Genomic DNA, 108980 nt, shown 5'->3' on the forward strand with positions numbered 1-108980 from the left:
CGTCGTGAAGATGCCCGTCGTCGGCAGCGCGATATCGGCATTCGCCAGAAGATTCGCAATGTGGGCGTTGGGCGTAGCGTCGCCAAACCACATGACCAGAATTGGCGCTGTGATTTGCTTGGCCCCATCGGGCGTTTCCGGGTGGACAACTTTCAGCGACGGATCGAAGAGCCGGAAATTGCCCGGTATCTGCGCATTATCGGCCACGATGGTCCTGAAATGTCCGTGGCTGCTGATTTCCGTATAAAGCTGACGATAATCCAGCTGACCGTAGGGCGGCATGCTGGAGCCGTAGACCAGATAATAGGACAGGACCGGCGGAACCAGCAGCGCAACCAGCGCGCCCATTGCTGCATATTCGATGACTGGGCGCTTGCCGATACGGAAGCGCTCCAGACGAAATGCCAGCACAGCCGGCAACAGAAACAGCACTGGCTGAAGCCAGCGGTCCTTGACGTCATTGGCGCCGGTAGCAACGACGCCGACGAAAACCACGAGCAAGCCGACAAGCACGAGGCGACGCATGAATGTCTCGCCGGGCGTGTAGGGCGTGGTTGGCTTTGTGCGCTTTTTGTAATGGATCAGCGCGATGATAGCCGCGATTGCCAGGGCGAGCACAGAGAACAGGAAGGCCGCTTCCACGAAGCTTTCAATGCCGTTCAGCCGGTCGAAGATCGGATTGCCCGATGCGCCCATCTGCAACTTGCCGGAACGGGCGATGACGCTCGATTTGTGCGCGAACATCCATGTTGCCGTCGGGCCGACACAGATCGCGAAGGCAAGCAGGGTGACAGCCGAAAGTTTCGACAGCAGCACAGTTCGATATTCGGGCACTGAAAGCCCAGTTATGATCACCATGATGAGGAAGAACGACGCGTTGAACTTGCCCAGAAGTGCAGCGGTCATGGCAACGCCAAGAAGGGCAGCCGAAATAACGCTGCGCTTGCGCATATGCCAGGCAAAGGCAAGGAAGGTCCATCCGCAACCCGCCGTGCCAGCCACCGAATGGGTCAAGGCGCGCTGCGATTCCCAGCCGATTTGCGGAATGAGAAACAGGCCGAGCATGCTGGCCGAGGCCACGGCGCGCGAAAACCCTAAAAGCCGCATCGCGCCAAAGACGCTGAGGAACAGGCTTGCCAGCATGCCGAACTTCACGATTTGAAGCGTCAGCATCGACGTGCCCAGCACGGAGGCGGCAAGATTGGTCGTCCAGGTATAGAGTGGTGGCTGCGAACCGCCATAACCCCAGTCGAGATAGCCTATATTGGCGAGCTGTTCCGCGTCATCGAGCCCGGCACCGTTGGAGATATAAGTCACCAGAACGGCCTGAAGCACGAAATAGCACACTATAAAAAGAACGGCCCAAGGCAGTCCCAATATTTCTTTGTCTGCGGTAGACGCGGTTTGTCTTAATGCGGTCAAGCTTGAAGTCCCGATGCTGAACGAAATGCCCGGATGGGCGCAAACAGGCTGCTACATGTCACAGGATTATGTTCGGATTTCAATCCGGGTAGCGCCAATCAATCGAAATATGAGGACAATATTTGATAAAATTTTCGTTTACGGCAAAAACCGCGCTGCCTTTCGGCGCACGGTTTTGCCAACTACGCATGGCAATCTCACCGGACTAAACGCTGGTGAGAGATACATAAAGCTCCGGTACGCAATACCAGATCCGGAGCATCGAGAGAGGCTCAGCCTGTCTCGAGCTCCTTTTTATCCGAACATCGTTACCGTACGGTTAGCAGACGATTAAGCAAATCTAAACATTGCCTTTTTTGGGCAAGTTTTTCACGGATGTGATGTTTTTTTACTTGGCGTCGGATTTTGCCCGCAAATGATTGATGATGCCGGAGAAATCTTCGCCACCATGACCTTCACCGTCGAAAAGCGCGTAAATCGCTTCGGCATGGGCACCAAGCGGCGTTTCCGCGCCCGCACTTTTCGCCGCTTCCTGCGATAGCTTGAGGTCTTTCAACATGAGTGCTGCGGCAAAGCCCGGTTTGTAGTCGCGATTGGCGGGGGAGGTCGGCACCGGCCCCGGGACAGGGCAATAAGTGGTGAGCGACCAGCATTGGCCCGACGAGGTTGAGGCCACGTCGAAAAGCGCCTGATGCGAAAGGCCGAGCTTTTCGGCCAGCACGAAGGCCTCGCTGACGCCGATCATCGAAATGCCGAGAATCATATTGTTGCAGATCTTGGCGGCCTGTCCGGCTCCATCGCCGCCGCAATGCACAATCTTGCCAGCCATTGGCTTGAGGATCGGTTCGCCACGCTCGAAGGCCTTGTCGCTGCCGCCCGCCATGAAAGTGAGTGTGCCTGCGGCTGCACCGCCGGTGCCGCCCGAAACCGGCGCATCGATGGAGAGGTGACCGTGGCTGGCAGCGAGAGCATGCGCCTTGCGTGCTGAATCGACGTCAATCGTGGAGCAATCAATGAAAAGCGAGTCTTTACGGGCCGTAGGCGCGATTTCCTCATAAACGGCGAGAACATGCTTGCCTGCGGGCAGCATGGTTATAACTGCGTCTACGTCGGCCACGGCTTCCACCGCGCTCGCGGCGATCTGCAATCCATTGGCGCGGGCTTCTTCAAGATGCTGCGGCAACAGATCGAAGCCGCGCACCGTATGTCCGGCCTTGACCAGATTTGCCGCCATCGGGCCGCCCATATTGCCGAGGCCGATGAATGCGATAGTGGCCATGATAAACTCCTCCGTATAAGTGCTGTTCAGCGCCCGATCATATGCCTTGCAATGATCACGCGCATGATTTCGTTGGTGCCTTCCAGAATCTGGTGCACGCGCAGGTCGCGAACCAGCTTTTCGATCCCATAATCGTGAAGGTAACCATAACCGCCAAAAAGCTGCAGCGCTTCATTGGCGACATTGAAGCCCGTGTCGGTCACAAACCGCTTGGCCATCGCCGACCATTTGCCAGCATCGTGGGTTTTGCGGTCGAGCTTGCTGGCGGCGGCATAAAGCAGCAGGCGCGCTGCCGAAAGTTCCGTCTCCATGTCCGCAAGGCGAAACTGCAGGGCCTGAAAACGGTCGATCGTTTGTCCGAAGGCTCTGCGTTCACCGCAATATTCCAGCGCCTTGTCGAGCGCGGATTGCGCGCCACCAAGCGAACAGGCACCTATATTCAGACGCCCGCCGTCAAGACCCGCCATGGCGATCTTGAAGCCGGTGCCTTCATTGCCAAGCCGATTTTCCACCGGCACGCGGCAGTTGTCGAAAATGACGGTTCGCGTCGGCTGACAGTTCCAGCCCATCTTGTATTCATTGGCGCCAAACGACAGGCCGGGTGCATCTTTCGGCACAATGAGGGTGGAAATACCCTTCGGACCGTCCTCGCCGGTACGCACCATGGTGACGTAGATGTCAGTCTCTCCGGCGCCGGAAATAAACTGCTTGGCGCCGTTGATGACATATTGATCGCCGTCCCGCGTCGCACGGGTGCGAAGGGCGGCGGCGTCCGAGCCGGACCCCGGTTCGGTCAGGCAGTAGCTGGCAAGCCAGTCCATCGCTGTCAGCTTGGGCAGAAACTGCTGTCGTTGCGCTTCGTTGCCGAATGTGTCGATCATCCACGCAGCCATGTTGTGGATTGAAACAAAGGCCGAGAATGACGGGCAGGCCGCTGCGAGCGCTTCGAAAATAAGCACTGCATCCATGCGTTTCAGCGCTGATCCGCCAACATCTTCGCGGACGTAAATGCCGCCCATGCCGAGCGATCCGGTCTCGCGGAGTGCATCAACCGGGAAATGCTTGTCGCGGTCCCATTGCAGCGCGTGGGGTGCAATCCGGTCGCTGGCGAAGCCGCGCGCCATTTCCTGAATGGCAAGCTGTTCTTCATTCAGCTCGAACTGGTTTTGTTCGGCAGCATCCATGGTTTCCTCCCTCAGCTTTGAAAGTTGAGTACCGCTCCTCTGTTGTGGACTAGAGCATAAGACCGGATGGCTGCCAACGCTCTATTGGAATAATCTTGCTCACATTTGTAATAAACTGATGCGCATTTTTGCATAGAAGGTGTGTCGTTGAACGCTTCGGATGTGCTGTAAAGCATAGGCTGCGACCCAGATTGCCATGGCTTGCCGTTTCGGCTACGCAGGTCCTATGGTACGGGCAATTATGTTTCAGGGAACGGGGTCTGATGTCGGCAAGAGCGTGCTTGTCGCTGGGCTCTGTCGTGTGGCGCGCAATCGCGGATTGAAGGTCCGCCCGTTCAAGCCTCAGAACATGTCGAACAACGCTGCTGTCAGTGACGACGGCGGCGAAATCGGTCGTGCCCAATGGTTGCAGGCACTGGCGTCGGGCGTGCCATCCTCGGTGCATATGAACCCGGTTTTGCTTAAACCTCAGACAGATATGGGCAGCCAGATCGTGGTGCAGGGTCAGGTGCGTGGCGAGGCACGCGGGCGCTATTATCAGGAATTGAAGCCGCAGTTGATGGCGTCGGTGATGGAGTCCTTTTCCATCGTCAGTGAAGGCGCTGATCTCGTGCTGATCGAAGGTGCGGGGTCGCCCGCGGAAATCAACCTTCGGGCGGGCGACATTGCGAATATGGGTTTCGCAACGCAGGCAGATGTGCCGGTGGTGCTGGTCGGCGACATTGATCGGGGCGGGGTGATCGCCTCTCTGGTCGGAACCCATACAATTTTGTCGGACGAAGACCGCGCCATGGTGCGCGGTTTCATCATCAACAAGTTTCGTGGTGATATTTCTCTGTTCGATGACGGGCTGGAAGCAATCGAACGCTTCACCGGCTGGCGCTCGTTCGGTGTGGTTCCGTGGCTAAAGGCGGTTTCCAGATTGCCTGCCGAGGATTCGGTGGTTCTGGAGCGCGCCGTGCGCAGTGCTGACAAGGCGCTAAAAGTTGCGGTGCCGATGTTGCCGCGCATCGCCAATTTTGACGATCTGGACCCGCTGAAAGCCGAGCCTGCGGTGGAGGTGGTCATGGTGCCGCCCGGTACGTCTCTTCCGCCCGATGCCGGGCTGGTTGTACTGCCGGGAACGAAATCCACGATCACCGATCTGCTGGCTTTCCGTGAAAACGGTTGGGATCGCGATCTGGTACAGCACGTGAAGCGGGGCGGACATGTGCTGGGTATCTGCGGCGGGTTTCAGATGCTGGGGCGCAGCATCCATGACCCGCACGGTATCGAAGGGCAGGTGCGCGAAGCAGAAGGGCTGGGGCTGCTCGACATCGAGACGGTCATGGAGCCGGAAAAAGTCGTCCGCAATGTGAAGGCGACTTCGCTGCTCTATGATGCGCCGCTCGAGGGATATGAAATTCATGTTGGCCGCACGACAGGTGCGGATATGTTCAGGCCTTTCGCGCGCATCGAAAATCATGATGACGGTGCGATATCTGCCGATGGCCGCATCATGGGCACTTATTTACATGGTGTTTTCGGTGCGGATCGTTTTCGGCAGCAATTTCTCGCAGCGCTAGGTGTTGAGGGCGGAATAGGCAATTACCGCCTGAGCGTCGAAGCGGCGCTGGATGAACTGGCGGAAGGGCTGGAAGCCTGTCTCGATATCGATGCGTTGTTTTCGCTGATCTGACACAACTGTACTCGTTCAGTCTCGATAGTTTCACGTATCAGGGCTATTTTTTGGTCTGATATGACAATAAATCTTAATTATATATAAATTTCAGATAATTCTAATATACTGTATCGTATAAAAATTTATACTGGCATTTTTACCATCTCGTTTCATTCAAAATATATTTAAAATTATAATGAGGCTATTTTGATATTGAGGTTTTTATATCAAAATCATCATATTGTTTTTCGCCGTCATCTCTACGTATATTCACTCTTGGCGGTCAATGCATTGTTCATTGTTTCGCCTCAGGTCGATTTGATTACCAGCCGATATTTTTTCAAACACGGGGATTTTTCCGCGTCGAATTCACCGGCTTGGGTCGCCCTTAGGGATTTCCACCGTGTCAGTCAGTGTTGGTTGCTGGCTGCAATGCTGGTTTTGATCGGTTTCTACGCGTTGTGGCGGCGCCCCATCCTTTCTATCGCCCCTCACAAGGTGCTTTATGTGCTTCTGACCTTTGCGCTTGGCCCAGGCATCGTAACGCAAAGCCTGAAGTTGCTGATCGGAAGAGCGCGGCCACGACATCTGCTGGAATTTGGCGGCTCAATGAATTTTACACCGGCCTGGCAGATGGCTGCGACATGTAGCAAAAACTGCTCATTTCCGTCGGGAGAGGGCGCTGCTGCGGCTGCGATGCTGTCGCTTTTAATATTCGTTCCTGAACGCTGGCGCGTTATGTCCGCCGCGATTTTCATTCCAATCCTCATGCTGATTTCCATGAACCGTGTTTTCATGGGCGCGCATTTTCTATCGGATGTGGTGATCGCATGGAGTTTGGTGGTGGGCGTGATGTTGTGGCTCTGGCCCAGGATCAATGCCAAGGCGGAGACCATCGACCGCTGGGTTCGGCGCAAGGGGCAATTTCTGCGCCCTCGCGCTGATTGACGGCCTATCAGCAAAGGCTTAATGTCCGCGCATGTGACAGGTTTTCGCCGGACGAATCTGGTGAAACCAAGAGGGAATGCGAAGGACGGACCCAATCAGGGCGTTTCTATCGCAGCCGACCCCGCGACTGTAGAGCGGAGAGGAATGAAGCCAAGCCGGGCAACCGGCAGCCACTGGAACATCACGTTCCGGGAAGGCGGTGACATTACCGACGACCCGCGAGCCAGGAGACCTGCCTGTTGCAGAAGGGTATTTTACCCGCGCCCCATGGGAGGTTTTTCCCTGCTGCCTGCACGGAGGTTGTCATGGCTGCACGTATGAATAATTCTGTCTCCGCTACTATTCCCCTGCCTTTGGCTGCGCGCCTCGGTACGGCGGTGGTCTCCCTGCTTCTCGGCGCGTTTCTTATCTATGGCGTTGGCATTGCGCATTCGGATGCGCTGCACGATTCAGCGCATGATACCCGCCATTCTTACGGTTTTCCCTGCCATTGATGCTTTGCATCGACATTGTGAGCCGCGCCCTTGGCCGGTTTGCATGGGGAAATGACCATATGTCTGTTTTTCTAGGAAGCTGACATTGCAGAGCGTCGGATAGCGTTTGCTACCGACGGGCTTTGCAGCTGGGGAATTGAAATGTTGATCCGTTATCTCTTGGCCACGCTTGCTGCGGGCCTTCTGGCAGGGCTTCTGGTGACGCCTGCCATGTATCTCAAAACCGTGCCGCTGATCATTCAGGCGGAAGTTTACGAAGAGGCGGGCGGCGGCCATAGCCACGGACCGGCGGAAGCCGCGCCGCATGAACACGCCGCTGAGACGCCTGCCCATGACCATGCGGCAACTGCCGCGCCGGAGGAAGAAGGAGCCGGAGCAGAACTGCCTTTCGGTCGCCTTGGCAATACAATCCTCGCCAATCTTGTTGCGGGTGCCGGTTTTGCACTGCTGCTTGGCGGTATCGCGCTGCTGATTGGTCGCCCGATCACCGTGCAGAACGGGCTTTACTGGGGCATGGCCGGTTTCTTTGCGGTGGCATTCTTGCCTGCGCTCGGTCTGTCGCCGGAACTGCCAGCCATGCCTGCCGACGATCTTGCAGAGCGCCAGCTTTGGTGGATTTCGACGGTTGTTCTCAGCGGCGTCGGCCTTTATCTCATCGTGCTGCGCGGAGAAATCTGGGCAAAACTGCTCGGCCTCATCGCCATTATTGCGCCGCATCTCTATGGCGCGCCGCATCCTGAGGATATTGCGTCGCCTATTCCGTCGCTGCTTGCGTCGCAATATGCGGTCGCCTCGCTGGCGACGAACCTGTTCATGTGGGCGGTGATTGGTCTGGCGCTTGGCTGGTTCATCCAGCATTACGCCTCATCGGAACTGGAAGGCTGAAAGCATGGCTCTGCCCGGAAAAATAACCTTTGTTCTTGGCGGAGCCCGTTCAGGCAAATCGTCCTATGCCGAAAAACTGGTTGAAGCCTCCGGGCTTCAGCCGGTCTATCTGGCGACTGGTCGGGCCTTCGACGGAGAAATGGAAAGTCGCATCGCGGTGCATCGCGACCGGCGCGGCACGCAATGGCAAACAGTCGAAGAGCCGTTCGAGCTGAAGGGCGCGCTTTTGCAACAGGCACAATCGTCCAGATTTGTGCTGGTTGACTGCCTGACCTTGTGGGTCACCAATCTCATGATGGCCGAACGCGACATTGCTGCGGAAGGGCGTGATCTGGTGACCGCGCTTTCTGAGCTGGGCGGGCCGGTTGTTTTCGTCTCCAACGAGGTGGGTCTTGGCATCGTGCCGGAAAACCGCATGGCGCGGGAATTTCGCGATCATGCAGGCTTTTTGCATCAGGCCATCGCTGCGGCGGCAGACGAAGTTTATTTCATGGCGGCGGGCTTGCCGCTCAAGATGAAGGGATAATTTTATGCAGGGCCAAAAGATACCGGCGACCGTGATTACCGGGTTTCTCGGATCGGGGAAGACCACGATGATCCGCAATCTGCTTGAAAACGCCAATGGCAAGCGCATTGCGCTGATCATCAATGAATTTGGCGATCTTGGTGTCGATGGCGGTATTCTGAAAGGTTGCGGCATCGAAACCTGCCGCGAGGAAGATGTGATCGAACTCAACAATGGCTGCATTTGCTGCACCGTTGCGGACGATTTCATCCCGACCATGACCAAGCTGCTCGACCGCGCGGATCGCCCGGATCACATCGTCATCGAGACCTCCGGCCTCGCTTTGCCACAGCCGCTTGTGGCTGCCTTCAACTGGCCGGAAATCAAGACGCAGGTGACTGTGGATGGTGTGGTCACGGTGATCGATGCCGCCGCTGTCGCCGAAGGCCGCTTCGCTGATGATCATGACAAGGTGGATGCGCAGCGCGCCGCCGATGAATCACTGGACCATGAAAGCCCGCTGGAAGAGCTGTTTGAAGATCAGATTCATGCGGCCGACTTGATCGTGCTCAACAAGGCCGACCTGATCGATGCCTCAAGCCTCGATAGCGTGAAGGCGGATGTTGCCGAGCGCTCGTCGCGCCGCGTCAACATGGTGCCTGCAAGCTTCGGCAAGCTTGGCGCTGATGTGCTGCTTGGTCTTGGCGTTGGTACGGAAGACGATATCGCCAACCGCAAGTCGCATCATGAAATTCATCATGCCGATGGTCACGAGCATGATCATGATGAATTCGAGAGCTTTGTGGTCGAGGCCGGTTCCGTGTCGGACCCGAAGGCTTTTGCCGAAGAGCTGAAGACCATCATCGCCGACCATGATGTTCTGCGCCTCAAGGGCTTTGTCGATGTGCCCGGCAAGCCGATGCGTCTAGTGGTGCAGGCTGTCGGCCCGCGTATCGAGCATTACTTCGACCGCCCATGGGGCAAGGATGAAGCCCGTTCGACGCGTCTCGTTGTCATCGGCCTGCATGAGATCGATGAAACCGCCATTACCAAGGCCGTGAAAGACGCAGTTTTGTAATGCATCTTCTGCTTGCCCAGAAAGGAACGATCAGCGACGGCAATGAGGCCGTCGATCTCGGCCAGACGCCCGGTGACATTCTGTTCCTTTCCGCCGCCGACACGGAGCTGGCCAGTCTTGCGCAGGCGCACCGCGCTGAGCCAAACGGGCCAAGCCTGCGGCTCGCCAGTTTTCTGAGCCTGACGCATCCTATGTCCGTCGATGCTTATGTCGAGCGGACGGTGCGTCATGCAAAGCTGATTGTCGTGCGCATTATCGGCGGTGAAACCTACTGGCCCTATGGGCTGGAAGCACTTCATGCCTGCGCTGTGAACAACGGCGTCAAGATCGCGGTGCTTCCGGGCGACGACAAGCCGGATCATGGGTTGGATCGCTTTTCGACGGTTGCAAACGCTGACCGTGACGCGTTGTGGCGCTATCTGATTGAGGGCGGCGCTTCCAACATGCGCGCTTTCCTCGATTATTGCGCCGCGCTGATCCACGGCGGCGAAAAGCCAGCCGAAGCCGCGCCACTGCTCAAGGCGGGGCTTTGGTGGCCGGGCGAGGCGGTGGTTTCGCTCGATCTCATCAGCAGTCGTTGGATCGAGAATGCACCCGTTGCGGCAATCGTCTTCTATCGCGCGCTGGTGCAAAGCGGCCAGACTCAGCCGGTTGAAGCACTAATTACGGGTTTGCAGGCGGAAGGCATCAACCCGCTGCCTCTGTTCGTCTCCAGCCTCAAGGACCGGCTGTCCGCTGCCGTGGTGGACGGTGTTTTCGAAGATTGCGCGCCGGATATCGTGCTGAACGCGACCGGCTTTGCCATTTCGTCGCCAGGTGCTGAGCGCAAGCCGACGGTACTCGACAAGCGCGGCAACATGGTTTTGCAGGTGATTTTTTCGGGCACGCCAAAGGCGGTCTGGCAGGCATCGCAGCAGGGACTGCTGGCCCGCGATCTCGCCATGAATGTTGCCTTGCCGGAAGTGGACGGGCGCGTCCTGTCGCGTGCGGTTTCGTTCAAATCGGCGCGGCAGTTCGATGCGGCGGTGGAGGCGAATATCGTCACCCATGAGCCCGATGAAAACCGCGTGACTTTTGTTGCGAAACTCGCGGCGAACTGGGTCCGACTGAAGCGGAAGAAGGCCGGGGAACGCCGTGTGGCGTTAATCCTCGCCAACTATCCCAACCGTGACGGGCGGCTTGGCAACGGTGTCGGTCTGGATACGCCTGCCGGAACGGTTGAGACGCTCAGGGCCATGGCCGATGCGGGCTATCAGACTGGCGAAGTGCCTGCTGATGGCGATGCGCTGATGCAGCTTTTGATGGCAGGGCCGACCAATGCCGCGCGCGATGGGCGCGAGATTCGCGAAACCATTTCGCTCAATCAATACAACGACTTTTTCAAAAAGCTTCCCAATGCGATTCAGGCGGAAATCACCGCCCGCTGGGGCGAGCCGGAAAGCGATCCATTCTACGACCGGGAACGCATTGCTTTTGCGCTGCCGCTGATGCGGCTTGGCGAAACGCTGACCGGCATTCAGCCCGCCCGCGGCTACAATATCGATCCGAAGGAAAGCTATCATTCGCCGGATCTGGTGCCGCCACATGGCTATATCGCATTCTATGCTTATTTGCGCGCCGTGGCGAATGTCGATGCCATTGTTCATATGGGCAAGCACGGCAATCTCGAATGGCTTCCGGGCAAGGCGCTGGCGCTGTCGGAACACTGCTATCCGGAAGCTGTGTTCGGGCCCACGCCGCATATCTATCCGTTTATCGTCAACGATCCGGGCGAGGGCACACAAGCGAAGCGCCGTGCGGGTGCGGTGATTATCGATCACCTGACGCCGCCTTTGACCCGCGCCGAAAGCTACGGCCCGCTGAAAGATCTCGAAGCGCTGGTCGATGAATATTACGAAGCCTCGGGCGTCGATCCACGCCGTTTGTTGCGGCTCAAGGGGCAGATTCTCGATCTGGTGCGCGATATCGGCCTCGACCGCGATGCGGGCATTCACGACCATGACGATGAAGATATGGCGCTGCAAAAGCTCGACGCCTATCTCTGCGATTTGAAGGAAATGCAGATCCGCGACGGGCTGCATATTTTCGGGCAAGCGCCTCAAGCGCGGCTTTTGACCGATCTTCTGGTGGCGCTGGCCCGTGTTCCGCGTGGTGTGCCGGTTTCGCTTGGCGGGAGTGCCGGTGACCAGAGCTTGCAGCGCGCCATTGCGGCTGATGCGGGGCTGGATGAAGGTTTCGATCCGCTGGATTGCAACATGGCCGATCCGTGGACAGGGCCGAAGCCGGAATTGCTGGCCGAGGTTAGTCCGGCGACTTGGCGCATCACGGGCGATACGGTGGAACGTATTGAACTTCTGGCAGCAAAGCTTGTCTCGGGCGAGCAGGCTTGTCCGCAAGACTGGCAACAGACGGGTGCCGTGTTGCAAGCGATCGTCGATCATCTGCGCCCCAGCGTTCTTGCCTGTGGCCCCGCAGAAATCGAAGGACTGTTGGCTGCGCTCGATGGGTGCTTCGTGCCGCCGGGACCATCCGGCGCGCCAACGCGCGGACGGCCCGATGTCTTGCCAACAGGGCGTAATTTCTTCTCGACTGACAGTCGTGCGGTGCCAACACCTGCCGCGTGGGAACTCGGACGCAAATCGGCGGAACTGTTGGTTACCCGCTATACGCAAGACCATGGCGAATGGCCGACCTCCTTCGGTCTCACGGCTTGGGGCACATCCAATATGCGCACTGGCGGCGACGACATTGCGCAGGCGCTGGCGCTGATCGGCGTCAAGCCGGTCTGGGATATGGCCTCGCGGCGCGTCACCGGCTACGAAATCGTGCCGCCCGCTATGCTTGGGCGTCCGCGTGTGGACGTGACCTTGCGCATATCGGGCTTTTTCCGTGATGCGTTTCCCGAACAGATCGCCTTGTTCGACAAGGCCGTGCGTGCGGTGGGAGCGCTCGCCGAAGACGCGGAAGACAATCCGATTGCGGCGCGCATGGCGGCAGAGCAGGTGCGTCTTGTGGCCAGTGGAGTCGATGAAAAGACGGCGCAACGCCGTGCAGGCTATCGCGTGTTCGGCTCGAAGCCCGGTGCCTATGGCGCTGGATTGCAGGCGCTGATCGACGAAAACGGTTGGGTTGGGCGCAACGATCTGGCGGAAGCCTGGCTTGTCTGGGGCGGCTATGCCTATGGCGCGGGCGAGGAGGGGCAGGCAGAGCGTGGCCTTCTCGAAGAGCGCCTGCGTTCGGTGCAGGCCGTCGTGCAGAATCAGGACAATCGCGAGCATGATCTTCTCGACAGCGACGACTATTACCAGTTCGAAGGCGGTATGGCCGCGACGGTGGAAAACCTGACCGGTGCCATGCCAACGGTTTATCACAACGATCATTCGCGACCGGAAAAGCCGGTGATCCGCACGCTTGAGGAAGAGCTTTCGCGGGTGGTGCGCGGACGCGCCTCAAACCCGAAATGGATCGCGGGCGTGATGCGCCACGGCTATAAGGGGGCGGCGGAAATCGCAGCGACGGTCGATTATCTGTTCGCCTTTGCGGCGACCACCGGAAAAGTCGGGAACCATCATTTCGAGGCGGTCTATCAGGCCTATATCGCCGACAAGGCGGTGCATGATTTCATGGCTGAAAAGAACCCGGCAGCGCTGGCGGAAACCGCCGCGAAGCTGAACGATGCCATCGAGCGCGGTTTCTGGACGCCGCGTTCGAATTCAGCGCGGTTCATATTGGAAAATCTTCAGAAGTTGAATCCGGAAAGGGCGACAAATGGCTGAGAAATCTGAAAAACTTCTGTCGATGACGGAAGAAGAGCTGAATGCGCGCCATGCCGACAAGATGCGCAAGAAGAAGGCCGCGCGCGACAAGATACAAGCCACCAAGACCGAGGAAAAGGGTCTTGTGATTGTCCATACCGGCAAGGGCAAGGGCAAATCCACTGCCGGTTTTGGCATGGTGTTCCGCGCGCTCGGTCACGGTATGAAGATCGGCGTTGTGCAGTTCGTCAAAGGATCGTGGGACACCGGCGAACGCTGGGTTCTGGAAAAATTTCCCGATCAGGTGACGATTTCGGCACTGGGCGAAGGCTTTACCTGGGAGACGCAGGATCGCAGCCGCGATATTGCCATGGCGCGTGGCGCATGGGAGCAGGCCAAGGCCATGATCATGGACGAAGAGATCGACATGGTGCTTTGCGACGAACTGAATATTGTTCTGCGCTATGATTATCTGCCCGTGGAAGAGATCATCGAAGTGCTGAAAGCCAAGCCGGAAATGAAGCACGTCATCGTGACTGGTCGGAACGCAAAAGATGAGCTGATAGAGGTGGCCGACCTTGTCACGGAGATGGAAATGATCAAGCATCCGTTCCGTTCGGGCGTGAAAGCCCAGAAGGGGATAGAGTTCTGATCATGTTAGCAAGCTGGCAGTTCTGGGCGTTGATGTCGGCGGTATTCGCCGCGCTGACCGCGATTTTCGCAAAGGTCGGCATTCAGGGCATCAATTCGGACTTTGCAACACTGGTCCGCACCTTTGTTATTATCGGCGCGCTGTGCCTGTTTCTGACGATCACCGGCCAATGGCAAAGGCCGGGTGAGATTTCTGCCAGGTCGTGGCTGTTTCTCGTCCTGTCCGGTCTGGCGACTGGCGCGTCCTGGCTTGCCTATTTCCGCGCCTTGCAAATTGGCGATGCGGCGCGCGTCGCGCCGGTCGACAAGCTTTCGGTGGTGCTTGTTGCGCTGTTCGGCGCTGTGTTTCTCGGTGAGCGCATGTCGACTATCAACTGGTTCGGCATCGTGCTGATCGGCTGTGGCGTGGTGCTGGTGGCGCTACGGGTTTAGAACCCAACCCATTGCCGGAGCGGATTGGTCGGGTCCATCAGAAGGCGCACAGCCAGAGCGAGGCTGACCACGATCAACAGCGGCTTGATCATGCGCGATCCAACCTTCATCGCCAGACTTGCGCCAATCTGCGCGCCGATGAACTGCGCAATGCCCATGCAGATACCGATTTTCCAGTTGATGACGCCGACAGCCGCAAAAGTCGCAAAGCCGCCGACATTGGAGGCGCAGTTCAAAAGCTTCGTATGGGCTGTCGCTTTCAGCACGCCGTAGCCCGCCAGCGCCACGAAAGCCAGCATGAAAAACGATCCGGTGCCCGGACCGAACACGCCGTCATAAAAGCCGATCAGCGGCACGATGGTCATGCCGAACAGGAACGGGCCGATGCGGCGGGAACGGTCGATATCGCCGATATTTGGTTTCAGCGCGAAATAAAGGGCGATTGCCATCAACAGCAGCGGCAGCGCGGCGCGCATGATTGCGACCGGCAGAACTGTTGCGAGCAGTGCGCCGAAAACCGAACCGACGAGTGAAGCAAGCGCTTCCTGCCATTGCTCGCGAATGTTCACGTAACCCTTGCGGGCATAGGCGATTGTCGCCGAAGACGAGCCGAACAGACCCTGCAACTTGTTGGTGCCAAGCGCTTCCACCGGAGGAATGCCCGCAAGCAGCAAGGCGGGAATGGTAATCATGCCGCCACCGCCGGCAATGGAATCGATGATGCCAGCGATGAACGCGGCAGCCGTCAGGAGCAGGGTGAGTGTATCGAAGAATTCTAGCATGGAGAGGGTCCGGGAACTGATGTCGCAACATAACGTTGTTTTCCCGATCCGCCAGCATTAATGATGTGCTTCTAACCACGAACCCGGAGGGGCGCCTATGAGCGAAAGCATCTTCGACCGCATTAGCGCATTTTTGAACAAGAAGAGTGCCGTGCAGCGTGTTGCCGATGATCCGGCGCTGGCTTCCGAATTGCTCCTGCTTCTGCACGTTGTGTTCGCCGATGGCGACCAGCATCCGGCGGAAATTGCTGCCTTCAAGGAAATCGCCTTCAAGAATTTCGGCATCGCGGCGGAAGATATTCCGGAAGTGGCCGAATATCTGAAGGATTTCGCTTACGAAACCACCACCAAGCAGGCCGCCAACATGCTGGCCGAAATGGCGCCCGAACGGCGTCTGTCGTTGTTGCGCGATCTGATGACGATTGCCTGCGCCGATAATCGCATCGATAAATCGGAAACGGTGCTGATCCAGCGTGTTGCCGATGTGCTGGGCATCAAGCGCGAGGAATTGCAGCAGGCGCAACGGGGCTCGCCCTGTGGGGCGTGAGGCGCGGCTTGCCGTTCTGGGGATGGGCAGTTCTTCAGGGGCGACGCTTGGCGAACTGATGGCGCTTGCGGGCACTGTCCTATCCCAGTGTGGTCTGCGCAAACCCGATATGATCGCGACACTGGCATCGAAAGCCGGTGATTCCGTTTGGGCGGAACTTGCCGCTCATTACGATTGTGCTTTGCGCTTCTTCGAGGCGGGGCGTCTGGAAGAAGAAACGCCGCGTCTCGTCAATCCTTCCGAAGCAGTGTTCCGGACTGTCGGATGCCATGGCGTGGCGGAAGCTGCCGCGCTTGCCGGGGCGGGGCCGACGGCAAAGCTCGTCGTTCACAAGACCGGCCTGCTGCACGCCACCGCTGCGCTGGCTGTGGCGGGACAAGAAAACAGGTAAGACAAGTGACCGTTCATTTCATTGGCGCCGGTCCGGGCGCGGCAGATCTCATCACTGTGCGCGGCCTGCGGCTGATCGAAAAATGCCCTGTGTGTATTTATGCAGGATCGCTGGTGCCAAAAGATGTGGTTGCTTCCGCTCCCGCCGATGCGCGCCTCGTCGACAGCTCATCCATGACGCTCGATGAAATCATCGCGGAAATGGCGGCAGCCCACGCGAAGGGGCAGGATGTCGCCCGCGTTCATTCCGGTGATCCGTCAATTTACGGCGCGGTCGCCGAACAGATGCGCAGGCTCGACGCGCTGGGCATTCCATATGATGTGACACCGGGCGTTCCCGCTTTTGTCGCCGCCGCCGCCGCGATGAAACAAGAACTGACGATCCCGGAAGTCAACCAGACGATCATTCTCACCCGCACGTCGATGAAATCCTCGGCGATGCCGGAGGGGGAAGACCTCGCCACGCTTGGTCGTTCCGGGGCCACCTTGGTCATTCATCTGTCGATCCGCAATCTTGGCAAGATCGAACGCGAACTGACGCCGCTTTATGGTGCGGATTGCCCGGTTGTGGTGGCTTATCGCGTCGGTTGGCCGGATGAACTCATCCTGCGCGGCACGCTGTCGGATATTGCCGGAAAGATCGAAGCAGCCGATTTGAAGCGGACCGCGATGATTTTTGTCGGGCGCGGGCTCGATCCGAAGAATTTTCGGGATTCGGCGCTCTATCACGAAGCGCACAGCCATGCGGCGCGCTCAAAATCCGAAGTGTAAGCGAATAAGCCGGATTGTTTCTTCCACTGTCTCCGTGACATGTTCAGCCATGACCGGAGGGCGGGCGATCATCATGACGGGCAAAGCGAGATCGCGCGCGGCCCTGATCTTGGCATAAGATGTGTCGCCACCGGAATTGCGACAGACAATCAGCCCGATGCGCTTTTCCGTCAGAAATTGCGTTTCCTGCGCGTGAGTGCCCGGTCTGGCCAGAACAATTTCACACGTCTTTGGTAAGGGCGCGTCGGTCGGGTCGATCATGCGCATGATGAAATGCGCGTCGGCACGGGTTGCGAAAGGCGCGATATGCTGACGCCCGAGCGCGAGGAACACGCGTTCGCCCGCCGGGATCAGTCTTGCAGCTTCTTCTTCATTGGCCACAGTGATCCACTGGTCGCCATTCTGCTGCACCCATTGCGAGCGCTCAAGCCGGAGCAGGGACGTGCCGGTCAATGCGGTTGCCGTCACCGCATTTTGAGAAATGCGCGCGGCATAGGGATGCGTGGCATCAATGACGTAGTCGATTTTCTCAGCCGTGATATAGGCGGCAAGACCGTCAGCGCCGCCGAAACCGCCGCTGCGCACCGGACCGGGCAGAGGTGCCGGATTGGCGGTGCGCCCCGCAAGAGAGGTCATGACTGCAACCGGCCAGGTCGAAAGCTCCTGCGCCAGCTGTGCAGCTTCCGTTGTGCCGCCCAGAATGAGAACCTTGGGTTTAGACACGGGCAAGGATTGTTCCCGCCCGGTCAGTCACGATGATTTCCACATCGACAGGTGCGCCACGGAGAGTCGCGAGCGCGGTTTCCTTCGCCTTGACGGCAATCGGCGTGGCGATATCGATGCCGATTGCCTTTGTCATATCAAGCACTTCCTTGGCGGTGTTCGCAAAGAGAATCCGGTCCTTGAGGTTTCCCGGTGCGCCAGCCTGTTCGGCGATCTCTGCCAGAAAGCTCATGTCCACCTGACTGCGTGCCGAATGCAGGTCGAGCGCACCCTGCGCCAGCTTGGTGAGCTTGGCGAAGCCGCCTGCGATCGTCAGCCTGTCGATCGGGTGATCGCGCAGATATTTAAGCACGCCGCCTGCAAAATCTCCCATATCGAGAATGGCGAAATCCGGCAGATCGTAGATCGCCTGCGCGGCATCTTCCGATGTCGATCCCGTCGCGCCAAGCACATGCCTTTGGCCTGCCGCCCGCGCCACATCGATACCGCGATGAATGGAGTGAATCCAGGCAGAGCATGAGAAGGGATGCACGACGCCGGTGGTGCCGAGGATGGAAATGCCGCCGACAATGCCAAGACGCGGGTTCCACGTCTTCTTGGCGATTTCCTCGCCGTCGGGCACAGAAATGGTGATGACGAGATCGGCAGGGAGGCCGTATTCGGCGCAGATTTCCTCGCAGATTTCGGTCATCATGCGGCGCGGAACGGGGTTGATCGCGGCTTCGCCCGGTGGAATGGGCAGTCCGGCCCGCGTCACGGTGCCAACACCTTCGCCAGCGCGAAAGACCACGCCGGTTCCGGGTGGAGCGGGAAAGACGGTGGAAATGATCGTCGCGCCATGGGTGACATCGGGGTCGTCGCCCGCATCCTTGACGATACCCGCCATGGCGTAACCTTCGCCAAGTCCTTCATAGGCCAGCTGGAAATAGGGCACTTCCCCCTTCGGCAGGATGATTCCAACCGGGTCGGGAAATTCGCCGGTAATAAGCGCCGTCAGCGCCGCCTTGGTGGCAGCGGTTGCGCACGCGCCCGTGGTCCAGCCACGTCTAAGCTCGCTTTTTCCAAGCTTTTTATTGGGGTCTGCGGTTTCGTCACTCATGGATGCCTTATAAAGTATCTGATAGCAGTGCCGCCAGATTTATTAATGGTTGAAGCGAATGAGCGGAATCGGATCGACGACAGAACGGGGCATTGCCCTGCCAGCGATGGAGCCGGGCCATGTCTGGCTGGTTGGCGCCGGGCCGGGCGACCCGGGTTTGCTGACGCTCCATGCCGTCAATGCGCTGCAACAGGCGGATGTCATCGTCTATGACGCGCTGGTGGACGAAGCCTGTTTGTCTCTGAAAAACGAACAGGCGGTGCTGGAATATGCGGGCAAGCGGGGCGGCAAGCCGTCGCCCAAGCAGCGCGATATTTCACTTCGGCTTGTGGAACTGGCGCGGCAGGGCAAGAAAGTCCTGCGCCTCAAGGGCGGCGATCCTTTTGTTTTCGGTCGTGGAGCGGAAGAAGCGCTGACGCTGGTGGAACATGGCGTGCCGTTTCGCATCGTTCCCGGTATCACGGCGGGGATCGGCGGACTGGCCTATGCGGGCATTGCCGCCACGCATCGCGATATCAACCAGTCGGTGACGTTCCTGACCGGACACGATGCGACGGGATTGCTGCCCGACCGCATTAATTGGAATGGCATCGCAAAATCGTCACCGGTTATTGTCATGTATATGGCGATGAAACATATCGATCTCATCACGGCGCGGCTGATCGCTGCCGGACGTTCGCCAGACGAACCGGTCGCTTTTGTCTGCAATGCCAGCCTGCCAGAACAGACCGTTCTCGAAACGACGCTGGCGCGCGCGGCCAGCGATGTTGAGGCTGCGGGGCTCAAGCCGCCTGCCATCGTGGTGGTGGGAGAGGTGGTCCGGTTGCGCGGTGGTCTCGATTGGATCGCCGCCGCACAAGGCCGCCAGCTCGTCAGCGATCCCTTGGATATCAGACGCGGAGGCGAAAGCGCATGAAGGGTTTTATGATCGCCGCGCCCTCGTCCGGTTCGGGCAAGACGACGGTAACGCTTGGTTTGTTGCGCGCCCTGAAGCGGGCCGATGTGGCGCTTGCGCCAGTCAAGACGGGACCAGATTATATCGATCCCGCCTATCACAAGGCGGCAAGTGGCGTGGAATGCTTCAATCTCGATCCATGGGCGATGCGCATGGAACTGATCAGCGCCCTGTCGGCACGGATGACCGAAGGTGGAAAGGTGCTGATCGCCGAGGGCATGATGGGTCTCTTCGATGGCGCGCTGGACGGGCAGGGCTCTTCCGCCGATCTGGCAAGGCTGCTCGATTTGCCGGTGGTGCTGGTGGTGGATTGCGCGAAACAGTCCCATTCCATCGCAGCGTTGGTTTCCGGTTTCAGCCGGTTCCGCAAGGATGTTTTCGTTGCGGGAGTTCTGCTTAATCGTGTCGGCAGTGCGCGCCATGAGGCCATGTTGCGTGATGCCCTGAAGCCGCTCGGCATTCCCGTTTTGGGTGCATTGCCGCGCGATGCAGCGCTGGCTTTGCCGGAACGCCATCTGGGGCTTGTGCAGGCGGGCGAACATGCCGATCTCGAACGCTTTCTCGATCACGCCGCCGATAGGATTGAGGCGCATGTCGATCTTGCTGCTCTGCAGCGCATCTGGTCGGCACCGAAACGCTTCGATCCGATGGCCAACGTGCCGCGTCTTCTGCCGCTCGGCAGTCGCATTGCGGTTGCGTGTGATGATGCTTTCGCCTTTGCCTATACGCATCTTTTCGAGGGCTGGCGCAGGCGCGGGGCGGAAATTTCCTTCTTCTCGCCTCTGACTGATGAAACCCCGTCGCCAGACGCCGATGCGGTCTATCTGCCGGGCGGCTATCCTGAACTCCATGCGGAACGGCTTGTCGCCGCGCAGAATTTCCAGAACGGTATCAGGGCTGCGGCAGCGCGCGGCGTGACGATCTATGGCGAGTGCGGCGGCTATATGGTGCTGGGCGAGACGCTGGAAGATGCCAGCGGCAAACAGCATCCAATGCTGGGTCTTTTGCCGCTGGAAACCAGTTTTTCCAAACGCAAGCTGCATCTGGGCTATCGCGTTCTGGAGCCATTGAGCGGGTCGCCCTGGCAGGTGCCGCTGAAAGGCCACGAATTTCATTATGCCAGCACCACGCACGAAGGCGCGGCGGACAGGCTGTTTAAAGTCCGCGATGCGGCGGGGGTTGATGTGGGCGATGCCGGGCTGCGGGTCGGATCGGTCGCTGGTTCCTTCATGCATGTCATCGATTTTTCCGGAGACCGTGCGTGACATCCAGCATTGAACATGGCGGCGCGCTCGACAAGGCGATTGCGCGTTTTGGCGGCACATCGGGCGATTGGCTCGACCTTTCGACCGGGATCAATCCCGAGCACTATCCCTTGCCGTTCATTTCAGCCGAGGTCTGGAACCGCTTGCCGGATGAAGGTCTGCTGCGCCAGACGCTTGAACTTGCACGAAACTATTATCGCATACCGGCAGGCGCACCTATCGTTGCCGCACCCGGCACGCAAGCGCTGATCCAGATTATTCCGACTCTGGCGCAACCTGCGACGGTCGCCGTTTTGACGCCGACTTATCAGGAACATGCGGCTTCATTCGCCGCCTCTGGCTGGCAGGTCGCGGAATGTGCTGGCATTGCCGATATTCCCGACAGTGCGACGGTTGCGGTCATCGTCAATCCCAACAATCCCGACGGAAGGGTAATTGCTGCAGATGAGCTGCGCGCTCTGGCCCGGACTTTGGGCGCGAGAGGTGGTTTTCTGGTGGTGGATGAGGCTTTTGCCGATCCGCATCCCGAAGTCAGCGTCGCGGCGCTGGCCTCCGACGAGCCTCTGATCGTACTGAAATCCTTCGGCAAGTTTTTCGGCCTGGCTGGCGTGCGTCTGGGGTTTGCCGTCGCGCAGGCTCGAATCGTCGACACGATCACGCGGCGCTTGGGTCCTTGGGCCGTGCCGGGACCGGCGCTTGTCATCGCTTCCGACGCTTTCGCGGGTGGCGAGACATTGCAGGCGTTTCGCAGGCGGATAGACATTCGGCGTCGGGAACTTTCCGATGTGCTTGCGCGATGCGGATTGTGGGAAGTCGGCGGCACCGCGCTGTTCTCGTTGGTCGCGCACGACAATGCGCACGGATTGCACGGGGCATTGTGCGAAAACCATATTCTCGTCCGCAAATTCGCCTATGCTCCGCATTGGTTGCGCATCGGCCTTGCCAATGACGATGCAGATCTTGCGCGTCTGGAACATGCGCTCATTCAATGTCTCGGAAAAGCAGCTTGAAAAAGTGATTCATGAATCTCGGTTAAATCCATGGAAATAAAGCTGATTATCCTGTCGCTGGCGCTCATCCTCGACCGCGTCGTCGGTGATCCGCCGCAGCTGTGGCACAGGCTGCCGCATCCGGTGGTGCTGTTCGGCAAGGCAATTTCCTGGGGTGAGAAGCGTTTCAACGACCGCACGCTGCCGGACGCGGTCCTGCGCCGGAACGGTATGTGGCTGACCATCGCGCTGGTCGCGGCCTGTATTCTGCTGGGGCTGGCGATCGAAAGCCTGCTGCCCTTTGCGGGCTCTGCCGGGGCCGTGGCGGAAATTCTCATCGTGGCGGTGCTTCTGGCGCAAAAGAGCCTCGCCGATCATGTCGGGGCGGTTGCGCGCGGGCTGCGCGACGCGGGCATCGACGGCGGGCGCAAGGCGGTTTCGATGATCGTCGGGCGCAATCCCGAGCAGCTGAGCGAAGGCGGTGTCAGTCGAGCGGCCATTGAAAGTCTGGCGGAAAACGCCTCGGACGGCATTGTTGCTCCGGCATTCTGGTTTCTTGTTGGCGGTCTGCCGGGACTGTTCGCCTACAAGATGATCAATACCGCCGATTCGATGATCGGCCATCTCAATGATCGCTATCGACACTTCGGGCGTTTCGCTGCAAAGCTGGACGATGTTGCCAATTATATTCCGGCGCGCTTGACTGGCCTTCTGGCCGCGCTTGCAACTGCACCGACCCGGAGCAGGGGAGCAGCAAAGGCAGCGTTTTCGGTCATGCGCAGCGATGCGCGCCTGCATCGTTCGCCCAATGCGGGCTGGCCGGAATCCGCTTTTGCCGGTGCGCTTGATCTGGCGCTCGCCGGTCCGCGTCAATATGGCGAAGAGAAAGTGGAAGGGCCGATGCTCAATGCATCGGGCAAGCGCGAAGCCAACGCGGCCGATATCGACGCGGCGCTGGACCTTTTCTGGGCGACGATGAGCCTGCTGACTAGCCTCGTTATCGTCGCAAGCCTCGCCGGACTTATCTATCGGCTGGTATGAAGCGCGAACCCTCGTAGCGCTGCAAGCGGTTCGGATTGTCTGTCCGCATGCCGTTGCCGTCGAACTTGATCGTGCCAAGCACCGTTTCGAAGGATGTATGGCGCAGCGTGTCGAGCACTGGCTGCTTTTGCTCATCGGCTTTGCTGACGGCATCGGCGGCGATCTGCACCGTTGCATAGCCGGTGATCGCATAGGCTTCGACAAAACGACCCGCCTGATGAAGCGCGTCGATTGCCGGTTTCGCGGTTGGCAAATCCTGCGGCTTCAGCGGCGCGGTCATCAATGTGCCTTCGCTCAAGCGTTGTGCGCCGGGTGCGGCGTCCAGCAGGCTGCTGCCTGCAATGACCAGCGGATAATTGAGCGAAGCAGCACTTGCGCCAATCGCGGCAATGTCGTCGCGTTCGCCGCCGACGTAGACATGGGTGGCGCCAGCGCGCTTAAGGCGGGCAACCAGCGCGTTTTGGTTTTCCAACCCGGGGCGATAGGTATCGGTGAAAACCGGCTGTAGCTGCTGCTCTTTCAAGCTGGCAAGAACCCGGCTTGCGCGCTCACGGCCTTCAATGGTGCCATCATCGATCACCGCGAAGGGCTGGGCGCGCCACAGACTGCCGAGAAAACTCGCCGTCGCCTGCGTTTCCTTTTCCAGTCCCGTGCTCAGGCGGAACACCGGCAGGGGCGTTGCGGCGCGGCGCTCGACAAGGGTTTGTTCGCTGACGCCGGATATGATCACCGGAATGTTGCGTTCGGCCAGAAGCGGGGCTGCGGCTTCGAGAGATTCGGCGCAGAGAAAGCCCGATGCGATGCGGACATTTTGCGCAATGAAGCGTTCTGCCGCCTCCTTGCCACCTTCCGCGTCGCAACGGTCATCGAAAATGACCAAGTCTGTGCTTCGTGTTTCGGCAGCCGCACGCGCGCCCTGCGCAAGCTGGTTGCCCAAGGGGGCGAAAGTGCCCGTCAAAGGTGCCGCCAGACCGATCCGGATGTTATCCGCATACGCCAATCCCGATCCTGCCAGCAACAGCATGGCAAGGCTTGTCAGAGTGGCAATGGGAAGCTTCCCAGACTCAATCACGTTATCGGTCTTCTTTATACAATTCGTGGCAATGTGATCGAAAAGTGGGTAGCGGTTTCCGCGCCTTTGTGCAATGCCCGTAATCTATGCCAGTATTTCGGCTAAATATTACGGTCGGCAACGGATCGATTCTGACGTGCAAACGATAAATAACATCATCTCCAGTGCGGCATCTGTGGAGCCCAAGGCTTACCGCGATGCCATGAGCCACTATGCAGGCGCGGTGCAAATCGTGACGACCGATGGCCCGGCAGGACGGCGCGGCCTGACATTGACGGCGGCCTGTTCGGTATCCGACGCTCCCGCGACAGTTCTGATCTGCCTTCAGAAGGTTCATGAAGACAATCGCCTGTTCATCGAAAACGGTGTCTTCGCAATCAACACGCTGGCTGGAACACATCAGCAACTGGCCGATGCCTTTTCCGGGCGCATCGGGTTGACACAGGATGAGCGCTTCGAACTGGCGACGTGGGACAGGCTTGCCACCGGCGCGCCGGTGCTGAGCGATGCGCTGGCGGCTTTCGACTGCCGGGTTGTCAGCATTCAGGATCATTCGACGCATCATGTGCTGTTTGGCGAAGTGATCGGCCTGCGGTCCAATGCCGATGCATCTGCGCTCATCTATCTGAACCGGCGCTATCACACGCTCGAATTGTGATCGGCTGACTGGAGGGGAGGAGGCAGAATGAAAATGCGATTGAACGCAACAGCGCAGGCTGGACTTGGGGGCATGGCAGCGCTGCTGTTGTCGGTGTCCGTAGCTTGGGCACAAGGGCCACTGCCGCCTTTCAAGGATGATGCCTTCGCCTATCCCGGCGTGTTGAGCAGCGCCGATGGCGGCGACTATAAAATCATTGATTACAACGAGATGCGCGACATCAATGGTCGCGATAGCGTGCCGGAAAAGCGCGTCAAGGACAGCTATGTCTCGCTGAAAGCGCGCGCCTATCAAAAGGATGTCACCTTTCAGACCGCGGCGGGGCCTGTGAAGGCCATGGTCGCTGGCAAGCAGCAGGGGGCATCCTTCATCGTAATCTATCTGCACGGTCGCGGCGGTAATCGCTTGCAGGGGATGAATGATTTCACCTTTGGCGGCAATTTCAACCGCGTCAAGAATTTGGCCGCGCTGAATGGCGGTCTCTATGTCACGCCGGATTTCAAGGATTTCGCGACTACGGGCGAAGCGCAGATTGCGGGGCTGATCGAGGCCTTGAAGGCGTCGTCGCCTTCCGCACCGCTGATCCTGTCCTGCGGTTCGCAGGGTGGTTCGCTTTGCTGGCGCATCGCGTCCAATGAAAAGGCTGGCGGAGAGCTTGCCGGGCTCATTCTGTTGGGTTCGCTGTGGGACGACGGTTTCTTCACATCGGCGACATTCAAGCGGCGTGTGCCGGTCTTCTTCGGACATGGCAGCCGCGATCCGGTTTTCGCTATTGACCGGCAGGAAGCTTTCTATGGGGAAATTCGCAAACGCGCGCCGGGCTATCCGGTACAGTTCCGGCGGTTCGAGTCCGGCAATCACGGTACGCCCATCCGCATGACCGACTGGCGGGAGATGGTAAACTGGATTCTCGCAAAACAGTGACGACAGTTTTGTGGATGCGAATCGAAATTCCGGCTCTGTGGCGTTCCTGCCACTCGACAATCGGCTAAAACCGAATAGTTATCGAAATTAAAATTTTACCTATCCAGCAGACCTAATGAGGAAGACCATTATGTACGGACGAGTCCGCACCGGAGCCCGTTTCCTTGCAATCGCCATGTTGGCCCCGCTTGCTGCCGCCTGTACGACGACCGCGCCGGTTGCCATCACCCCCGGCAAGACCGATTCCCCGGTGCCAGCGGCCAGCTCCTCGCTGCCAAGCTTCATTCCGACTCCGGTTAAGACGGTCGACTATTCCCTGGCGCAGCCTTGCATCACTGCCGCCGCCAACAAGTATTTCCTGCCGGAACGCGTGATCAGCGCTGTCGATTCCCGTCCGGGCGCCAATGGCGGTACGGATGTGGACCTGAAGGTCGATCTGCGCACCGCAGTCTGCCAGCTGACCGCCAAGGGCGGCGTGCGCGCGGTTATCGACACTTCGCCGAAGAGCGCCGATCAGGTTGCCGCTGAAGCTGCTGCCGCCAAGGCCGACGCAGCCGCAGCTGTCGCGCCGAAGAAGGCCAAGGCAAAGAAGAACTGATTCATTAAACTTAAATAAGTTACGAAAAAGGCAGGGATTTCCCTGCCTTTTTGTTTGATCATTTGTCCGGCTTTACGCCGTACCAGCGTGGCGTATAGACCCATTCGCCGCCTGTTGCGCGGTCAAACCGTTGCGTATGAGACGAGCCGACGATCACCACCGTGCGCATATCCACATCGTCGGGCGTCAATTGCCCAAGCGTGGTGACGCGCATTGTCTCCGCCGGTCTGCCGATATCGCGGCCTAGCACAACCGGCGTTTGCGGTGCGCGATGCTGGCGCAGAATTTCCAGCGCACGGCCCAGCTGATGCGGGCGGGCTTTGGAAATAGGATTGTAAAAAGCCATGGCGAGATCAGCTTCTGCGGCCAGCGCCAGCCGCTTTTCGATCACGTCCCATGGTTTCAGATTATCGGACAGCGAGAGAATGCAGAAATCATGGCCGAGCGGTGCACCGCTGCGGGACGCTGCTGCCATCGCAGCCGAGATGCCCGGCTGAATGACCAGTTCCACACCATGCCATGCAGGGTTGTCGGTTTCGTGCAGCGCCTCGACCACGGCAGCCGCCATGGCGAAAACGCCGGGATCGCCAGACGAAACCATCGCCACCGTGCGGCCTGAGGCGGCCAGTTCGAAGGCATGGCGCGCGCGCTGCATTTCCTCGCGATTATCGGTCATATGCACGGTCTGACCGGCATGAAACGGCCCGGCCATGTGCACATAAGTCTCGTAGCCGAGAATATCTTCGGCCTGTTCGAGTTCGCGCTGCACGGCGGGCGTCATCAGATCCCGTGATCCGGGGCCAAGCCCGACCACGACCAGCTTTCCGCGTTTGCGCCCAATCCGCAGCACGTCAGCAGGGGCAGGAGCGACGGCCAGCACGAGGCCGCCCGCTTCGATCAACCGCAGCGGCTGCTCGACTGAAAGATGAGCAAGTGAAAGCGCAGTGTCAGCCGACGGCACAAAGCGTAGCTCTGCGCCGAGTGCGCCTGCCGCTTCATGGATTTGCTGCACAGCGCAGTGACGTTCATGGGCCAGCAGCAGCGCGAGCGATGATCGTGCGAGGCCCGTTTCGTCGAACGCCCGTGTCATTGCTTCCGCAAGATCGTCGGTCGGCTGGTCGATGGCGACGGCCACGACCTGCGGATGATAGATGAGTTCATCCGGCAGCGGCGTGCGCTTTTCTGGCGTGATGCTGACGGTGAGCCTGCCATCGTCGGCGAAAGGCAGCTTCGACGTCTGTAGCCAGCGGGAACGTCCGTTGAGGCGCAGTTTCGCACCTGCCAGAAGATCGGACGTGAAGGCTTTCGCCGCATCCGGATTGGCGAGCGTCAGTTCCGCTGGCGGGTGCAGGAGATTGATTCCGAAGCGCAATTCGCCGGAGGTAGTGATCGCCGGGGCGATTTCAAGTGCGGCGGCGATGGTTCGCGCCATGTCATTGACGCCGGACAGCCCGCCAAGAAGCGGCACTACGGCGCTGCCGTCTTCGGCAATCACCAGAACGGGCGGCTCTATGCGCTTGTTCTGCAAAAGAGGCGCCAGTGCGCGGATGACAATACCGGCGGCGCAGAGCGCTACGACCGGTCGGCCTTCTTCATAGAGGGCGCGTATGGTGTCGCCGAAATGGGCAAATGTCCTGTCGGCACCCGTGACGCGATCCTGAAGTCCAAGCACCTCGGCCTGATCGAGCACGGCGGCAATGCGGCGTGCTGTTACGGTCGCCGCTTCCGCCAACACAACGATAGCCGGCTTCATGCGCCGTTCCATTTCTGGCCGGGAACAAGGATGATCGAGAAATAGGGGCAATCGCTGCCGCTGACGTCCGACAGCGGCACGATGCGCTGATTGGCCATGGTGGCGCGCTCGACATAAAGCGCGCGGTCCATCAGGCTAAGATCGGTCAGCACATCGCGAACCTTGTCGAGATTCTTGCCGAGTTTCATGATGGCGGCGGCACCAGTATCGGCCAGCCTGCGCTTCAATTCGCCGGCTTCCATGACGCCGGAAAGGATCGACAATGTCTGGTTGCGATAGACAAGCGGCGCGCCAAGCACAGCCGAAGCGCCGAGCACCGAACAGACGCCCGGAACCACTGTGGTTTCATAGCTTTCAGCCAACCGGTCATGAATATACATGAACGAGCCATAGAAGAACGGGTCGCCTTCCGCGATCACGGCCACATCCTGTCCCTGATCGAGATATCCGGCGATTGTCGTGGTGATCTCGCCGTAAAAATCGCTGACGATCTGCTCATAATCCATGTGCGCGGGCAGTTTTTCCGTAGTCACCGGATAGATGAGCGGCACCAGAACCTGTTCCGGCGAGAGATAGTCCTCAACAATGGTAAGGGCATTGCCCTTCTTGCCCTTGGCAGCGTGATAGGCCACCACCGGCGCTGATTTTAGCAGCCGAAGCGCCTTCAGTGTGATGAGTTCAGGATCGCCGGGGCCGACACCCAGACCGAAAAGCTTGCCTTTTGTCGTCATTATTCGCGCTCCGAAGCCAGAGCATTGACCGCCGCCGCGGTCATGGCACTGCCGCCGCGTCGTCCGCGCACGATGACATAGGGCACGCCGCGACTATTGGCGGCGAGTTCGTCCTTCGATTCCGCCGCACCGACAAAGCCGACCGGCATGCCGATGATAAGCGCTGGCTTTGGCGCACCGGCATCCAGCATTTCGAAAAGCCGGAAGAGGGCGGTTGGGGCATTGCCGATGGCGACGATGCTTCCTTCGAGATGCGGCAACCACAAATCGAGCGCGGCGGCAGAACGGGTGTTGCCGATTTTCTTCGCCAGTTCAGGAACGGAAGGGTCGTTCAGCGTGCAGATGACCGGGTTGTCGGCAGGCAGGCGCGAGCGGGTGATACCTTCGGCAACCATGCGTGCATCGCAGAGAATCGGTGCGCCTTTGGCAAGCGCCTGTTTGCCAGCCAGACCTGCACCTTCCGAAAAAGCGATGTCGCTCACTACATCCACCATGCCTGAAGCATGGATGACGCGCACGGCGAGTTTTTCGAGATCGGCAGGGATGCGGCTCAGATCCGCCTCGGCGCGGATGATGGCGAAGGAGCGGTCATAGATGGCCTGCCCGTCGCGAATGTAATCAATCATGGTTTCCGCTCTGGTGAGTTGAGAAGGCGCGCGGCAGCGTCAATAGTCACGTCAGTCGCCAATAGCCGCCCGAAACGGGATGGTCCAGCCTTGTCTGCAAAAAAGACATCGTAGCGGCCCGGAGCGCGCGCCAGAAGCGTGTGCGGAAGCGGCGCAAGCGCGGCGCAGGACTTGGCGCAGCCAGTGAGATGGACCGCGTCCGGGCTATCGACGTCAAGGAGCGAGGCCAGTTCTCTCGCGTCGGTCTGTGTGTCGGAGAGGGCAGAGGCGCAACCCTTTGACCCGGTACAACTGCGCAGTCGTGATTGCGGTGCCTGCGCATCGGTCGCAAGGCCGAGCGTATGCAATTGCCGGAGAACTTTGTCGCAATGTGCTGCATCGACATTTGGCAGGATCACGCCCAGCCAAGGCGTCAGGCGGATTTCCCCGCCGCTGACCTTTTGTGAAAGGGCACCGAGTGCCCGCAGTTGCGTCGTATCGAGCCGCCCCAGAAGCGGCATGGCGCCGATGTAGAGCCGTCCGTCAACCTGAACGTGGGCTCCCAGATGGGCGCATGGGCGGGGTTGCCGCCGTTGCCAATTGGCAGCGGAATCGACCGGAAACGGAAGGCTGGCAATCAGTTCTTTCAAAAACTCTTCGACAGCAAGGGTTTCGAAGAGTTGCTTCATTCGCGCCGCGCCTTTGGAGTGGGCAAGAAATAATCGCAGCGCTGCTTCTATAAAGGGCAGCGCATCATCGATTTCCACGCTTCCCAATGCGGTTCCATCGGGCGACGAAGCAAAGCCGAAAGCAAAAATACGACCGTCATCTGTTGCGGATAGCCAAATGTCACCCGGATGAGCAATCATGGCGCAAGCTTCGCCGCCATCGATCTGGAACGAGAATTTTGGCGACAGCGCATGATGGTCGGCGTTGTTCTCAAGCGCTGCCAGCAATTGCCGCGCTAGCGGCGTGACATCGCAAGCTTGATCGCGGTCTATACCGGATGTGGGGCTGACCATGACGTTGCGAATGTCATCCGCAGCGGGGTTATCGGCACCAAAACCTGCTTGATAAAGTGCTGTGACTGCTTGTTCCCAGTTCTCAGGCGCGATGGCGCGCAGCTGGATATTGGAGCGAATCGAAAGTTCCACAGCGCCGGGACCGAATTTTTCGGCAATCTCGGCCAGCGCAAAAGCCTGATCGGCGGTGAGCCGTCCGAGCGGCAGTTTGATGCGCGCAATGGCACCGTCGAGCGCCATAACCATGCGCGACAGGCCCGGACAGGCATTTCGCCTGTCAAACGGTTCGATCTTTGTCGCGGTGGTCTGCTGGTTCAACATGATTGCCTTATACGCCGCCCGTGCCGGGCCGGAAAGTAGGAACCGCCTTTGGGACTTGCGCTTGTCACCGTCGCACCCTACGAACGAAGAAAACGGAGCAAAGAGCATGGCTTGCTGGCTGACGGTCATCGGCATCGGCGAAGACGGTTTGAATGGGCTTGGCGAGACTGCGCGGCAGGCCCTTGCTTCGGCTGATTTGATTTTTGGTGGCAAGCGGCATTTGGGGCTCATCGGTGAAACACCCGGTGCCCGGCAGATTGCATGGCCTTCGCCCTTCGATGATGCTTTTCCGATGATTGCTGCCGAGCGCGGCAAGTCAGTCGTGGTTCTGGCCAGCGGCGATCCGATGCATTACGGCATGGGCGCTTCGCTGACCCGGCATTTTTCTCCGGATGAAATGCTTGTCTTGCCTTATCCGTCGTCATTTTCGCTGGCTGCGGCGCGTATGGGCTGGTCGCTGCAGGACGTGTGTTGCCTCAGCGTGCACGGGCGTCCGCTGGACGTGCTGGCAAAGCATATTCTGCCCGGCATCAAATTGCTGATCCTCAGCAATGACGGCACCACGCCTGAAAAAATCGCAACGATGCTGGCGGCACGCGGTTTTGGATCAAGCCGCATCGATGTGCTGGAACATCTGGGTGGCCCCAAAGAAACGCATAAGCGCGGTATTGCAGGTGCATGGACAGTTCCCGCCGGTGCCGATCTGAATGTCGTCGCCGTGGAATGCATTGCAGAGCCGGATGCGAAAATTCTTCCCAGCGTGATAGGCCTGCCTGATGAAGCCTTCGAAAATGATGGTCAACTGACGAAGCGCGATATTCGCGCCGTGACACTGTCGCGGCTGGCGCCGCTGCCTGGCGAAATTCTGTGGGATGTCGGCGCGGGGTGCGGCTCCATCGGTATCGAGTGGATGCGCACCCATGCTTCCTGTCGTGCCATCGCCATCGAGGCGCATGAAGAGCGGCAAGGCATGATCGCCCGCAATCGCGATGCGCTGGGCGTACCCGGTTTGCAGATCGTTTCCGGTGAAGCGCCGGGCGCTCTCGCAGGACTGGAAACGCCGGACGCGATTTTCATCGGTGGCGGCGTCACGGATGAAGGCGTGTTGCAAGCCTGTTGGGATGCACTGAAACCCGGCGGACGGCTGGTTGCGAATGCCGTGACCTTGCAAAGCGAAATGCAGCTTTTCGGCTGGCGGCAGCGCTTTGGCGGAGAACTCGTGCGGCTTTCCGTGGCACAAGCCGGTGCGCTTGGCTCGTTCGATGTATGGCGGCAGGCACTGCCTGTCACGCTATATTGCGCGATCAAAGACAAATGATGACTTGAATTGTCATCTTATATTCGGGTAAGGCTGACGCATCATTTCATCCGATGGAGGATGGGTCGTGTCCGAACTCAACGCCAATACCCGTTTCACGCTGACCAATGCTGGTCACATCGTCAATCAACTGCTCGATCATTTCGTCGAACATGCTGATGTGCAGCGTGACGAGACGCATGCGAAACTCGTTTTGAGCTTCGGTCAGGCCGATGTTCAATGGGATAACGAGACGGTCAGCGTCGATGTCAAAAGCGATGATGAGACCGGCCTTGCCTATATGAAATATTCCATCGCTGAGCATGTGCTGGAATTTCTGGAGAAGGGCAGCCCCACGCCGAAAATCATCTGGCAGGGCGATGGCGCGGCGGGACTGCCGCTGCCTTACTTCCGCGAAATGCAGGTGGTGGCGGTGTCCAATGTCACGCCGCATATGCGTCGCGTGCGCCTGAAAGGCGACAACCTCCAGCGGTTTTCGCATACCGGGCTGCATATCCGCCTTCTGTTCCCGCCAAAGGGGCTGGCAAAGCCACAATGGCCGGTGACGGGTGAGGACGGGCGTCCGGCATGGCCGGAAGGCGATGCCAAGCTTGCAACCCGTGTCTATACCATCCGCAATATCGATCCTGAAGCGGGCTGGGTCGATATCGACATGGTTGTGCATGGTGATGATTGCGACGCTCCGGGTTCGGGTTGGGCGCTTAACGCCAAGCCGGGCGATATTGTCGGCATGACTGGTCCGGGCGGTGGCGATGCAGGCGATGCCAAATGGTATCTGCTCGCAGGCGACGAAACCGCGCTGCCCGCCATCGGGCGCATTCTCGAACGACTGCCTGAAGATGCAAAGGCCGTTGTGCGCATTGAAATCGGCGATCAGGCCGAGGAACAGAAGCTTGTCTCGCGTGCGAATCTCGATGTGCAATGGCTGAACCGCAATGGCGCCGAAGCTGGCACCACCACGCTGTTGCAGGATGCGGTGCGCGCGGTCGAACTGCCGGAAGGCGAGGAAGACATTTATGTCTGGGCGGGTTGCGAGTTCAATGCCTTCCGCAATATTCGCAGCTATATGCGCAAGGAGCGTAACGTTCCGAAGAATCGCCAGCTGATTGTCGCCTATTGGCGGCGCGGCCAGGACGGGGACAATGCCCGCAAAGCTTCTGAGGAATAAAAAAGGGGACCGAAAGGTCCCCTTTTTGTTGTGTCATGCGGCTGGTTTCAGCGCCGGAAACCTTCACTCGCGCGCATCAGGTTTTTGGTATAGTCGGCGTGAATATTGCCGGTGACGAGATCGCCAGCCTGTAATTGTTCAACCACTTCGCCGTTGCGCATCACTGCAAGGCGGTCGCACATATGGGTGACGACACCAAGATCGTGGCTCACCATGATGAAGGTGAGGTTGCGGTCACGGCGAACCTGTTCAAGCAGGTTCAGCACTTCCGCCTGTACCGATGCGTCGAGCGCCGAAGTTGGTTCGTCGAGCAGCAGAATGCTCGGTTCCACGATCAATGCGCGGGCAATGGCGATGCGCTGGCGCTGACCGCCCGAAAGCTGGTGCGGATAGCGGAAGCGGAAGCCCGAGCCGAGCCCCACTTCATCCAATGCGCGCACGATGCGCTGTTCGGCATCGCCGACACCATGAATGGCGAGCGGTTCCAGCAAAAGCCGGTCCACCGTCTGGCGCGGATGCAGGGAGCCATAAGGGTCCTGAAACACCATCTGCACCTTGCGATAGAAGGCCTTGTCGCGTGGTGTCTTGAGAGGTGCGCCGTCGATACGGATTTCGCCATCGTCAATCGGCGCAAGCCCCGCGACTGCGCGCAGAAGTGTGGACTTGCCCGAACCGGATTCGCCGACGAGACCATAGGATTCGCCCTGCGCCACATGGACGCTGACCGACTTCAACGCATGGAAATGGTCGAAATAGACATCAATATTGTCGACGCTCAGTGCTGGTGCCGTACTCATAGCTTCCAGGCCTCCTCACGCTGCAAGGTGGGCAGAGGATGGCGGTCGGCTCCGATTTTCGGCATGCAGTTCAGCAATCCTTGCGTATAGGGATGTTTCGCATTGGCAAGATCCTTGGCCGCGATCTCTTCGACGATGCGGCCCGCATACATCACGATGACGCGGTCGCAGAAGGACGAAACAAGGCGCAGGTCATGGCTGACGAAGATCAGCCCCATGCCGCGTTCGGCCACCAGCTTGTCGAGAATGCCCAGCACTTCGAGCTGCACCGTCACGTCGAGCGCCGAAGTCGGTTCGTCGGCAATCAGCAGTTCCGGCTCGGCCACGAGCATCATGGCGATCATCACGCGCTGGCCCATCCCGCCCGAAACCTCGTGCGGATAGAGTTTCATGACGCGTTCCGGATCGCGAATCTGCACCGCTTCCAGCATGGCCATCGAGCGCGTGCGAATTTCTCCGCTGCTGTATTTGCCGTGCGCTTTCAGCGTTTCGGCAATCTGCTTGCCGATGGTCATCACAGGATTGAGCGAATATTTCGGGTCCTGCAACACCATGGCGATGCGGCCGCCGCGTAAGGAGCGGCGTTCACGGGCCGAAATGTTGAGGAGATCGATGCCGTCGAAATTAAGCGTCTTGGCCGTAATCTGCGCGTGGAGTGGCGTCAGACCCATGATGGCGCGCCCGGTCTGGGACTTGCCTGAACCGGATTCGCCAACGATGCCAAGGCGTTCGCGGCCCAGCTCAAAGCTGACACCACGGACAGCCTCGATGGCCCCCGTGCGCGTCGGGAAGGTGACGCGCAGGTCTTCTACTGTCAGAAGCGGCTTCATTGGTTGTTACCCCGCGGATCAAGCGCATCGCGCAGACCATCGCCCAGCAGGTTGAAGCCGAGGCTGACGATCAGGATCGCAATGCCGGGCATGGCGGCAACCCACCATTGGTCGAGGATGAAACGGCGACCCGATGCGATCATCGCGCCCCATTCCGGCAGTGGCGGCTGTGCGCCGAGGCCGAGGAAGCCCAGGCCCGCTGCCGTTAGAATGATGCCCGCCATGTCGAGTGTCACACGGACGATCAGCGACGAGGTGCAAAGCGGCATGATGTGGCGCACGACAATGCGGATCGGCGAAGCACCCATCAGGCGGACCGCCGAAATATAGTCGGAATTGCGCACCGTCAGCGTTTCGGCGCGCGCGATGCGCGCATAAGGCGGCCATGAGGTGATCGCGATGGCGATGATGGCGTTTTCGATGCCCGGTCCCAGCGCCGCCACGAAGGCAAGCGCCAGAATGAGTTTCGGGAAGGCCAGGAAGATGTCGGTGATGCGCATCAGCACGGCATCGACCCAGCCGCCCGCATAACCGGCCACTGTGCCGACCAGCAGGCCGATTGGGGCCGCAATGATCGCAACCAGCAGCACGACATAGAGCGTCAGGCGGGAACCGTGAATGAGGCGCGAAAGAATATCGCGACCCTGATCGTCGGTGCCGAGCAGATAGCCGGGGCTTCCCGGCGGCAGCAGGCGGGCATTGGCCAGATCGCCGACAACCGGCGAATGCGGCGCCAGCACATCGGCGAGCGCTGCAACGACCAGCAGTCCGATGATGATCAGGAGGCCGAGAACGGCCAGCTTGTTGGCGGTGAACCGCCGCCAGACCATATAGGCGCGACCGAGGCGGGCCTGCGTACGTGACTGGGGCCGCTCGGTAAGCAGCCATTCACGCCAAGAGAGGTTGGAATTATCTGTCATTTGGCTCATCGTGCGCGCGTCCTTGGATCGAGAAGCCGATAGAGAAGATCGGACACGAGGTTGAGCGCGATAAAGACCGACCCGATAACAATGGTGCCACCGAGAACGGCATTCATATCAGCGTTTTGTAGCGAATTGGTGATGTAGAGACCAAGGCCCGGCCAGGAGAAGATGGTTTCGGTCAGAACCGAACCTTCCAGAAGCCCGGCATAGGAAAGCGCAATCACGGTCACCAGCGGCACGGCGGCATTGCGCAAAGCGTGGCCCCAGATGATGCGGGTTTCCGAAATGCCCTTGGCGCGCGCCGCGACGATATATTCCTGATCAAGCTCGTTGAGCATGAAGGAACGCGTCATGCGGCTGATATAGGCAAGCGAGAAATAGCCAAGCAGTGCCGATGGCAGGATAAGGTGGGAGACAATATCCTTGAGGGCTGGCCAGTCGCGCTGAAGGATCGCGTCGATCAGGTAGAAGCCGGTGATCGGCGTGAACGTGTATTCGAATGTAATGTCGATGCGTCCGGGACCGGAGGTCCAGCCGAGACGGGCATAGAAGATCAGCAGCGCAAGCATGCCGAGCCAGAAGATCGGCACGGAGTAACCGACAAGGCCGATAACGCGCACGATCTGGTCAATGATGCTGCCGCGTTTGACGGCTGCGAGCACGCCGAGCGGAATGCCGAACACGGCGCCGATGATCGTGCCGAGTGTGGCCAGTTCCATCGTGGCCGGGAATACGCGGCGAATGTCGGTCATGACCGGATTGGTCGTGAGCACCGAAGTGCCGAAATCGCCTTGCAGCACGCCTTTCACGTAAAGAAAGAACTGCTGGTAATAGGGCAAATTGAAGCCCATTTCCTCGCGCACGCGGGCGACGACATGCGCAGGCGCGCGGTCGCCGACGATGGCCAGCACAGGGTCAATCGGCACGACGCGACCGATGAAGAATGTTACGGCCAAAAGGCCCAGATAGGTCGTGACGACGATGACCAGAAAACTGGCTATCGACGCGGCAAGGGCCGATGAACGCCGCGGCGCTCGCCTAACCTTTTTGGTGGTTTCAGTGTTACTCAATGTTTTGACCGCTTCCGATGATGAGTGCGTTCAGAACAGGGTCCGGTCTGACGCTCGATCATCTTTGCTTGAAAAAAGCTCTGGAGCGGCTTTCCTTTTTGATTCAGAAAACCGCTCCATCTCCTTGTTTTAAAGCCGGTTAGGCACATTCATGCGCCGAGGCTTGGCCGACTATTCCTTGGTGATGTTTACCAGCGGATTGGAGTCGAAGGTCGGGCCGAGCTTGTAACCCTTCACATTGCCCGCGATACCGGCTGTTTCGATCTGCTGGAACAGCATCACGAACGGGCTCTGGTCGAGCGCTTCCTGCTGAAGCTTCTTGTAGATCTCGGCGCGCTTTTCGTTGTCGCGTTCCAGAAGAGCAGACTGCGTCTGCTTGGTCAGCTCAGGAATGTCCCAGGCGTTGCGCCACGCAAGCGTCTTGTTGGCGGCGTCGTCCTTATTATCCGGATTGCTCGTGAAAGCTTCGGCATTGGAATTCGGATCCCAATAGTCCATGCCCCACTGGCCGATATACATGTCGTGGTTACGCGCACGATATTTGGTCAGGGTCTGCTTGCCATCGCCCGGGATGATTTCGATCTTCACGCCAGCCTGAGCAGCGCTCTGCTGGAAGGATTCGGCAATGCCGGTCACCGGCTGCGTGTTGCGCACGTCGAAGGTCACGGAAAGACCGTCCTTCAGACCTGCCTTGGCGAGAAGTTCCTTCGCCTTTGCAACGTCGTATTTGTAGGGTGCAGCATCGAGCGCGCCCAGAACGCCCTTAGCCTGATAGGTCTGGCGGATTTCGCCAATGCCTTTGATGAGGGTCGAACCGATTGCATCATAATCGACCAGATATTTGAACGCTTCGCGAACTTCCGGCTTGGCTAGGTTCTCGTTCTTCTGGTTGAGGCTGATATAGTAGACCGTACCCTTCGCGGCGCTGGTCGTCGTCAGCTTGTCGTTTTTCTGAACGGCTTCGTAGTCGCCGGGTTCCAGATTACGCGCCACATCGACGTCACCCGATTCAAGCATCAGGCGCTGTGTCGCGCTTTCCTTGACGTGACGATAGAAAACGCGCTTCAGCTTGGCCTTTTCGCCGTAATAATTGTCGTTGCGTTCCAGAATGACGACTTCATTGGCGCGCCATTCACGGATCGCGAACGGACCGGAGCCTGCCGACTTGGTCTTCAGCCATGCATTGGCATAGTCGGTGTCGTATTTGTAGTCGTCGGTCGGTGTGACCTTTGCGGCATGCTCTTCGAGAAGCTTCTTGTCGACGACTGCGGCGACGGTCGCGGTCAGGCAGTTCAGCACGAAGCTTGGTGCGTATGGCTTGTCCACGGTGAAGACGAAAGTCGTGTCGTCTACGGCTTTCGCCTTTTCGTTGACATTATCCTTGGTCAGGCCGAACTGGGTCAGGATGAAGGCCGGGCTCTTGTCCAGACGCACGGCGCGTTCGAAGGAATAAGCCACGTCAGCAGAGGTAATCGGGTTGCCGGAAGCGAACTTGATGTCCTTTTTCAGCTTGAACGTGTAGGTCAGGCCGTCGTCGGAAACGGTCCAGCTTTCCGCCACGCCCGGCACGACTTTCGACGTGTCGTTGATGTCGAGGCGAACGAGCATGTCATAGGCATTACCGATGAATTCAGCCGGGCTGAGTTCGAAGGATTCTGCCGGGTCGAGCGTGATGGTGTCATCAATCGCCCATGCCTGGACGAGCGTGTCGGCTGGCGTGGCCGACAGGGCCGGATTGGCAGCCATAACGGCAGCAAGTGCTGCACCAGCGGCGAGGATGCGAAAACGTCCGAAATGCATCATGATTGAGTTCCCTTTCTGTATTTTTGTTGGGATTTTGTTGAATTGTATTTGTATCTCAGGCTTCGTGCCATGCCTGTTTCAGAACCCTGATCCAGTTGTCCCGGCAAAGCTTCGCCAGTTCCTCATCGTTATATCCGGCCTCTCGCAAGGCCGTGACGAGGTTCTGCGTTCCGGCGGCATCGGAGATTTCGGCTGGGATGGTCGCGCCGTCATAATCGGAACCGAGCGCCACGCAGTCGATCCCCATGCGGTCAACCATGTAATCGATGTGGCGAACCATATCGGACATCGGCGTGTTGGCATCTTCCTTGCCATCGGCGCGCAGCATGGTGGTGGCGTAGTTGAGACCCGCAAGCCCCTTGCTTTCGCGGATGGCATCCAGCTGCTTGTCCGTCAGATTCCGGGCCACGGGCGTCAGGGCATGGGCATTGGAGTGGCTGGCGATCAGCGGCTGGTCGCTGAGTTCAGCCACATCCCAGAAGCCTTGCTCGGTGATATGGGCGAGATCGATCAGAATACCCTTGCGGTTGCACGCCTTGACGAGACGCTTGCCCGCTTCCGTGAGACCGGGACCGGTATCCGGGTTCATCGGGTAAGAGAAGGGCACGCCGTGACCGAAAATATTGTTGCGGCTCCACACAGGGCCAAGCGAACGCAGGCCAAGCGCGTAGAAGACATCGAGCGCGGCAAGATCGGCGTCAATCGCCTCGCAGCCTTCCATGTGCAGAACGGCGGCAAAGGTGTCGCTGTTCAGCGTTTCATCGAGCTCGCGGCCATTGCGGCACAGTTTCCACGCGCCAGCTTCTTCAAGGCGGAGTGCGATGGATGCGATTTCGATGGCGATGTCGAGGGAAGGAGGGCGCTTGAGCGGCGGAGAAAGCGGCGTGTCGTAATGGCCATTGGCGTCGGGTTTGCCAAGTTCGATATGATGGCCGGACGGCACATAGATGGCGCAAATGCCGCCAGCGAGACCGCCTTTGCGGGAGCGCGGCGCATCAATGTGGCCGGTTTGCGTTCCGTCGATGAATTCCCGGATGGGATCGTCGCCGTTTCTGGAGTTTTCCCAGAGCCTCAGAAGGACATCGTTATGCCCATCGAAAACACGCTGCATGCTATCTTCCTGGCTGAGTGATAAAGCGTTGTTTTAGCACTCGATTAAATAAAATCACGCAACGGGAAGAATTTGTATCGGCATATTTGCATAAAATTTAAACACAATAGCCACGCGCCTAATCCCCAATCGCACATCCCTATAAGATAGGAGCCGGTGCCGGAGTCAAGAGATACGAAAGCGGACGAACTCTTTTGAAAGCAAAGAAATCGGTGCAAAAAGAAAGGGCTACGGTTGACCCGCAGCCCTTGTGCAAAAATGGAATTGCCTTATGCAGAAACGGTATAGGGCTTATATCGCTTTAGAAGCGATAGTTCAGACCGGCCTTGATGGCGTGGTTCTTGAGGTTGTTGCGCTGCGAAACGCCGTTGACCTCAGACTTCACGTCGCCGAAACGCTGGAAGTCGTATTCAGCCTTCACCGAAAGCGGGCCGGTCAGGGCCTGTTCGACGCCAGCACCAACCAGCGCGCCGCCTTCCCAGCCTGGACCTGACGTGGTGTTGTCCTTCGCCTTGAAGCGCGTTGCGCCATAGCCGAGAGTGCCATAAACCAGCGTCTTGTCGAAGGCGTAACCGGCTTTGACCTTGGCATTGGTGTTCCAAGACTGCTGGAGGCTGCCGCCATTACCGATACGGTGTTCGGCTTCCGCGAAATTGGCTTCGACTTCACCGCCAACGACGAAATTGCCGCTCTGGATGTTCTTACCGGCGACAACGCCACCGAGCACACCAGCGCGATTCGTAAACGGGCCGGGGATCTTCGAGGACGATGCACCGACCTGTGCGCCGACATAATTGCCGGACCAGTCGTGCGGGCCTTCGGCAACCGGCTCGTTGTAGGAATAATCGTTCGACCCCATCATATCGGCAGCGAATGCCGGGGCTGCGATGGCCATGATGCTGGCGCTGAGCGCCACTGCGGTAAAGGTACGCTTCAACATTTTATACTCCGTTTTCCCATCCGGAACGCTGATGGAAAATATGCAAGATCTGTTTGGCAAAGACGGGCCTTCCCGTCTTCGGTTCGGTTGCCTTCTGTTGGGTGATTGTGACTAAATTTAAGAAAATTCGAGCGAATTCCACCCGTCGCACAGCCATTCTTCGCACTATGCTTAACAAGTGGTAACGATCTCCAACAGGCCAGCCCTGACGGCTTCACATCAGGTTCTGCTTTCTGAAGCTGATGCATTTTTCCTTGCCGACAATGATGTGGTCGTGCACCGCGATTTTCAAAGGTTTGGCAGCCGCAATCAACGCATGTGTCATCTCGATGTCGGGTCGCGACGGCGATGGATCGCCTGAAGGGTGATTGTGGACGAGAATGATCGCCGTTGCCGCAAGCTCCAGCGCCCGGTGAACCACTTCCCGTATATAGACCGGCGTATGGTCGACCGTGCCTCGCTGCTGTACCTCATCGGCAATGAGCCGATTCTTCTTGTCCAGAAACAGAATGCGGAATTGTTCGCGTGTCTCATGCGCCATGGCGGCAGCGCAGTAGTCGATCACCTTTTCCCAGACTGTGAAAACCTCGCGCTTCATAACCTTGCTGCGCGCACTGCGTTTGTAAACGGCTTCTATGATCTTGAGGTCGCGCGCCACGGAGGGGCCCGCGCCCGGTACTTCGGCGATGAGCGTTTCGGAAGCGCCGAGCACTTCCGCAAGCGTGCCGAAGCGGGTCAGCAAGGCCTTTGCGATGGGTTTGGTATCCGCACGCGGGATAACGCGAAAGAGCAGGAGTTCAAGCAGTTCATAATCGGCAAGCGCATCGGGCGCGGTCTGAAAGCGTTGCTTCAGGCGATCCCGGTGGCCGACGTGATGCGGCTGCTTCGCCACTTTCGGCGTCAGCTGGAGCGTGTCGCTGAAACCGGGAATGTTGTAGCTCCCCGGTCTATCCGTCTTCCTTGTCATTCTGTTTAAACCCCCGCAAAAACAGATGAGACTATAGTTTCAGTTTTATCGCATTGATGCCGGGCCAAACATATTGGCCGGTGACAATGTGAATATTTCGCAGCCGTCCTTGGTAACGCCAACCGTATGTTCATACTGGGCGGTCAGCGAGCGGTCACGCGTCACGGCAGTCCAGCCGTCCGCCAGCACTTTTACATGCGGCTTGCCGAGATTGATCATCGGCTCAATGGTGAAGATCATGCCTTCCTTGATTTCCACGCCTTCGTTCGGCGTGCCGTAATGAAGGATATTCGGCGCGTCGTGGAAAAGCTGACCAACGCCATGGCCGCAGAAATCACGCACCACGGAGCAGCGCTCGCCTTCGGCATAGGTCTGGATTGCAGCGCCGATAGCGCCGGTCTTCACGCCCGGCTTGACGACCGCAATGCCGCGCAACAGGCTTTCATAGGTGACTTCCAACAGACGTTCGGCAGCGCGCTTGATCTCGCCCACCGCATACATACGGCTGGAATCGCCATGCCAGCCGTCGAGCAGATAGGTCACGTCGATATTGACGATATCGCCTTCGCGCAGTGGCTTGTCGTTCGGGATGCCATGGCAGACAACGTGGTTGATCGACGTGCAGGTCGATTTGGTATAGCCACGATAGTTGAGCGTCGCCGGGAAGGCGCCTTGATCCATGCCGAATTCGAAAACGAAGCGGTCGATTTCATTGGTGGTCACGCCGGGCTTCACGATGTCGTTCAGCGCATCGAGGCAGCGTGCGGTCAGGTTGCACACCTTGCGCATCGCCTCGAAGGCGTCCGGGCCATAAAGCCTGATCTGGCCGGTATATTTCATGGGGGCGCTTGTCGCTTCGATATAAGTTACCATTACTAGATCCGTCTTTGTCTATTCAATTGGCACCAGCTCGGTGGCGACAATGCTTTTGTCCGTTATGTGGCATCGAACGGCCCATGCCTCAACCCCGGATGCGACGGCGCGCTCAAAAGCGCGTGCATATACAGGGTCGAGATCGCCGGAAATGCTGAATTTGCTGCAATCGCTTCGCTGGATAATAAACAACATCACACCACGATGACCAGCGGCAACACTGTCGGCCAGCTCATTGAGATGTTTTGTCCCGCGCGCGGTCACCGTATCGGGAAATTCCGCAAGGCCAGCCGTGCGGGTGAAGTGCACGTTTTTGACTTCCACGTAGGCGCGGGGCAGGGCACCTTCGTCGAGCAGAATGTCGATGCGGGAATTCTGTCCGTATTTCTGCTCACGCTTGAGGCTGGCATAGCCGCCGAGGCTCGGAATGAGACCGGCGAGTATCGCCTCTTCGGCGATTCTGTTCGGCAACCCGGTGTTGACGCCGACCAAAGTGCCGTCAGCTTCGATGATCTGCAGCGTGTGGGCATATTTGCGGTGGGGCGCATCGGAAACGCTGAGCCAGGCGCGAGAGCCGGGCGTCGTCAGGCCGAGCATGGAGCCGGTATTGGGCACTGCCGCCGTAATGAAGCGGCCATCGTCGAGCGTTACGTCTGCGAGAAATCTTTTATAGCGGCGTTCGAGCCTGCCGGAGACAAGGGGTGTTGGGAATAACATAAAGCTTTCTGAACAGTTTGGACGGAATGGCGAAATGTTTGTCCGCCTAACGCCGCAAAAAGTCAAAAGCACAATCGTTGCTTGTTATCGCTCGTTTCAGAAAAGAGCCTTGATAACATCTGCCCAGCTCAGATCCGCACCAAGCGCCATTGCTGCGGCGACAAAGCCTGCACCGAGAAAGGTGAGGGTGGTTCTGGTTTCGCTGGTCATCATATCTTTCCCCATCAAATCGGTCGCTTGAAGTTGTGAGGAATGTCGCGGGTGAATGAGCCCGGAATGTGATGCGATAATGGCTATTCCGGGCATTTTGCAGGCAATTTGCGGATAAGGTAAATGGCGGCTCTTAGGCCTGCGTCTGCTGCCAGTTGAACACCAGTTCCTCGCGGAAGGCAAAGCGGACGATGTGATTGACCACGACGTCCTGAAGCCGGTCGAGATTTTCGGCTGAGGTCTTCACGGTGGTGGTCAGTTTTTCCGCATCGGCGTCGAGAATCACCAGCCGGTCGTCGCCGAGATCGATCTGGCCGTGTTCGGGTGTGAATTCGACGGCAAACTTATGCGCCCAGTGTTTGCAGAGCTGCTGCAGATAACGGCTGGCATGGGCGGTGGGAACGATGGCTGTAGCTTGCGACATACGCAGTAATTTCCCTTTGAATTGCGAAATGGGTGCAGCTGCGCGTAGCAACATACTGGGAGAACGACCAGTATTAATTCCATCAATTTTTCGGGAAAAGAAAACCCAGCAAGTGGTACGCCCAAGGGGAATCGAACCCCTGTCTGCGCCGTGAAAGGGCGCTGTCCTAACCGCTAGACGATGGGCGCCAGCTGGTGTGGGGCGCTTATAGTCAGGATAATTCAGACATGCAAGCCCCTTTTTTCAGCATCTGTGAAATAAATTCAGATGGTGCAAAACGGCGCGCGAAGGACCGCTCTCGGAGCGCTAAAGCTTTGATATGTCGGGAAAAAGAAAAACCAGCAAGTGGTACGCCCAAGGGGAATCGAACCCCTGTCTGCGCCGTGAAAGGGCGCTGTCCTAACCGCTAGACGATGGGCGCCTGTTGCTGGTGTGAGTGGGCTTATATTCAGGTCGATGCTGACTCGCAACCCCCTAAAATCAGTTTTCTGAAAAAAGTCGCATAAGCACCTATTCCGTAGGACGCAGCCTGTGGATTTCCAGGCTATGGCTTTGAAATCGATGACAAAAAGAAAGGCTGGCTCCAATGGGGCCAGCCTGTTCATTCAAGAGAATTGGGGCGCAGAGGTTCAGATCAGCCCTTGCATTTCCAGTTCCAGTCGCGTTCCGGCCCGATATCCACATGGACGGATGACGTATGGCAATAGGTGCCGACGCCGCCGCGTCCCGGCATTGATCGCGCAAAGCGGGCCATTTCCCACTTGGAAACACCATCGATCTGAATATCGGCTGCGGCACAGATCATATGGAGCGATTTGCGTGCGCCGTTGACCTTGCGGTTATAGGACGGGCTGCGATAGCCAGACGTCACCATGACCGGGCGGCGGAAGTGCCGTTCCATGGTCTTCAGCATGGCGACGAGCTGTGGCTTGAGGCAGGCAACATCCACGGTCTGGCGCTGCACCTTCAGGCCGTTCGGCGCGAGCCGGGCGAGGCCGGGCGCCGAAGCAAGCGTGACATTGGGAGAATCATCATATTCGTTCGCATCAATGTCGGTGTCGTCATAGAGACTATTGCGATGCTTGATCTCGATGCCGCCATTCGCGCGCACACCTGGCAATGTATAATTATACTCATGCTTCACGGCAGGCGAGACAGGCTTTGCCATCGCCAGCTTCTTGTTCTCGGTACGGTCGGAACGTGAATTGGCCGATTCGTCGGAGAAAAGCCGCGAGATGCTGCCCTGCGATGCGGTCGGGCGCTGAGGTGTCGCATAGGCATTGGCATTCTTCGGTGTGCCGAAAAGCGAAGCGACCTGAACCGGCTTTTCCGGCTGGGCCGGTTTGGCGGCTTCCGGCTCGTTCGCCTTCGCGACTTCAACGGCAGGCGCTTCGGCCTCGGTTGCAGGCTTTGCTTCAGCGGTCTCAGCCTTGGGCTTCTCGGCGCTGGCCGTTGCGGCTGGCTGTTCGGTCGCTTCGGCTGGCTTCGATTCGCTGGAACCACTTCCGCCAAACAAGCCGAACAGCGAATTGCTCTTCTTTTCCGGTGCCGCCGCTGCCACTTGGGTTGGCTGCGCTTCGGTTGCCGCGTTTTCCGCAGTTGCGGTCGCGGCTGCATTTTTCGCATTCTCTTTGGCCGGGGAGGCGGCAGATGTAGCGCTAGGATTGGCCGCCGTTGCAGCGGCTGCGACCTGTTTGGCCTCGCCGGGCTTTTCTTCCGTCTTTGTCTCTGCGGTCTTTGCTTCTGCGCCAGCTTCGGCGGCGACAGTCTGGTCGGCAGCACTTTGCAGCGTCTCGGTCAGCATCGAGCCATTGGCCGTCATCTGCAGTGGCTTGCCGTCAGGACCGGTCCCCGTCGATGTACAGGACGACACCAGAAGCGCGAGCAAAGCCACGCTGCCTGAAAGTAGTCGGCCGGTTGTCCGGTGCGCAGAAGGTACAAATTTCAATAGTCCGCTCCAGCTCGATTTCCCTGACCAGTTTGGCGAACCGGACGTGTCCGAACCCACCTGGTTTCGGGAGATCGGCTCTCCCGTGTGGGTGGAACCAATCACAAAAGTGATTTCTCCCACAGTCCCCTGTCAAAGCCCAATAGAAGCTTAGGGAAACAAACTCCATTATATCAATGCGTTAAAGTGGCTTTCCCAGTTTCTCAGTGAGCCAATTTTAGCAGTGTGCAAATCACCTGATCTGCAATTGTTGCCAATTTTTAAGTTTTTTATGCCGTGAAGGCAACTATCGAAGTGCATTTTATACGACAGGCACTATGCATTATTCCGTGGGGTTAAGGATTAACCCGTTAGTAACGAAATATTACTTTGTGTAATCTTTTGAGGATCAGAGCGCTGCTCCTATCGAAATAAGCGGCTTCGGCAGGCCAAATGTCGGAATTGGGCCAATCGCTTGTTGACATAATGCATCGACTTGGTGCTATCCCTTCGGAAGTATATTCTGTCGCGACTTGTGCGGCAGCCTCAACGGCAGAACCGGGATCAGACATATGACCAAGAGCACGCGGCAGATCGCCCATCTCATGCTGGCATTAACCGCCGCAGCGATGCTCACTGCCTGTGCCGGTGGGAAGGAATTTCAGGGCGTTCCGCAGGAAGGCGCATTGCGCACCGGCGTCTATCCGACATTCGGTCGTATGCCGAAGGCTGCAACCGAGCAGATCACACCGGAAGAAAAGCAGCAGATGACTGCAAAACTCGATTCCGATCGCACGCGTCTTGCGGCATCGAGAACGTCTGGCGGCGGTTTTACCCCCGCACAGGCTGAGGCCATGCGCAAGCAAGCGCAGGCTGAATCGGAAGCTACCCTGAAGCAGATCGAATCCGGGGAAGAATAAGCCCTTCATCGGCACGGAAGGCCACGTTCGAAACGGCGCGGCAAGAAGTCTCGACCCGATTCGATAACAGGTGTATAGCTCCACCCACGGCGCAATAATGCGTCCTATCGTTAACTCTCCTTTTGGAACAGGATCATGTCGGAAGAATTCCATAAAGTCCGTCGCTTGCCCCCTTATGTCTTTGAACAGGTCAATCGCCTGAAGGCATCGGCGCGAGCGGGCGGGGCCGACATCATCGATCTTGGGATGGGAAATCCCGATCTGCCGACGCCGCAGAATATCGTCGACAAGCTGTGCGAGGCTGTTCAGGACCCGCGCGCGCATCGTTATTCCTCGTCGAAGGGCATTCCGGGGCTGCGCCGTGCGCAGGCGCAATATTATGCCCGCCGTTTCGGCGTGAAGCTCAACCCGGACACGCAGGTTGTCGCCACGCTTGGCTCCAAGGAAGGCTTCGCCAACATGGCGCAGGCCATCACGGCGCCGGGCGATGTGGTGCTTTGCCCGGACCCGACCTATCCGATCCATTCCTTCGGCTTCATCATGTCGGGCGGCGTGATCCGTTCAATTCAGGCCAAGCCGGATGACAACTTCATCCCGGCACTGGAGCGGGGCGTGAAGCACTCGATTCCAAAGCCGATTGCGCTGATCCTCAATTTCCCGTCCAATCCGACGGCTTATGTGGCAACGCTCGACTTCTATAAGGATGTCGTGGCCTTTGCGCGCAAGCATGACATCGTCATCCTGTCGGATCTGGCCTATTCGGAAATCTATTTTGACGGCAATCCGCCCCCGTCCGTACTCGAAGTGCCGGGCGCCATGGATGTTGCGGTCGAGTTCACCTCCATGTCGAAGACATTCTCGATGCCGGGCTGGCGCATGGGCTTTGCGGTCGGCAATGAACGCCTGATTGCTGCTCTGACGCGTGTGAAATCCTACCTCGATTACGGCGCATTCACGCCGATCCAGGTGGCGGCAACCGCTGCGCTTAACGGCGACGGTTCCGACATTGCCTATGTTCGCGATGTGTATAAGCAGCGCCGCGATGTGCTGGTTGAAAGCTTCAGCCGTGCAGGCTGGGATGTTCCGCCACCAGCAGCGACGATGTTCGCCTGGGTGCCGATCCCGGAACGCTTCCGCGCTCTTGGCTCGCTCGAATTCTCCAAGCTACTGGTGGAAATGGCCGATGTGGCCGTTGCTCCGGGCATTGGCTTTGGCGAGCACGGCGATGATTATGTGCGTATCGCTCTGGTCGAAAACGAACATCGCATTCGTCAGGCAGCGCGCAACATCAAGCGTTTCCTCGCCACCAAGGACGAAAACCTGCACAATGTGATCCCGCTGGAAGGCCGCCGCTAAGCGCCATTCCGGGTTCTTCCTTTCTGGCCGTGACAAGCGCGCGGCCAGAACTCCCACCTACCAAAAATCCACTACATCCACACAATCAGAGTCAGAAGGTCGATATAATGAGTGATGCATTGCGGATAGGCGTTGCGGGGCTTGGCACCGTTGGCGCTTCAGTGTTGCGTATCCTGCGTGACAAGTCCGAAATGCTCACCCGCCAATGCGGTAAGCCGGTGACTATTACCGCCGTCAGCGCCCGAGATCGCTCGCGTGACCGTGGCGTTGACCTGAACGGTATCGACTGGTTCGACGATCCAGTTGAACTGGCCAAGTCTGCCGATATCGACGTTTATGTCGAGCTTATCGGTGGTGATGATGGCCCGGCCAAGGCTTCTGTTGAAGCCGCTTTGCGCGCTGGTCGTCATGTCGTGACCGCCAACAAGGCGCTTCTGGCACGCCATGGCGTCGCTCTGGCGAAAATCGCCGAAGACAAGGGCGTTCTTCTCAACTTCGAAGCGGCGGTCGCCGGTGGCATTCCGGTCATCAAGGCGATGCGTGAGTCGCTGACCGGTAATACGGTTTCGCGCGTCTATGGCATCATGAACGGCACTTGCAACTACATCCTGACCCGGATGTGGGAAGAGGGCATTTCGTTCGAGGCCTGCCTGAAAGACGCGCAGCGTTTGGGCTATGCCGAAGCCGACCCGACTTTCGATATCGAAGGCAACGACACGGCGCACAAGCTTGCGCTGTTGACCAGCCTTGCCTTTGGTACGCAGATTGCTGCCGACGATATTTATCTTGAAGGCATCAGCAATATTTCGCTCGCCGATATTCGCGCCGCCGATGAACTGGGTTACCGCATCAAGCTTCTGGGGGTGGCGCAGAAGACCGATACCGGCATTGAGCAGCGCGTGCATCCGACCATGGTTCCAACCTCGTCGGTGATTGCGCAGGTGCATGGCGTGACCAATGCGGTTGCCATCGAGACCGATCTTCTGGGCGAGCTTCTTCTGTCTGGTCCGGGTGCGGGCGGCAATGCGACGGCGTCCGCAGTCATCGGCGATATCGCGGATATCGCCAAGAGCCGTCCGGGCTTCCAGCATGGTCCTGTTTTCGGCACGCCTGCCAAGGCCTTGCAGCCTTATAAGCGCGCCAAGATGCGCAAGCATGCGGGCGGTTATTTTATTCGTCTGACGGTTCTTGACCGCATCGGCGCCTTTGCCGGTATCGCCAAGCGCATGGCCGAAAACGACATTTCGCTTGAGTCGATCGTGCAGCGTCCGCCGATGGGCGACATGCAGCAGGAAGGCATCAAGACTGTCATCCTCGTCACGCATGAGACGACGGAAGCAGCCGTCAAGAAAGCGCTGGAAGCGATCCTCAAGGACGACCATCTGGTGGATAAGCCGCAGATGATACGTATCGAGCGCGCAGGCTAAATCGAGTGTCGCGCTGTGCGATCTGCCATGATTATTCGTGGCCGATTGCACCATGATGTTGCGCAGGCCAGTTCACGCCCGGCCATGACATGCAACGAAGCGTGTAGTCCTTAAATCGATTAAGCAATTGAGCGCACATAGTTTTTAGCTTTCGGGCTCTTGCAGGGCACCGGGGACTTTGACAAAAGGTTCGCATACTGTCGCTATAAACGCGGCACGGCGCCCCTTGTGGCGCATCAACGCAATTCGAATTCAGGACTTGTTCAAATGGCCAACACCGCAGAGCAGCACCCCCACGGACTGGATCGCATTCTCACACTGGAACTGGTCCGTGTAGCCGAACGCGCAGCAGTGGCAGCAGCGCGGCTGCGGGGGCGTGGTGACGAGATGGCTGCCGATCAGGCTGCTGTTGACGCCATGCGTCAGGAACTGAACCGTCTGCCGATTTCCGGCACTGTGGTGATCGGCGAAGGCGAGCGCGACGAAGCGCCAATGCTCTATATCGGTGAAGAAGTCGGCACCAAGCAGGGGCCGGATGTCGATATCGCGCTCGATCCGCTGGAAGGCACGACGATCTGCGCGAAGAACCTGCCGAACTCGCTGGCGGTCATCGCCATCGCCGAGAAGGGCAATCTGCTTTATGCGCCCGACGTCTACATGGAAAAGATCGCCGTTGGCCCGGGCTATCCGAAGGGCGTTGTCGATCTCGACGCCAGCGCAACGGAAAACATCAACTCCATCGCCAAGGCGAAGGGTGTAAAGCCGCATGAAATCACGGCTTGCATCATGGACCGCCCGCGCCACGCACGCCTGATCGAAGAAGTGCGCGCGACAGGCGCTGCAATCCGCCTGATTGGCGACGGCGACGTTGCAGGCGTGATGCACACGACCAATCCGGATGAAACCGGCATCGACATTTATATCGGCATCGGCGGCGCACCGGAAGGCGTGCTGGCTGCGGCAGCTCTGCGCTGCATCGGCGGCCAGATGCAGGGCCGTCTCCAGTTGAACACGGACGAGAAAGTCGCCCGTGCGCTGAAGATGGGCATCTCGGATCCCAAAAAGGTCTACACGATGGAAGAAATGGCCAAAGGCGACGTGCTCTTCGCCGCCACCGGCGTGACGGACGGCAACATGCTTTCTGGCGTGAAATTCGCCCGTGATTACATCCAAACGCATACTATCGTGATGCGCTCGAGCTCGCAGACCGTGCGCGAAATCAAGGCTCGCCATCAGGATCTGTCGAAGTTCTAGAGCATTTCCAGCAAAAGTGCGAAGCGGTTTTGCGTCGGATAATGCGATAAAATAAAGAACCCAATCGCGTCGAACATCACGACGAACCGGCAAATCCCGAAAAGCCCCGCGCTTTTCGGGATTTCTGTTTATGGAGCCTTGCGCAGATGCTTTGGCCAAAGATTTGTCATTTTGATCGCGACTGTGTTCAATCACCTTTGATGAAAAAATGGAGTGGGCATGACCGAAACGCCGAACAAGCTACGGATCGCGGTACTCTTTGGCGGGCGTTCCGCCGAGCATGAGGTGTCGGTTCTTTCCGCAACAAATGTCATGACTGCGTTGGATCCCGCGAAATATGAAGCCATTCCGATCTATGTCACCCATGAGGGGCAATGGCTTTTGGCGAGTTTTGCAGGCGGCAAGCTGGAACGGCCCGAACACGGTACTGAAGTGTCATTGCTGCCGGGCGGCAAGGGACGCGCTGTTGCGCTGCCCGAAAACGGTTTGCCTTATGAACTGGCGCGGATCGATATCGTCTTCCCGGTCTTGCACGGGCTTCACGGCGAGGATGGCAGCGTGCAGGGGCTGACCGAAGTGGCGCGTGTGCCGATGGCGGGTTGCGGTATCTGTGGTTCAGCCAATGCGCTCGACAAGGATATTGCCAAGCGCCTGCTGTCCGAAGCGGGCATCCCGGTGGCGCGCGCCATGACGATTACGCGCGACACGGTTCCATCCTTCGATGTGCTGATCGAAGCACTCGGCCTGCCGATCTTCATCAAGCCCGCGCGCCAGGGGTCATCTGTCGGTGTCAGTAAGGTTCAGACAGAAGCCGATTATCAAAAGGCGCTGGCGGAAGGTTTCAGGCACGACGCCAAGCTTCTGGCGGAAGAGTTCATACAAGGCCGCGAAATCGAATGCGCAGTGCTGGAGGACGAGAATCACGGCCTGTTCGTGTCGCGAACGGGCGAGATAGTCCCGGCAGAAAGCCACGGTTTTTATAGCTATGATGCCAAATATATTGATGAAGACGGTGCGGCGCTGAAAGTCCCGGCAGAGTTGCCGGCGGATATCGAGACCGAACTTCAGGCGGTCGCGGCGCGGGCGTTTCGAGCGCTCGGTTGTGACAGCATGGCGCGTGTCGATTTCTTCGTGACGCCGGACATGCGGTATTTGATCAATGAGCTGAATACCATACCGGGCTTCACCAATATCAGCATGTATTCGAAAGTCATGGCGGTGAGTGGCGTCAGCTATCCCGAGGTCATTGACCGGCTCGTGGCGCACGGACTGGCCCGGGCAGCGCGCGACAATTAAGGTTGGGCACGGCTGATAAATTGCGGGCGGCATTGCAAAGATGCCGCCTTTTGTGTCTTTAAGAGTTTATGACGACAGAGCGCCTTTTCCTTGGAATAAAACAATCTGCAACCGGCCAGAAATGGGTGGATCGACTGGGCTTGCGCGAATCCAACACCGCGCTTGCCATTGCCCAGCATCACGGCATTTCCGATCTGGTGGCGCGGGTTCTGGCGGGGCGGGGCGTAACGGTGGAAGGCGCGCCGGAATTCGTTGATCCCACACTGCGCAATCTCATGCCCGACCCGGCCACGTTGACCGATATGGAGAGCGCGGCAGGCCGCATTGCCGATGCCATCGAGCGCCGCGAGACCGTTGCGATCTTCGGCGACTATGACGTGGATGGTGCCTGTTCATCGGCGCTGATGGCGCGTTTTCTGAAGCATTACGGCATCCAGCATTCGATCTATATTCCTGACCGGATTTTCGAGGGTTACGGCCCAAATCCCGATGCCATGCGCGAGTTGGTTTCCAAAGGCGCGAGCCTGATCGTCACCGTGGACTGCGGCACGAACAGCGCGCCCTCAATCAGTGCAGCCAAACAGGCTGGGGCGGATGTGGTCGTGCTCGATCACCATCAGGTGGGCGGCGATCTGCCGGAAGATGCGGTGGCCATCGTCAACCCGAACCGCGAAGACGATATTTCGCAACAGGGCCATCTTTGCGCTGCGGGCGTTGTGTTCCTGACGCTGGTACAGGTCACCAAGATATTGCGCGAGCGCGGCAAAGGTGCTGCACCTGATCTGTTGTCGCTGCTTGATCTCGTCGCGCTGGCAACGATCTGCGATGTGGTGCCGCTGCAAGGCGTCAATCGCGCCTTCGTCGTCAAAGGTTTGCTGGTTGCGCGAGCGCAGAGCAATGCCGGATTGGCGGCGCTTGCGCGGGTGTCCCGTATCGGCGAGCCGATCAATGTCTTCCATCTTGGCTATCTCATCGGTCCGCGCATCAATGCGGGCGGTCGCATTGGCGATGCCGGACTGGGCGCAAGGCTGTTGACGCTCGACGATCCATCGATGGCAGATCGCATCGCCATCGAACTCGACCGGCTCAATCAGGAACGTCAGGCGATGGAAGCGGAAATGCTTCTGGAAGCCGAAGCGGAAGCATCGCTTGAGATTTCCGGCGGTGCAGGCGCTTCGGTGATCGTGACGGCCAGTGAACGCTGGCACCCGGGCATCGTTGGCCTGCTGGCATCGCGATTGAAGGAAAAGGCACGGCGACCTGCCTTCGCTATCGCTTTCAATGCCAATGGCGTCGGCTCCGGTTCGGGGCGCTCGATCAGCGGTCTGGACCTTGGCAGACTGGTGCGCGGCGCGATGGAGCGCGGGCTGCTTGTCAAGGGCGGTGGCCACGCCATGGCGGCCGGCATCACCATTGAACGGGCCAAGCTTGGCGCGCTTCGTGCCTATCTGGAAGACGAATCCGCCCATATCGTTGCGCGTCTCCGTGAAAATCAGAGCCTTTCCATCGATGGCGCGCTTGCCGCTTCCGGCGCGACTGTTTCGCTTTATGAAGCCTTGCAGAAGGCCGGACCTTACGGTTCCGCCCATCCGCAGCCAACTTTGGCCCTACCGCATCATGTGCTGGCCGATGTGCGTGGTGTCGGTCGCGACCATGTGCGCGTCGTCTTACGCGGCGCCGATGGCAAGCGGGTCAATGCCATTGCGTTTCGTGTGGCGGAAGGCGATCTCGGGCGCTTTCTGTTCAACAATATCGGGCAGAGCGTTCATGTGGTCGGCAACCTGTCGCTCAACCATTGGAACGGTTCGGTCTCGCCGCAAATCCAGATTCTGGATGCGGCAAAGCCGCTTTGACCGCATTTGAAATTTCTCGATTTTTTTGAGTTCACGCCCTTGTGAAGAACGGGGGGCAATTCCCATATGTGCAATGATTTAAACATTCAGTCATGTCTCTAAATGGGAGTAAACAATGCCGGGTTTCGGAAACCGCCTGACAAAACTGACCGCCGCGATGGTTCTGGGCCTGATCGCCTCATTCGCCGCTGTCGATTTCGCCGAGGCTCGCCGTGCAGGCGGAGGCGGTTTTGGCAGCCGTGGGGCGCGTACCTATCAGGCGCCTGCGCCGACGCGCACCGCACCGAATAATGCAGCACCAATTGAACGTTCAATGACGCCGAATACCGGCGCAACGCAGACGACCCGTCCTGCCGCCGCTGGCGCGCAGAATGCGGCTCCGGCACGTGCGGGTGGCATGTTTGGCAATTTCGGTCGCTCCATGTTGGGCGGCCTGCTCGTTGGCGGTCTGATCGGTATGATGCTCGGTAACGGCCTCGGTGGTCTCGCTGGCATGTTCGGTCTTCTGTTGCAGGTGGGCGTGATTGCGCTGATCGCAATGTTCGTCATGCGCATGTTTGCCAATCGTCGTCAGGGCGCGACCGCAACGGCAGGCGCTGGCAATGCCAACGCTCAGCCTTTTGGTTCAGCGCAGCCTTTCGGCGCAGCCAAGAGCGCCGCGCCACAGCAGGCTGGCAACTTCGGCGGTCGCACGCCTTCGGTCAATCCATTCGGCGCGGGCGCCAAGCAGGCTGAAGAGCCGGTGGCTCAGGCTGTTGAAGATGAACCGATGGATGTCGGACAGGAAGAGCTTGATCGTTTCGAGCAGATGCTTTCGGAAATCCAGAGTGCCTATGGCCGCGAGGATTACGCAGCGCTCCGCAAGCTGACCACGCCGGAAGCCATGTCCTATCTGGCGGAAGAACTGGGTGAAATTGCTTCCAGCGGTATGCGCAACGAAGTGAAGGACGTGAAGCTGCTTCAGGGCGATGTTTCGGAAGCCTGGCGTGAAGGCAATGTCGAATATGCCACCGTGGCGATCCGCTACTCCGCAATCGACCTCATGCTTGACCGCAACACGGGCGCGGTTGTCGAAGGCAACCCGAACGAGCCGGTCGAAAGCACCGAAATCTGGACCTTCACCCGCGTTGACGGCGGAGATTGGCTGCTCGCAGCCATTCAGGGAACGGAATAAGCGTTCTAATCAAAAAAAAGCCCGGTCGCGAGACCGGGCTTTTTTCGTTTAAGCATTTCTCGCGAAACTGCGAAGCGGTTTTCGCGCAGGATAATGCGTGCAAGCAGAGTGTTTTACCAGCTGCCGACATTCTCGGCGGAAGCCCATGGCTCCTGCGGTGCGAGGCGCTCGCCCTTCTGGATCAGTTCGATGGATATGCCATCCGGCGACTTGATGAAAGCCATGTGGCCGTCGCGTGGTGGGCGGTTGATGGTGATTCCGGCATCCTGCAGCTTCTGACAGGTGGCGTAGATATCGTCCACTTCATAGGCGAGGTGGCCGAAATTGCGCCCGCCCGTATAGGCTTCCTGATCCCAGTTATAGGTCAGTTCGATGGTCGGTGCGCGCTCTGACTTGGCGCGTTCAGCATCGCCCGGAGCGGCAAGAAAGATCAGCGTGTAGCGCCCTTTTTCGTTTTCGATGCGACGGGTTTCTTCAAGGCCGAATTTATTCACGTAGAAATCGAGTGATTCGTCGATGTCGCGGATTCGAACCATCGTGTGCAAATAGCGCATTTTATTCTCCTGAAGCATTTCCAGCATGTGGCGAAGCGTTTGGGGCTCGCGAAGGGATATAGCAAATAGCGGGCGCTTTTCCACTTTCCTCTTTGCGTTTTGATTTCTGGTTAGGTGCAGTCACGCGCATTGTCGGCAAAAAACATCAATTGGGGAATTGCCCTCGAGCGTCGTTGCCATATGTCCCGAAATGAAGCCGGTTTCGAGGCTTTGCGGCAGGTGCGCTAACCATGGAAACACAAAGTCTGTGATGATCTCGGGGGAGAACAAAAGTTTAGGCTTGCCGCCTCCGGTTAAGGAAGTGTTATTCTTTGGACAAGAATCAGCTTTGAATCGCAACGGAAGAATAGAGGAGGGGCGAACGCATGGCGGACAAGTCTGTGTCGAATGACCAGTTTCACAGCCAGCACGCCTCGGAAGAGCTGGGCGATATCATTGAAATATCGGGCCATATCAAATGGTTCGACGTGGCCAAGGGCTACGGTTTCATTGTGCCGGATCAGCCGGGCCTGAACGATATCCTGCTTCATGTGACGTCGCTTCGTCGCGATGGCTTCCAGACGGCGCTGGAAGGCGCACGTATCGTCTGCGAAGTTCGCAATGGCGATCGCGGCCTGCAATGTTTCCGTGTTCTCTCGATGGACACATCCACAGCGGTTCATCCGGCGCAGATGCCGCCGCAGCGCACCCATGTGACGGTTACCCCGTCGAGCGGCCTTGAGCGTGTCATCGTCAAGTGGTTCAACCGTACCAAGGGCTTCGGCTTTCTCACCCGCGGTGAGGGCACCGAGGATATTTTCATCCATATGGAAACGCTGCGCCGTTTCGGCATGATGGAACTGCGCCCGGGTCAGGTTGTGCTTATTCGCTTCGGCACGGGCGACAAGGGCCTGATGGCTGCTGAAATTCACCCAGATATCGGCACGGCTATCCCGGTTTCGCACTGATTTACATCAAATTGAGCATGTCATCCCACAGTGAAATCCTTTGGGAGCGGCTATGTGTGGAGACAATCCACATCGCCCTGTGAACTGCCCTTGACGTTCTCGGTCAAAAGGCGGTGAGGGGTGGGTCTTCGTCTCTTGTCCCCATTATACCGCGTTGATAATCTCCCCGCCCGAATTGCAGGTTTTTGGCGTGGGTTGAGTATGGCTCGATTATTTTTTGTTATCGCATTTTTATTTGGAGCTTTTGGCGCGCAGGCGCAGGAAAAGCAGCCGATGCGGCTGCCGGTGGATGCCGCGCCGCTGACCTTCATTACGGCCAAGGGCAATAAACTCCCCTTCGCACTGGAAGTGGCGGATTCTGACGATGCGCGTGTGCGCGGGCTGATGTGGCGCACCGATTTTCCCAAGGACCGCGCGATGATCTTCATCTTCGGTGAGATGCGCCGCGTCATGATGTGGATGCAGAACACCCCGCTGCCGCTCGACATGGTTTTCCTTGACGAGAAGGGCCGTGTCACGGCAATCCATGAAAATGCGGTGCCCTATTCGGAAGATATCATTTCATCCGAGGTTCCCGCAGCCTTTGTTGTCGAGCTTCTGGCCGGTACGGTAAAGCGCACGGGCATCAAGAAGGGCGACAGAGCTGTCCATCGCGTGATATGCGGCGCGTGTCGATCCTGAAATCGCGCCGAACACCGCCGACGGAACAATCATAAGGAATAAACAGTTGAGTGCCCTCGATATCGAATATTTCGACCATGACGGCTTGCGTCTTGCATATCGTCAGGATGGAGAAGGCGATCCGATCCTGCTGATCCACGGCTTTGCGTCGTCGAGCCTTGTCAATTGGGTTTCGCCCGGCTGGTTCCGGACTCTGACCGAGGCAGGCTATCGCGTTATCGCCATCGACGATCGCGGACATGGGTTTTCGGCCAAAAGCCACAACGCGGATGATTATACGCCGACCAAGATGGCAGGCGATGCAGCAGCGCTGCTCGATCATCTGGGCATCGAAAAGGCGCATGTGATGGGCTATTCGATGGGCGCGCGGATCACCGCTTTTCTGGCTATCGAGCATCCCGAGCGGGTTCACAGCGCAATCTTTGGCGGATTGGGCATCGGCATGGTCACCGGCGCTGGCGACTGGGAGCCGATCGGCGAGGCGCTTCTGGCCGAAGATCCGACGACGATCACCCATCCGCGCGGGCAGATGTTCCGCAAATTCGCCGACCAGACCAAGAGCGACCGCATCGCGCTGGCCGCCTGTGTGATCACCTCGAAGGAACTGGTTCCGGCGGAAGCCATTGCGCGCATCATGCAGCCGGTGCTGGTTGCCGTCGGCACGACCGACGACATTGCCGGTAATCCGCAGGAACTGGCGGATTTGCTGCCGAACGGTCAGGCGCTCGATATTCCGGGGCGCGACCACATGCTGGCTGTCGGCGACAAGGTCTACAAGAAGGCGGTTCTGGAGTTTCTCGCGGAAAATCCGCTCTGATCTTCCTTTGAGGCCTGTGTCAATTTCTGCGGTGTCAAGGCAAAGCATTTTCAGTTATGCTGCGCGCCGAACTCGTATTGCGGCGCGGAGCCATGCCGGAAATTCGGCTTTCGTCTGGCCTGCGCGGTGCAAAACCGGAGTATATCTATGTCTATTCGCTCAACTGCTAAAGTGAATGCCAGCCTTGGGCAAGTTGATCCAATCTGGCACTCGGTCCGCGCTGAAGCGGAGGAAGCCGCCAAGTCCGATCCCGTGCTTGGAGCCTTTCTTTACGCGACTATCCTTAATCAGCCGAGCCTTGAAGATGCGGTCATGCACCGCATCGCGGAACGCCTCGGTCATGCCGATTTGAGCGCCGATATTCTGCGCCAGACATTCGATGTGATGCTGGACGCCAATCCGGAATGGTCGCAGACTGTTCGCGTGGATATTCAGGCCGTTTACGACCGCGACCCGGCCTATAGCCGTTTCATGGACCCGATCCTCTACCTGAAAGGCTTTCATGCAATCCAGACGCACCGTCTGGCGCATTGGCTCTATCATCAGGGCCGCCGGGATTTTGCCTTTTATCTCCAGAGCCGTTCGTCTTCGATCTTCCAGACCGACATTCACCCGGCAGCGCAATTGGGCAGCGGGCTTTTCCTCGATCACGCGACCGGGCTGGTCGTCGGCGAGACCGCGGTGATCGAAGACAATGTGTCGATCCTGCATGGCGTCACGCTCGGCGGCACCGGCAAGTCGAGCGGTGATCGTCATCCCAAGATTCGCCATGGCGTTCTAATCGGCGCGGGCGCGAAGATTCTCGGCAATATCGAAGTGGGGCATTGCTCAAAGGTCGCGGCGGGTTCTGTCGTCGTCAAGCCTGTACCGAATAATGTCACGGTTGCCGGTGTTCCTGCCAAGATCATCGGTGATACGGGCTGCGCTGAACCGTCCCGCGTCATGGACCAGTTGCTGGGCGACGGCGTGCTGGGTGACGGCATTTAATCGCGCAAACGCCGAATGCACAGAATCCGGGCCGCTTGCTGGTTTTTCTCCGCGAGCGGCCTATATTTTGTCGAAAGCGGTGGTTAGGCGCTAAAACCCCGAGGGACTACTCCCCCAGGGGTTTACATCACAAAAGCCCGGGTGCAATAAACCGGCTTGAATTCAATATCAGGAGAAGCCGGTTGAAACCCGAAGAACTAAAAAAACTGGACGCCTATTTCAAACGGACCTTCAACAATCAGGGCCTTCAGGTGAAGGCGCGCCCGCGCAAGAACGACTCGGCCGAGCTTTATATTGACGACGAGTTTTTGGGCCTGATCTACAAGGATGAGGACGAAGGCGAACTGTCCTACAATTTCTCGATGGCTATTCTCGACGTCGATCTCTAAGGCGCGGCTTGGGAAAAATCGCGAGATTTTTCGAGAGTTGTCCATGATGATCCGTCACAGCCCGACGATCTGACGCCCTTTCCGCTTTGCGGAGAGGGCGTTTTGTTTAGTCATTCCCCAACAAGTGCCCGGTTGCGAACTGTCGCATGGCTTCATCGAGTGTTTTCCACTCGGCCAGCATATCGCGGGGAAAACGATAGAGAATCTGCAGCCCTTTTCCAAACTGGATATCGCGCTCGCAGGCGTTGAAATTTTCCGCTGATGCATCGCTCATGCAACGGGCGACGAAGGCCGGATTACCGCTTGCGATATCGGAGAGGACCAGTTCTTCTCCGGTATAACCACTGCCTTCCAGAAACCGGTGGACCATCAGTCCTCCCGGGAGAGATTCACCCTCCGGATCGATCAGCGCAGCATAGATCGGCAGATAGCGTCCGCTCATGTCGCGGGACATGGTGCGCTCTTCAATCGACATGAATAGCAATTGGCGCTTCGGCGTGAGCAGATTGAAGATTGCCCGGTCTGCTTCCGTATAGCCGGTCAGTCCGGGCCAGCGCGCGTAGAGATCGAGGCGCGTTGTCAGACCGTCCCGCCGCTGATTGGAAAAGCGGATCATATTGGCTGGCATTGACAGGACATTGTTGCCGATCAGCACTTTATAGAGATGCGTGCTGTCGGAATGGCCGCCGCGCGCGATCATTGGGCCAAGCAGGCGACCACCAATATTGATCGCAACGGAAGCCACAACAAGCACGACAACAACCAGCAAGATGCGGACGAAGAGCCGATTGCCATCTTTTGTCGTGGTAGTTTCGATTGCGCTGTCCATTGGCGGGAAGGCCATGCTGATGATATTGCAGCGATTATTGGTCTTTTATGGTTAACGGAGGGTGAAGCCGCGCTTGTCCCTCATCCAAAAAAAGCTTAGCTCTTTTCATGAAGACATTCTGATGGAGGAGCCCACATGCCGATATATGCTTATAACGGACACAAGCCGCAATTCGCAGACCGCGCCAGCAACTGGATTGCACCGGATGCGACACTGATCGGCAAGGTCGTCGTGGGCGAAAATGTGGGCTTCTGGTTCGGCGCCGTCCTGCGCGGCGATAATGAGGTGATTGCCATCGGCGACGACACCAATGTGCAGGAACTTTGCGTCATGCATACCGATATCGGCTATCCGCTGACGATTGGCGCGGGCTGCACCATCGGCCATCGGGCGATCCTGCATGGCTGCACCATCGGTGAGAACACCCTGATCGGCATGGGAGCCATTGTGCTCAATGGCGCGAAGATCGGCAAGAACTGCCTTATCGGAGCCGGGGCTCTGGTGACGGAGGGCAAGGAAATTCCGGACAACTCGCTGGTTGTCGGCTCGCCAGCGCGCGTTTTGCGTGGACTGGACGAGGTTGCGGTGGAAAAGCTGAAGCAATCCGCCAAGCATTATGTGGAGAAGGGGCATTCCTTCATGCGCGGCATGGAACCGGCCTGACGGTTTGATATTTAAAAAGGACGGGGCCAGAGGGAGACTGGCGACCCGTCCTTTGAACTTCATCGGTGTCTGATCAGTTTTTGATGCTGCCGACGAGAATGTCGCGGTCATCCTTGATCGAAACCCAACTGCCGCTGTTCGCGGTCGACTGACGCTTCAGGTAGGTGTAGTCGGTCTTGTTCCAGGCCAGAACGCGCTCATCGAGATTGTCGAGAATGAAATCGCCGCGGTCGGTGCGAAGCGTCAGGACGGCGTGGCCATCGCCATTCGGCTGGCGAACGACGGTGAACAGAAGCGTGTTGGCAGGAATGCCAAGCGCCATCAGTTCGCGCTGCTTTTCCAGCATGTAGTCGTCGCAGTCGCCGGCGGTTACCGGATATTCCCAATATTCTTCGCGACCCCAGACTTCCATGTCGGTGGCTGGCTTGATTCGCGTGTTCACGCTGTCATTGACGGCAATGATCTGCTGCCAGAGCTTCGGCGTCAGCTTGAGAGCATTGGTGTTGCGGCTGACGATCTTGCACTCAGCCGGGTAGCGCTCGCAAAATTCATAATGCCCGATTGGCTGCGAGGTGCGTTCGCCGGTGCTCATCCATGGCGATTTTGATGCCGGGTTCGCTGCTTGCGCCAGTCCGACGCCGAGCAGCAGAAGGATCGCTGCGATGATGGTTTGCTTGGTCATTCTTTTATCTCCCTGTTGGAGATCAAAATGACCGGGACAATTTGAAGGCGCGCAAATTTGAGCGCGAAAATGCGAGTCAAATTCGATTAAAACTGCGCGGAATATTGAAAGTTTTTGTAAAGAAAGCGGCCAATTCAGCCCGAAAACGCGGGTTTTCGCGATATTTTACTGTTTATACCCGCGCGGGCGGTTTGCCAATCCGTAACCTTGACGCGCGTTCATCTTTTCAGCCGTACAAAGTTTAGCTGAAAAGACTGTCGAGCGTCGTGCTGGTCTGGATTGTGGCGAACTCGATGGCGAAACCGTCTGCGAAATGGCGCACGACCCGTCCGCGGATCGGCCCAAGCAGGACGCCGCTCTTGATCGCCGGTTTGACATCGCATTCGATAGCCGCGCCCGAAAGCGACAAGTCGGCGATGCGGCAGAGCAATTGGGTGCCATCCGGGAAGGTGACATTCTGATGCGACTTGCGCGGAACGACACGCTCATGGCGGCGATCTTCCGGCAGCGAGAGTTCATGCCGATTGGCAAGCCATGTCAGCTGCGCCGAAAGCTTGTCCTTCTTGGTCGCGGTATTGGTGAGGAGAAGATGAAAGCCTTCCGCCGAAATCTGGTAGGCCGTACCTTCGATGCGCCCGACATGATCGATATAGGCAATGATACGCTCGCCATTACGCGGCGTGGCGATACCGGTCATCAAGGCAGTGCCGGGCGACATGCGCTTCAGGACACAAGGATACTCGTTGCGATTTTCGAGCATATAGCGACCGTTGAGATCAACGTTCACGGCATTGAAATTATCCTGCCGCCCGCTGTTTGCAGGTGATGCCGCCGCGAATCCCCTCATTGAAGCTGGCCCATCTCAGTCTTTCGCCAATAAGCTGTTATTTATATTATACTTAAAGCAGTTCGGCGCAAAAGAGAAACGCGATTTCAAGCTTTGCCGCCATTGATGACGCGCAGATGCGGCGCCTTGCGCATGGGTGGTGTTGCCAATCGGGTTTCCGTCCACTGACGGGTGCGATTCGATGCATTGACCGTAAAGATCGCCGCCTTTACCGCTTCGTCGGCAAGCGCCACATCCGGTGCAATCGGCTCGATGTGATTGAGATGGCCGAGCACCAGAGGGTCGGCACCCGCCCAGGTCACATTGTCCAGAACGGCGATGCTGCCCATCAGGCCCAAGCGACCGTTGCTCGCTTCTAAGGGCGCGAGCAGCATTTCAAAGCTGAGACTGCGGCCCGAAAGGCTGATTCCATCATGCAGGCTAAGTGCGGGGATCTGCATTGCGCTGACATTCTGCGCCAGTTCGCTGAGGGCAGGGCGGTCGCGCTCCGGCCACAGGGATAAAAGGCGCACACCTTTCAACTCGCGACCGAACAGGGTGCAGATTCGTGTACCGCCAAGACGAAAGACAAGTTCGCCATTTTCATCGGCTTCTACGAAAAAAAGATCGGACAAATGCCGTCCAAGCCGACGCGGTTCGATATCGGTCCGCTGCGGCGCTTGAAAGCCGTGCTCCAGATCGTCATTGCGATCAAAGGCCAGTCGCTGCCATTCGCTGAATATCGCGATCGTGCTGCGGTGTTTCATCGTGCGCCGTTCGTTTGATTCTGGGTGAATTGGGACTGTTGATCGATTTCGAAGCGCCGTGGCTCCGTCTCACGACCATTAAAATAGTATTAACGGCGCGGATGCCAGCTTAACCCTTTCTTCATCCACGGCGCTCAGCTGTTAAGGTTAACGGCAAGTAACTGTTGCAATGGCAAGAGCACAGGCGTTTGATGAACACATCAGATGAAGCCGTTGTCTTGATTTGTGTTTTTCTGAGATCCAGTCGTTAATTTTGCGAATCTCGCTGGTTCGCATCAGGGCCGGTGGTTGACCTCCACTGGCCTTTATTTTTAACGATTTCTATCTTATCAAATGCTGGTTTCGCCACGCGAACGGTCCGACCGGGCCGATTTTCGTTTCCGGGCCTCATTGGCCCCATCGCGGTTTCGCAATCTGGAAAGCAGTGTTCATGGTCCTTCCGCAACCGGAAATGCAGGATAATCGCGGTCGTTCCGGCGGAAGTGAGCCGATCTTCAATATTCCAGGCGTGGTGATCGCGCTGATCGGCATCTGCGTGGCGGTCTATGTTTATGAGAACTACCTGATCAGCGAGCAGCAGAACTATGAGTTCATGCTGAACTTCTCACTGATCCCGGCGCGGTTCTCAATGGCTGGCGGTTTTTCTGACCCGGCAGGCCTGTTCACTTTGATCAGCTATTCCTTCATGCATGGCGGTATCGAGCATATCGTGGTCAATATGATCTGGCTCGCCGCCTTCGGCTCTCCGCTCGCCGGGCGAATCGGAACCGCGCGCATGATCATTTTCTGGATTTTCACGGCGATCATCGCCGGATTGACCCATTACGCGATTTATCCGGATAGCGTGACGCCGCTGGTTGGAGCATCGGGCGCGATTTCCGGCATGATGGGTGCTTCGGCGCGCTATGGGTTCAGGCGCGTGAATGCTGGACGACGCGCGGAATTTGCCGGTCCTGTGCTGCCGGTCGGCTTAACGCTGACGCTGAAACCGGTCATCACCTTCGTTGGCGTCTGGTTCGTGATCAATATCATCACCGGCATTTACACGACCGGCGGGGCTGATCTGTCGGGCATCGCCTGGGAAGCACATATTGGCGGTTTTATCGCCGGTTTCTTCGGGATTTCGCTGCTGGATCGTCCGCGCAGCTATGACGCGGTTCTAAGGCGTTAGAAGAGTTACCTCCCAGTTTTATGGTACTTGCTAATCGGGCAATCAAAGCGCACCATCATGGAACGCGGCGGGAGGAGCTGCGTTCTGTTTTCAGGTGTTTGAGCGCCTGAAACAGCGAATGCTAAATCTTTGGAGGGACTTGGCATGACAGTAAGATCGATTCTCGAACATAAGGGCAGAGACGTTGTCGTCATCGCACCTGCCGACACGCTTTCCCACGCCGTCGCCATGTTGAACCAACACAAGATCGGCGCTCTGGTGGTTTGCGACGAGGCCGGTCATATCAAAGGCATTCTTTCCGAACGCGACGTGGTCCGGGCGCTGTCCCTCAAGGAAAGCGGCGCGATGGCCATGCCGGTTGCCGAGGTCATGACCGCAAAAGTGCAGGTCTGCCGGGAACATCACACGATCAATCAGGTCATGGAAATCATGACGCGTAGCCGTTTCAGACATATGCCGGTTGAAGAACACGGCAAGCTTGTCGGAATCATCTCCATCGGTGACGTCGTGAAACGGCGAATCGAAGATGTGGAACGCGAAGCCGAAGAAATTCGCACCTATATTGCGACCGCTTGAATCAGTTCGTTCGCAAACTCCATGCCCCGGTCGGGATTGCCGATACGGCGCATGAAAACCGAATCAACGATTGCGCAGATAACGCTCCGCCGCATAAAGCGAAATCGCTGCGGCGTTTGAGACGTTCAGCGATTTGATTTCGCCGGGCATGTCGAGGCGGGCAAGCGCGGTCACTGTTTCCCGCGTCTTCTGGCGCAGGCCTTTGCCTTCCGCGCCGAGAACCAGTGCGATTCGTCCACCGGCAAGCGCTGCTTCCATTTCCTGCGGGCCTTCCGAATCAAGGCCGATGGTCTGGAAACCCAGAGCGTGTAGCTCTTCAATCGCTTCGGCGAGGTTTCTGACCTCAATATGTGGAATCATTTCCAGCGCGCCGGAGGCAGCCTTGGCCAGAACGCCAGTTTCCTGCGGACTGTGGCGGCTGGTTGTGATCAGCGCACCCGCGCCAAAAGCCACAGCAGAGCGCATGATGGCGCCGACATTATGCGGATCGGTTACCTGATCGAGCACCAGCAAAAGCGGGCTTTCCCGCAATTCAGAGAGTTTCTTGGCGCGCAGCGGCTCGGCTTCGATCATCACGCCCTGATGCACGGCGTCGGAACCGGTTTCCTTGTCGATATCCTTCGGGTCGACAATCTCGACCGGGAAGGGGAGCGAATCGGCTTCTCCGATTTCAAGCCGCGCAAAACCATTGCGCGTCGCGCGCATACGCAGAATCCTGCGGGCAGGGTTTTCAACGGCTGCGCGCACCGTATGCAGCCCGTAAAGGCGCACGGTGCCATCCGCGACGGCGCTGGCTGAAATAGACGGGCGCTGTGGTCTGTGCGGTGCCTTGCCTTCTGCGAGGGCCTTCTGGTCGCGATGCTGGCGGCGCAGGCGCGCATAATGTGTATCTTTAGGGGTGCGGGGCGTGTTTTGATCGGTCATGGCGCGCTTATAACTCTTATAGGAGAGGGAAGATAGCTGTTTGCCCTGTAAATGCTATCAGGCTGTTATGGCTGCCTATTAAGAGGCGAAAGCCCGCATATCCCGATTTTTCCGCATGTCGGAATGCATGGGCGAGCCCGGTCTTCCGGAATGCTTTGGCCAAACTGTGGATAGGCATGCATTCTTTTCGCTTTTACCCTGTTGACAGGGGAAGCGCTTATCGTCATAAGGCCCCCCGTGGAGCGACGGCGCGGCCAACAGCCAACCGACTGCTTCACGAAAATGCCTAGTTACTCGACTCTGCTGATAGTGATATTAGGAGGAATGCCCGAGCGGTTAAAGGGGACGGACTGTAAATCCGTTGGCTAAGCCTACGTTGGTTCAAATCCAACTTCCTCCACCACTGTCGGATCAGAGTTTAGAGTATGCGGGTATAGCTCAATGGTAGAGCAGCAGCCTTCCAAGCTGAATACACGGGTTCGATTCCCGTTACCCGCTCCAGTTTTCAAGAGCGGATAGGCGTGTAAGGAATCATCGACGGGCGGTTCGCCGTTCCGTTTTGGCATAAATGCTGGCCCCGAAGCCGATCGGCTTTTGCGCTGGCGCTTGAGCGGTTCTAGAACGAAGAGAACAACGGCGATGGCTAAGAGCAAATTCGAACGTACGAAGCCCCACGTTAACATCGGCACCATCGGTCACGTTGACCATGGCAAGACCTCGCTGACTGCAGCGATCACGAAGTTCTTCGGTGAATTCAAGGCGTATGACCAGATCGACGCTGCACCGGAAGAACGCGCCCGCGGTATCACGATCTCGACGGCTCACGTTGAGTACGAAACTGCCAACCGTCACTACGCACACGTCGATTGCCCAGGCCACGCTGACTATGTGAAGAACATGATCACCGGCGCTGCACAGATGGACGGCGCGATCCTGGTTGTTTCGGCAGCTGACGGCCCGATGCCGCAGACCCGTGAGCACATCCTGCTCGCTCGTCAGGTTGGCGTTCCGGCAATCGTTGTGTTCCTGAACAAGTGCGACCAGGTTGACGACGCAGAACTGCTCGAACTGGTTGAACTGGAAGTGCGCGAACTTCTCTCGAAGTACGACTTCCCGGGCGACGAAGTTCCGATCATCAAGGGCTCGGCTCTTGCAGCTCTCGAAGATTCCTCGAAGGAACTCGGCGAAGACGCAATCCGCAACCTGATGGACGCTGTCGACAACTACATCCCGACCCCGGAACGTCCGGTTGACCAGCCGTTCCTGATGCCGATCGAAGACGTGTTCTCGATCTCGGGTCGCGGTACGGTTGTGACGGGTCGCGTTGAGCGCGGTATCGTCAAGGTCGGCGAAGAAGTTGAAATCGTCGGCATTAAGGCAACCTCGAAGACGACGGTTACCGGCGTTGAAATGTTCCGCAAGCTGCTCGATCAGGGCCAGGCTGGCGACAACATCGGTGCACTGGTTCGCGGCGTTGGCCGTGACGACGTTGAACGCGGTCAGGTTCTCTGCAAGCCGGGTTCGGTCAAGCCGCACACCAAGTTCAAGGCAGAAGCTTACATTCTGACCAAGGACGAAGGTGGTCGTCATACGCCGTTCTTCACCAACTACCGCCCGCAGTTCTACTTCCGTACGACTGACGTGACCGGTATTGTGACCCTGCCGGAAGGCACGGAAATGGTTATGCCTGGCGACAACGTTACCGTTGACGTTTCGCTGATCGTCCCGATCGCCATGGAAGAGAAGCTCCGCTTCGCTATCCGTGAAGGTGGCCGCACCGTCGGTGCAGGCATCGTCGCTTCGATCATCGAGTAATGAATTATCATTGATCGGCGGTTCGCCGCCGGTCATTATGACGCCTAGCGTCATATAGGGGTATAGCTCAGTTGGTAGAGCGACGGTCTCCAAAACCGTAGGTCGCGGGTTCGAGCCCTGCTGCCCCTGCCATTTTTGATACGGGTGTATGCGGCTTGACTGCATGCGCCCGTTTTCTATATAAAGAAAAGTCTGGCGGCGTTTGCGCTGCCTTAACTTTTTCAGTTTTGTTCGTGTCGAGCGCTTTATGAGCGGTCCATGACATTGCTGGAAAACGATAATTCCCTGGCGGATATGTTGGCCGGGCAGGGAAGGCCGTAATCACACGATTGAATGGTGTGATAGAGCGGTGTGTGCAAGGGTCGGGTTTCCGACAAGCCTGTATGGTATTCTTTTAACCTTTGGGCTTGTGTTTTGTGGGAATCGATTCTATGTAACGTCAACAGACACGCGGTGCGTGGGGCTGATAATTCAGCTTTGCGCGCCGTATACGCGTGGGTTCCGGCTTCTGATTCGCTGATTGATATGATTGGCAGTTCAAAGTTTGGAGGTCGCGCTCGATCAATGACAGAGCGGCAGATGGCATCCAAAACGAATCCGATCACCTTTCTTCAGCAGGTCCGCGCCGAAACGGCAAAGGTAACCTGGCCGACCCGGCGTGAAACGGTCATCTCCACTATTATGGTGGTGATTATGGCGTTTCTGGCTGCTGCGTTCTTTTTCCTTGCCGACCAGCTTATGGCCTATGGCGTAGAATTTATTCTCGGCCTTGGTCGATAAGTCAGGATTGGGGAGTTTTTAGATGACGGCGCGCTGGTACATCGTTCACGCCTATTCAAATTTCGAAAAGAAGGTAGCTGAGGATATCGAAGCCAAAGCTGCGCAGAAGGGTCTGTCCAATCTGATTGAACAGATCGTTGTGCCGACCGAAAAGATCGTTGAAGTGCGCCGCGGCCGCAAGGTCGATGCCGAGCGCAAGTTTTTCCCGGGTTACGTGCTCGTGCGTGCCACGCTGACCGACGCTGTCTTTTCGCTGATCAAGAATACGCCGCGCGTCACCGGTTTCCTCGGTGACTCCAAACCGGTCCCGGTTTCCCAGAAGGAAGTCGATCAGATTCTGAACCAGGTTCAGGATGGCGTTGATCGTCCGAAGACTTCGGTCTCCTTCGAAATCGGTGAGCAGGTTCGCGTTTCCGATGGTCCGTTTGCATCGTTCAACGGTATCGTTCAGGAAGTCGACGAAGAGCGCGCGCGTCTCAAGGTCGAAGTTTCCATCTTTGGGCGCGCGACGCCTGTGGATCTGGAATACGGTCAGGTCGATAAGCTCTGATCGTTTGCCCATAAGGGCATTTCACTCCGGAGCGAGATCCTGAATTGAGCCTGAGGGCATAAGCGGGATCAAAATTCCAACCGGAGTGGAAGTGGTGGAAGGGAAGGTGGCTTAGCCGGTCGTCGATCTCCGCACCACCGAACTGCCCGCCAGTCCGACATTTGTCTGGTTGGCGTCAGTCGAAAGCCGGGTTTCCCGGCGTCAATCGAGAAGCCGGTTTTCCGGCATTGTAAAAAAGGCAGAAAGTAATGGCTAAGAAAATTGCAGGCCAGCTCAAGCTGCAGGTAGCAGCCGGTGCGGCCAATCCGTCGCCTCCGATCGGCCCGGCTCTGGGTCAGCGCGGCATCAACATCATGGAATTCTGCAAGGCGTTCAACGCTGCCTCGCAGGAAATGGAAAAGGGTTCGCCGATTCCAGTCGTGATTACCTATTACCAGGACAAGTCTTTCACTTTTGTGATGAAGACCCCTCCGGTGACCTACTTCCTCAAGAAGGCCGCTAACCTGAAGTCCGGTTCGAAGACCCCGGGCAAGGCAAGCGCCGGCACGATCTCCCGCGACAAGGTTCGCACGATCGCTGAAGCGAAGATGAAAGATCTGAACGCCGCTGACATTGAAGCAGCGATGCGCATGATCGAAGGTTCTGCCCGTTCGATGGGCCTGGAAGTGGTGGGCTGAGACGATGGCGAAGATTTCCAAGCGCATTAACAAGATCCGCGAAGGCGTCGATCGTAACAAGCTGTACGATCTGTCGGCTGCTATCGGTCTCGTCAAGGAACGTGCTGTCGCAAAGTTCGATGAAACCATCGAAATCGCGATGAACCTCGGCGTTGATCCGCGTCACGCTGACCAGATGGTTCGCGGCGTTGTCAACCTGCCGAACGGCACTGGCCGTACGGTTCGCGTTGCTGTTTTCGCACGTGGCGACAAGGCTGAAGAAGCCAAGAAGGCTGGCGCCGACATCGTCGGTGCGGAAGAACTGTTCGAAATCGTCAATGGCGGCAAGATCGATTTCGATCGCTGCATTGCAACACCGGACATGATGCCGCTCGTCGGTCGTCTCGGTAAGGTGCTCGGCCCGCGTGGCATGATGCCGAACCCGAAGGTTGGCACCGTCACCACCGACGTTGCTGCTGCTGTTGCTGCTTCCAAGGGCGGCGCAGTCGAATTCCGCGTCGAAAAGGCTGGTATCATCCATGCCGGTATCGGCAAGGTTTCGTTCGACTCGCAGAAGCTCGAAGAAAACATCAAGGCTTTCGCTGATGCCGTCATCAAGGCAAAGCCGTCGGCTGCCAAGGGCGAATACGTCAAGCGCGTTTCGCTTTCCTCGACCATGGGCGTTGGCGTCAAGGTCGATCCGGCAACCGTCAAGGTCGTCGCTTAATCTATCTGGGCTCCGGTTCGCCGGAGCCTAAGCCTTTCCTTCGGGGGAGGTGAAACGGTGGCACGCCGGGGATGCGAAGGCAGACCGAAGTGCAAGAATTCCGGATCGCAAGATCCGGATAGCCGGACGAAAGTCCGGTTATCCTGTCCGAGATTGCAGGCGGATCATCATCTTCGGGTGATAATCCTTAAACATACGGCCTGCATGAGACGTGGAATAACCCTGTTTCGCACGAATGTGCATGCAAGGTTTGAACCGTAGTTGCCTTTGAGTGATGCCTGGTTTCCAGGATAGCTGAAGGGGACAGGATCCTCGAGCGCCGGACCAACTGTGAAGTTCGTTCGGCAAAGGCAACCGGCAGGGCCATGTGGTCCTGCCTACTGGAGAGAGACAGTGGATAGAGCGGAAAAACGCGAATTTGTCTCGTGGCTGAACGGCGCTTTTAAAGAGTCCGGTTCGGTCGTCGTGGCCCACTATACCGGTCTCACCGTTGCGCAGATGAGCGATCTTCGCTCGAAGATGCGTGATGCAGGTGGGTCCGTTAAAGTCGCGAAAAACCGCCTTGCCAAAATCGCTCTTCAGGGCACGGAATCGGAAGGCATTTCTGATCTGTTTACAGGTCAGACGGTTGTTGCTTATGCAAACGACCCGATTGCTGCTCCGAAAGTAGCCGTCGAATTCGCCAAGGCTAACGACAAGCTCGTTATCCTCGGTGGTGCAATGGGTGCAACGACGCTTAACGCCGATGGCGTCAAGTCGCTTGCTTCGCTCCCGTCGCTCGACGAACTGCGCGCAAAGCTGGTTGGAATGATCCAGACCCCGGCTCAGCGTCTCGCAGTACTTACCAGCGCTCCAGCGGGCCAAATCGCTCGCGTTATTGGCGCGCACGCCCGGAAGAACGAGGCGGCGTAAGGCCGTTTTTCGCTGTCAATTGTTCAAACCTTGAAACTAAGGAAATACCAAAATGGCTGATCTCGCAAAGATCGTTGATGACCTGTCGGCACTGACCGTTCTCGAAGCTGCTGAGCTTTCGAAGCTTCTCGAAGAGAAGTGGGGCGTTTCGGCTGCTGCTCCTGTAGCAGTTGCTGCTGCTGGTGGCGCCGCTCCGGCTGCTGCTGCTGAAGAAAAGACCGAATTCGACGTCGTTCTCGCTGACGGCGGCGCTAACAAGATCAACGTGATCAAGGAAGTGCGCGCAATCACCGGTCTCGGCCTCAAGGAAGCCAAGGACCTGGTCGAAGGCGCTCCGAAGGCTGTCAAGGAAGGCGCTTCGAAGGACGAAGCTGAGAAGATCAAGGCACAGCTCGAAGCTGCTGGCGCCAAGGTCGAACTCAAGTAAGTTCGGACTATTCTGGCGGATGGTTTCCATCCGCCAGTTTCCGCCCGTGAAACGGTGGATCGACTGACTGGAAACCCTTTTTCTGAACGCCAGAACGGCTTTCAGAAAACGGGTTTTAGCCCATTAGAGCGCCACGCGTCGGTACGACGCGTAAAGGCCGCTCTAATTTGAGAGTTTGCGCATGATCCTTTCTTCAAATCTATCCGATTTGAAGTGTCATGCGCTTGAAGGACCGCCGAAAGGCGGCGCACGATAAAGGCCGCAAGGCGTGAGCAAGCCGCAAGGCTATAGAACGAGGAGCGACGATGGCTCAGACCCATTCATTCAATGGTCGCAAGCGCGTACGCAAATTTTTCGGCAAGATCCCAGAGGTCGCCGAGATGCCGAACCTTATCGAGGTTCAGAAGGCATCTTACGACCAGTTCCTAATGGTTGAAGAACCATCCGGTGGGCGTCCTGACGAGGGTTTGCAGGCGGTTTTCAAGTCTGTTTTCCCTATCCAGGATTTCTCCGGCGCTTCCATGCTCGAATTCGTCCGTTACGAATTCGATCCACCGAAGTTCGACGTTGACGAATGCCGTCAGCGCGACCTGACCTATTCCGCGCCGCTCAAGGTGACGCTGCGTCTTATCGTATTCGATATTGACGAAGATACCGGCGCGAAGTCCATCAAGGACATCAAGGAGCAGGACGTGTACATGGGCGATATGCCGCTCATGACCGACAACGGCACCTTCATCGTCAACGGCACGGAGCGCGTGATCGTTTCGCAGATGCACCGTTCGCCGGGCGTCTTCTTCGATCATGACAAGGGCAAGACCCATTCTTCGGGCAAGCTCCTGTTCGCTGCTCGCGTCATTCCTTACCGTGGTTCCTGGCTCGACATCGAGTTCGATTCCAAGGACATCGTCTACGCGCGTATCGACCGTCGCCGCAAGCTGCCGGCAACGACGCTGCTCATGGCGCTCGGCATGGACGGCGAAGAGATTCTGTCGACCTTCTACAAGACCGTCACCTATTCGCGTGATGGCGACAACTGGCGCATTCCTTATTCGGCCGAACGCTTCAAGGGCATGAAGATCATTTCTGATCTCATCGACGCGGATACGGGCGAAGTTGTTCTGGAAGCCGGCAAGAAGCTCACGGCCCGTTCGGCCAAGCAGCTCGCTGAAAAGGGTCTGAAGGCCATCAAGGCCACCGAAGACGACCTGTTCGGCGCTTATCTGGCGGAAGACGTCGTCAATTACGCAACCGGCGAGATCTATCTCGAAGCTGGTGACGAAATCGACGAGAAGGTCCTCAAGACGCTGCTCGACACCGGTGAAACCGAGATCAACATCCTGGACATCGATCATATCAACATCGGCGGTTACATCCGTAACACGCTGGCTGTCGATAAGAACGAAAGCCGTCAGGATGCACTGTTCGACATCTATCGCGTGATGCGTCCGGGCGAACCGCCTACGATGGATTCCGCCGAAGCGATGTTCAACTCGCTGTTCTTCGATGCAGAACGTTACGACCTTTCGGCCGTCGGTCGCGTCAAGATGAACATGCGTCTGGACCTTGATGCGGAAGACACCGTGCGCGTGCTGCGCAAGGAAGACATCCTGGCCGTGGTCAAGATGCTGGTCGAACTGCGTGACGGTCGTGGCGAAATCGACGACATCGACAATCTCGGCAACCGCCGCGTGCGTTCGGTCGGCGAGCTGATGGAAAATCAGTACCGCGTCGGTCTGCTCCGCATGGAGCGCGCGATCAAGGAACGTATGTCCTCGATCGAAATCGACACGGTCATGCCGCAGGATCTCATCAACGCGAAGCCCGCAGCGGCTGCCGTTCGTGAATTCTTCGGTTCGTCGCAGCTGTCGCAGTTCATGGATCAGACCAATCCGCTTTCGGAAATCACCCACAAGCGCCGTCTTTCGGCTCTTGGACCGGGCGGTTTGACCCGTGAGCGCGCTGGCTTCGAAGTCCGCGACGTGCATCCGACCCACTATGGCCGTATCTGCCCGATTGAAACGCCGGAAGGCCCGAATATTGGTCTGATCAACTCGCTTGCAACCTTTGCCCGCGTCAACAAGTACGGCTTCATCGAGAGCCCGTACCGTAAGGTGATCGACGGCAAGGTAACGAACGACGTTGTCTATCTGTCGGCAATGGAAGAAGCCAAGCACTCGGTTGCCCAGGCAAACGTGGAGCTGGACGAGCAGGGCGGTTTTGTTGACGAATTCGTCATCTGCCGTCATGCCGGCGAAGTGATGATGGCCCCACGTGAAAACGTGGACCTGATGGACGTTTCGCCGAAGCAGCTCGTTTCGGTTGCAGCAGCGCTCATTCCGTTCCTTGAAAACGACGACGCCAACCGTGCTCTCATGGGCTCGAACATGCAGCGTCAGGCTGTGCCGCTCGTTCGCGCTGAAGCGCCGTTCGTCGGTACGGGTATGGAACCGATTGTGGCTCGCGACTCTGGTGCAGCAATTGCAGCGCGTCGAGGGGGTATTGTCGATCAGGTCGATGCGACTCGTATCGTTATCCGCGCTACGGAAGATCTCGATCCGTCCAAGTCGGGCGTCGATATCTATCGTCTGCAGAAGTTCCAGCGTTCGAACCAGTCGACCTGTATCAACCAGCGTCCGCTCGTTCGCGTCGGCGATCCGATCGGCAAGGGCGACATCATCGCTGATGGTCCGTCGACCGATCTCGGCGATCTGGCTCTCGGCCGTAACGTGCTCGTCGCGTTCATGCCGTGGAATGGCTACAACTACGAAGATTCGATCCTTCTCTCGGAAAAGATCGTTTCGGACGACGTGTTCACCTCGATCCATATCGAGGAATTCGAAGTTGCCGCCCGTGACACCAAGCTTGGACCTGAGGAAATCACCCGCGATATTCCGAACGTTTCGGAAGAAGCGCTGAAGAACCTCGACGAAGCCGGTATCGTCTACATCGGTGCTGAAGTGCATCCTGGTGACATTCTTGTCGGCAAGATCACGCCGAAGGGCGAAAGCCCGATGACGCCGGAAGAAAAGCTTCTGCGCGCCATCTTCGGTGAAAAGGCGTCCGACGTTCGTGACACCTCCATGCGTATGCCGCCCGGAACCTACGGTACGGTTGTGGAAGTTCGCGTTTTCAATCGCCACGGCGTTGAAAAGGACGAACGCGCCATGGCTATCGAGCGCGAGGAAATCGAGCGTCTCGCCAAGGACCGTGACGACGAACAGGCTATCCTGGACCGTAACGTCTATGGCCGTCTGGCCGACATGATCGATGGCAAGGTTGCCGCTGCCGGCCCGAAGGGCTTCAAGAAGGGCACGACGATCAGCCGCGAACTCATGACCGAGTATCCGCGTTCGCAGTGGTGGCAGTTTGCCGTTGAAGACGAAAAGCTTCAGGGCGAGTTGGAAGCGCTGCGTGGCCAGTACGACGAATCCAAGAAGCTGCTCGAAGCACGCTTCATGGACAAGGTCGAAAAGGTACAGCGCGGCGACGAGATGCCTCCAGGCGTCATGAAGATGGTCAAGGTCTTTGTCGCTGTGAAGCGCAAGATCCAGCCAGGCGACAAGATGGCTGGCCGTCACGGCAACAAGGGCGTGGTTTCGCGCATTCTGCCAGTCGAGGACATGCCGTTCCTCGAAGATGGTACGCATGCCGACATCGTGTTGAACCCGCTTGGCGTTCCGAGCCGTATGAATGTGGGCCAGATTCTGGAAACCCACCTCGGCTGGGCATGCGCTGGCATGGGCAAGAAGATCGGTGAGCTTCTCGACGTTTACCGCAAGACGGCCAATATTGAGCCGCTGCGCGAGACGCTGGAGCACATCTATCCGGACAACGACCGCAACGAACCGATCCGGTCTTATGACAACGATTCCGTTGTCATGCTGGCCAATCAGGTGAAGCGCGGCGTGTCGATCGCAACCCCGGTCTTCGACGGTGCCGTCGAAGCCGACATCAATGCGATGCTGACGGATGCCGGTCTTGCGACCTCGGGTCAGTCGACGCTTTACGATGGACGTACGGGTGAGCCGTTCGACCGTCAGGTGACCATGGGCTACATCTATATGTTGAAGCTCCACCACCTGGTCGACGACAAGATCCACGCACGTTCGATCGGACCTTACTCGCTCGTTACGCAGCAGCCTCTGGGCGGCAAGGCCCAGTTCGGTGGCCAGCGCTTCGGCGAAATGGAGGTCTGGGCACTGGAAGCATATGGTGCGGCTTACACGCTGCAGGAAATGCTTACGGTCAAGTCGGACGACGTGGCAGGCCGTACCAAGGTCTACGAAGCCATCGTGCGCGGAGACGACACGTTCGAAGCGGGCATTCCAGAGAGCTTCAACGTTCTCGTCAAGGAAATGCGCTCGCTCGGCCTCAATGTCGAACTCGACGACACGCGTGATGCTGAACAGCCGGCCCTGCCGGACGCTGCAGAGTAAAAATATCGAGGCGCGCCATGGTCTTGCCGTGGCGCGCTCGTATATTCGTTTCATCAGAGTGGTTTTCTGAGCCGCTGGAGGGAACGAGACTACGGCAAGCCAGTTCAAAAACTGAGTAGTACCGCGATTTCTTTTCCAGATGGCAGGGATTTTCAGCCTGTCATCGACGACACACAGGGCGGCGGATCGCCCTTAAGGAGAACGGCATGAACCAAGAGGTCATGAATCTTTTCAATCCTCAGGCTCCAGCGCAAACGTTCGATTCCATCAGAATCTCGATCGCCAGCCCTGAGAAGATTCTGTCCTGGTCATACGGCGAGATCAAGAAGCCGGAGACGATCAACTACCGCACGTTCAAGCCAGAACGCGATGGTCTCTTCTGCGCGCGCATCTTCGGCCCGATCAAGGACTATGAATGCTTGTGCGGCAAGTACAAGCGTATGAAATACAAAGGCATCATCTGCGAAAAATGCGGTGTGGAAGTCACGCTCTCTCGCGTTCGTCGCGAGCGTATGGGCCATATCGAACTCGCAGCTCCGGTTGCTCACATCTGGTTTTTGAAGTCGCTGCCGAGCCGTATCGGCACGCTGCTGGACATGACGCTCAAGGATATCGAGCGCGTCCTGTATTTCGAAAACTACATCGTGACCGAACCGGGCCTGACCTCGCTGAAGGAGCATCAGCTTCTTTCGGAAGAGGAATACATGATCGCCGTCGATGAATTCGGCGAAGATCAGTTCACGGCTCTTATTGGTGCAGAAGCTATCTACGAGCTTCTGGCTTCGATGGAACTCGAAAAGATTGCCGCCGATCTGCGCGTCGATCTGGCCGAGACCACCTCGGACCTGAAGCAGAAGAAGCTGATGAAGCGTCTGAAGATCGTCGAAAACTTTCTGGAGTCGGGAAACCGTCCGGAATGGATGATCATGAAGATCGTGCCGGTCATCCCGCCGGATCTGCGTCCGCTCGTGCCGCTGGACGGCGGTCGTTTCGCGACGTCGGATCTGAACGATCTGTACCGCCGCGTCATCAACCGTAACAACCGTCTGAAGCGTCTGATCGAACTGCGCGCACCGGGCATCATCATCCGTAACGAAAAGCGCATGCTGCAGGAAGCTGTGGACGCGCTGTTCGACAACGGTCGTCGTGGCCGCGTGATTACGGGCGCCAATAAGCGTCCGCTGAAGTCGCTGTCCGACATGCTCAAGGGCAAGCAGGGTCGCTTCCGTCAGAACCTGCTCGGCAAGCGCGTCGACTATTCTGGCCGTTCGGTTATCGTGACCGGTCCAGAACTGAAGCTGCACCAGTGCGGTCTGCCGAAGAAGATGGCGCTCGAACTGTTCAAGCCGTTCATCTACGCTCGCCTTGACGCCAAGGGCTATTCGTCCACCGTCAAGCAGGCGAAGAAGCTGGTTGAAAAGGAACGTCCGGAAGTCTGGGATATCCTTGACGAAGTGATCCGTGAGCATCCGGTTCTTTTGAACCGCGCTCCGACGCTGCACCGTCTCGGCATCCAGGCCTTCGAACCCACTCTGATCGAAGGCAAGGCAATCCAGCTGCATCCGCTCGTTTGTACGGCTTTCAACGCCGACTTCGACGGTGACCAGATGGCTGTTCACGTGCCGCTGTCGCTTGAAGCCCAGCTTGAAGCACGCGTGCTGATGATGTCGACCAACAACATCCTGCACCCGGCCAACGGCGCGCCGATCATCGTTCCTTCGCAGGACATGGTTCTCGGCCTCTATTATCTGTCCATCGTGGCAGACAAGGAGCCGGGCGAGGGCATGATGTTTGCCGATATGGGCGAACTTCAGCACGCTCTGGAAACCAAGGTCGTCACGCTGCACACCAAGATCAAGGGTCGTTTCAAGACGGTCGATGCCGAAGGCAAGCCTGTGTCGAAGATTTACGACACGACGCCTGGCCGCATGATCACGGGTGAACTGCTGCCGAAGAACGCCAATGTGCCGTTCGATATCTGCAATCAGGAGATGACCAAGAAGAACATCTCCAAGATGATCGACCACGTCTACCGCCATTGCGGTCAGAAAGAGACGGTTATCTTCTGCGATCGCATCATGCAGCTCGGCTTTGCCCATGCCTGCCGTGCGGGTATCTCGTTCGGTAAGGATGACATGGTCATTCCGGACACCAAGGCGAAGATCGTTGCGGACACCGAAGCGCTCACGACCGAATACGAACAGCAGTACAATGACGGCCTGATCACTCAGGGCGAAAAGTACAACAAGGTCGTCGACGCCTGGGGCAAGGCAACCGATAAGATCACCGAAGAGATGATGGCGCGCCTGAAGGCCGTCGAATTCGATCCGGTGACCGGTCGCCAGAAGCAGATGAACTCGGTCTACATGATGTCGCATTCGGGTGCCCGTGGTTCGGTCAACCAGATGCGTCAGCTTGGCGGTATGCGCGGCCTGATGGCCAAGCCGTCAGGTGAAATCATCGAAACCCCGATCATCTCGAACTTCAAGGAAGGCCTTACCGTTAACGAGTACTTCAACTCGACCCACGGTGCCCGTAAGGGTCTGGCAGACACCGCCTTGAAGACGGCTAACTCGGGCTACCTGACCCGTCGTCTCGTTGACGTTGCACAGGATGCGATCATTTCGGAAGTCGATTGCGGCGCCGAAATCGGTCTCACCATGCAGCCGATCGTCGATGCCGGCCAGATCGTGGCTTCGATTGGTCAGCGCGTTCTGGGCCGAACGGCTCTTGATCCGATCCTGCATCCGGCAACCGGCGAAGTCATCGTCGAAGCTGGCCGCATGATCGAGGAAAAGGACGTCGAGATCATCGAGAAGGCTGGTATCCAGTCGATCCGCATCCGTTCGGCACTGACCTGCGAAACCCGTAACGGCGTTTGCGCCAAGTGCTACGGTCGCGACCTCGCACGCGGTACTCCGGTCAACCAGGGCGAAGCTGTCGGCGTTATCGCCGCTCAGTCGATTGGCGAGCCGGGCACCCAGCTCACCATGCGTACCTTCCACTTGGGCGGCACGGCACAGGTTGTCGACTCGTCCTATCTGGAAGCTTCGTATGAAGGCACCGTCAAGCTGCGCAACCGCAATGTGGTTCGCAACTCCGATGGCAACCTCGTAGTGATGGGCCGTAACATGGCTGTGCTGATCCTCGACAACACGGGCAAGGAACGTGCGGTCCATCGCGTGACCTACGGTTCGCGTCTGTTCGTTGACGAGGCCGACACGGTCAAGCGCGGTCAGCGTATTGCCGAGTGGGATCCGTATACCCGTCCGATCATGACCGAAGTTGAAGGCTACGTTGAGTTCGAAGATCTCGTCGATGGTCTTTCGGTTTCGGAATCGGCTGACGAGTCGACCGGTATCACCAAGCGCGTCGTTATCGACTGGCGTTCGACCCCGCGCGGTTCGGATCTCAAGCCTGCCATGGTCATCAAGGACAAGGCCGGCAAGATCCTCAAGCTGTCGAAGGGTGGTGATGCCCGCTTCATGCTCTCGGTGGAATCGATCCTTTCGGTCGAACCGGGCGCGCATGTGAAGGCTGGTGACGTTATCGCCCGTCTGCCGATGGAAAGCGCCAAGACCAAGGACATCACCGGTGGTCTGCCGCGCGTTGCCGAACTGTTCGAAGCACGTCGTCCGAAGGACCATGCCGTCATCGCAGAGATCGATGGTACTGTTCGTTTCGGTCGCGACTACAAGAACAAGCGTCGCATCATCATCGAGCCGAACGACGACACGGTCGAGCCGGTCGAGTACCTCATTCCGAAGGGCAAGCCGTTCCATCTTCAGGACGGTGACGTCATCGAAAAGGGTGAGTACATCCTCGACGGCAACCCGGCACCGCATGACATTCTGGCGATCAAGGGCGTCGAAGCTCTGGCTTCGTACCTCGTGAACGAAATCCAGGAAGTCTATCGTTTGCAGGGCGTTTTGATCAACGACAAGCACATCGAAGTGATTGTCCGTCAGATGCTGCAGAAGGTCGAGATCACCGAATCCGGCGATACCGGTTACATCACCGGCGATCACGTGGATCGTATCGAACTCGACGAGATCAACGAACGTCTGGTCGAAGAAGGCAAGAAGCCGGGTTACGGCAATCCTGTCCTCCTCGGCATCACCAAGGCTTCGTTGCAGACTCCGTCCTTCATCTCGGCTGCGTCGTTCCAGGAAACGACCCGCGTGCTTACCGAAGCTGCGGTTGCCGGCAAGATGGACACGCTGCAGGGGCTCAAGGAAAACGTCATCGTCGGCCGTCTTATCCCGGCCGGTACTGGCGGCATGACCAACCAGATCCGTCGTATCGCGACAGCTCGCGACGAGCTGATCATCGACGAGCGCCGCAAGTCTTCCGGTTCGTCGGAAGCCAATGCGATGCTGGTGGACATGACCAACAACGCTGCCGAGTAATCGGTAGATACAAAACTGAAAAGGCCGCCCTTCGAGGCGGCCTTTTTGTTTGTCCCTTTGAGCAGGAGATGGGGCGCTATGAAAGCAAAAGAAAAAGGCGCATCCGGTTTTCGGAATGCGCCTTGTTCACGGAAGCATTTTCCGCGGAGTGCTTCGCACCCGTACCGGAAACGCTTTCGCTAAATCTTACTCTTCTTCTTCGTCGTCGCCGTCAAATTCGATCAGCGCGACTTCACCGCTCAGAGCGGTTGCCCATGCACTTTTGTGCGGCTCTTCAGCAGGCTCTTCGGTGAGGGTGCCCATCTCAAGAAGTTCGGCTTCATGATAACCTTCCTCAGCGAGAATGCCGAGAACGGTCTGAACCAGATCTTCGTCTTCGTCCGCCTTCAAGAGCAGATGCACTTCGACGGGGGATTCTTCACCCTCGTTCCAGACGTCGGCGATGACCAGGTGGACGGTTGGCGAATCGTCGCCGGTGGATGCAGTGGTGGAAGACATTGAGAATCTCTTAATATTGGGTTGCGTTTCGACTCGGATGTGTTTCAATAACGGCTCACGGGCGCCAACACCATGGTGCCACGTGAAAATGACGGTTTTGATCGCGAAATAAGTGCGATTTCGCGCCGATTACAGCGCAATAACCTGTCCGGCGAAGGCCGAAACGCCGGTTTCCTGCCCTTTGGCGAAGAAACTTGGCCCAACTCCCTTGACGAAACGTCGCTAAAGACGTATCAGCAGCCCATCTGAGCCGATGTGAGGCAGGCTTGTTCGGGACGACGCGTCCTGAAGTTCGTCTCAAACAGGGTTCGTTTTACGATCGAAATGCAATTTGCCGTTCGCATGAAGCGTCAGCTTCCTCTGCTTTTGTTCGGGGTGGTCACCGGTTGTCGTGACTTGTCCCGAATTCGTGCATCAGCATGGCGGTGAAACGGCCCATATGGGCGTGGATACGAGATTTTTTATAGAGGAAGGTTGTATGCCAACCGTAAACCAGCTTATCCGCAAGCCGCGCATTGCGCCGGTAAAGCGCAATAAGGTTCCTGCACTGCAGGCAAACCCTCAAAAGCGCGGCGTTTGCACCCGCGTGTATACGACGACCCCGAAGAAGCCGAACTCGGCTCTCCGTAAGGTTGCCAAGGTTCGTCTGACGAACGGCTTCGAAGTTATCGGTTATATCCCTGGTGAAGGGCATAACCTGCAGGAGCACTCGGTCGTCATGATCCGCGGCGGTCGTGTAAAGGACTTGCCGGGTGTGCGTTACCACATCATCCGCGGCGTTCTCGATACCCAGGGTGTCAAGAACCGCAAGCAGCGCCGTTCGAAGTACGGTGCAAAGCGTCCGAAGTAAGATTTTCCGGGGATACCGGCCGCCAGAAGGCGAGCTGAGCCCGATGTAATTGAAAGAAGAGACGAAATGTCCAGACGCCATAAGGCTGAGAAGCGTGAGATTAATCCGGATCCAAAGTTCGGCGATCTCGTTATCACGAAGTTTATGAATGCAGTCATGCTGCATGGCAAGAAGTCGGTTGCTGAAAGCATCGTTTACGGTGCGCTCGATTCAATCGAAGCCAAGGCGAAGTCCGAGCCGGTCGCGCTGTTCCATCAGGCGCTCGACAACGTAGCTCCGCACATCGAAGTCCGTTCGCGCCGCGTTGGTGGTGCAACCTATCAGGTTCCGGTCGATGTGCGTCCAGAACGCCGCCAGGCGCTTGCCATCCGTTGGCTCATTAATGCTGCTCGTGGCCGTAACGAGACGACAATGATTGATCGTCTGTCCGGTGAGCTGCTTGATGCTGCTAACAACCGTGGTTCTGCTGTGAAGAAGCGTGAAGACACGCATCGCATGGCTGAAGCCAACCGCGCCTTCTCGCATTACCGCTGGTAATCGTCGAAACCTATTCAAAGAGCGACTATCATGGCCCGCGAATACAAAATCGAAGACTACCGCAATTTCGGTATCATGGCTCACATCGACGCCGGTAAGACGACGATGACCGAGCGCATCCTGTTCTATACCGGTAAGAACCATAAGATCGGCGAAACCCACGATGGTGCGTCGACCATGGACTGGATGGAGCAGGAACAGGAACGCGGTATCACCATCACGTCCGCTGCTACGACCACGTTCTGGCAGGGCCGGGATGGCAAGAAGCGCCGCTTCAACATCATCGACACTCCGGGCCACGTCGACTTCACGATTGAAGTTGAACGTTCGCTCCGCGTTCTCGACGGCGCGATCGCGCTGCTCGACGCCAACGCTGGCGTTGAGCCTCAGACGGAAACCGTGTGGCGTCAGGCTGAAAAGTACCACGTCCCCCGTATGGTCTTCGTCAACAAGATGGACAAGATCGGTGCTGACTTCTACCGTTGCGTAGAAATGGTTGGCTCGCGTCTTGGCGCTGTTGCACTTCCGGTTCAGCTGCCGATCGGCGCTGAAAACGAGTTCACCGGCGTTATCGACCTGATCGAAATGAAGGCCCTGACCTGGGATGGCACCATCGGCGCAGCTGCCGAAGTTGGCGAAATTCCTGCAGACCTCAAGGACAAGGCTGAAGAATACCGCGAAAAGCTCATCGAGCTGGCCGTGGAAATCGACGAAGCCGCGATGGAAGCATATCTGGAAGGCACCATGCCGACCAATGATGAGCTGCGCGCGCTGATCCGCAAGGGCACGATCGACGTCAAGTTCCATCCGATCCTCTGCGGTACCGCATTCAAGAACCGTGGCGTTCAGCCGCTTCTTGACGCTGTTGTCGAGTTCCTGCCGGCTCCGACCGACGTTCCTGCCATCAAGGGCATTGACGTCAAGACGGAAACCGAAACGACCCGCGAATCTTCGGATGAAGCTCCGCTGTCGATGCTTGCGTTCAAGATCATGAACGACCCGTTCGTCGGTTCGCTCACCTTTGCTCGTATCTACTCTGGCAAGCTGACCAAGGGCGTTTCGCTGGAAAACACCGTCAAGGGCAAGCGTGAGCCTATCGGCCGTATGCTGCAGATGCACTCGAACAGCCGTGAAGACATCGAAGAAGCCTTTGCTGGCGACATCGTTGCTCTGGCTGGCCTCAAGGAAACCACCACTGGCGATACGCTCTGCGATCCGCTGAAGCCGGTTATCCTTGAACGCATGGAATTCCCGGATCCGGTTATCGAAATCGCGATCGAGCCGAAGACCAAGGCCGACCAGGAAAAGATGGGCATCGCGCTCAATCGTCTGGCAGCTGAAGATCCTTCGTTCCGCGTAAAGTCGGATGAAGAATCCGGTCAGACCATCATCGCCGGCATGGGCGAACTTCACCTCGACATTCTCGTCGATCGCATGAAGCGCGAATTCAAGGTTGAAGCCAACGTCGGTGCTCCGCAGGTTGCTTACCGTGAATCGATCACCCGTCAGGCTGAAATCGATTACACCCACAAGAAGCAGTCGGGTGGTTCGGGTCAGTTCGCTCGCGTGAAGATCATCTTCGAACCGCATGATGGCGACGATTTCATCTTCGAATCGAAGATCGTCGGCGGATCGGTTCCGAAGGAATACATTCCGGGTGTCCAGAAGGGTATCGAAAGCGTCATGGGTGCGGGTCCGCTCGCCGGCTTCCCGATGCTCGGCGTGAAGGCCACCCTGATCGACGGCGCGTACCATGACGTTGACTCGTCTGTTCTCGCCTTCGAAATCGCGTCCCGTGCAGCGTTCCGTGAAGGTGCGCAGAAGGCTGGCGCTCAACTCCTCGAGCCGATCATGAAGGTCGAGGTTGTTACGCCGGAAGATTACGTTGGTGACGTTATCGGCGATCTGAACTCGCGTCGCGGTCAGATTTCCGGCACCGAAGCCCGCGGCATCGCCACGGTCGTCAATGCAAACGTTCCGCTGGCCAACATGTTTGGCTACGTGAATTCGCTGCGTTCGATGTCCCAGGGCCGTGCACAGTACACGATGCAGTTCGACCATTATGAGCCGGTTCCGACGGCGGTCGCACAGGAAATCCAAAAGAAGTTTGCGTAATCGGAGCGCATGTCTCCCGGAAGTGGATACCGGTTCCGGGAGAAAGACATGCGTAATCTGAAGGTTACGCTCCCAATCAAAAGAATGCCTGAGCAGGCTAAATTTACGGAGAGCTCAAATGGCAAAGAGTAAGTTTGAACGTACGAAGCCCCACGTTAACATCGGCACCATCGGTCACGTTGACCATGGCAAGACCTCGCTGACTGCAGCGATCACGAAGTTCTTCGGTGAATTCAAGGCGTATGACCAGATCGACGCTGCACCGGAAGAACGCGCCCGCGGTATCACGATCTCGACGGCTCACGTTGAGTACGAAACTGCCAACCGTCACTACGCACACGTCGATTGCCCAGGCCACGCTGACTATGTGAAGAACATGATCACCGGCGCTGCACAGATGGACGGCGCGATCCTGGTTGTTTCGGCAGCTGACGGCCCGATGCCGCAGACCCGTGAGCACATCCTGCTCGCTCGTCAGGTTGGCGTTCCGGCAATCGTTGTGTTCCTGAACAAGTGCGACCAGGTTGACGACGCAGAACTGCTCGAACTGGTTGAACTGGAAGTGCGCGAACTTCTCTCGAAGTACGACTTCCCGGGCGACGAAGTTCCGATCATCAAGGGCTCGGCTCTTGCAGCTCTCGAAGATTCCTCGAAGGAACTCGGCGAAGACGCAATCCGCAACCTGATGGACGCTGTCGACAACTACATCCCGACCCCGGAACGTCCGGTTGACCAGCCGTTCCTGATGCCGATCGAAGACGTGTTCTCGATCTCGGGTCGCGGTACGGTTGTGACGGGTCGCGTTGAGCGCGGTATCGTCAAGGTCGGCGAAGAAGTTGAAATCGTCGGCATTAAGGCAACCTCGAAGACGACGGTTACCGGCGTTGAAATGTTCCGCAAGCTGCTCGATCAGGGCCAGGCTGGCGACAACATCGGTGCACTGGTTCGCGGCGTTGGCCGTGACGACGTTGAACGCGGTCAGGTTCTCTGCAAGCCGGGTTCGGTCAAGCCGCACACCAAGTTCAAGGCAGAAGCTTACATTCTGACCAAGGACGAAGGTGGTCGTCATACGCCGTTCTTCACCAACTACCGCCCGCAGTTCTACTTCCGTACGACTGACGTGACCGGTATTGTGACCCTGCCGGAAGGCACGGAAATGGTTATGCCTGGCGACAACGTTACCGTTGACGTTTCGCTGATCGTCCCGATCGCCATGGAAGAGAAGCTCCGCTTCGCTATCCGTGAAGGTGGCCGCACCGTCGGTGCAGGCATCGTCGCTTCGATCATCGAGTAATTAAGGTTTGTGCAGGAGCGTCTCTCCGGAGACGCTCCGCGTAACAAGGAACAGATGAAATGAACGGTCAAAATATCCGCATTCGCCTTAAGGCGTTTGATCATCGGATCCTTGACGCTTCGACGCGGGAAATCGTGTCGACTGCCAAGCGTACCGGTGCAAATGTGCGCGGACCGATCCCGCTTCCAACACGGATCGAGAAGTTCACGGTAAACCGGTCGCCGCACATCGACAAGAAGAGCCGCGAGCAGTTCGAGATGCGCACGCACAAGCGTCTTCTCGATATCGTTGACCCGACCCCGCAGACTGTTGACGCGCTGATGAAGCTCGATCTGTCCGCCGGTGTCGATGTCGAGATCAAGCTTTAATCGGCTTGAGGACGGAAGGAACGAACCCGATGCGTTCAGGTGTTATTGCACAGAAGCTGGGCATGACCCGCGTCTATAACGACGCCGGCGAGCATGTGCCGGTGACGGTTCTCCGCATGGAGAATTGCCACGTGGTAGCTCAGCGTACAGTTGAAAAGAATGGTTACACGGCTGTTCAGCTTGGCGTTGGTATCGCCAAGGTAAAGAACACGTCCAAGGCTATGCGCGGTCATTTCGCGAAGGCCGAGGTCGAGCCCAAGGCGAAGCTTGCGGAATTCCGCGTTTCTCCGGACAACCTCCTCGAAGTCGGCGCGGAAATCACCGCCGAACACTTCGTCGCCGGCCAGAAGGTCGACGTGACGGGTACTTCGATCGGTAAAGGTTTTGCCGGTGTTATGAAGCGTCACAATTTTGCTGGTCATCGCGCCTCCCACGGTAACTCCATTACCCACCGCGCTCACGGCTCGACCGGTCAGCGTCAAGACCCGGGTAAGGTGTTCAAGGGCAAGAAGATGGCTGGTCATATGGGCCAGACCCGCGTGACCACGCAGAATATTGAAGTTGTCTCGACGGACACTGATCGTGGCCTCATTCTGGTCCGCGGTGCGGTTCCGGGCTCCAAGGGCGCCTGGATCATCGTCCGCGACGCAGTCAAGGTCTCGCTGCCTGAGAACGCGCCGAAGCCGGCCGCTCTGCGTGCAGGTGCCGCCAAGGCTGAAGCCGCCGCGACTGAGGGAGCCGAATAATGGATCTCACGATTACAACTCTTGAAGGCAAGGATGCCGGCAAGGTCAAGCTGAACGAAGATATCTTCGGCCTCGACCCGCGTGACGACATTCTTCAGCGCGTTGTGCGCTGGCAGCTGGCTCGCCGCCAGCAGGGCTCCCATCAGGCTCAGGGCCGTGGCGACGTAAGCCGCACCGGCGCGAAGATGTACAAGCAGAAGGGTACGGGTCGCGCTCGTCACCATTCGGCTCGTGCTCCGCAGTTCCGCGGTGGTGGTCAGGCTCACGGACCAGTTGTCCGTAGCCATGAACACGACCTGCCGAAGAAGGTTCGCGCTCTTGGCCTGCGTCATGCTCTTTCCGCCAAGGCAAAGGCATCCGACCTGATCATCATCGATGATCTGGCGGCTTCCGAAGCCAAGACGAAGCAGCTTGTTTCTCAGTTCGCCAAGCTCGGTCTTGAAAATGCACTGCTCATCGGCGGCGCAGAGATCGACGTGAACTTCCAGCGTGCGGCTTCGAACATCCCGAACATCGACGTTCTGCCAGTGCAGGGCATCAATGTTTACGACATTCTTCGCCGTGGCAAGCTCGTGCTTTCCAAGGCGGCTGTCGAAGCCCTCGAGGAGCGTTTCAAATGACTGATCTTCGCCATTACGACGTGATCGTCAGCCCGGTTATCACCGAGAAGTCTACTCTGGTTTCTGAACACAACCAGGTCGTCTTCAACGTAGCCCGCAAGGCAACGAAGCCGGAAATCAAGGCTGCAGTCGAAGCGCTGTTCGGCGTCAAGGTTACCGCAGTCAACACTGCAGTGCGCAAGGGTAAGGTCAAGCGGTTCCGCGGCATTATCGGGCGCCAGAGCGACGTCAAGAAAGCGATCGTTACTTTGGCTGAAGGCCAGAGCATCGACGTTTCGACCGGTCTCTGAGAGGCCTTGGAGTAAGAAACAATGGCACTCAAGCATTTTAATCCGACCACGCCGAGCCAGCGTCAGCTGGTCATCGTGGATCGCTCGGAACTCTACAAGGGCAAGCCGGTCAAGTCCCTGACCGAAGGTCTGTCCAAGAAGGGTGGCCGTAACAACACCGGTCGTATCACTGTTCGCTTTCAGGGCGGTGGTCACAAGCGTTCGTACCGCTTCATCGATTTCAAGCGTCGCAAGCTTGACGTCGTGGGCACCGTCGAACGCCTGGAATACGATCCGAACCGCACCGCGTTCATCGCGCTGATCCGTTACGAAGACGGCGAACTCGCATACATCCTGGCTCCGCAGCGTCTTGCTGTCGGCGACAAGGTGATTGCTGGTAATTCCGTCGACGTTAAGCCGGGCAACGCAATGCCGCTTGCTTCGATGCCAGTTGGCACGATCGTCCACAACGTCGAACTGAAGCCTGGTAAGGGCGGTCAGATCGCACGTTCGGCTGGCACCTACGCCCAGCTCGTCGGTCGCGACCAGGGCATGGCGATCCTGCGCCTCAACTCTGGTGAACAGCGTCTGGTTTCCGGCGCCTGCTTCGCTTCGGTTGGTGCAGTTTCGAACCCGGATCACGGCAATATCAACGACGGCAAGGCCGGTCGTTCGGTATGGCGTGGCAAGCGTCCGCACGTTCGCGGTGTTGCAATGAACCCGGTCGATCACCCGCATGGTGGTGGTGAAGGTCGTACCTCGGGTGGTCGTCACCCTGTCACTCCGTGGGGCAAGCCTACGAAGGGCAAGAAGACGCGCTCGAACAAGGCGACTGACAAGTTCATCATGCGTTCGCGCCATCAGCGCAAGAAGTAAGAGAGGTAGTCTAAAGTGGCTCGTTCAGTTTGGAAAGGTCCGTTTGTCGACGGCTATCTTCTCAACAAGGCTGAGAAGGTACGCGAAGGCGGTCGTAACGAAGTTATCAAGATGTGGAGCCGCCGCTCCACCATCCTGCCGCAGTTTGTCGGTCTGACTTTCGGCGTCTACAACGGCAACAAGCATGTGCCGGTGTCGATTTCGGAAGAAATGGTCGGACACAAGTTCGGTGAATTCGCGCCTACGCGTACCTACTACGGTCACGGCGCGGACAAGAAGGCAAAGAGGAAGTAACGATGGGCAAGGCCAAGGCTCCCCGCCAGCTTAAGGATAACGAGGCGAAAGCCGTCGCCCGTACGCTCCGCGTCAGCCCGCAGAAGCTTAACCTTGTCGCGAGCATGATTCGCGGCAAGAAAGTGAATGCGGCACTTGCCGATCTGACGTTCTCGCGCAAGCGGATCGCCGATACGGTTAAGAAGACGCTAGAGTCGGCGATTGCAAACGCTGAAAATAATCACGACCTCGACGTCGATGCTTTGATCGTCGCCGAAGCCTATGTGGGCAAGTCGATCGTCATGAAGCGCTTCCACGTCCGTGGCCGTGGCCGCGCGAGCCGTATCGAGAAGCCGTTTTCGCATCTCACCATTGTTGTCCGCGAAGTCGCGGAAAAAGGGGAGGCCGCATAATGGGTCAGAAGATTAATCCGATCGGTCTTCGTCTCGGCATCAACCGCACCTGGGATTCGCGTTGGTACGCAAATACCGGTGAGTACGGCAAGCTGCTGCATGAAGATGTGAAGATCCGCGAGTTCCTCACCGAGGAACTCAAGCAGGCTGCGATTTCGAAGATCGTAATTGAGCGTCCGCACAAGAAGTGCCGCGTGACGATCCACTCGGCTCGTCCGGGCATCATCATCGGCAAGAAGGGTGCAGACATCGAAAAGCTCCGCAAGAAGCTTTCCGAGATGACCAATGCCGATACTTCGCTCAACATCGTTGAAGTTCGCAAGCCGGAAATCGACGCTACGCTGATCGCTCAGTCGATCGCTCAGCAGCTCGAACGCCGTGTGGCATTCCGTCGCGCCATGAAGCGTGCCGTTCAGTCGGCAATGCGTCTTGGAGCCGAAGGTATCCGTATCAACTGCTCGGGTCGTCTGGGTGGTGCGGAAATCGCTCGCATGGAATGGTACCGTGAAGGTCGCGTTCCGCTTCATACTCTGCGCGCCGATATTGACTACGGTACAGCAGAAGCGAAGACCGCTTATGGTATCTGCGGCGTGAAGGTCTGGGTCTTCAAGGGCGAGATCCTTGAACACGATCCGATGGCTTCCGAACGTCGTGCGGTCGAGGGTGACAATCAGGGTTCCTCGTCGAACCGCCGCCGCGAAAACGCTTAAAAAGCGGGCCGCGGGCGAGAAATTTGGAGTAGAGAACAATGATGCAGCCTAAGCGCACCAAGTTCCGCAAGCAGTTCAAGGGCCGTATCCACGGCAACTCGAAAGGCGGCACGGATCTGAATTTCGGTGCTTTCGGTCTGAAGGCTCTCGAGCCGGAACGCGTCACCGCACGTCAGATCGAAGCGGCTCGCCGCGCGATCACCCGTCACATGAAACGTGCCGGTCGCGTGTGGATCCGCATCTTCCCTGACCTGCCGGTAACTTCGAAGCCTACCGAAGTCCGTATGGGTAAAGGTAAGGGTTCGGTTGACTTCTGGGCATGCCGTGTGGCACCAGGTCGCGTGATGTTTGAGCTTGACGGCGTACCCGAAGATGTGGCACGCGAAGCCCTCAGACTCGGCGCAGCAAAGTTGCCGATCAAGACGCGCTTTATCCAGCGCATTGCTGAATAAGGAGAGGCAACGATGAAAGCCGCAGACGTTCGGGCGAAAAGCACCGATCAGATGAACGACGAGTTGGCCGCACTGAAGAAAGAACAGTTCAATCTGCGCTTTCAGAAGGCTACCGGCCAGCTCGAAAAGACCGCGCGCGTGAAGCAGGTTCGCCGCGACATCGCGCGTATTAAGACTATTGCCCGCCAGAAGGCGGCCGAAAGCAAGGCATAAGGAAAAAATATCATGCCTAAACGCGTTCTGCAGGGCGTTGTCGTCAGCGATAAGAACGACAAGACTGTTGTGGTTAAGGTTGAGCGTCGCTATTCGCATCCGCTCCTCCAGAAGACCGTGCGTCAGTCGAAGAAGTACAAGGCGCATGACGAAAACAACCAGTTCAAGGTTGGTGATTCCGTTTCCATTCAGGAATCGGCTCCGATCTCGAAGGACAAACGCTGGGTCGTTCTGACGAACGAAGCAGCGGGCTAAATTACAAACACGCAGCTTAGGTAGGGCAGGAGCCCTTAACCAGCTGAAGGAAAAGAAGGCGGCCAGTCATGATTCAGATGCAAACAAACCTCGACGTGGCGGATAACTCCGGCGCACGTCGTGTCATGTGCATCAAGGTGCTGGGCGGCTCGAAGCGGCGTTATGCTTCCGTTGGCGACATCATTGTGGTGTCGATCAAGGAAGCTATTCCGCGCGGCCGCGTCAAGAAGGGTGACGTGATGAAGGCGGTTGTTGTACGCACCGCCAAGGACATCCGTCGTCCGGACGGCAGCGTAATTCGTTTTGATAACAACGCAGCTGTTCTCATCGATAACAAGAAAGAGCCTATCGGCACGCGTATCTTCGGACCGGTTCCGCGCGAACTTCGCGCAAAGAACCACATGAAGATCATCTCGCTGGCTCCGGAAGTTCTGTAAGGAAGCACAACGATGCAAAAGATTCGCAAAGGCGACAGCGTTGTCGTGCTGTCCGGTAAGGACAAGGGCCGTAAGGGCGAGGTTCTTAAGGTTATGCCTAAGGACGAGCAGGCGCTCGTTCGTGGCATTAATATTGTGAAGCGTCATCAGCGCCAGACCCAGACCCAGGAAGCCGGCATTATCTCCACGGAAGCGCCGATCCACCTGTCCAACCTGGCAATTGCTGATCCCAAGGATGGCAAGCCGACCCGCGTCGGTTTCCGCGTTGAGGACGGCAAGAAGGTTCGTGTCGCAAAACGTTCTGGAGCGCTGATCGATGGCTGAAGCTAAGGCACTTCCACGCTTCAAGAAGCTTTATCAGGATAATATCCGTAAAGCGCTCCTTGAAGAGTTCAAATACGACAACGAGATGCAGATTCCACGCATCACGAAGGTTGTCCTCAATATGGGCGTTGGCGAAGCCACCGGCGATTCGAAGAAGCCTTCGGTTGCCGCTGAAGACCTCAGCCAGATTGCCGGCCAGAAGGCCGTCATCACACGCGCCCGTAACTCGATCGCAACCTTCAAGTTGCGTGAAGGCATGCCGATTGGCACGAAGGTTACCCTTCGCCAGGACCGCATGTATGAATTCCTTGATCGTCTGGTGACGATCGCTCTTCCTCGCGTTCGCGACTTCCGCGGCCTGAACCCGAAGAGCTTCGACGGACGTGGCAACTACGCCATGGGCATCAAGGAGCACATCGTGTTCCCCGAAATCAACTACGATAAGGTTGATCAGATCTGGGGCATGGACATCATCGTTTGCACGACCGCCAAGACGGATGATGAAGCGCGCTCTCTTCTGCGTGCATTCAACTTCCCGTTTCGGCAGTAACGGCAAGCGTAGCGAGGTATAGATAACATGGCCAAGACTAGCGCAGTCGAAAAAAACAAGCGCCGCGAAAAGTTGGTTAAGCGTCATGCTGAAAAGCGTGCACGTCTGAAGGCGATCGTAATGGATCAGGGCCTTCCGCTGGAGGAGCGCTTCCGCGCCACTATCCGGCTTGCCGAACTGCCGCGCAATTCGTCGAAGGTTCGTATTCGCAATCGTTGCGAAGTATCGGGCCGTCCGCGTGGTTATTACCGTAAACTGAAGATGTCGCGTATTGCGCTGCGTCAGTTGGGTTCGCTCGGACAGATTCCGGGCGTCGTCAAGTCGAGCTGGTAAGGAGTAGCATATGTCTGTGTCAGATCCTCTCGGCGATATGCTGACCCGTATCCGCAACGCAGTAGGCCGCAAGAAGACCAAGGTTACGACCCCGGCTTCGAAGCTGCGCGCTCGCGTTCTCGATGTTCTTCAGTCTGAAGGTTACATCCGCGGATACTCGCAGAGCGAATTCGTGAACGGCAAGGCCGAGATCGAAATCGAGCTGAAGTATTATGAAGGTGTTCCGGTTATCCGTGAGATCAGCCGCGTATCGAAGCCTGGCCGTCGCGTTTATGTGTCGGTCAAGTCGATCCCGCAGGTTGCAAACGGCCTCGGCATCTCGATCCTCTCCACGCCGAAGGGCGTAATGGCGGATCATGAAGCCCGTGAACAAAACGTTGGTGGTGAGCTGCTCTGCCGCATCTTCTGATGCGGTTGACAGCGAACAGATAAAAGACAGGTATTAAAATGTCTCGTATCGGTAAAAAACCCGTGCCGGTCCCGGCAGGCGTGACCGCCAGTGTTGATGGGCAGATCGTCAAGGCCAAGGGCGCGAAGGGTGAACTCTCCTTCGTCGTGCACGATGAAGTTCTGGTCAAGATGGAAGACGGCGCTATCAGCGTCGATCCGCGCGACCAGTCGAAGGAAGCTCGTTCGAAGTGGGGCATGTCCCGCACGATGATCTCCAACATTTTTGTTGGCGTGAAGGACGGCTTCGAGAAGAAGCTCGAAATCAGCGGCGTCGGTTACCGCGCTGCCATGCAGGGCAAGAACCTGCAGCTTTCTCTCGGCTTCAGCCATGAAGTGGTCTATGACGTGCCTGCTGGCATCACTGTTGCCGTGCCGAAGCCGACGGAAATCGTCGTCACCGGTATCGACAAGCAGCAGGTCGGTCAGGTCGCGGCTGAGATCCGCGAATATCGCGGCCCCGAGCCTTACAAGGGCAAGGGCGTCAAGTATGCTGGCGAGAAGATCGTCCGCAAAGAAGGCAAGAAGAAGTAAGGGAAGCGCGTCATGGCATCGCCAAAAGAAACTTTGCAGCGTCGCGCTGCTCGCGTGCGCCGTCAGCTCAAGTCTGCCGCCAACGGCCGACCACGCCTCAGCGTACACCGCTCTTCGAAGAACATCTACGCCCAGATCATCGACGACGTCCGCGGCGTTACGCTTGCGGCCGCTTCGACCCTCGATGGCGACCTCAAGGGCAAGCTCAAGACCGGCGCAGACCAGGCAGCAGCAGCTGCCGTTGGCAAGCTGGTTGCTGAGCGCGCCGTCAAGGCTGGCGTTAAGGACGTAGTGTTCGACCGTGGTGCATTTATTTTCCACGGCCGCGTGAAGGCTCTCGCCGAAGCTGCCCGCGAAAGCGGCCTCAGCTTCTAATAGAAGTTTGTGCTTCCGGAAAAGAAAAAAGGAAATCAGGATATGGCACAGAGAGAACGTAACCGCGAAGACCGCGGTCGCGAGGAGCGCGACAGCGAGTTCGTTGACAAGCTCGTTCACATCAATCGCGTAGCCAAGGTCGTCAAGGGCGGCCGTCGCTTCGGTTTTGCTGCTCTCGTCGTCGTTGGCGATCAGAAGGGCCGCGTAGGCTTCGGTCATGGCAAGGCACGTGAAGTGCCGGAAGCTATCCGTAAGGCTACCGAAGCTGCCAAGCGCGACATGATCTTCGTTCCGCTGCGTTCGGGTCGTACTCTGCATCATGACGTCGAAGGCCGTCACGGTGCTGGCAAGGTTCTGCTCCGTGCAGCTCCTGCCGGTAAGGGTATCATCGCCGGTGGTCCGATGCGTGCAGTGTTCGAAACGCTCGGCGTTCAGGACGTTGTCGCCAAGTCGCTCGGTTCGTCGAACCCATACAACATGGTTCGCGCGACGTTTGATGCTCTCAAGCATCAGATGCATCCGAAGGATATCGCGGCACAGCGCGGCATCAAGTACTCGACCCTTCAGGCTCGCCGCCATGATGTGGTCGGTTCGGAAGAATAGCCGATAGTTTGTGTTAGTCCGGGGTCTGACAGTTTCTGCAAGAATTTGCATTCGACACTGAAACAGGCCACCGGATACGCCATAGACAAAGGATTTGAGTGATGGCTGAGAAGAAGGGTAAGACGGTTACGGTCGAACAGATCGGAAGCCCTATCCGTCGTCCAGCCGAACAGCGTGCAACGCTGATCGGCCTCGGACTTAATAAAATGCACCGCCGCCGCACGCTGGAGGATACTCCTTCGGTTCGTGGCATGATCGCCAAGGTTCAGCATCTCGTCCGCATCGTGGACGAGGCCTGATAACGCAGGGGATAGAGACATGAAACTCAACGATCTGCGTGACAAGCCAGGTTCCGTCAAGGCGCGCAAGCGCGTTGGCCGTGGTATCGGCTCGGGCACAGGTAAAACCGCTGGCCGCGGCGTCAAGGGTCAGAAGTCCCGTTCGGGCGTCTCGATCAATGGCTTCGAAGGCGGCCAGATGCCAATCTACCGTCGTCTGCCGAAGCGCGGCTTCACCAACATCTTTGCAAAGAGCTTCAACGTTGTGTCGCTCGGCCGTGTTCAGGCCGCTATCGACGCCGGCAAGCTGGACGCCAAGGCTGTTGTGAACCTCGAAGCGCTGAAGGCTGCTGGTGTGATTCGTCGCGCCAAGGACGGCGTTCGCATTCTTTCGGATGGCGAACTGAAGGCAAAGGTAACCTTTGAGGTTGCTGGCGCTTCCAAGTCGGCAGTCGAGAAGATCGAAAAGGCTGGCGGTAGCATTAAGCTTCCTGAAGTAGCAGCTGCCGAATAAGGCTTCTGCATCAAAATTATAAGCGGCGGCCCAGGGCAATTCCGGGAAAGATGCAGTGCATTTTTCCATTTGGAACTGCGATAAAAACTGGGCCGCCGCTTGCACATTTATGCCAATGCGCATATCTGGGTTGGGTCTTCTTGTCCGGAAGGACGCGGGTTGATTAAACGCGTGTCGATGGGAGTAGGGGACCGGAGACTTTTCACCGGAGAAATTTAATGGCATCGGCTGCTGAACAGCTAGTTTCCAATCTCAATTTCTCGGCTTTCTCGAAAGCTGATGAACTCAAGAAGCGCATCTGGTTCACACTGGGCGCTTTGCTCGTATATCGGTTCGGCACCTATATTCCGCTTCCGGGAATCAATCCTGACGCTCTTGCGCAGGCTTTCCAGCAGCATAGTCAGGGTGTACTCGGACTTTTCAACATGTTCGCCGGTGGCGCCGTTGGTCGTATGGCCATTTTCGCGCTCGGCATCATGCCTTACATCTCGGCTTCCATCATCGTGCAGCTCATGACGTCGGTTGTTCCGTCGCTTGAAGCGCTGAAGAAGGAAGGCGAGGCGGGTCGCAAGATCATCAATCAGTATACGCGTTACGGCACCGTGCTTCTGGCGCTTGTGCAGGCCTATGCCATTTCGGTGGGCTTGCAGTCGGGTAACGGCATTGTCATGAATCCGGGGCCGTTCTTCATCGTTTCATCGGTGATTACGCTCGTTGGCGGCACCATGTTCCTGATGTGGCTCGGTGAGCAGATCACGGCACGCGGTATCGGCAACGGTATCTCGCTCATCATCTTCTCCGGTATCGTCGCGAACCTTCCGCATGCCATTTCCGGCACGCTGGAACTGGGCCGTACCGGCGCTCTGTCGACGGGCCTCATTCTGGGCGTCATCGTGCTCGCAATCGCCTTGATTGCGGTCATCGTGTTCGTCGAGCGCGCTCAGCGCCGTCTTCTGATCCAGTATCCGAAGCGTCAGGTTGGCAACCGTATGTTCCAGGGCGACACGTCGCATCTGCCGCTGAAGCTCAATACTGCAGGCGTCATTCCGCCGATCTTCGCATCGTCGCTGTTGCTTCTGCCCGCGACCGTTGCTGGCTTTGCCAACACGACGGAAATGCCTGCCTGGGCTACCACGGTTCTCAACGCATTGGGCCATGGACAGCCGCTTTACATGCTGTTCTACGCTGGCTTGATGGCGTTCTTCTGCTTCTTCTACACGGCCATCGTGTTCAATCCCAAGGACACGGCTGACCAGCTCAAGAAGCATTCCGGCTTCATCCCGGGCATTCGCCCCGGTGAGCGGACTGCGGAATATATAGACTATGTGTTGACCCGCATCACGGTTGTCGGCGCCATCTATATTATGCTTGTCTGTCTTCTGCCGGAATTCCTGATTTCCGCGACCGGCGTGCCGTTCTATCTTGGCGGTACATCGCTGCTAATTGTCGTGAGCGTTACGCTCGATACGGTTGCGCAAGTTCAGGGACATCTTATCGCCCATCAGTATGAAGGGCTGATCAAGAAGTCCAAACTCAGAGGTGGGAAACGCAATAAATGAGACTGATACTTCTTGGGCCGCCCGGAGCAGGTAAGGGGACGCAGGCTGGACTTCTTACCAAGAAGCATGGAATTCCGCAGCTTTCGACTGGCGATATGCTGCGTTCGGCAGTCGCTCAGCAGAGCGAAGTCGGAAAGCGCGCCAAGGCGGTCATGGATGCCGGTCAGCTGGTTTCCGACGAGATCGTCAACCAGATCGTGTCGGAGCGCATCGACGCTCCGGATTGCGCGAACGGTTTCATTCTCGACGGCTACCCGCGTACGGTTCCGCAAGCTGAAGCTCTCGGCGGAATGCTCGCAAACAAAGGCCTGAAGCTCGATGCAGTCATCGAGTTGAAGGTTGATGAGAATGCCCTGGTCAAGCGGATGGAGAGCCGCGTGGCCGAAACGATCGCCAAGGGCGGTCAGGTGCGTTCGGACGACAATCCGGAAGCTTTCCGCAAGCGTCTGATCGAGTATCGCGAAAAGACCGCGCCGCTTTCGAGCTATTACGCCGGAACCGGTGAACTGCGTGTCCTCAACGGCATGGCGCCGGTTGAAGAAGTGACTGCCGAAATCGAGAGAATTCTCGTTCCGGCGTGAAGGCTTGGACGAACGCATCGGCCCAAAAATCGGGATCGTTTTTTGGAAAGCACGATGCGCAGATTCAAACACGGGCAGAAAAGCGGTTAGCGTTTTCTGCCCGTTTATTGCTTCCAGAAGTCGATTCGATTGTCTGTAAGGCCGGTTTAACGGCTTTACGAACGTTTAAGAGTTGACTTTTTCGGGCGATTCCGTCAAAGACTGCGCCACTTCATTTGGTTTTGAATGGCAGGTAGCGGCGGAAATCGAAAAGAGGCCGATACCGGTCATTTTATGCTGTCTGGGGGATTAGTCTTTCAGGCGGAAGTGATTAACATTAAGGAGAACAGACGTGGCACGTATCGCTGGCGTCAACATCCCGACGAACAAGCGCGTTGTTATTGCGCTTCAGTACATCCACGGGATTGGACCGAAATTTGCTCGGGAAATCGTAACGAAGGTTGGCATTGCCGACGAACGTCGCGTTAACCAGCTGACGGATGCTGAAGTCCTTCAGATCCGCGAAGCAATCGATGCTGACTACCAGGTCGAAGGTGACCTGCGTCGTGAAGTTTCGATGAACATCAAGCGCCTGATGGACCTGGGTTGCTACCGCGGCCTGCGTCATCGTCGTTCGCTGCCGGTTCGCGGCCAGCGCACGCATACCAACGCACGCACCCGTAAGGGTCCGGCGAAGGCTATCGCAGGCAAGAAGAAGTAATTTCGACGGAACGTTTCGTTCCGTCGGGCCTTTCCGGTGCGCCGGTTGGGTTTGATACTGGTCCTTTCGTGAGGACCGGTGTAGCCGCTGGAATTACGGCGGTGTAGAGATCGATTGAAAGGACTATCATGGCCAAGGAAGCCACGCGCGTTCGCCGTCGCGAGCGTAAAAACATCTCGTCGGGCGTTGCCCACGTAAATTCGACGTTCAACAACACCATGATCACCATCACGGACGCTCAGGGCAATGCGATTGCCTGGTCTTCCGCAGGTGCTCAGGGTTTCAAGGGTTCGCGTAAGTCGACCCCGTTTGCCGCACAGATCGCTGCCGAAGATTGCGCCAAGAAGGCTCAGGAACACGGCATGCGCTCCCTCGAAGTCGAGGTTTGCGGACCGGGTTCTGGCCGTGAATCCGCGCTGCGCGCCCTTCAGGCTGCCGGCTTTGTGATCACGTCGATCCGCGATGTTACGCCGATCCCGCACAACGGTTGCCGTCCGCGCAAGAAGCGCCGGGTCTAATCCTCGTTCACATGCCGCACGAACCCTGGAGCAATTCAGGGTTCCTCTGCGGTTTCTACACTTGATCGCTACGATAGGATGGTAGCGACGATTGATAGAGGGATACTTACATGATCCAGAAGAACTGGCAGGAACTGATCAAGCCGAACAAGGTGGAATTTATCACCCACGGCTCCCGCACGCATGCAACCGTCGTTGCTGAACCGCTAGAACGCGGTTTCGGTCTGACGCTCGGCAATGCTCTGCGTCGCGTGCTTCTGTCGTCGCTGCGCGGCGCTGCCGTGACCGCCGTACAGATCGACGGCGTTCTGCATGAATTCTCTTCTATTCCGGGCGTCCGCGAAGACGTTACGGATATCGTTCTGAACGTCAAGGAAATCGCCATCCGTATGGAAGGTGAGGGCCCGAAGCGCATGGTCGTCCGCAAGGAAGGCCCAGGCGTCGTTACGGCTGGCGACATTCAGACTGTCGGCGATGTCGAAATCCTGAACCCGGATCACGTCATCTGCACGCTGGATGAAGGCGCTGAAATCCGCATGGAATTCACTGTCAACACCGGCAAGGGCTATGTGCCTGCCGACCGCAACCGTGCGGAAGATGCTCCGATTGGGCTTATCCCGGTCGACAGCCTGTATTCCCCGGTTCGCAAGGTGTCGTACAAGATCGAGAACACCCGTGAAGGCCAGGTTCTCGATTATGACAAGCTGACGCTGAACATCGAGACCAACGGTTCGGTCACGGGTGAAGACGCAGTGGCTTATGCTGCTCGTATTCTCCAGGACCAGCTGGCGATCTTCGTCAACTTCGAAGAGCCTCAGAAGGAAGCTCCGCAGGAACAGGTTGCGGAACTCGCTTTCAACCCGGCTCTGCTCAAGAAGGTGGACGAGCTCGAGCTGTCTGTCCGTTCGGCAAACTGCCTGAAGAACGACAACATCGTCTACATCGGCGATCTGATCCAGAAGACGGAAGCCGAGATGCTGCGGACTCCGAATTTCGGCCGCAAGTCGCTCAACGAGATCAAGGAAGTTCTCGCGTCGATGGGTCTCCATCTTGGTATGGAAATCCCGTCCTGGCCGCCTGAAAATATCGAAGATCTCGCAAAGCGCTACGAAGACCAATACTAAGCATTTCCAGCGAAAGTGCGAAGCGGTTTCGCGCGGGATAATGCTTGAATTAAAGACCAGCATTTCCAGCGAAAGTGCGAAGCGGTTTCGCGTCGGACAATGCGTTAATCGAAAATAAGACCGGCATATCCCGGTACGTTACGAATTAAAGGAGAAGGCCATGCGCCACGGTAATGGACAGCGTAAGCTGAACCGCACTGCCTCGCATCGCAAGGCAATGTTCGCCAACATGGCGGCTTCGCTCATCGAGCACGAACAGATTGTGACCACGCTTCCGAAAGCCAAGGAAATCCGTCCAATCGTTGAAAAGCTTGTCACGCTCGGCAAGCGCGGCGATCTGCATGCACGCCGTCAGGCTATCTCGGCTATCCGCGACGTTAAGGTCGTGGCTAAGCTGTTCGATACGCTGGCTACGCGCTATGCAACCCGCAACGGCGGCTACATCCGCATCATGAAGGCTGGCTTCCGCGCTGGCGACAACGCGCCTCTGGCCGTTGTTGAATTCGTGGAACGCGATGTCGATGCAAAGGGCAAGGCTGACCGCGCCCGCGTCGAAGCTCAAGCTGCTGCTGAAGCCGACGCTGCGTAATTCACGCTGATAAAGATTTAAAAAGGGCCGCCTTGTGCGGCCCTTTTTATTTGCGCTGCTGCTTGCATATGCGGCCACACGTTGATGTGACGGAAAATTGCACCGGCTTTTTGCATGTGGTCACAATGTGGCCCTTTATCCTTGGCCTCACTTCATTACATATGGACAACGAGCCCCGTATTCCTCCATTGGGAGTTGAACGGGAAGGCTGGGAAAGCGCGGAGTTTGTGCATGAATTGGCGACGTTTCGGAATCACGGGCATCATTCTGGCATCGATTGGCATGGCAGGACTGCCAGCCATAGCGCAGGATGCGCCAGCACCGGCAAAGCAGATACCGCTCAGCCGGGCTGATATGCAGCTTTCCTTCGCCCCTTTGGTCAAGGAAACCACACCCGCCGTTGTCAATGTCTACGCTGCGCGACAGGTGCAGGCTCAGGCGCAGTCGCCATTTGCGGGCGATCCCTTCTTTGAGCAGTTCTTCGGCAGGCAGTTTCGCGACACCAAGCCCCGCATCCAGCAGTCACTCGGCTCCGGCGTTATTGTCGATGCGTCGGGCATCGTCGTGACCAATAATCACGTCATCAAGGACGCGGACGAAATCAAGGTCGCGCTGTCCGATGGCCGGGAATTCGAAAGCAAGCTTCTGCTGCGCGATGAGACCACAGATCTGGCCGTCTTGAAAATCGAATCCAAGGAGAAATTTCCGGTCCTGTCGTTGGGTAATTCTGACGAAGTGGAAGTGGGCGATCTTGTGCTTGCTGTCGGCAACCCGTTTGGCGTCGGTCAGACCGTGACGAGCGGCATCGTCTCGGCGCAATCGCGCACGCAGGTCGGTATTTCCGACTTCGATTTCTTTATTCAGACAGATGCTGCGATCAATCCCGGCAATTCCGGCGGTGCTCTGGTGGATATGCGCGGGCGGCTGATCGGGATCAATACGGCGATCTATTCGCGTTCCGGCGGTTCTGTCGGCATTGGCTTCGCCATTCCGTCTAATATGGTGCGCGCTGTGATTCAGGCCGCGCAAAGCGGCAGCACCAGCTTCGAACGCCCTTATATCGGTGCGACCTTTCAGGGCGTGACGGCGGATATAGCCGAAGGCCTCGGCATGGAGAAGCCTTATGGCGCCCTGATTACGGCGGTTGCCAAAGGCGGACCGGCTGAAGCCGCAGGCTTGAAGGTTGGCGATGTGGTGCTTTCCGTGCAGGGTACGCGCATCGATAATCAGGATGTGCTCGGCTATCGTCTTTCGACCGCCGGCATCGACAGCACGGTGTCCATTGCGATCCTGCGTGGTGGCGAAAATCTGACCCTGCCGGTCAAGCTGACCAAAGCACCCGAGGTGAAGCAAACCGCGCCTTTGGTTATTGAGGGTGATAACCCATTTGCCGGTGCCGCTGTGCAGGAGCTGACGCCGTCCACTGCCGCAAAATTGCGCCTGAAGCGCGATGCAAACGGCGTGGCGGTGATGGATGTTTATTCCGGCTCGCCAGCCGCACGGCTGGGCTTACGCCCCGGCGATATCATTCGCAACCTGAATGGCAATGTGATCCGCAGCGTAACCGATCTTTCTTCGGTCCTGAATGCGGGCCGCGGTCTGGCATGGCGTATGGAAATCGAACGCAACGGCACGCTCCTGCGCCAGTTCGTTCGATAAACCGGCTACAGAAAGTTGCATGCCGCTTCAGGTAAGCTTATGCCTTCATGTCTGATCCAAAAGTCGCCATGCCGGGCTGCAAATGGCAATTTCTGCGCTTACCTAGGCTCACGTACCCTAATGTACGCTGCGCTCCGGTTCTCGAAATCACCATTTTCCCCACGGCCTGCCGCTTTTTGATTTAGACACTGAAGCGGCATTTATTTTTCGACAGAGTCATCGAATGAGCGATCTTTTTTCATCGGCGTCAGACCCGAATGCGGACCGTAATCGTCCGCTGGCCGACCGTCTGCGTCCGAAGCATCTGTCTGAGGTCACCGGTCAGGAACATCTGACCGGGCCGGAAGGCGTGTTGACGCGCATGATCGCATCCGGTTCGCTCGGTTCGATGATTTTCTGGGGGCCGCCCGGAACCGGTAAAACCACCGTTGCCCGACTGCTGGCTGGCGAAACCGATCTTGCCTTCGAGCAGATTTCTGCAATCTTTTCCGGTGTTGCCGATCTCAAGAAAGTTTTTGAGACGGCCCGCGCGCGGCGCATGTCCGGGCGGCAGACCTTGCTGTTTGTCGACGAAATTCATCGCTTCAATCGTGCGCAGCAAGATTCCTTCCTGCCGGTGATGGAAGACGGCACCGTCATCCTGATTGGCGCGACCACCGAAAATCCATCATTCGAACTCAATGCCGCTCTTTTGTCGCGCGCGCGGGTGCTGACCTTTCATCCGCATGACGCGGAGAGTATTGCGACGCTGCTGATCCGCGCCGAAGAGCAGGAAGGCCGTCCGCTGCCGCTGGATGAGGAGGCGAGGGCGAGCCTTATCCGTATGGCCGACGGGGATGGCCGTGCTGCATTGACGCTGGCCGAGGAAATCTGGCGTGCCGCAAGGCCAGACGAGGTCTTTACGGTAGAAAAACTTCAGGACGTGGTGCAGCGTCGTGCGCCGGTCTACGACAAGAGCCAGGACGGGCATTACAATCTGATCTCGGCGCTGCATAAATCGGTGCGCGGGTCTGATCCCGACGCGGCGCTTTATTATCTGTCGCGCATGTTCGATGCAGGGGAAGACCCGCTTTATCTCGGGCGGCGCCTGGTGCGTATGGCGGTTGAAGATATCGGGCTGGCAGATCCGCAGGCGCTCGTCATCTGCAACGCGGCCAAGGATGCCTATGACTATCTGGGTTCGCCGGAAGGTGAACTGGCGCTGGCGCAGGCCTGCGTTTATCTGGCAACCGCACCAAAGTCGAATGCCGTTTACTTGGCTTATAAAGCTGCGATGCGCGCAGCCAAGGAAAATGGCTCTCTGGTGCCGCCAAAGCATATTTTGAACGCTCCTACCAAGCTGATGAAGAACGAGGGCTATGGCGACGGTTACGCCTATGACCACGATCAGCCTGATGCTTTTTCGGGTCAGGATTATTTCCCCGAAAGTCTCGGACGGCAGAAATTCTATGATCCGCCGGAGCGCGGCTTTGAACGCGATATCCGCAAACGGCTCGACTATTGGGCACGTCTGCGCCAGGAGCGTCAGGGCAGGAACCGATAGGCCTGCCCGCTTGTCGCTCAATGCAATAGTGCAGCATGCCGTACAGGATTGCCGTGATCGTAATCGCAAAGGCTGGGTGCCAGCCCCGATAGTACGAATAGGCAAGCAGGCGCCCCTGATCATGCCGCGAAACAACACTTCTCCCGCAAAGGCGACGAAGACGAGATTGTTGACGGCCCAGATCCCCAAATAGGGCATGATCTTCGGGTCGAACTTCATATAGCCGATCGCCAAGGCGAGAGGAATCACGGTTATAAGGCAACCACTCAACATCATTCCGATGATGTTGAGTGTTCTGGCCGTTCCCGCCGCGCAGTCCGGTTAATAGGACGTTTACTTTTACATTTTATCAATCTTTATAATTTGACGAGGTTTCCCATGATGCGCGTTTTGTGTCTCGTAGCGCTCGTGATCCTTGGAGGCTGTGCGACCGCCCCGCGGCAGGTCAGCAATGTATGCGCAGTCTTCGATCAGCGTGACGGTTGGTTTAACAATTGGCAGAGTGCCGCCACGCGCGTTTCGCGTGAATTCGGCGTGCCGGTTCCGGTTTTGATGGCGACGATCTATACGGAATCGGGCTTCCAGCCCTATGCACGACCGCCCCGCACGAAGATTCTCTGGATCATTCCATGGAAGCGCGCATCCAGCGCCTATGGCTATTCGCAAGCGCTCGACGGGACCTGGGATCGCTACAAGCGGGAGACTGGGCGCTGGACCGCTTCGCGCACCAATTTTGCCGACGCTATCCATTTCATCGGCTGGTATCACTATCAAAGCTATCAGAAGAACGGCATCAACCGCGCGGATGCGTATAGCCTCTATCTGGCTTATTACAGCGGCCATGGCGGCTATGCGCGTGGGGCCTGGCGTGGGAATGCGACGGCGCTCAATGGCGCGAAGAGGGCCCAGGCCATGGCCAATCGTTATGCGGCACAGTTGCGTTCCTGTGGCGGGATTAGCTAAAAGGTGAGGACGGGGGATTCAAATACGAAATTTGGAACACCGTCCGGCCTTAATCGCAACTATCATGCGCGCGGAATCGCAAATTGAGGATGACCTTTGCATGTTGAAAAAAATCGGTATCGGCCTGATTGGAGCCACCTTGCTGGCGGGCTGCACCACTGACCCTTATACGGGCGAACAGAAGATGTCGAACACGGCGGGCGGTGCTGCTATCGGCGCTGCCGTCGGCGCTTTGGGTGGCCTCATGGTTGGCGGTTCCAGCCGTGCACAGCGCAACGCCGTGCTGATCGGCGCAGGTATTGGCGCGCTCGGTGGCGGCGCTATCGGCAACTATATGGATCGCCAGGAAAATGAGCTGCGCGCGCAGCTTCAGGGCACCGGCGTATCCGTGACGCGTAACGGCGATCAGATCATCCTGAACATGCCGTCGAGCATCACCTTCGATACGGATCAGGATCAGGTGAAGAGCCAGTTCTATCCGACGCTGAACTCGGTGGCCATCGTGCTGCGCAAGTTCAACCAGACCCTGGTTGACGTCCTGGGTCACACCGACTCGACGGGTAGCGCCAGCCATAATCAGGATTTGTCGCAGCGTCGTGCCGGATCGGTGGCAAGCTATCTCGGTTCGCAGGGCATCGACCCACGCCGCTTTGCGATCATCGGTTATGGCGCAAGCCAGCCGGTCGCGACCAATGCGACGCCTGAAGGTCGTGCTCAGAACCGTCGCGTTGAAATTCAAATTTCACCGCTGCGGGGCGCAAGCTAACCCTTGGGCAGACAGAATCGGGCCGCTGTGGTCCCATCTAACGAACGCAGTTCCTCGCGAGAGGGCTGCGTTTTTCTATGTTCGGGCCGAATCGTTGCTCCGCCGAAAGTGGCGGAGCTGCTTAAAGCGTGGATAGGCTTTTTATTTTACGTCTCTCTAATTATAGAGAACAATAATGGAACAAAATAGTAATATTGTTTTATTTCAGACTGTTAGCCTTATTGCCAAACGAGAACAAAACAGATACAAATAGATATTGGCGATGAGCCTGCCGGGCTTCTAGCGGGACAAGAGGATGGTGTAAGATGTCTCAGAATTCATTGCGACTTGTTGAGGATAATTCAGTGGACAAGACTAAGGCACTTGATGCGGCGCTGTCACAGATCGAAAGAGCGTTCGGCAAAGGCTCGATCATGCGCCTGGGTCAGAACGACAAGGTGGTCGAGATCGAAACCGTATCGACCGGCTCGCTCTCTCTGGACATCGCGCTGGGTGTAGGCGGCTTGCCCAAGGGCCGCATCGTCGAAATTTACGGGCCGGAAAGCTCCGGTAAGACCACGCTCGCGCTACACACCATTGCTGAAGCGCAGAAGAAGGGCGGCATCTGCGCATTCGTTGACGCTGAACATGCGCTCGACCCTGTCTATGCACGTAAGCTTGGCGTGGATTTGGAAAACCTGCTGATCTCGCAGCCGGACACCGGCGAGCAGGCGCTTGAAATTACCGACACGCTCGTGCGTTCCGGTGCCATTGATGTTCTCGTCGTGGACTCCGTTGCAGCGCTGACGCCGCGTGCGGAAATCGAAGGCGAGATGGGCGATTCGCTCCCCGGTCTCCAGGCCCGTCTGATGAGCCAGGCGCTGCGCAAGCTCACCGCTTCGATCTCGCGTTCGAATTGCATGGTCATCTTCATCAACCAGATCCGTATGAAGATCGGCGTCATGTTCGGTTCGCCTGAAACGACTACCGGCGGTAATGCACTGAAGTTCTACGCTTCGGTTCGTCTCGATATCCGTCGCATCGGTTCCATCAAGGAGCGCGATGAGGTTGTCGGCAACCAGACCCGCGTGAAGGTTGTGAAGAACAAGCTTGCTCCTCCCTTCAAGCAGGTTGAGTTCGACATCATGTATGGCGCCGGTGTTTCCAAGACGGGCGAACTGGTCGATCTTGGCGTGAAAGCCGGTGTGGTCGAAAAGTCCGGCGCTTGGTTCTCCTATAATTCGCAGCGTCTCGGTCAGGGCCGTGAAAACGCGAAGCTTTACCTCAAGGAGAATCCTGAAGTAGCGCGCGAAATCGAAACGACGCTTCGCCAGAATGCCGGTTTGATCGCGGAACAGTTCCTTGAAGATGGCGGCCCGGAAGAAGATAGCGGGTCCGACGCTGCGGAGATGTAATCTCCGCTGTTGGTTCGGTTCGAACCTCAAGTTCCGCTTGAAAGTTGGAGGCCCTGTGCTGTTGCGCAGGGCTTCACTTTTTTCAGTCGCAGCTTGATAGGGATTCAACCGCACCGGCAAAAGCTGGTTTCAGGTGCTGAATTTGCCTTTATGGCGCACGCTGCTTATCTGGACAGAAAAGCAGCACATCGTTAAAAGCGGTCAACCGAAGAACTCCACTTCACGTCTTTGTAACGCGGGGAGGGAGTAATGCCTGCGGTTTCCGTTATTTAATGCGGTTTGCAGGTGCAAAAGACAATCGATGCTGCCTGTTAACAGGCTGCATCAATGCAGGGCAGGAAAAGCCCAAGGGTGAATTATGGCTGGCGTCAACGAGATTAGGTCCACATTCCTCGATTACTTCCGCAAGAACGGACATGAAATCGTTCCGTCGAGTCCGCTCGTGCCGCGCAACGATCCGACGCTCATGTTCACCAATGCGGGCATGGTGCAGTTCAAGAACGTTTTTACCGGGCTGGAACATCGCGCCTATAATCGCGCAACCACCTCGCAGAAATGCGTGCGCGCCGGCGGCAAGCATAACGATCTCGACAATGTCGGCTACACTGCGCGTCACCACACTTTCTTTGAAATGCTGGGCAATTTCTCGTTCGGCGATTATTTCAAGGAAGACGCTATCAGCTTCGCCTGGAACCTGATCACCAAGGAATTCGGTCTGCCGAAGGACAAGCTCCTCGTCACCGTCTATCATACGGATGAGGATGCGGCGAATTACTGGAAGAAGATCGCCGGCCTGAGCGATGACCGTATCATCCGTATTGCCACCAGCGACAATTTCTGGGCGATGGGCGATACCGGCCCGTGTGGCCCTTGCTCGGAAATCTTCTTTGATCACGGCGATCATATCTGGGGTGGACCTCCCGGATCGCCAGACGAAGACGGCGACCGTTTCATCGAAATCTGGAATCTCGTTTTCATGCAGTTCGAGCAGGTGACGCCCGAGCAGCGCATCGATTTGCCGCGTCCTTCGATCGATACCGGCATGGGTCTGGAACGCGTAGCCGCCGTGCTACAGGGCGTGCATGACAATTACGACATCGACCTGTTCAAGGCGCTGATCCGCGCATCGGAAGAAGCGACAGGCGTCAAGGCTGAGGGGGATTTCCGTGCCAGCCATCGCGTTATTGCTGACCATCTGCGCGCTTCGAGCTTCCTGATTGCCGATGGCGTTTTGCCGTCGAATGAAGGTCGCGGCTACGTGCTGCGCCGCATCATGCGCCGCGCCATGCGTCATGCCCAGCTTCTGGGTGCCAAGGAACCGTTGATGTGGCGTCTGCTGCCTGCGCTCATTCGGGAAATGGGTCAGGCCTATCCGGAACTGATCCGCGCCGAAGCGCTTATTTCCGAAACATTGAAGCTGGAAGAAACCCGTTTCCGCAAGACACTGGAACGCGGTCTCGGCCTCTTGTCCGACGCCTCCGAAAAGCTGGTCGAAGGCGACCGCCTCGACGGTGAAACGGCTTTCAAGCTTTACGACACTTATGGCTTTCCGCTCGATCTGACACAGGATGCACTGCGCCAGCGTGGTATTACTGTCGATACCGACGGCTTCTCCACTGCCATGGAACGCCAGAAGGCAGAAGCGCGCGCCAATTGGGCCGGTTCGGGCGAAGCCGCAACCGAAACGATCTGGTTCGGTATCAAGGACAAGGTCGGCGCGACAGAGTTCCTGGGTTATGAAACCGAAAGCGCTGAGGGCGTTATCGCCGCCCTGGTGCGCGACGGCTCGGAAGTGCAGTCGGCGTCCGAAGGCGAGACCGTATCGGTCGTGGTCAACCAGACGCCGTTCTATGGTGAATCCGGCGGCCAGCAGGGCGATACCGGAACGATTTCCGGCGAAGGTTTTGTCATTACCATCAAGGACACGCAGAAAAAGGGCGAAGGCGTCTTCGTTCATATCGGCGAAGTGACCAAGGGCACTGCGAAAACCGGCGAAGCCGTCGAATTGAAGGTCGATTCGGATCGTCGCACGCGCATTCGCTCTAATCACTCGGCAACCCATCTTCTGCATGAAGCGCTGCGCGAAACGCTGGGCAGCCATGTGGCGCAGAAGGGTTCGCTCGTTGCGCCTGATCGCCTGCGCTTTGACTTCTCGCATCCGAAGCCGATTTCGGCTGAGGAGCTGGCCAAGGTTGAAAACATGGCCAATGAGATCATTCTCCAGAACGCGCCGGTTTCCACCCGCCTGATGGCTGTGGACGATGCAATTGCTGAG

At 57.6% G+C, this 108980-nt stretch carries 113 protein-coding genes, 5 tRNA genes and 1 riboswitch; of the genes, 86 read left to right on the forward strand and 32 right to left on the reverse strand.

What is annotated here, in order from left to right; all coding sequences use genetic code 11:
• From HWD97_RS14510 to HWD97_RS14520, 3 genes are all read right to left on the reverse strand, one after another.
• Positions 1-1317 (reverse strand): ArnT family glycosyltransferase (locus HWD97_RS14510; RefSeq protein WP_371835166.1); only part of this gene is annotated, 1317 nt, incomplete at its 3' end.
• Positions 1318-1810: 493 nt separating this feature from the next.
• Complete coding sequence (gene mmsB, locus HWD97_RS14515; protein WP_109369297.1) at positions 1811-2701, reverse strand: 3-hydroxyisobutyrate dehydrogenase; 891 nt, start codon at positions 2699-2701, stop codon at positions 1811-1813.
• 26 nt (positions 2702-2727) lie between these two features.
• Positions 2728-3885, reverse strand: coding sequence for an isobutyryl-CoA dehydrogenase (locus HWD97_RS14520; protein WP_109369296.1), 1158 nt, complete (start codon positions 3883-3885; stop codon positions 2728-2730).
• A 226-nt stretch (positions 3886-4111) separates the two neighbouring features.
• Here HWD97_RS14520 and HWD97_RS14525 point away from each other — a divergent pair, with 226 nt between their 5' ends.
• From HWD97_RS14525 to HWD97_RS14565, 9 genes are all read left to right on the forward strand, one after another.
• Positions 4112-5563 (forward strand): cobyric acid synthase, encoded by a 1452-nt coding sequence (locus tag HWD97_RS14525; RefSeq protein WP_121536348.1) that lies wholly within the window; start codon positions 4112-4114, stop codon positions 5561-5563.
• 189 nt (positions 5564-5752) lie between these two features.
• Entirely contained in the window at positions 5753-6493 is a 741-nt protein-coding gene (locus HWD97_RS14530) for a phosphatase PAP2 family protein (protein ID WP_124916209.1), read from the forward strand.
• Between the two features lie 21 nt (positions 6494-6514).
• A riboswitch (cobalamin riboswitch) is annotated at positions 6515-6748 on the forward strand.
• Between the two features lie 50 nt (positions 6749-6798).
• The gene (locus tag HWD97_RS14535; RefSeq protein WP_109369293.1) at positions 6799-6987 is read left to right on the forward strand and encodes a CbtB domain-containing protein; all 189 of its coding nucleotides are present in this window, start codon (positions 6799-6801) and stop codon (positions 6985-6987) included.
• Positions 6988-7128: 141 nt separating this feature from the next.
• Positions 7129-7872 (forward strand): CbtA family protein, encoded by a 744-nt coding sequence (locus HWD97_RS14540; RefSeq protein WP_109369292.1) that lies wholly within the window; start codon positions 7129-7131, stop codon positions 7870-7872.
• 4 nt (positions 7873-7876) lie between these two features.
• Positions 7877-8398: a bifunctional adenosylcobinamide kinase/adenosylcobinamide-phosphate guanylyltransferase gene (gene cobU, locus HWD97_RS14545; RefSeq protein WP_109369291.1), complete on the forward strand. Its 522-nt coding sequence runs from the start codon at positions 7877-7879 to the stop codon at positions 8396-8398.
• Between the two features lie 4 nt (positions 8399-8402).
• Positions 8403-9455, forward strand: coding sequence for a cobalamin biosynthesis protein CobW (cobW, locus tag HWD97_RS14550; protein ID WP_121536344.1), 1053 nt, complete (start codon positions 8403-8405; stop codon positions 9453-9455).
• Positions 9455-13231, forward strand: coding sequence for a cobaltochelatase subunit CobN (gene cobN / locus HWD97_RS14555; protein WP_109369289.1), 3777 nt, complete (start codon positions 9455-9457; stop codon positions 13229-13231). Before cobW ends, cobN begins: the two co-directional genes overlap by 1 nt.
• Positions 13224-13862 (forward strand): cob(I)yrinic acid a,c-diamide adenosyltransferase, encoded by a 639-nt coding sequence (gene cobO, locus HWD97_RS14560; protein ID WP_109369288.1) that lies wholly within the window; start codon positions 13224-13226, stop codon positions 13860-13862. Before cobN ends, cobO begins: the two co-directional genes overlap by 8 nt.
• A gap of 2 nt (positions 13863-13864) precedes the next feature.
• The gene (locus HWD97_RS14565; RefSeq protein WP_109369287.1) at positions 13865-14293 is read left to right on the forward strand and encodes an EamA family transporter; all 429 of its coding nucleotides are present in this window, start codon (positions 13865-13867) and stop codon (positions 14291-14293) included.
• On the opposite strand, the gene HWD97_RS14570 is transcribed toward HWD97_RS14565, so the two are convergent.
• Positions 14290-15075: a TSUP family transporter gene (locus tag HWD97_RS14570; RefSeq protein WP_109369286.1), complete on the reverse strand. Its 786-nt coding sequence runs from the start codon at positions 15073-15075 to the stop codon at positions 14290-14292. The two genes, HWD97_RS14565 and HWD97_RS14570, sit on opposite strands and share 4 nt — an antisense overlap.
• Before the next feature lie 97 nt (positions 15076-15172).
• Here HWD97_RS14570 and HWD97_RS14575 point away from each other — a divergent pair, with 97 nt between their 5' ends.
• The 3 genes from HWD97_RS14575 to cobM are packed head-to-tail and all read left to right on the forward strand — an operon-like array spanning position 15173 to position 16783.
• The gene (locus HWD97_RS14575; protein ID WP_109369285.1) at positions 15173-15622 is read left to right on the forward strand and encodes a TerB family tellurite resistance protein; all 450 of its coding nucleotides are present in this window, start codon (positions 15173-15175) and stop codon (positions 15620-15622) included.
• Between the two features lie 22 nt (positions 15623-15644).
• On the forward strand, positions 15645-16013 hold the full coding sequence (locus tag HWD97_RS14580; RefSeq protein ID WP_109369284.1) for a cobalamin biosynthesis protein: 369 nt from the start codon (positions 15645-15647) through the stop codon (positions 16011-16013).
• 5 nt (positions 16014-16018) lie between these two features.
• Positions 16019-16783, forward strand: coding sequence for a precorrin-4 C(11)-methyltransferase (gene cobM, locus HWD97_RS14585; RefSeq protein ID WP_109369283.1), 765 nt, complete (start codon positions 16019-16021; stop codon positions 16781-16783).
• Here the strand turns inward: cobM and HWD97_RS14590 are convergent.
• Both HWD97_RS14590 and HWD97_RS14595 read right to left on the reverse strand, forming a co-directional pair.
• Complete coding sequence (locus HWD97_RS14590) at positions 16766-17512, reverse strand: cobalt-precorrin-6A reductase (RefSeq protein ID WP_109369282.1); 747 nt, start codon at positions 17510-17512, stop codon at positions 16766-16768. The two genes, cobM and HWD97_RS14590, sit on opposite strands and share 18 nt — an antisense overlap.
• A complete protein-coding gene (locus tag HWD97_RS14595) occupies positions 17499-18605 on the reverse strand; it encodes a cobalt-precorrin-5B (C(1))-methyltransferase (protein ID WP_109369281.1) in 1107 nt (368 codons plus the stop codon). Before HWD97_RS14595 ends, HWD97_RS14590 begins: the two co-directional genes overlap by 14 nt.
• Positions 18606-18663: 58 nt before the next feature.
• Here HWD97_RS14595 and cobA point away from each other — a divergent pair, with 58 nt between their 5' ends.
• The 4 genes from cobA to cbiB are packed head-to-tail and all read left to right on the forward strand — an operon-like array spanning position 18664 to position 22855.
• On the forward strand, positions 18664-19521 hold the full coding sequence (cobA, locus tag HWD97_RS14600) for a uroporphyrinogen-III C-methyltransferase (protein WP_109369280.1): 858 nt from the start codon (positions 18664-18666) through the stop codon (positions 19519-19521).
• The gene (locus HWD97_RS14605) at positions 19518-20825 is read left to right on the forward strand and encodes a cobyrinate a,c-diamide synthase (protein WP_371835167.1); all 1308 of its coding nucleotides are present in this window, start codon (positions 19518-19520) and stop codon (positions 20823-20825) included. Before cobA ends, HWD97_RS14605 begins: the two co-directional genes overlap by 4 nt.
• Entirely contained in the window at positions 20822-21835 is a 1014-nt protein-coding gene (gene cobD, locus HWD97_RS14610) for a threonine-phosphate decarboxylase CobD (RefSeq protein ID WP_109369278.1), read from the forward strand. The genes HWD97_RS14605 and cobD overlap by 4 nt, the downstream gene beginning before the upstream one ends.
• A 30-nt stretch (positions 21836-21865) precedes the next feature.
• On the forward strand, positions 21866-22855 hold the full coding sequence (gene cbiB / locus HWD97_RS14615; protein ID WP_109369277.1) for an adenosylcobinamide-phosphate synthase CbiB: 990 nt from the start codon (positions 21866-21868) through the stop codon (positions 22853-22855).
• On the opposite strand, the gene HWD97_RS14620 is transcribed toward cbiB, so the two are convergent.
• The gene (locus HWD97_RS14620) at positions 22836-23927 is read right to left on the reverse strand and encodes a branched-chain amino acid ABC transporter substrate-binding protein (RefSeq protein WP_371830789.1); all 1092 of its coding nucleotides are present in this window, start codon (positions 23925-23927) and stop codon (positions 22836-22838) included. The genes cbiB and HWD97_RS14620 overlap by 20 nt on opposite strands.
• 136 nt (positions 23928-24063) lie before the next feature.
• Here HWD97_RS14620 and HWD97_RS14625 point away from each other — a divergent pair, with 136 nt between their 5' ends.
• From HWD97_RS14625 to HWD97_RS14635, 3 genes are all read left to right on the forward strand, one after another.
• Positions 24064-24585, forward strand: coding sequence for a flavin reductase family protein (locus HWD97_RS14625; protein WP_109370255.1), 522 nt, complete (start codon positions 24064-24066; stop codon positions 24583-24585).
• Between the two features lie 33 nt (positions 24586-24618).
• Positions 24619-25509, forward strand: a complete 891-nt coding sequence (locus HWD97_RS14630) for an alpha/beta hydrolase (RefSeq protein ID WP_109370254.1) — start codon at positions 24619-24621, stop codon at positions 25507-25509.
• Between the two features lie 130 nt (positions 25510-25639).
• The gene (locus HWD97_RS14635; RefSeq protein WP_109369275.1) at positions 25640-26107 is read left to right on the forward strand and encodes a hypothetical protein; all 468 of its coding nucleotides are present in this window, start codon (positions 25640-25642) and stop codon (positions 26105-26107) included.
• Between the two features lie 58 nt (positions 26108-26165).
• Here the strand turns inward: HWD97_RS14635 and cobJ are convergent, their stop codons facing one another.
• The 4 genes from cobJ to cobG are packed head-to-tail and all read right to left on the reverse strand — an operon-like array spanning position 26166 to position 30539.
• A complete protein-coding gene (cobJ, locus tag HWD97_RS14640; RefSeq protein ID WP_181376096.1) occupies positions 26166-27860 on the reverse strand; it encodes a precorrin-3B C(17)-methyltransferase in 1695 nt (564 codons plus the stop codon).
• Positions 27857-28591, reverse strand: a complete 735-nt coding sequence (locus HWD97_RS14645; RefSeq protein WP_109369273.1) for a precorrin-2 C(20)-methyltransferase — start codon at positions 28589-28591, stop codon at positions 27857-27859. Before HWD97_RS14645 ends, cobJ begins: the two co-directional genes overlap by 4 nt.
• On the reverse strand, positions 28591-29217 hold the full coding sequence (locus HWD97_RS14650) for a precorrin-8X methylmutase (RefSeq protein WP_109369272.1): 627 nt from the start codon (positions 29215-29217) through the stop codon (positions 28591-28593). Before HWD97_RS14650 ends, HWD97_RS14645 begins: the two co-directional genes overlap by 1 nt.
• Complete coding sequence (cobG, locus tag HWD97_RS14655) at positions 29214-30539, reverse strand: precorrin-3B synthase (RefSeq protein WP_109369271.1); 1326 nt, start codon at positions 30537-30539, stop codon at positions 29214-29216. Before cobG ends, HWD97_RS14650 begins: the two co-directional genes overlap by 4 nt.
• A 106-nt stretch (positions 30540-30645) precedes the next feature.
• Between cobG and cbiE the strand changes: the two genes are divergently transcribed.
• Together cbiE and HWD97_RS14665 are read left to right on the forward strand one after the other, a co-directional pair.
• Positions 30646-31857 carry a precorrin-6y C5,15-methyltransferase (decarboxylating) subunit CbiE gene (gene cbiE / locus HWD97_RS14660; RefSeq protein ID WP_109369270.1) on the forward strand — a complete coding sequence of 404 codons (1212 nt, stop codon included), beginning with the start codon at positions 30646-30648 and terminating at the stop codon, positions 31855-31857.
• Between the two features lie 67 nt (positions 31858-31924).
• Positions 31925-33025 carry a siderophore-interacting protein gene (locus HWD97_RS14665; protein ID WP_109369269.1) on the forward strand — a complete coding sequence of 367 codons (1101 nt, stop codon included), beginning with the start codon at positions 31925-31927 and terminating at the stop codon, positions 33023-33025.
• 47 nt (positions 33026-33072) lie between these two features.
• Here HWD97_RS14665 and HWD97_RS14670 read toward each other — a convergent pair whose 3' ends face one another.
• From HWD97_RS14670 to HWD97_RS14735, 14 genes are all read right to left on the reverse strand, one after another.
• Positions 33073-33822, reverse strand: a complete 750-nt coding sequence (locus HWD97_RS14670; RefSeq protein WP_121536338.1) for an ABC transporter ATP-binding protein — start codon at positions 33820-33822, stop codon at positions 33073-33075.
• Positions 33819-34652, reverse strand: coding sequence for an ABC transporter ATP-binding protein (locus tag HWD97_RS14675; RefSeq protein WP_109369267.1), 834 nt, complete (start codon positions 34650-34652; stop codon positions 33819-33821). Before HWD97_RS14675 ends, HWD97_RS14670 begins: the two co-directional genes overlap by 4 nt.
• Complete coding sequence (locus tag HWD97_RS14680; RefSeq protein WP_121536336.1) at positions 34649-35581, reverse strand: ABC transporter permease; 933 nt, start codon at positions 35579-35581, stop codon at positions 34649-34651. The genes HWD97_RS14675 and HWD97_RS14680 overlap by 4 nt, the downstream gene beginning before the upstream one ends.
• Positions 35578-36645, reverse strand: coding sequence for an ABC transporter permease (locus tag HWD97_RS14685; RefSeq protein ID WP_109369265.1), 1068 nt, complete (start codon positions 36643-36645; stop codon positions 35578-35580). The genes HWD97_RS14680 and HWD97_RS14685 overlap by 4 nt, the downstream gene beginning before the upstream one ends.
• 171 nt (positions 36646-36816) lie before the next feature.
• Entirely contained in the window at positions 36817-38448 is a 1632-nt protein-coding gene (locus tag HWD97_RS14690; RefSeq protein WP_109369264.1) for an ABC transporter substrate-binding protein, read from the reverse strand.
• Positions 38449-38503: 55 nt separating this feature from the next.
• The gene (locus HWD97_RS14695) at positions 38504-39559 is read right to left on the reverse strand and encodes a dipeptidase (protein ID WP_121536334.1); all 1056 of its coding nucleotides are present in this window, start codon (positions 39557-39559) and stop codon (positions 38504-38506) included.
• A 301-nt stretch (positions 39560-39860) separates the two neighbouring features.
• Positions 39861-40499, reverse strand: a complete 639-nt coding sequence (locus tag HWD97_RS14700) for an outer membrane protein (RefSeq protein WP_109369262.1) — start codon at positions 40497-40499, stop codon at positions 39861-39863.
• 214 nt (positions 40500-40713) lie between these two features.
• On the reverse strand, positions 40714-41466 hold the full coding sequence (gene radC / locus HWD97_RS14705; RefSeq protein WP_121536332.1) for a DNA repair protein RadC: 753 nt from the start codon (positions 41464-41466) through the stop codon (positions 40714-40716).
• Between the two features lie 45 nt (positions 41467-41511).
• Positions 41512-42339, reverse strand: coding sequence for a type I methionyl aminopeptidase (gene map, locus HWD97_RS14710; protein WP_109369260.1), 828 nt, complete (start codon positions 42337-42339; stop codon positions 41512-41514).
• An 18-nt stretch (positions 42340-42357) separates the two neighbouring features.
• Complete coding sequence (gene sfsA / locus HWD97_RS14715; RefSeq protein WP_109369259.1) at positions 42358-43056, reverse strand: DNA/RNA nuclease SfsA; 699 nt, start codon at positions 43054-43056, stop codon at positions 42358-42360.
• 343 nt (positions 43057-43399) lie between these two features.
• Complete coding sequence (locus HWD97_RS14720) at positions 43400-43690, reverse strand: DUF2218 domain-containing protein (protein ID WP_109369258.1); 291 nt, start codon at positions 43688-43690, stop codon at positions 43400-43402.
• Positions 43691-43803: 113 nt separating this feature from the next.
• Positions 43804-43878 (reverse strand) — tRNA-Glu (locus tag HWD97_RS14725).
• A gap of 158 nt (positions 43879-44036) precedes the next feature.
• Positions 44037-44111, reverse strand: a tRNA-Glu gene (locus HWD97_RS14730).
• A gap of 213 nt (positions 44112-44324) precedes the next feature.
• Entirely contained in the window at positions 44325-45638 is a 1314-nt protein-coding gene (locus HWD97_RS14735) for a D-Ala-D-Ala carboxypeptidase family metallohydrolase (RefSeq protein ID WP_109369257.1), read from the reverse strand.
• 551 nt (positions 45639-46189) lie between these two features.
• Between HWD97_RS14735 and HWD97_RS14740 the strand changes: the two genes are divergently transcribed.
• From HWD97_RS14740 to HWD97_RS14770, 7 genes are all read left to right on the forward strand, one after another.
• Positions 46190-46537: a hypothetical protein gene (locus HWD97_RS14740; RefSeq protein ID WP_109369256.1), complete on the forward strand. Its 348-nt coding sequence runs from the start codon at positions 46190-46192 to the stop codon at positions 46535-46537.
• A gap of 135 nt (positions 46538-46672) precedes the next feature.
• On the forward strand, positions 46673-47893 hold the full coding sequence (locus tag HWD97_RS14745; protein WP_109369255.1) for an LL-diaminopimelate aminotransferase: 1221 nt from the start codon (positions 46673-46675) through the stop codon (positions 47891-47893).
• A 107-nt stretch (positions 47894-48000) separates the two neighbouring features.
• On the forward strand, positions 48001-49320 hold the full coding sequence (locus HWD97_RS14750) for a homoserine dehydrogenase (protein WP_109369254.1): 1320 nt from the start codon (positions 48001-48003) through the stop codon (positions 49318-49320).
• Positions 49321-49587: 267 nt separating this feature from the next.
• Positions 49588-50574: a class II fructose-bisphosphatase gene (gene glpX, locus HWD97_RS14755; RefSeq protein ID WP_109369253.1), complete on the forward strand. Its 987-nt coding sequence runs from the start codon at positions 49588-49590 to the stop codon at positions 50572-50574.
• Between the two features lie 219 nt (positions 50575-50793).
• Entirely contained in the window at positions 50794-51870 is a 1077-nt protein-coding gene (locus tag HWD97_RS14760) for a D-alanine--D-alanine ligase family protein (RefSeq protein ID WP_109369252.1), read from the forward strand.
• A gap of 68 nt (positions 51871-51938) precedes the next feature.
• Entirely contained in the window at positions 51939-53723 is a 1785-nt protein-coding gene (gene recJ / locus HWD97_RS14765; RefSeq protein WP_121536329.1) for a single-stranded-DNA-specific exonuclease RecJ, read from the forward strand.
• 115 nt (positions 53724-53838) lie between these two features.
• Positions 53839-54897, forward strand: a complete 1059-nt coding sequence (locus tag HWD97_RS14770) for a Tim44 domain-containing protein (protein ID WP_109369250.1) — start codon at positions 53839-53841, stop codon at positions 54895-54897.
• A 113-nt stretch (positions 54898-55010) separates the two neighbouring features.
• Here the strand turns inward: HWD97_RS14770 and gloA are convergent, their stop codons facing one another.
• Positions 55011-55451 carry a lactoylglutathione lyase gene (gene gloA, locus HWD97_RS14775; protein ID WP_109369249.1) on the reverse strand — a complete coding sequence of 147 codons (441 nt, stop codon included), beginning with the start codon at positions 55449-55451 and terminating at the stop codon, positions 55011-55013.
• A 365-nt stretch (positions 55452-55816) separates the two neighbouring features.
• Between gloA and HWD97_RS14780 the strand changes: the two genes are divergently transcribed.
• The 5 genes from HWD97_RS14780 to HWD97_RS14800 all read left to right on the forward strand — a co-directional run bounded on the left by HWD97_RS14780 (position 55817) and on the right by HWD97_RS14800 (position 59272).
• Complete coding sequence (locus tag HWD97_RS14780) at positions 55817-56398, forward strand: cold-shock protein (RefSeq protein WP_109369248.1); 582 nt, start codon at positions 55817-55819, stop codon at positions 56396-56398.
• A gap of 201 nt (positions 56399-56599) precedes the next feature.
• On the forward strand, positions 56600-57079 hold the full coding sequence (locus HWD97_RS14785) for a DUF192 domain-containing protein (RefSeq protein WP_109369247.1): 480 nt from the start codon (positions 56600-56602) through the stop codon (positions 57077-57079).
• 46 nt (positions 57080-57125) lie between these two features.
• A complete protein-coding gene (locus HWD97_RS14790) occupies positions 57126-57896 on the forward strand; it encodes an alpha/beta fold hydrolase (protein ID WP_109369246.1) in 771 nt (256 codons plus the stop codon).
• A gap of 147 nt (positions 57897-58043) precedes the next feature.
• On the forward strand, positions 58044-58883 hold the full coding sequence (gene cysE, locus HWD97_RS14795; RefSeq protein WP_109369245.1) for a serine O-acetyltransferase: 840 nt from the start codon (positions 58044-58046) through the stop codon (positions 58881-58883).
• 182 nt (positions 58884-59065) lie between these two features.
• Positions 59066-59272 carry a DUF3126 family protein gene (locus HWD97_RS14800; RefSeq protein ID WP_078339271.1) on the forward strand — a complete coding sequence of 69 codons (207 nt, stop codon included), beginning with the start codon at positions 59066-59068 and terminating at the stop codon, positions 59270-59272.
• A gap of 106 nt (positions 59273-59378) precedes the next feature.
• Here the strand turns inward: HWD97_RS14800 and HWD97_RS14805 are convergent, their stop codons facing one another.
• Positions 59379-60101: a hypothetical protein gene (locus HWD97_RS14805; RefSeq protein WP_109370253.1), complete on the reverse strand. Its 723-nt coding sequence runs from the start codon at positions 60099-60101 to the stop codon at positions 59379-59381.
• A 135-nt stretch (positions 60102-60236) separates the two neighbouring features.
• Between HWD97_RS14805 and HWD97_RS14810 the strand changes: the two genes are divergently transcribed.
• Positions 60237-60764, forward strand: a complete 528-nt coding sequence (locus HWD97_RS14810; RefSeq protein ID WP_109369244.1) for a gamma carbonic anhydrase family protein — start codon at positions 60237-60239, stop codon at positions 60762-60764.
• 73 nt (positions 60765-60837) lie between these two features.
• Here the strand turns inward: HWD97_RS14810 and HWD97_RS14815 are convergent, their stop codons facing one another.
• The 3 genes from HWD97_RS14815 to HWD97_RS14825 form a co-directional block, all read right to left on the reverse strand.
• Complete coding sequence (locus tag HWD97_RS14815; protein WP_109369243.1) at positions 60838-61446, reverse strand: transglutaminase-like cysteine peptidase; 609 nt, start codon at positions 61444-61446, stop codon at positions 60838-60840.
• 241 nt (positions 61447-61687) lie between these two features.
• Complete coding sequence (locus tag HWD97_RS14820; RefSeq protein ID WP_109369242.1) at positions 61688-62293, reverse strand: PilZ domain-containing protein; 606 nt, start codon at positions 62291-62293, stop codon at positions 61688-61690.
• Between the two features lie 86 nt (positions 62294-62379).
• Positions 62380-63039, reverse strand: coding sequence for a PAS domain-containing protein (locus HWD97_RS14825; RefSeq protein WP_109369241.1), 660 nt, complete (start codon positions 63037-63039; stop codon positions 62380-62382).
• Positions 63040-63469: 430 nt separating this feature from the next.
• Between HWD97_RS14825 and HWD97_RS14830 the strand changes: the two genes are divergently transcribed.
• Entirely contained in the window at positions 63470-64210 is a 741-nt protein-coding gene (locus HWD97_RS14830; RefSeq protein WP_109369240.1) for a rhomboid family intramembrane serine protease, read from the forward strand.
• Between the two features lie 144 nt (positions 64211-64354).
• The gene (locus HWD97_RS14835; RefSeq protein ID WP_109369239.1) at positions 64355-64786 is read left to right on the forward strand and encodes a CBS domain-containing protein; all 432 of its coding nucleotides are present in this window, start codon (positions 64355-64357) and stop codon (positions 64784-64786) included.
• Between the two features lie 63 nt (positions 64787-64849).
• Here the strand turns inward: HWD97_RS14835 and rlmB are convergent, their stop codons facing one another.
• Positions 64850-65710, reverse strand: a complete 861-nt coding sequence (gene rlmB, locus HWD97_RS14840; RefSeq protein WP_109369238.1) for a 23S rRNA (guanosine(2251)-2'-O)-methyltransferase RlmB — start codon at positions 65708-65710, stop codon at positions 64850-64852.
• Between the two features lie 318 nt (positions 65711-66028).
• Here rlmB and HWD97_RS14845 point away from each other — a divergent pair.
• The 12 genes from HWD97_RS14845 to rpoC all read left to right on the forward strand — a co-directional run bounded on the left by HWD97_RS14845 (position 66029) and on the right by rpoC (position 80425).
• Positions 66029-66113, forward strand: a tRNA-Tyr gene (locus HWD97_RS14845).
• 24 nt (positions 66114-66137) lie between these two features.
• Positions 66138-66211, forward strand: a tRNA-Gly gene (locus tag HWD97_RS14850).
• Positions 66212-66349: 138 nt separating this feature from the next.
• The gene (gene tuf, locus HWD97_RS14855; protein ID WP_109369229.1) at positions 66350-67525 is read left to right on the forward strand and encodes an elongation factor Tu; all 1176 of its coding nucleotides are present in this window, start codon (positions 66350-66352) and stop codon (positions 67523-67525) included.
• A 56-nt stretch (positions 67526-67581) separates the two neighbouring features.
• Positions 67582-67657 (forward strand) — tRNA-Trp (locus HWD97_RS14860).
• Between the two features lie 447 nt (positions 67658-68104).
• Positions 68105-68305, forward strand: a complete 201-nt coding sequence (gene secE, locus HWD97_RS14865; RefSeq protein ID WP_109370252.1) for a preprotein translocase subunit SecE — start codon at positions 68105-68107, stop codon at positions 68303-68305.
• A gap of 22 nt (positions 68306-68327) precedes the next feature.
• Positions 68328-68855, forward strand: coding sequence for a transcription termination/antitermination protein NusG (nusG, locus tag HWD97_RS14870; protein ID WP_109369237.1), 528 nt, complete (start codon positions 68328-68330; stop codon positions 68853-68855).
• Positions 68856-69103: 248 nt separating this feature from the next.
• A complete protein-coding gene (rplK, locus tag HWD97_RS14875; RefSeq protein WP_010659903.1) occupies positions 69104-69532 on the forward strand; it encodes a 50S ribosomal protein L11 in 429 nt (142 codons plus the stop codon).
• A 4-nt stretch (positions 69533-69536) separates the two neighbouring features.
• On the forward strand, positions 69537-70238 hold the full coding sequence (gene rplA / locus HWD97_RS14880) for a 50S ribosomal protein L1 (protein ID WP_109369236.1): 702 nt from the start codon (positions 69537-69539) through the stop codon (positions 70236-70238).
• Between the two features lie 393 nt (positions 70239-70631).
• Positions 70632-71150, forward strand: coding sequence for a 50S ribosomal protein L10 (gene rplJ, locus HWD97_RS14885; protein ID WP_010659905.1), 519 nt, complete (start codon positions 70632-70634; stop codon positions 71148-71150).
• 52 nt (positions 71151-71202) lie between these two features.
• The gene (gene rplL, locus HWD97_RS14890) at positions 71203-71577 is read left to right on the forward strand and encodes a 50S ribosomal protein L7/L12 (protein WP_010659906.1); all 375 of its coding nucleotides are present in this window, start codon (positions 71203-71205) and stop codon (positions 71575-71577) included.
• A gap of 305 nt (positions 71578-71882) precedes the next feature.
• Positions 71883-76016, forward strand: a complete 4134-nt coding sequence (gene rpoB / locus HWD97_RS14895) for a DNA-directed RNA polymerase subunit beta (protein ID WP_109369234.1) — start codon at positions 71883-71885, stop codon at positions 76014-76016.
• Between the two features lie 206 nt (positions 76017-76222).
• Positions 76223-80425 carry a DNA-directed RNA polymerase subunit beta' gene (gene rpoC, locus HWD97_RS14900; protein WP_109369233.1) on the forward strand — a complete coding sequence of 1401 codons (4203 nt, stop codon included), beginning with the start codon at positions 76223-76225 and terminating at the stop codon, positions 80423-80425.
• A gap of 186 nt (positions 80426-80611) precedes the next feature.
• On the opposite strand, the gene HWD97_RS14905 is transcribed toward rpoC, so the two are convergent.
• Positions 80612-80923 carry a hypothetical protein gene (locus HWD97_RS14905; RefSeq protein ID WP_109369232.1) on the reverse strand — a complete coding sequence of 104 codons (312 nt, stop codon included), beginning with the start codon at positions 80921-80923 and terminating at the stop codon, positions 80612-80614.
• A gap of 72 nt (positions 80924-80995) precedes the next feature.
• On the opposite strand from HWD97_RS14905, the gene HWD97_RS14910 reads away from it, so the two are divergent.
• The 38 genes from HWD97_RS14910 to alaS all read left to right on the forward strand — a co-directional run.
• Positions 80996-81172 (forward strand): hypothetical protein, encoded by a 177-nt coding sequence (locus HWD97_RS14910; protein ID WP_167836016.1) that lies wholly within the window; start codon positions 80996-80998, stop codon positions 81170-81172.
• 229 nt (positions 81173-81401) lie between these two features.
• Positions 81402-81773: a 30S ribosomal protein S12 gene (gene rpsL, locus HWD97_RS14915; protein ID WP_006471111.1), complete on the forward strand. Its 372-nt coding sequence runs from the start codon at positions 81402-81404 to the stop codon at positions 81771-81773.
• Positions 81774-81839: 66 nt separating this feature from the next.
• The gene (gene rpsG, locus HWD97_RS14920; protein WP_109369231.1) at positions 81840-82310 is read left to right on the forward strand and encodes a 30S ribosomal protein S7; all 471 of its coding nucleotides are present in this window, start codon (positions 81840-81842) and stop codon (positions 82308-82310) included.
• Between the two features lie 30 nt (positions 82311-82340).
• Positions 82341-84425 carry an elongation factor G gene (fusA, locus tag HWD97_RS14925; protein ID WP_371835168.1) on the forward strand — a complete coding sequence of 695 codons (2085 nt, stop codon included), beginning with the start codon at positions 82341-82343 and terminating at the stop codon, positions 84423-84425.
• A gap of 118 nt (positions 84426-84543) precedes the next feature.
• Positions 84544-85719 carry an elongation factor Tu gene (tuf, locus tag HWD97_RS14930; RefSeq protein ID WP_109369229.1) on the forward strand — a complete coding sequence of 392 codons (1176 nt, stop codon included), beginning with the start codon at positions 84544-84546 and terminating at the stop codon, positions 85717-85719.
• A 59-nt stretch (positions 85720-85778) separates the two neighbouring features.
• A complete protein-coding gene (gene rpsJ / locus HWD97_RS14935; protein WP_002964363.1) occupies positions 85779-86087 on the forward strand; it encodes a 30S ribosomal protein S10 in 309 nt (102 codons plus the stop codon).
• 29 nt (positions 86088-86116) lie between these two features.
• Positions 86117-86833 (forward strand): 50S ribosomal protein L3, encoded by a 717-nt coding sequence (gene rplC / locus HWD97_RS14940; RefSeq protein ID WP_109369228.1) that lies wholly within the window; start codon positions 86117-86119, stop codon positions 86831-86833.
• Positions 86833-87453 carry a 50S ribosomal protein L4 gene (gene rplD, locus HWD97_RS14945; protein ID WP_078340772.1) on the forward strand — a complete coding sequence of 207 codons (621 nt, stop codon included), beginning with the start codon at positions 86833-86835 and terminating at the stop codon, positions 87451-87453. Before rplC ends, rplD begins: the two co-directional genes overlap by 1 nt.
• Positions 87450-87743, forward strand: coding sequence for a 50S ribosomal protein L23 (locus HWD97_RS14950; RefSeq protein ID WP_078340773.1), 294 nt, complete (start codon positions 87450-87452; stop codon positions 87741-87743). Before rplD ends, HWD97_RS14950 begins: the two co-directional genes overlap by 4 nt.
• Before the next feature lie 21 nt (positions 87744-87764).
• A complete protein-coding gene (gene rplB / locus HWD97_RS14955; protein ID WP_109369227.1) occupies positions 87765-88598 on the forward strand; it encodes a 50S ribosomal protein L2 in 834 nt (277 codons plus the stop codon).
• 15 nt (positions 88599-88613) lie between these two features.
• Complete coding sequence (gene rpsS, locus HWD97_RS14960; RefSeq protein WP_109369226.1) at positions 88614-88892, forward strand: 30S ribosomal protein S19; 279 nt, start codon at positions 88614-88616, stop codon at positions 88890-88892.
• Positions 88893-88894: 2 nt separating this feature from the next.
• Entirely contained in the window at positions 88895-89284 is a 390-nt protein-coding gene (gene rplV / locus HWD97_RS14965) for a 50S ribosomal protein L22 (protein WP_109369225.1), read from the forward strand.
• Positions 89284-89994, forward strand: coding sequence for a 30S ribosomal protein S3 (rpsC, locus tag HWD97_RS14970; RefSeq protein WP_006467024.1), 711 nt, complete (start codon positions 89284-89286; stop codon positions 89992-89994). Before rplV ends, rpsC begins: the two co-directional genes overlap by 1 nt.
• 38 nt (positions 89995-90032) lie before the next feature.
• The gene (rplP, locus tag HWD97_RS14975) at positions 90033-90446 is read left to right on the forward strand and encodes a 50S ribosomal protein L16 (protein WP_109369224.1); all 414 of its coding nucleotides are present in this window, start codon (positions 90033-90035) and stop codon (positions 90444-90446) included.
• Positions 90447-90458: 12 nt separating this feature from the next.
• Complete coding sequence (gene rpmC, locus HWD97_RS14980) at positions 90459-90659, forward strand: 50S ribosomal protein L29 (protein ID WP_078340776.1); 201 nt, start codon at positions 90459-90461, stop codon at positions 90657-90659.
• A 12-nt stretch (positions 90660-90671) separates the two neighbouring features.
• Entirely contained in the window at positions 90672-90914 is a 243-nt protein-coding gene (rpsQ, locus tag HWD97_RS14985) for a 30S ribosomal protein S17 (protein ID WP_109369223.1), read from the forward strand.
• A gap of 68 nt (positions 90915-90982) precedes the next feature.
• On the forward strand, positions 90983-91351 hold the full coding sequence (gene rplN, locus HWD97_RS14990) for a 50S ribosomal protein L14 (protein WP_004683923.1): 369 nt from the start codon (positions 90983-90985) through the stop codon (positions 91349-91351).
• A gap of 12 nt (positions 91352-91363) precedes the next feature.
• Complete coding sequence (gene rplX, locus HWD97_RS14995) at positions 91364-91675, forward strand: 50S ribosomal protein L24 (RefSeq protein ID WP_371835169.1); 312 nt, start codon at positions 91364-91366, stop codon at positions 91673-91675.
• Positions 91668-92225, forward strand: coding sequence for a 50S ribosomal protein L5 (gene rplE, locus HWD97_RS15000; protein ID WP_109369222.1), 558 nt, complete (start codon positions 91668-91670; stop codon positions 92223-92225). Before rplX ends, rplE begins: the two co-directional genes overlap by 8 nt.
• A gap of 27 nt (positions 92226-92252) precedes the next feature.
• Positions 92253-92558: a 30S ribosomal protein S14 gene (gene rpsN / locus HWD97_RS15005; protein ID WP_109369221.1), complete on the forward strand. Its 306-nt coding sequence runs from the start codon at positions 92253-92255 to the stop codon at positions 92556-92558.
• Between the two features lie 10 nt (positions 92559-92568).
• Positions 92569-92967: a 30S ribosomal protein S8 gene (rpsH, locus tag HWD97_RS15010; protein ID WP_078340781.1), complete on the forward strand. Its 399-nt coding sequence runs from the start codon at positions 92569-92571 to the stop codon at positions 92965-92967.
• A gap of 38 nt (positions 92968-93005) precedes the next feature.
• On the forward strand, positions 93006-93539 hold the full coding sequence (gene rplF / locus HWD97_RS15015) for a 50S ribosomal protein L6 (RefSeq protein ID WP_109369220.1): 534 nt from the start codon (positions 93006-93008) through the stop codon (positions 93537-93539).
• Positions 93540-93551: 12 nt separating this feature from the next.
• A complete protein-coding gene (gene rplR / locus HWD97_RS15020; protein WP_078340783.1) occupies positions 93552-93914 on the forward strand; it encodes a 50S ribosomal protein L18 in 363 nt (120 codons plus the stop codon).
• A 42-nt stretch (positions 93915-93956) separates the two neighbouring features.
• Positions 93957-94517, forward strand: coding sequence for a 30S ribosomal protein S5 (gene rpsE / locus HWD97_RS15025; RefSeq protein ID WP_006467009.1), 561 nt, complete (start codon positions 93957-93959; stop codon positions 94515-94517).
• 101 nt (positions 94518-94618) lie between these two features.
• Positions 94619-94816 carry a 50S ribosomal protein L30 gene (gene rpmD, locus HWD97_RS15030; RefSeq protein WP_078340784.1) on the forward strand — a complete coding sequence of 66 codons (198 nt, stop codon included), beginning with the start codon at positions 94619-94621 and terminating at the stop codon, positions 94814-94816.
• 19 nt (positions 94817-94835) lie between these two features.
• A complete protein-coding gene (rplO, locus tag HWD97_RS15035) occupies positions 94836-95309 on the forward strand; it encodes a 50S ribosomal protein L15 (protein WP_109369219.1) in 474 nt (157 codons plus the stop codon).
• A gap of 218 nt (positions 95310-95527) precedes the next feature.
• A complete protein-coding gene (gene secY, locus HWD97_RS15040) occupies positions 95528-96868 on the forward strand; it encodes a preprotein translocase subunit SecY (protein ID WP_109369218.1) in 1341 nt (446 codons plus the stop codon).
• On the forward strand, positions 96865-97449 hold the full coding sequence (locus tag HWD97_RS15045) for an adenylate kinase (RefSeq protein WP_109369217.1): 585 nt from the start codon (positions 96865-96867) through the stop codon (positions 97447-97449). The genes secY and HWD97_RS15045 overlap by 4 nt, the downstream gene beginning before the upstream one ends.
• A 331-nt stretch (positions 97450-97780) precedes the next feature.
• A complete protein-coding gene (gene rpsM, locus HWD97_RS15050) occupies positions 97781-98149 on the forward strand; it encodes a 30S ribosomal protein S13 (RefSeq protein ID WP_109369216.1) in 369 nt (122 codons plus the stop codon).
• A gap of 128 nt (positions 98150-98277) precedes the next feature.
• Positions 98278-98667, forward strand: coding sequence for a 30S ribosomal protein S11 (gene rpsK, locus HWD97_RS15055; RefSeq protein ID WP_002964339.1), 390 nt, complete (start codon positions 98278-98280; stop codon positions 98665-98667).
• A 110-nt stretch (positions 98668-98777) separates the two neighbouring features.
• Entirely contained in the window at positions 98778-99791 is a 1014-nt protein-coding gene (locus HWD97_RS15060) for a DNA-directed RNA polymerase subunit alpha (RefSeq protein ID WP_109369215.1), read from the forward strand.
• 160 nt (positions 99792-99951) lie between these two features.
• Positions 99952-100380, forward strand: coding sequence for a 50S ribosomal protein L17 (gene rplQ, locus HWD97_RS15065; RefSeq protein ID WP_109369214.1), 429 nt, complete (start codon positions 99952-99954; stop codon positions 100378-100380).
• Positions 100381-100611: 231 nt separating this feature from the next.
• Complete coding sequence (locus HWD97_RS15070) at positions 100612-102039, forward strand: DegQ family serine endoprotease (protein WP_121536274.1); 1428 nt, start codon at positions 100612-100614, stop codon at positions 102037-102039.
• A gap of 223 nt (positions 102040-102262) precedes the next feature.
• Complete coding sequence (locus tag HWD97_RS15075; protein WP_109369212.1) at positions 102263-103582, forward strand: replication-associated recombination protein A; 1320 nt, start codon at positions 102263-102265, stop codon at positions 103580-103582.
• Positions 103583-103960: 378 nt separating this feature from the next.
• A complete protein-coding gene (locus HWD97_RS15080) occupies positions 103961-104545 on the forward strand; it encodes a transglycosylase SLT domain-containing protein (protein ID WP_121536272.1) in 585 nt (194 codons plus the stop codon).
• Positions 104546-104645: 100 nt separating this feature from the next.
• Entirely contained in the window at positions 104646-105311 is a 666-nt protein-coding gene (locus HWD97_RS15085) for an OmpA family protein (protein ID WP_109370251.1), read from the forward strand.
• Positions 105312-105616: 305 nt separating this feature from the next.
• Entirely contained in the window at positions 105617-106705 is a 1089-nt protein-coding gene (gene recA, locus HWD97_RS15090; RefSeq protein WP_109369210.1) for a recombinase RecA, read from the forward strand.
• 358 nt (positions 106706-107063) lie between these two features.
• Positions 107064-108980 (forward strand): alanine--tRNA ligase (alaS, locus tag HWD97_RS15095; protein ID WP_371835170.1); only part of this gene is annotated, 1917 nt, incomplete at its 3' end.

Source organism: Ochrobactrum sp. C6C9, from assembly GCF_022627935.1.
Lineage (GTDB): Bacteria > Pseudomonadota > Alphaproteobacteria > Rhizobiales > Rhizobiaceae > Brucella > Brucella teleogrylli.

Bases quoted from the DNA above. Each gene is read 5' to 3' on its own strand.
- mmsB (WP_109369297.1), bottom strand. From the start codon at position 2,701: ATGGCCACTATCGCATTCATCGGCCTCGGCAATATGGGCGGCCCGATG.
- HWD97_RS14520 (WP_109369296.1), bottom strand. From the start codon at position 3,885: ATGGATGCTGCCGAACAAAACCAGTTCGAGCTGAATGAAGAACAGCTT.
- HWD97_RS14525 (WP_121536348.1), top strand. From the start codon at position 4,112: ATGGTACGGGCAATTATGTTTCAGGGAACGGGGTCTGATGTCGGCAAG.
- HWD97_RS14535 (WP_109369293.1), top strand. From the start codon at position 6,799: ATGGCTGCACGTATGAATAATTCTGTCTCCGCTACTATTCCCCTGCCT.
- HWD97_RS14540 (WP_109369292.1), top strand. From the start codon at position 7,129: ATGTTGATCCGTTATCTCTTGGCCACGCTTGCTGCGGGCCTTCTGGCA.
- cobU (WP_109369291.1), top strand. From the start codon at position 7,877: ATGGCTCTGCCCGGAAAAATAACCTTTGTTCTTGGCGGAGCCCGTTCA.
- cobW (WP_121536344.1), top strand. From the start codon at position 8,403: ATGCAGGGCCAAAAGATACCGGCGACCGTGATTACCGGGTTTCTCGGA.
- cobN (WP_109369289.1), top strand. From the start codon at position 9,455: ATGCATCTTCTGCTTGCCCAGAAAGGAACGATCAGCGACGGCAATGAG.
- cobO (WP_109369288.1), top strand. From the start codon at position 13,224: ATGGCTGAGAAATCTGAAAAACTTCTGTCGATGACGGAAGAAGAGCTG.
- HWD97_RS14565 (WP_109369287.1), top strand. From the start codon at position 13,865: ATGTTAGCAAGCTGGCAGTTCTGGGCGTTGATGTCGGCGGTATTCGCC.
- HWD97_RS14570 (WP_109369286.1), bottom strand. From the start codon at position 15,075: ATGCTAGAATTCTTCGATACACTCACCCTGCTCCTGACGGCTGCCGCG.
- HWD97_RS14575 (WP_109369285.1), top strand. From the start codon at position 15,173: ATGAGCGAAAGCATCTTCGACCGCATTAGCGCATTTTTGAACAAGAAG.
- HWD97_RS14580 (WP_109369284.1), top strand. From the start codon at position 15,645: ATGGGCAGTTCTTCAGGGGCGACGCTTGGCGAACTGATGGCGCTTGCG.
- HWD97_RS14595 (WP_109369281.1), bottom strand. From the start codon at position 18,605: ATGAGTGACGAAACCGCAGACCCCAATAAAAAGCTTGGAAAAAGCGAG.
- cobA (WP_109369280.1), top strand. From the start codon at position 18,664: ATGAGCGGAATCGGATCGACGACAGAACGGGGCATTGCCCTGCCAGCG.
- HWD97_RS14605 (WP_371835167.1), top strand. From the start codon at position 19,518: ATGAAGGGTTTTATGATCGCCGCGCCCTCGTCCGGTTCGGGCAAGACG.
- cbiB (WP_109369277.1), top strand. From the start codon at position 21,866: ATGGAAATAAAGCTGATTATCCTGTCGCTGGCGCTCATCCTCGACCGC.
- HWD97_RS14630 (WP_109370254.1), top strand. From the start codon at position 24,619: ATGCGATTGAACGCAACAGCGCAGGCTGGACTTGGGGGCATGGCAGCG.
- HWD97_RS14635 (WP_109369275.1), top strand. From the start codon at position 25,640: ATGTACGGACGAGTCCGCACCGGAGCCCGTTTCCTTGCAATCGCCATG.
- cobJ (WP_181376096.1), bottom strand. From the start codon at position 27,860: ATGAAGCCGGCTATCGTTGTGTTGGCGGAAGCGGCGACCGTAACAGCA.
- HWD97_RS14645 (WP_109369273.1), bottom strand. From the start codon at position 28,591: ATGACGACAAAAGGCAAGCTTTTCGGTCTGGGTGTCGGCCCCGGCGAT.
- HWD97_RS14650 (WP_109369272.1), bottom strand. From the start codon at position 29,217: ATGATTGATTACATTCGCGACGGGCAGGCCATCTATGACCGCTCCTTC.
- cobG (WP_109369271.1), bottom strand. From the start codon at position 30,539: ATGTTGAACCAGCAGACCACCGCGACAAAGATCGAACCGTTTGACAGG.
- cbiE (WP_109369270.1), top strand. From the start codon at position 30,646: ATGGCTTGCTGGCTGACGGTCATCGGCATCGGCGAAGACGGTTTGAAT.
- HWD97_RS14670 (WP_121536338.1), bottom strand. From the start codon at position 33,822: ATGAGTACGGCACCAGCACTGAGCGTCGACAATATTGATGTCTATTTC.
- HWD97_RS14675 (WP_109369267.1), bottom strand. From the start codon at position 34,652: ATGAAGCCGCTTCTGACAGTAGAAGACCTGCGCGTCACCTTCCCGACG.
- HWD97_RS14680 (WP_121536336.1), bottom strand. From the start codon at position 35,581: ATGAGCCAAATGACAGATAATTCCAACCTCTCTTGGCGTGAATGGCTG.
- HWD97_RS14690 (WP_109369264.1), bottom strand. From the start codon at position 38,448: ATGATGCATTTCGGACGTTTTCGCATCCTCGCCGCTGGTGCAGCACTT.
- HWD97_RS14695 (WP_121536334.1), bottom strand. From the start codon at position 39,559: ATGCAGCGTGTTTTCGATGGGCATAACGATGTCCTTCTGAGGCTCTGG.
- HWD97_RS14700 (WP_109369262.1), bottom strand. From the start codon at position 40,499: ATGTTGAAGCGTACCTTTACCGCAGTGGCGCTCAGCGCCAGCATCATG.
- radC (WP_121536332.1), bottom strand. From the start codon at position 41,466: ATGACAAGGAAGACGGATAGACCGGGGAGCTACAACATTCCCGGTTTC.
- map (WP_109369260.1), bottom strand. From the start codon at position 42,339: ATGGTAACTTATATCGAAGCGACAAGCGCCCCCATGAAATATACCGGC.
- sfsA (WP_109369259.1), bottom strand. From the start codon at position 43,056: ATGTTATTCCCAACACCCCTTGTCTCCGGCAGGCTCGAACGCCGCTAT.
- HWD97_RS14720 (WP_109369258.1), bottom strand. From the start codon at position 43,690: ATGTCGCAAGCTACAGCCATCGTTCCCACCGCCCATGCCAGCCGTTAT.
- HWD97_RS14740 (WP_109369256.1), top strand. From the start codon at position 46,190: ATGACCAAGAGCACGCGGCAGATCGCCCATCTCATGCTGGCATTAACC.
- HWD97_RS14745 (WP_109369255.1), top strand. From the start codon at position 46,673: ATGTCGGAAGAATTCCATAAAGTCCGTCGCTTGCCCCCTTATGTCTTT.
- HWD97_RS14750 (WP_109369254.1), top strand. From the start codon at position 48,001: ATGAGTGATGCATTGCGGATAGGCGTTGCGGGGCTTGGCACCGTTGGC.
- glpX (WP_109369253.1), top strand. From the start codon at position 49,588: ATGGCCAACACCGCAGAGCAGCACCCCCACGGACTGGATCGCATTCTC.
- HWD97_RS14760 (WP_109369252.1), top strand. From the start codon at position 50,794: ATGACCGAAACGCCGAACAAGCTACGGATCGCGGTACTCTTTGGCGGG.
- recJ (WP_121536329.1), top strand. From the start codon at position 51,939: ATGACGACAGAGCGCCTTTTCCTTGGAATAAAACAATCTGCAACCGGC.
- HWD97_RS14770 (WP_109369250.1), top strand. From the start codon at position 53,839: ATGCCGGGTTTCGGAAACCGCCTGACAAAACTGACCGCCGCGATGGTT.
- gloA (WP_109369249.1), bottom strand. From the start codon at position 55,451: ATGCGCTATTTGCACACGATGGTTCGAATCCGCGACATCGACGAATCA.
- HWD97_RS14780 (WP_109369248.1), top strand. From the start codon at position 55,817: ATGGCGGACAAGTCTGTGTCGAATGACCAGTTTCACAGCCAGCACGCC.
- HWD97_RS14785 (WP_109369247.1), top strand. From the start codon at position 56,600: ATGGCTCGATTATTTTTTGTTATCGCATTTTTATTTGGAGCTTTTGGC.
- cysE (WP_109369245.1), top strand. From the start codon at position 58,044: ATGTCTATTCGCTCAACTGCTAAAGTGAATGCCAGCCTTGGGCAAGTT.
- HWD97_RS14805 (WP_109370253.1), bottom strand. From the start codon at position 60,101: ATGGACAGCGCAATCGAAACTACCACGACAAAAGATGGCAATCGGCTC.
- HWD97_RS14810 (WP_109369244.1), top strand. From the start codon at position 60,237: ATGCCGATATATGCTTATAACGGACACAAGCCGCAATTCGCAGACCGC.
- HWD97_RS14815 (WP_109369243.1), bottom strand. From the start codon at position 61,446: ATGACCAAGCAAACCATCATCGCAGCGATCCTTCTGCTGCTCGGCGTC.
- HWD97_RS14820 (WP_109369242.1), bottom strand. From the start codon at position 62,293: ATGAGGGGATTCGCGGCGGCATCACCTGCAAACAGCGGGCGGCAGGAT.
- HWD97_RS14825 (WP_109369241.1), bottom strand. From the start codon at position 63,039: ATGAAACACCGCAGCACGATCGCGATATTCAGCGAATGGCAGCGACTG.
- HWD97_RS14830 (WP_109369240.1), top strand. From the start codon at position 63,470: ATGGTCCTTCCGCAACCGGAAATGCAGGATAATCGCGGTCGTTCCGGC.
- HWD97_RS14835 (WP_109369239.1), top strand. From the start codon at position 64,355: ATGACAGTAAGATCGATTCTCGAACATAAGGGCAGAGACGTTGTCGTC.
- rlmB (WP_109369238.1), bottom strand. From the start codon at position 65,710: ATGACCGATCAAAACACGCCCCGCACCCCTAAAGATACACATTATGCG.
- tuf (WP_109369229.1), top strand. From the start codon at position 66,350: ATGGCTAAGAGCAAATTCGAACGTACGAAGCCCCACGTTAACATCGGC.
- secE (WP_109370252.1), top strand. From the start codon at position 68,105: ATGGCATCCAAAACGAATCCGATCACCTTTCTTCAGCAGGTCCGCGCC.
- nusG (WP_109369237.1), top strand. From the start codon at position 68,328: ATGACGGCGCGCTGGTACATCGTTCACGCCTATTCAAATTTCGAAAAG.
- rplK (WP_010659903.1), top strand. From the start codon at position 69,104: ATGGCTAAGAAAATTGCAGGCCAGCTCAAGCTGCAGGTAGCAGCCGGT.
- rplA (WP_109369236.1), top strand. From the start codon at position 69,537: ATGGCGAAGATTTCCAAGCGCATTAACAAGATCCGCGAAGGCGTCGAT.
- rplL (WP_010659906.1), top strand. From the start codon at position 71,203: ATGGCTGATCTCGCAAAGATCGTTGATGACCTGTCGGCACTGACCGTT.
- rpoB (WP_109369234.1), top strand. From the start codon at position 71,883: ATGGCTCAGACCCATTCATTCAATGGTCGCAAGCGCGTACGCAAATTT.
- rpoC (WP_109369233.1), top strand. From the start codon at position 76,223: ATGAACCAAGAGGTCATGAATCTTTTCAATCCTCAGGCTCCAGCGCAA.
- HWD97_RS14905 (WP_109369232.1), bottom strand. From the start codon at position 80,923: ATGTCTTCCACCACTGCATCCACCGGCGACGATTCGCCAACCGTCCAC.
- HWD97_RS14910 (WP_167836016.1), top strand. From the start codon at position 80,996: ATGGTGCCACGTGAAAATGACGGTTTTGATCGCGAAATAAGTGCGATT.
- rpsL (WP_006471111.1), top strand. From the start codon at position 81,402: ATGCCAACCGTAAACCAGCTTATCCGCAAGCCGCGCATTGCGCCGGTA.
- rpsG (WP_109369231.1), top strand. From the start codon at position 81,840: ATGTCCAGACGCCATAAGGCTGAGAAGCGTGAGATTAATCCGGATCCA.
- fusA (WP_371835168.1), top strand. From the start codon at position 82,341: ATGGCCCGCGAATACAAAATCGAAGACTACCGCAATTTCGGTATCATG.
- tuf (WP_109369229.1), top strand. From the start codon at position 84,544: ATGGCAAAGAGTAAGTTTGAACGTACGAAGCCCCACGTTAACATCGGC.
- rpsJ (WP_002964363.1), top strand. From the start codon at position 85,779: ATGAACGGTCAAAATATCCGCATTCGCCTTAAGGCGTTTGATCATCGG.
- rplC (WP_109369228.1), top strand. From the start codon at position 86,117: ATGCGTTCAGGTGTTATTGCACAGAAGCTGGGCATGACCCGCGTCTAT.
- rplD (WP_078340772.1), top strand. From the start codon at position 86,833: ATGGATCTCACGATTACAACTCTTGAAGGCAAGGATGCCGGCAAGGTC.
- HWD97_RS14950 (WP_078340773.1), top strand. From the start codon at position 87,450: ATGACTGATCTTCGCCATTACGACGTGATCGTCAGCCCGGTTATCACC.
- rplB (WP_109369227.1), top strand. From the start codon at position 87,765: ATGGCACTCAAGCATTTTAATCCGACCACGCCGAGCCAGCGTCAGCTG.
- rplV (WP_109369225.1), top strand. From the start codon at position 88,895: ATGGGCAAGGCCAAGGCTCCCCGCCAGCTTAAGGATAACGAGGCGAAA.
- rpsC (WP_006467024.1), top strand. From the start codon at position 89,284: ATGGGTCAGAAGATTAATCCGATCGGTCTTCGTCTCGGCATCAACCGC.
- rplP (WP_109369224.1), top strand. From the start codon at position 90,033: ATGATGCAGCCTAAGCGCACCAAGTTCCGCAAGCAGTTCAAGGGCCGT.
- rpmC (WP_078340776.1), top strand. From the start codon at position 90,459: ATGAAAGCCGCAGACGTTCGGGCGAAAAGCACCGATCAGATGAACGAC.
- rpsQ (WP_109369223.1), top strand. From the start codon at position 90,672: ATGCCTAAACGCGTTCTGCAGGGCGTTGTCGTCAGCGATAAGAACGAC.
- rplN (WP_004683923.1), top strand. From the start codon at position 90,983: ATGATTCAGATGCAAACAAACCTCGACGTGGCGGATAACTCCGGCGCA.
- rplX (WP_371835169.1), top strand. From the start codon at position 91,364: ATGCAAAAGATTCGCAAAGGCGACAGCGTTGTCGTGCTGTCCGGTAAG.
- rplE (WP_109369222.1), top strand. From the start codon at position 91,668: ATGGCTGAAGCTAAGGCACTTCCACGCTTCAAGAAGCTTTATCAGGAT.
- rpsN (WP_109369221.1), top strand. From the start codon at position 92,253: ATGGCCAAGACTAGCGCAGTCGAAAAAAACAAGCGCCGCGAAAAGTTG.
- rpsH (WP_078340781.1), top strand. From the start codon at position 92,569: ATGTCTGTGTCAGATCCTCTCGGCGATATGCTGACCCGTATCCGCAAC.
- rplF (WP_109369220.1), top strand. From the start codon at position 93,006: ATGTCTCGTATCGGTAAAAAACCCGTGCCGGTCCCGGCAGGCGTGACC.
- rplR (WP_078340783.1), top strand. From the start codon at position 93,552: ATGGCATCGCCAAAAGAAACTTTGCAGCGTCGCGCTGCTCGCGTGCGC.
- rpsE (WP_006467009.1), top strand. From the start codon at position 93,957: ATGGCACAGAGAGAACGTAACCGCGAAGACCGCGGTCGCGAGGAGCGC.
- rpmD (WP_078340784.1), top strand. From the start codon at position 94,619: ATGGCTGAGAAGAAGGGTAAGACGGTTACGGTCGAACAGATCGGAAGC.
- rplO (WP_109369219.1), top strand. From the start codon at position 94,836: ATGAAACTCAACGATCTGCGTGACAAGCCAGGTTCCGTCAAGGCGCGC.
- secY (WP_109369218.1), top strand. From the start codon at position 95,528: ATGGCATCGGCTGCTGAACAGCTAGTTTCCAATCTCAATTTCTCGGCT.
- HWD97_RS15045 (WP_109369217.1), top strand. From the start codon at position 96,865: ATGAGACTGATACTTCTTGGGCCGCCCGGAGCAGGTAAGGGGACGCAG.
- rpsK (WP_002964339.1), top strand. From the start codon at position 98,278: ATGGCCAAGGAAGCCACGCGCGTTCGCCGTCGCGAGCGTAAAAACATC.
- HWD97_RS15060 (WP_109369215.1), top strand. From the start codon at position 98,778: ATGATCCAGAAGAACTGGCAGGAACTGATCAAGCCGAACAAGGTGGAA.
- rplQ (WP_109369214.1), top strand. From the start codon at position 99,952: ATGCGCCACGGTAATGGACAGCGTAAGCTGAACCGCACTGCCTCGCAT.
- HWD97_RS15070 (WP_121536274.1), top strand. From the start codon at position 100,612: ATGAATTGGCGACGTTTCGGAATCACGGGCATCATTCTGGCATCGATT.
- HWD97_RS15075 (WP_109369212.1), top strand. From the start codon at position 102,263: ATGAGCGATCTTTTTTCATCGGCGTCAGACCCGAATGCGGACCGTAAT.
- HWD97_RS15080 (WP_121536272.1), top strand. From the start codon at position 103,961: ATGATGCGCGTTTTGTGTCTCGTAGCGCTCGTGATCCTTGGAGGCTGT.
- HWD97_RS15085 (WP_109370251.1), top strand. From the start codon at position 104,646: ATGTTGAAAAAAATCGGTATCGGCCTGATTGGAGCCACCTTGCTGGCG.
- recA (WP_109369210.1), top strand. From the start codon at position 105,617: ATGTCTCAGAATTCATTGCGACTTGTTGAGGATAATTCAGTGGACAAG.